Source organism: Ignavibacteriales bacterium, from assembly GCA_016700155.1.
Classification (GTDB): domain Bacteria; phylum Bacteroidota; class Ignavibacteria; order Ignavibacteriales; family Ignavibacteriaceae.
Genome location: CP065001.1, coordinates 576713 through 692055 on the forward strand (window position 1 = coordinate 576713; position 115343 = coordinate 692055).

100 protein-coding genes, 2 tRNA genes and 3 rRNA genes (2 of these 105 running past the window's edge) are annotated in these 115343 nt (G+C 36.2%); 97 read left to right on the forward strand and 8 right to left on the reverse strand.

Features of this window, described 5'->3' with window-relative positions; all coding sequences use genetic code 11:
- On the reverse strand, positions 1–279 hold the start of the coding sequence (locus IPM56_02305; protein QQS36814.1) for an NAD-dependent epimerase/dehydratase family protein. Its footprint begins 759 nt before the window's first position; only the first 279 of its 1038 coding nucleotides appear in the window; it begins with the start codon at positions 277–279; the stop codon falls past the left edge of the window.
- 114 nt (positions 280–393) lie between these two features.
- Between IPM56_02305 and IPM56_02310 the strand changes: the two genes are divergently transcribed.
- The 8 genes from IPM56_02310 to frr all read left to right on the forward strand — a co-directional run bounded on the left by IPM56_02310 (position 394) and on the right by frr (position 6024).
- Positions 394–1125 carry a hypothetical protein gene (locus tag IPM56_02310; GenBank protein QQS36815.1) on the forward strand — a complete coding sequence of 244 codons (732 nt, stop codon included), beginning with the start codon at positions 394–396 and terminating at the stop codon, positions 1123–1125.
- Between the two features lie 26 nt (positions 1126–1151).
- The gene (locus tag IPM56_02315) at positions 1152–1826 is read left to right on the forward strand and encodes a DUF4412 domain-containing protein (GenBank protein QQS36816.1); all 675 of its coding nucleotides are present in this window, start codon (positions 1152–1154) and stop codon (positions 1824–1826) included.
- Positions 1827–1968: 142 nt separating this feature from the next.
- A complete protein-coding gene (gene rplM, locus IPM56_02320) occupies positions 1969–2418 on the forward strand; it encodes a 50S ribosomal protein L13 (protein ID QQS36817.1) in 450 nt (149 codons plus the stop codon).
- Positions 2418–2804, forward strand: a complete 387-nt coding sequence (rpsI, locus tag IPM56_02325; GenBank protein QQS36818.1) for a 30S ribosomal protein S9 — start codon at positions 2418–2420, stop codon at positions 2802–2804. The genes rplM and rpsI overlap by 1 nt, the downstream gene beginning before the upstream one ends.
- Positions 2805–2915: 111 nt before the next feature.
- Entirely contained in the window at positions 2916–3707 is a 792-nt protein-coding gene (rpsB, locus tag IPM56_02330) for a 30S ribosomal protein S2 (protein QQS36819.1), read from the forward strand.
- 22 nt (positions 3708–3729) lie between these two features.
- Positions 3730–4587 carry an elongation factor Ts gene (locus IPM56_02335; GenBank protein QQS36820.1) on the forward strand — a complete coding sequence of 286 codons (858 nt, stop codon included), beginning with the start codon at positions 3730–3732 and terminating at the stop codon, positions 4585–4587.
- Between the two features lie 130 nt (positions 4588–4717).
- Positions 4718–5437, forward strand: a complete 720-nt coding sequence (locus tag IPM56_02340) for a UMP kinase (protein QQS36821.1) — start codon at positions 4718–4720, stop codon at positions 5435–5437.
- Positions 5438–5469: 32 nt separating this feature from the next.
- On the forward strand, positions 5470–6024 hold the full coding sequence (frr, locus tag IPM56_02345; GenBank protein ID QQS36822.1) for a ribosome recycling factor: 555 nt from the start codon (positions 5470–5472) through the stop codon (positions 6022–6024).
- Between the two features lie 44 nt (positions 6025–6068).
- On the opposite strand, the gene IPM56_02350 is transcribed toward frr, so the two are convergent.
- Positions 6069–7232, reverse strand: coding sequence for a CapA family protein (locus tag IPM56_02350; GenBank protein ID QQS36823.1), 1164 nt, complete (start codon positions 7230–7232; stop codon positions 6069–6071).
- A gap of 190 nt (positions 7233–7422) precedes the next feature.
- Between IPM56_02350 and IPM56_02355 the strand changes: the two genes are divergently transcribed.
- The 15 genes from IPM56_02355 (at position 7423) to IPM56_02425 (ending at position 22830) form a co-directional block, all read left to right on the forward strand.
- Positions 7423–8025, forward strand: coding sequence for a L,D-transpeptidase (locus IPM56_02355; protein QQS38204.1), 603 nt, complete (start codon positions 7423–7425; stop codon positions 8023–8025).
- The gene (locus IPM56_02360) at positions 8012–8623 is read left to right on the forward strand and encodes a hypothetical protein (GenBank protein QQS36824.1); all 612 of its coding nucleotides are present in this window, start codon (positions 8012–8014) and stop codon (positions 8621–8623) included. The genes IPM56_02355 and IPM56_02360 overlap by 14 nt, the downstream gene beginning before the upstream one ends.
- Before the next feature lie 50 nt (positions 8624–8673).
- The gene (locus IPM56_02365) at positions 8674–10674 is read left to right on the forward strand and encodes a BamA/TamA family outer membrane protein (protein QQS36825.1); all 2001 of its coding nucleotides are present in this window, start codon (positions 8674–8676) and stop codon (positions 10672–10674) included.
- Between the two features lie 312 nt (positions 10675–10986).
- Positions 10987–12213 (forward strand): PQQ-like beta-propeller repeat protein, encoded by a 1227-nt coding sequence (locus IPM56_02370; GenBank protein QQS36826.1) that lies wholly within the window; start codon positions 10987–10989, stop codon positions 12211–12213.
- Between the two features lie 522 nt (positions 12214–12735).
- Positions 12736–13446: a T9SS type A sorting domain-containing protein gene (locus tag IPM56_02375; GenBank protein QQS38205.1), complete on the forward strand. Its 711-nt coding sequence runs from the start codon at positions 12736–12738 to the stop codon at positions 13444–13446.
- Positions 13447–13607: 161 nt separating this feature from the next.
- A complete protein-coding gene (locus tag IPM56_02380; protein QQS36827.1) occupies positions 13608–14483 on the forward strand; it encodes a YicC family protein in 876 nt (291 codons plus the stop codon).
- A 3-nt stretch (positions 14484–14486) separates the two neighbouring features.
- Positions 14487–15065, forward strand: coding sequence for a guanylate kinase (gene gmk, locus IPM56_02385; protein QQS36828.1), 579 nt, complete (start codon positions 14487–14489; stop codon positions 15063–15065).
- Entirely contained in the window at positions 15066–15356 is a 291-nt protein-coding gene (locus tag IPM56_02390) for a DNA-directed RNA polymerase subunit omega (protein ID QQS36829.1), read from the forward strand.
- 116 nt (positions 15357–15472) lie between these two features.
- The gene (gene coaBC, locus IPM56_02395; GenBank protein ID QQS36830.1) at positions 15473–16681 is read left to right on the forward strand and encodes a bifunctional phosphopantothenoylcysteine decarboxylase/phosphopantothenate--cysteine ligase CoaBC; all 1209 of its coding nucleotides are present in this window, start codon (positions 15473–15475) and stop codon (positions 16679–16681) included.
- 37 nt (positions 16682–16718) lie between these two features.
- Entirely contained in the window at positions 16719–17453 is a 735-nt protein-coding gene (locus tag IPM56_02400) for a uracil-DNA glycosylase (GenBank protein QQS36831.1), read from the forward strand.
- 5 nt (positions 17454–17458) lie between these two features.
- A complete protein-coding gene (gene dnaB, locus IPM56_02405; protein ID QQS36832.1) occupies positions 17459–18889 on the forward strand; it encodes a replicative DNA helicase in 1431 nt (476 codons plus the stop codon).
- Between the two features lie 140 nt (positions 18890–19029).
- Positions 19030–19773, forward strand: coding sequence for a DUF1460 domain-containing protein (locus IPM56_02410; protein QQS38206.1), 744 nt, complete (start codon positions 19030–19032; stop codon positions 19771–19773).
- A gap of 815 nt (positions 19774–20588) precedes the next feature.
- Positions 20589–21104 (forward strand): hypothetical protein, encoded by a 516-nt coding sequence (locus IPM56_02415; protein ID QQS36833.1) that lies wholly within the window; start codon positions 20589–20591, stop codon positions 21102–21104.
- A 2-nt stretch (positions 21105–21106) separates the two neighbouring features.
- A complete protein-coding gene (locus IPM56_02420; protein QQS36834.1) occupies positions 21107–21475 on the forward strand; it encodes a hypothetical protein in 369 nt (122 codons plus the stop codon).
- A gap of 215 nt (positions 21476–21690) precedes the next feature.
- Entirely contained in the window at positions 21691–22830 is a 1140-nt protein-coding gene (locus IPM56_02425; protein ID QQS36835.1) for a phospholipase D family protein, read from the forward strand.
- A gap of 271 nt (positions 22831–23101) precedes the next feature.
- Here IPM56_02425 and IPM56_02430 read toward each other — a convergent pair whose 3' ends face one another.
- Complete coding sequence (locus tag IPM56_02430) at positions 23102–23989, reverse strand: NAD(P)-dependent oxidoreductase (protein ID QQS36836.1); 888 nt, start codon at positions 23987–23989, stop codon at positions 23102–23104.
- 282 nt (positions 23990–24271) lie between these two features.
- On the opposite strand from IPM56_02430, the gene IPM56_02435 reads away from it, so the two are divergent.
- The 23 genes from IPM56_02435 (at position 24272) to IPM56_02545 (ending at position 49575) form a co-directional block, all read left to right on the forward strand.
- A complete protein-coding gene (locus IPM56_02435; protein QQS36837.1) occupies positions 24272–24994 on the forward strand; it encodes a hypothetical protein in 723 nt (240 codons plus the stop codon).
- 15 nt (positions 24995–25009) lie between these two features.
- On the forward strand, positions 25010–26023 hold the full coding sequence (gene rfbB / locus IPM56_02440) for a dTDP-glucose 4,6-dehydratase (protein QQS36838.1): 1014 nt from the start codon (positions 25010–25012) through the stop codon (positions 26021–26023).
- Positions 26024–26046: 23 nt separating this feature from the next.
- The gene (locus IPM56_02445) at positions 26047–27474 is read left to right on the forward strand and encodes an SLBB domain-containing protein (GenBank protein QQS36839.1); all 1428 of its coding nucleotides are present in this window, start codon (positions 26047–26049) and stop codon (positions 27472–27474) included.
- A 299-nt stretch (positions 27475–27773) separates the two neighbouring features.
- Positions 27774–29317, forward strand: a 16S ribosomal RNA gene (locus tag IPM56_02450).
- A 98-nt stretch (positions 29318–29415) separates the two neighbouring features.
- Positions 29416–29489: transfer RNA gene (locus IPM56_02455), tRNA-Ile, on the forward strand.
- A gap of 57 nt (positions 29490–29546) precedes the next feature.
- Positions 29547–29619 (forward strand) — tRNA-Ala (locus tag IPM56_02460).
- 139 nt (positions 29620–29758) lie between these two features.
- Positions 29759–32762 (forward strand): 23S ribosomal RNA (locus tag IPM56_02465).
- A gap of 71 nt (positions 32763–32833) precedes the next feature.
- Positions 32834–32950: ribosomal RNA gene (gene rrf / locus IPM56_02470) — 5S ribosomal RNA — on the forward strand.
- Together the 16S, 23S and 5S rRNA genes with 2 tRNA genes alongside form the textbook arrangement of a ribosomal RNA operon.
- Before the next feature lie 306 nt (positions 32951–33256).
- A complete protein-coding gene (locus IPM56_02475) occupies positions 33257–35689 on the forward strand; it encodes a heavy metal translocating P-type ATPase metal-binding domain-containing protein (protein ID QQS36840.1) in 2433 nt (810 codons plus the stop codon).
- Positions 35680–35844 (forward strand): cbb3-type cytochrome oxidase assembly protein CcoS, encoded by a 165-nt coding sequence (gene ccoS, locus IPM56_02480; GenBank protein QQS38207.1) that lies wholly within the window; start codon positions 35680–35682, stop codon positions 35842–35844. Before IPM56_02475 ends, ccoS begins: the two co-directional genes overlap by 10 nt.
- Positions 35845–35872: 28 nt before the next feature.
- A complete protein-coding gene (ccoN, locus tag IPM56_02485) occupies positions 35873–38014 on the forward strand; it encodes a cytochrome-c oxidase, cbb3-type subunit I (protein ID QQS36841.1) in 2142 nt (713 codons plus the stop codon).
- Positions 38014–38217, forward strand: a complete 204-nt coding sequence (locus IPM56_02490; GenBank protein ID QQS36842.1) for a cbb3-type cytochrome c oxidase subunit 3 — start codon at positions 38014–38016, stop codon at positions 38215–38217. Before ccoN ends, IPM56_02490 begins: the two co-directional genes overlap by 1 nt.
- The gene (locus tag IPM56_02495; protein QQS36843.1) at positions 38207–39046 is read left to right on the forward strand and encodes a c-type cytochrome; all 840 of its coding nucleotides are present in this window, start codon (positions 38207–38209) and stop codon (positions 39044–39046) included. The genes IPM56_02490 and IPM56_02495 overlap by 11 nt, the downstream gene beginning before the upstream one ends.
- A gap of 16 nt (positions 39047–39062) precedes the next feature.
- On the forward strand, positions 39063–40487 hold the full coding sequence (ccoG, locus tag IPM56_02500) for a cytochrome c oxidase accessory protein CcoG (protein ID QQS36844.1): 1425 nt from the start codon (positions 39063–39065) through the stop codon (positions 40485–40487).
- Positions 40484–40933 carry a FixH family protein gene (locus IPM56_02505; GenBank protein ID QQS36845.1) on the forward strand — a complete coding sequence of 150 codons (450 nt, stop codon included), beginning with the start codon at positions 40484–40486 and terminating at the stop codon, positions 40931–40933. The genes ccoG and IPM56_02505 overlap by 4 nt, the downstream gene beginning before the upstream one ends.
- A gap of 94 nt (positions 40934–41027) precedes the next feature.
- A complete protein-coding gene (locus IPM56_02510) occupies positions 41028–41741 on the forward strand; it encodes a sulfite exporter TauE/SafE family protein (protein ID QQS38208.1) in 714 nt (237 codons plus the stop codon).
- Positions 41742–41813: 72 nt separating this feature from the next.
- Positions 41814–44270, forward strand: coding sequence for a penicillin acylase family protein (locus IPM56_02515; protein QQS36846.1), 2457 nt, complete (start codon positions 41814–41816; stop codon positions 44268–44270).
- Between the two features lie 70 nt (positions 44271–44340).
- Positions 44341–45306, forward strand: coding sequence for a methylenetetrahydrofolate reductase (locus IPM56_02520; protein ID QQS36847.1), 966 nt, complete (start codon positions 44341–44343; stop codon positions 45304–45306).
- 8 nt (positions 45307–45314) lie between these two features.
- Positions 45315–46319 (forward strand): Gfo/Idh/MocA family oxidoreductase, encoded by a 1005-nt coding sequence (locus IPM56_02525; protein QQS36848.1) that lies wholly within the window; start codon positions 45315–45317, stop codon positions 46317–46319.
- Positions 46298–46954, forward strand: a complete 657-nt coding sequence (locus IPM56_02530) for a class II aldolase/adducin family protein (GenBank protein ID QQS36849.1) — start codon at positions 46298–46300, stop codon at positions 46952–46954. The genes IPM56_02525 and IPM56_02530 overlap by 22 nt, the downstream gene beginning before the upstream one ends.
- Before the next feature lie 32 nt (positions 46955–46986).
- Positions 46987–47985, forward strand: a complete 999-nt coding sequence (locus tag IPM56_02535; GenBank protein QQS36850.1) for a D-alanine--D-alanine ligase — start codon at positions 46987–46989, stop codon at positions 47983–47985.
- Complete coding sequence (locus IPM56_02540; protein ID QQS36851.1) at positions 47985–48278, forward strand: septum formation initiator family protein; 294 nt, start codon at positions 47985–47987, stop codon at positions 48276–48278. Before IPM56_02535 ends, IPM56_02540 begins: the two co-directional genes overlap by 1 nt.
- 1 nt (position 48279) lies before the next feature.
- Positions 48280–49575, forward strand: coding sequence for a replication-associated recombination protein A (locus IPM56_02545; GenBank protein ID QQS36852.1), 1296 nt, complete (start codon positions 48280–48282; stop codon positions 49573–49575).
- On the opposite strand, the gene dprA is transcribed toward IPM56_02545, so the two are convergent.
- The 4 genes from dprA to IPM56_02565 all read right to left on the reverse strand — a co-directional run bounded on the left by dprA (position 49572) and on the right by IPM56_02565 (position 51797).
- A complete protein-coding gene (gene dprA, locus IPM56_02550) occupies positions 49572–50693 on the reverse strand; it encodes a DNA-protecting protein DprA (GenBank protein ID QQS36853.1) in 1122 nt (373 codons plus the stop codon). The two genes, IPM56_02545 and dprA, sit on opposite strands and share 4 nt — an antisense overlap.
- 32 nt (positions 50694–50725) lie before the next feature.
- Entirely contained in the window at positions 50726–50998 is a 273-nt protein-coding gene (locus IPM56_02555) for a EutN/CcmL family microcompartment protein (protein QQS36854.1), read from the reverse strand.
- Positions 50999–51271, reverse strand: a complete 273-nt coding sequence (locus tag IPM56_02560; GenBank protein ID QQS36855.1) for a hypothetical protein — start codon at positions 51269–51271, stop codon at positions 50999–51001.
- A 277-nt stretch (positions 51272–51548) separates the two neighbouring features.
- Positions 51549–51797: a hypothetical protein gene (locus IPM56_02565; GenBank protein ID QQS38209.1), complete on the reverse strand. Its 249-nt coding sequence runs from the start codon at positions 51795–51797 to the stop codon at positions 51549–51551.
- Between the two features lie 420 nt (positions 51798–52217).
- Between IPM56_02565 and IPM56_02570 the strand changes: the two genes are divergently transcribed.
- The 51 genes from IPM56_02570 to IPM56_02820 all read left to right on the forward strand — a co-directional run bounded on the left by IPM56_02570 (position 52218) and on the right by IPM56_02820 (position 115045).
- A complete protein-coding gene (locus IPM56_02570; GenBank protein ID QQS36856.1) occupies positions 52218–52916 on the forward strand; it encodes a class I SAM-dependent methyltransferase in 699 nt (232 codons plus the stop codon).
- A gap of 189 nt (positions 52917–53105) precedes the next feature.
- The gene (locus IPM56_02575) at positions 53106–54377 is read left to right on the forward strand and encodes a flippase (GenBank protein ID QQS36857.1); all 1272 of its coding nucleotides are present in this window, start codon (positions 53106–53108) and stop codon (positions 54375–54377) included.
- Positions 54378–54384: 7 nt separating this feature from the next.
- On the forward strand, positions 54385–55014 hold the full coding sequence (locus IPM56_02580) for a CatB-related O-acetyltransferase (protein QQS36858.1): 630 nt from the start codon (positions 54385–54387) through the stop codon (positions 55012–55014).
- 167 nt (positions 55015–55181) lie between these two features.
- Complete coding sequence (locus IPM56_02585) at positions 55182–56687, forward strand: hypothetical protein (GenBank protein ID QQS36859.1); 1506 nt, start codon at positions 55182–55184, stop codon at positions 56685–56687.
- A gap of 177 nt (positions 56688–56864) precedes the next feature.
- Positions 56865–58097 carry a hypothetical protein gene (locus tag IPM56_02590; protein QQS36860.1) on the forward strand — a complete coding sequence of 411 codons (1233 nt, stop codon included), beginning with the start codon at positions 56865–56867 and terminating at the stop codon, positions 58095–58097.
- 2 nt (positions 58098–58099) lie between these two features.
- The gene (locus tag IPM56_02595; GenBank protein ID QQS36861.1) at positions 58100–59467 is read left to right on the forward strand and encodes an O-antigen ligase family protein; all 1368 of its coding nucleotides are present in this window, start codon (positions 58100–58102) and stop codon (positions 59465–59467) included.
- A gap of 121 nt (positions 59468–59588) precedes the next feature.
- Positions 59589–60551 (forward strand): glycosyltransferase family 2 protein, encoded by a 963-nt coding sequence (locus IPM56_02600; protein QQS36862.1) that lies wholly within the window; start codon positions 59589–59591, stop codon positions 60549–60551.
- Positions 60552–61673, forward strand: coding sequence for a glycosyltransferase family 4 protein (locus IPM56_02605; protein ID QQS36863.1), 1122 nt, complete (start codon positions 60552–60554; stop codon positions 61671–61673).
- A 98-nt stretch (positions 61674–61771) separates the two neighbouring features.
- Complete coding sequence (locus tag IPM56_02610) at positions 61772–62938, forward strand: glycosyltransferase (protein ID QQS36864.1); 1167 nt, start codon at positions 61772–61774, stop codon at positions 62936–62938.
- Between the two features lies 1 nt (position 62939).
- The gene (locus IPM56_02615; protein ID QQS36865.1) at positions 62940–64343 is read left to right on the forward strand and encodes an undecaprenyl-phosphate glucose phosphotransferase; all 1404 of its coding nucleotides are present in this window, start codon (positions 62940–62942) and stop codon (positions 64341–64343) included.
- Positions 64344–64438: 95 nt separating this feature from the next.
- Entirely contained in the window at positions 64439–65161 is a 723-nt protein-coding gene (locus IPM56_02620) for a polyprenol monophosphomannose synthase (protein ID QQS36866.1), read from the forward strand.
- Between the two features lie 6 nt (positions 65162–65167).
- Positions 65168–67153: a glycosyltransferase gene (locus tag IPM56_02625; protein ID QQS38210.1), complete on the forward strand. Its 1986-nt coding sequence runs from the start codon at positions 65168–65170 to the stop codon at positions 67151–67153.
- Positions 67154–67158: 5 nt separating this feature from the next.
- Complete coding sequence (locus IPM56_02630) at positions 67159–68109, forward strand: acetyl-CoA carboxylase carboxyltransferase subunit alpha (GenBank protein QQS36867.1); 951 nt, start codon at positions 67159–67161, stop codon at positions 68107–68109.
- 32 nt (positions 68110–68141) lie between these two features.
- A complete protein-coding gene (locus tag IPM56_02635) occupies positions 68142–68636 on the forward strand; it encodes a hypothetical protein (GenBank protein QQS36868.1) in 495 nt (164 codons plus the stop codon).
- A gap of 66 nt (positions 68637–68702) precedes the next feature.
- Positions 68703–69122 carry an acyl-CoA thioesterase gene (locus tag IPM56_02640; GenBank protein QQS36869.1) on the forward strand — a complete coding sequence of 140 codons (420 nt, stop codon included), beginning with the start codon at positions 68703–68705 and terminating at the stop codon, positions 69120–69122.
- Entirely contained in the window at positions 69119–69961 is an 843-nt protein-coding gene (gene nadC, locus IPM56_02645) for a carboxylating nicotinate-nucleotide diphosphorylase (protein QQS36870.1), read from the forward strand. The genes IPM56_02640 and nadC overlap by 4 nt, the downstream gene beginning before the upstream one ends.
- 12 nt (positions 69962–69973) lie before the next feature.
- Positions 69974–71428: an oligosaccharide flippase family protein gene (locus IPM56_02650; GenBank protein ID QQS36871.1), complete on the forward strand. Its 1455-nt coding sequence runs from the start codon at positions 69974–69976 to the stop codon at positions 71426–71428.
- On the forward strand, positions 71428–71886 hold the full coding sequence (dut, locus tag IPM56_02655; protein QQS36872.1) for a dUTP diphosphatase: 459 nt from the start codon (positions 71428–71430) through the stop codon (positions 71884–71886). The genes IPM56_02650 and dut overlap by 1 nt, the downstream gene beginning before the upstream one ends.
- A gap of 40 nt (positions 71887–71926) precedes the next feature.
- Positions 71927–75391 carry a DNA polymerase III subunit alpha gene (gene dnaE / locus IPM56_02660; GenBank protein ID QQS36873.1) on the forward strand — a complete coding sequence of 1155 codons (3465 nt, stop codon included), beginning with the start codon at positions 71927–71929 and terminating at the stop codon, positions 75389–75391.
- A gap of 130 nt (positions 75392–75521) precedes the next feature.
- Entirely contained in the window at positions 75522–76361 is an 840-nt protein-coding gene (locus tag IPM56_02665) for an SDR family oxidoreductase (protein QQS36874.1), read from the forward strand.
- Positions 76362–76374: 13 nt separating this feature from the next.
- A complete protein-coding gene (trxA, locus tag IPM56_02670; GenBank protein QQS36875.1) occupies positions 76375–76698 on the forward strand; it encodes a thioredoxin in 324 nt (107 codons plus the stop codon).
- An 80-nt stretch (positions 76699–76778) separates the two neighbouring features.
- Entirely contained in the window at positions 76779–78368 is a 1590-nt protein-coding gene (locus IPM56_02675; protein QQS36876.1) for a phosphoglycerate dehydrogenase, read from the forward strand.
- 225 nt (positions 78369–78593) lie between these two features.
- On the forward strand, positions 78594–80354 hold the full coding sequence (locus IPM56_02680) for a T9SS type A sorting domain-containing protein (protein ID QQS36877.1): 1761 nt from the start codon (positions 78594–78596) through the stop codon (positions 80352–80354).
- A gap of 131 nt (positions 80355–80485) precedes the next feature.
- Positions 80486–81283, forward strand: coding sequence for a DUF4397 domain-containing protein (locus IPM56_02685; GenBank protein ID QQS36878.1), 798 nt, complete (start codon positions 80486–80488; stop codon positions 81281–81283).
- A 25-nt stretch (positions 81284–81308) separates the two neighbouring features.
- Positions 81309–84233 (forward strand): TonB-dependent receptor, encoded by a 2925-nt coding sequence (locus IPM56_02690; protein ID QQS36879.1) that lies wholly within the window; start codon positions 81309–81311, stop codon positions 84231–84233.
- A gap of 38 nt (positions 84234–84271) precedes the next feature.
- A complete protein-coding gene (locus tag IPM56_02695; GenBank protein ID QQS36880.1) occupies positions 84272–87403 on the forward strand; it encodes a T9SS type A sorting domain-containing protein in 3132 nt (1043 codons plus the stop codon).
- A 56-nt stretch (positions 87404–87459) separates the two neighbouring features.
- A complete protein-coding gene (locus IPM56_02700; GenBank protein QQS36881.1) occupies positions 87460–88494 on the forward strand; it encodes a PorV/PorQ family protein in 1035 nt (344 codons plus the stop codon).
- A 57-nt stretch (positions 88495–88551) separates the two neighbouring features.
- Complete coding sequence (locus IPM56_02705; protein QQS36882.1) at positions 88552–89916, forward strand: GWxTD domain-containing protein; 1365 nt, start codon at positions 88552–88554, stop codon at positions 89914–89916.
- Positions 89917–89949: 33 nt separating this feature from the next.
- Positions 89950–93096 (forward strand): hypothetical protein, encoded by a 3147-nt coding sequence (locus IPM56_02710; protein ID QQS36883.1) that lies wholly within the window; start codon positions 89950–89952, stop codon positions 93094–93096.
- Between the two features lie 31 nt (positions 93097–93127).
- Positions 93128–96253: a hypothetical protein gene (locus IPM56_02715; protein ID QQS36884.1), complete on the forward strand. Its 3126-nt coding sequence runs from the start codon at positions 93128–93130 to the stop codon at positions 96251–96253.
- A gap of 32 nt (positions 96254–96285) precedes the next feature.
- Positions 96286–99387, forward strand: coding sequence for a hypothetical protein (locus IPM56_02720; GenBank protein QQS36885.1), 3102 nt, complete (start codon positions 96286–96288; stop codon positions 99385–99387).
- Positions 99388–99464: 77 nt separating this feature from the next.
- Positions 99465–100334 carry a lysophospholipid acyltransferase family protein gene (locus tag IPM56_02725; protein ID QQS36886.1) on the forward strand — a complete coding sequence of 290 codons (870 nt, stop codon included), beginning with the start codon at positions 99465–99467 and terminating at the stop codon, positions 100332–100334.
- Positions 100334–101359 (forward strand): glycosyltransferase family 9 protein, encoded by a 1026-nt coding sequence (locus tag IPM56_02730; GenBank protein ID QQS36887.1) that lies wholly within the window; start codon positions 100334–100336, stop codon positions 101357–101359. Before IPM56_02725 ends, IPM56_02730 begins: the two co-directional genes overlap by 1 nt.
- A 13-nt stretch (positions 101360–101372) precedes the next feature.
- Positions 101373–103265: a glycosyltransferase family 39 protein gene (locus IPM56_02735; GenBank protein ID QQS36888.1), complete on the forward strand. Its 1893-nt coding sequence runs from the start codon at positions 101373–101375 to the stop codon at positions 103263–103265.
- Between the two features lie 19 nt (positions 103266–103284).
- Positions 103285–103920: a threonylcarbamoyl-AMP synthase gene (locus IPM56_02740; GenBank protein QQS36889.1), complete on the forward strand. Its 636-nt coding sequence runs from the start codon at positions 103285–103287 to the stop codon at positions 103918–103920.
- Between the two features lie 2 nt (positions 103921–103922).
- Entirely contained in the window at positions 103923–104774 is an 852-nt protein-coding gene (locus IPM56_02745; protein ID QQS36890.1) for a M23 family metallopeptidase, read from the forward strand.
- 11 nt (positions 104775–104785) lie between these two features.
- Positions 104786–105181 (forward strand): polymer-forming cytoskeletal protein, encoded by a 396-nt coding sequence (locus IPM56_02750; protein ID QQS36891.1) that lies wholly within the window; start codon positions 104786–104788, stop codon positions 105179–105181.
- Positions 105178–105411 (forward strand): AtpZ/AtpI family protein, encoded by a 234-nt coding sequence (locus tag IPM56_02755; protein QQS36892.1) that lies wholly within the window; start codon positions 105178–105180, stop codon positions 105409–105411. Before IPM56_02750 ends, IPM56_02755 begins: the two co-directional genes overlap by 4 nt.
- 380 nt (positions 105412–105791) lie before the next feature.
- A complete protein-coding gene (atpB, locus tag IPM56_02760) occupies positions 105792–106640 on the forward strand; it encodes a F0F1 ATP synthase subunit A (GenBank protein ID QQS36893.1) in 849 nt (282 codons plus the stop codon).
- 39 nt (positions 106641–106679) lie between these two features.
- A complete protein-coding gene (atpE, locus tag IPM56_02765; protein QQS36894.1) occupies positions 106680–106901 on the forward strand; it encodes an ATP synthase F0 subunit C in 222 nt (73 codons plus the stop codon).
- A gap of 45 nt (positions 106902–106946) precedes the next feature.
- Positions 106947–107489, forward strand: coding sequence for a F0F1 ATP synthase subunit B (atpF, locus tag IPM56_02770; protein ID QQS36895.1), 543 nt, complete (start codon positions 106947–106949; stop codon positions 107487–107489).
- Between the two features lie 2 nt (positions 107490–107491).
- On the forward strand, positions 107492–108046 hold the full coding sequence (gene atpH, locus IPM56_02775) for an ATP synthase F1 subunit delta (GenBank protein ID QQS36896.1): 555 nt from the start codon (positions 107492–107494) through the stop codon (positions 108044–108046).
- A 24-nt stretch (positions 108047–108070) separates the two neighbouring features.
- A complete protein-coding gene (locus tag IPM56_02780) occupies positions 108071–109621 on the forward strand; it encodes a F0F1 ATP synthase subunit alpha (protein ID QQS36897.1) in 1551 nt (516 codons plus the stop codon).
- Positions 109622–109636: 15 nt separating this feature from the next.
- The gene (gene atpG, locus IPM56_02785) at positions 109637–110515 is read left to right on the forward strand and encodes an ATP synthase F1 subunit gamma (protein QQS36898.1); all 879 of its coding nucleotides are present in this window, start codon (positions 109637–109639) and stop codon (positions 110513–110515) included.
- A gap of 30 nt (positions 110516–110545) precedes the next feature.
- Entirely contained in the window at positions 110546–111871 is a 1326-nt protein-coding gene (gene ffh, locus IPM56_02790) for a signal recognition particle protein (GenBank protein QQS36899.1), read from the forward strand.
- A gap of 27 nt (positions 111872–111898) precedes the next feature.
- Complete coding sequence (gene rpsP, locus IPM56_02795) at positions 111899–112366, forward strand: 30S ribosomal protein S16 (GenBank protein QQS36900.1); 468 nt, start codon at positions 111899–111901, stop codon at positions 112364–112366.
- An 84-nt stretch (positions 112367–112450) separates the two neighbouring features.
- Positions 112451–112684: a KH domain-containing protein gene (locus IPM56_02800; GenBank protein ID QQS36901.1), complete on the forward strand. Its 234-nt coding sequence runs from the start codon at positions 112451–112453 to the stop codon at positions 112682–112684.
- 25 nt (positions 112685–112709) lie between these two features.
- On the forward strand, positions 112710–113228 hold the full coding sequence (gene rimM / locus IPM56_02805; GenBank protein QQS36902.1) for a 16S rRNA processing protein RimM: 519 nt from the start codon (positions 112710–112712) through the stop codon (positions 113226–113228).
- Positions 113218–113892, forward strand: coding sequence for a tRNA (guanosine(37)-N1)-methyltransferase TrmD (gene trmD, locus IPM56_02810; GenBank protein QQS38211.1), 675 nt, complete (start codon positions 113218–113220; stop codon positions 113890–113892). The genes rimM and trmD overlap by 11 nt, the downstream gene beginning before the upstream one ends.
- Positions 113893–113904: 12 nt before the next feature.
- Positions 113905–114249, forward strand: a complete 345-nt coding sequence (rplS, locus tag IPM56_02815; GenBank protein QQS36903.1) for a 50S ribosomal protein L19 — start codon at positions 113905–113907, stop codon at positions 114247–114249.
- 37 nt (positions 114250–114286) lie between these two features.
- Entirely contained in the window at positions 114287–115045 is a 759-nt protein-coding gene (locus IPM56_02820; protein QQS36904.1) for a hypothetical protein, read from the forward strand.
- A gap of 3 nt (positions 115046–115048) precedes the next feature.
- Here IPM56_02820 and IPM56_02825 read toward each other — a convergent pair whose 3' ends face one another.
- On the reverse strand, positions 115049–115343 hold the 3' end of the coding sequence (locus IPM56_02825; protein ID QQS36905.1) for a T9SS type A sorting domain-containing protein. Its footprint extends 860 nt past the window's final position; 295 of the gene's 1155 nt are visible here — the last part of the coding sequence; the start codon falls outside the window, past its right edge; its stop codon occupies positions 115049–115051.

Sequence of the window (115343 nt, forward strand, 5' to 3'; positions counted from 1 at the left end):
AAGAATTCTTGTCCCGTCAACATCAGTTGAAAAAATTTCTTCAGGTGTATATAACGGAAGTGCAGCAGCAGTATGAACTACCACATCTATCCCCGTCATTACCTCTGCAACTGTATTTTCGTGACGGATATCACCTTTAACAATTTTTATTTTGTCTTTAACATCCGGATATGTAAAGTCAGCAATATCCAGAGAAACAACTTCGTGATTACGTTCAAGTAAATAACGAACTATATTTATTCCCAAAAATCCGGCGCCGCCGGTTACTAAAATTTTCATTAATTTTTCCTGCAAGTTTTACAATAAGTGTTGCGAAAATTAAACATTTTGAATTCGGCTTCAAAATAAGGGAGTAAGAATTAGGTATAAAAAATTGATTAATCTGAATTAAATTTGATTGTGAATAATTCATCTGAAGAAAATAAAGTCAAGCAGGATTCTGAATCTATCTTTGCATTCGGAAAGTACCTTACACTATCAGTAATGCTGCATGTAATTATTTTCGTTGGTCTTGCTTATCTATTATCGTTGTTGAACATCAAACCATTAATAAACAGGAGTGTAATAGAGTTAATCCATAATGAGAGTATAACTGAACAAATAAATGAAGAGCAACCGTCAGAAACTGAAGAAGAAGAAATCATTGAGGAGGCTAAAGAAACTCCAAAGGAAGAATCAGTTTATTACGATATTTCAGAGAGTGATGCTGATACATCTTCACTCGAACAGGTATATTCAGAATCGACTCTTGATGTTTCGATCAAATATCCGCGCGGCTGGGTTTTTATTGATCAGAATGTTAAGAAGAAATTGGATGGCGTTACTTTCTGGCTGACTGATGGTGTTTACAATCCGCCGCCTTATGTTCATCTTGAAGTGAAAGAAAAATACTTGTTCAATGAAACAAGATTCAAATATTCCTTTCAGCTTGATGATAATATCGCTTACTATAATGATCCTGAAGAAATCGAGGAACAGGTATCACAAATTATTTATATTAGAACTGACAGTGATGAAGATTTCAGCCTAAAATTAATAATGAAAGGAAAAGAATCTTTTAAAAGATTTCAGCCGGTGTTTTTTGGAATGATTAAATCATTTAAGTTTGGTGAAAGTCTTTTCTAATTTAACAATAATTAAAAGGAGATAAGATGAAACTAAGAATCTGGATTAATTTCATAGCGGCGTTTTTTCTGTGTATAGTGGTTGCACAGACCGTATTTGCACAGGAATCTTTTTCAGGTGAAGTTGGAATGAAAATAACAGACGATGAGGGGAATGCGATGAACCTGAAATATTTTATTAAAGATAATTTATTCAGGATCAACTCTGCGGCAGACGGACAGAATATCGGAGTGATTTTTAATTCCGCTGATAAAAAAATGTTGATGATTATGGACGATCAAAAAATGTACATGGAAATGCCGATGGATATGATGAATAAATACATGGAAAACAACGGCGATGAATCAAACAAAGAAATTGATTTTAAGAAGACCGGGGAAACAAAGAAAATTCTGGATTACACTTGTGAGAAATGGATTTACACTGGAGATGATAATAACGCAGAGATCTGGATGGCAAAAAATATGGGGGCTTTTAGATTTTTTGATGGAGGTGGAATGGGAAAACCTAAAATGAAATCAGGATGGGAAGCAGAGATTGAAAAATCAGGTTATTTCCCGATGCAGGTTATTACTCGAGACAAAAGCGGTAATATCCAGAGCCAAATGGAAGTTACTTCCGTCACCAAGAAATCATTAGATGATTCGTTTTTTAAAGTGCCGGCTGGCTATCAAAAATTTAGCATGCCGAATATGCAATAAGCATAATGACCGAAATTAACGGTTTTTATCATTGATTGAGAGAAGTCAAGAGATTCTGATAGATATTTCTTGACTTTTTTCACATAGGGACGTATTTTTCCGCTCTTAATTTTAGAAGAAAATCCGGTTTTGGAGGAAAAAAGTGAAACAGGAAAAATTAACAAGATTTATTAAAACAGAAGACGCTGATAGGAAATGGTATGTTGTTGATGCTAAGGATCAGGTGCTTGGCAGATTGGCAACTGGTGTGGCAAGAATTATCAGAGGAAAAAATAAACCGATTTTTACTCCTAACATGGATACCGGTGACTTTGTGATTGTTATAAATGCAGAGCAGGTAAAGGTAACCGGGAAAAGGGAATTGTTAAAAACTTATAGTCACCATTCAGGTTATCCTGGTGGATTAAAGACCAGAAGCATTCAGGAAATGATGGCAAAGAATCCTTCATTTTTAGTTGAAAATGCTGTTAAAGGTATGCTGCCCAAAACAAGATTAGGGAAAAAATTAATCAAAAAATTAAAAGTATATGCCGGTGAAAATCATCCTCATACTGCACAGAAACCGGAAGTAATCAGTTTATCGGAGAAATAATGGCTGACAATATTAGTGTAGGACGTCGTAAGACTTCAGTTGCAAGAGTAATCCTGAGAAGCGGTAATGGAAAAATTACTGTTAATGGAAAAGAATTTGAAACTGCATTTCCTCAATTACTGAGCAGGGAAGATATTCTTAATCCGCTTCGCGCTACTGACACAATTGGTAAGTATGATGTTATCGTAAATGTGGATGGCGGCGGTACTACAGGTCAGGCACATGCTATCAGATTAGGAATTTCAAGAGCCTTGGTAAAGATTGATCCTGAAAACAGAATCAAACTGAAACCCGAAGGATTCTTAACAAGAGATCCAAGAATGGTTGAACGTAAAAAATATGGTCAGCCTAAAGCACGTAAAAGATTCCAGTTCTCTAAGAGATAAAAAATATTTTAATTCAATAATCAATCATTCATATTCTCTGATTTACTGCCTGTGTCCCCAAGAGGGATTGTAAGTAAAGTTGATGAGAATAGAAGTTAAACAGGAGACATAATGAAAAAGTTAGATATCACTCAGCTGATTGAAGCTGGAGCGCACTTCGGGCATTTAACCCGTCGATGGAACCCCAAAATGAAACCATACATCTTCATGGAGAAGAATGGCATTCATATAATTGACCTTAAAAAAACTCAAACACTCCTTACAGATGCAGCAGAGAATTTTTCAAAACTGGTTGCTGAAGGAAAAAAAGTATTATTCGTCGGCACAAAAAAACAAGCTAAAAGTGTAATTGAATCGGAAGCCCGCAGAGCTGATATGAACTGGGTTAGTGAGAGATGGCTTGGCGGTATGTTGACAAACTTTTCTACTATTAGAAAAAGTATTAAAAGGTTGAACAACATTGAAAAACAGGAAACCGACGGAACATTTGATAAGATCACTAAGAAAGAAAGATTGTTCCTTACCCGCGAAAAAGATAAACTGAAAAAAGTTCTTGAAGGTGTTGAATCAATGAGCCGCCTGCCTGGAGCTTTATTTGTAGTTGATATTAAGAAAGAAGCGATCGCGATAAAGGAAGCCAAAAGACTGGATATTCCGGTCTTCGCAATTGTTGATACAAATTGTGATCCTGATATTGTTGATTATGTTATTCCTGCTAACGATGATGCCGTAAAAACAATTGAACTGATCGTAAAACATATTGCAGACAGTGCTCTCGAAGGAAATATAAAAGCTAAAGAAAATAAAGCTGAGGAAATGGCTGAGAAAGAGCGTATCAGAAAAGAAAGAGAAGAAGAACGTAAAGAAGACCCAAGAAAAAAAGAAACCTCGGCAACTGAATAATTATTAAAAGGGAAATTTTATCATGGCTATTACCGCTGCTCAAGTAAATGAGTTAAGACAAAAGACCGGCGCCGGTATGATGGATTGTAAAAAAGCATTAACCGAAGCCGATGGAAACATGGAAAAAGCAATTGAAATCCTTCGTAAAAAAGGAGCCGCAGTTGCAGCTAAAAGAGCAGAGAAATCTGCAAATGAAGGTCTGGTTCTTACTAAAGTTGCAGACAACGGCAAAACCGGAGTTATACTGGAAGTAAATTGCGAAACAGACTTTGTTGCTAAAAGTCCGGACTTTGTAAATTTTGCAAATATGGTTCTTGATACGGTTACAGAAAAAAAACCTGCTAACGTTGAAGACTTGCTGAAAACTTTTCCTGAAGTTCAGGAAAGATTATCAGACATAATGGGTAAAGTTGGAGAAAAAATTGAGATCTCAAGATTTGCAATAGATAAAAATGAAAACGCAATTGATGTTGACTATGTTCACCTTGGATCAAAATTAGGTGTGCTTGTTAAATTCGATAATACTTCAGTCGTTGATGATGAACTTCAGAATATTGGTAAAGACATTGCAATGCAGGTTGCAGCTATGAAACCGATTTGTGTTTATCGTGACGAAGTTCCAAAAGATATTATTGAAAAGGAGATCGATATTTATAAAGAAGTCGCACGAAAAGAAGGTAAACCTGAACAGATACTTCAAAAGATAGCAGAAGGAAAACTTAATAAGTTCTACCAGGAAAACTGTTTGTCTGAACAGGCATTCATAAAAGACAATTCAAAATCTGTAGGTGAATTGTTAAAGGAATATAATGCGAAAAAAGGAACTCAATCCAGGATTGGATTATTCCACCGCTTCCATCTGAGCGACGAAAATAAATAAGCTTAACGAAAAGGTCTTAAATTTATTAAGACCTTTTTTTATATTTAATCCGCCTGTTATTTGTATTTATAATTAATTAAAATCAACATTAGGGAAATACAAATAGTAATAGCCAATCAAAAAGAAAATTATGACTAAACTGAAATACAAAAGATTACTCCTTAAATTAAGCGGCGAATCATTAATGGGTGAAAAAGGTTTTGGTATTGACCATAAGGTGCTTACCTTTTTTGCTGAAGAGGTTAAAAAGATAAAAGAAATTGGTGTTCAACTTGGGATTGTTATAGGTGGTGGAAATATATATAGAGGATTAAGTGCCGGTGAACAAGGTATCGACAGAGTTACCGGGGACCAGATGGGAATGCTCGCGACAATGATTAATTCATTAGCACTGCAAAATGCAATTGAGAACCAGGGAATTTATACACGGCTTATGAGTGCTATTAAAATGGAAGAGATCGCAGAACCATATATCAGAAGACGAGCCATAAGACATCTTGAAAAAGGAAGAGTAGTAATTTTTGGTGCCGGTACCGGGCATCCGTATTTCAGTACTGATACTGCAGCCTCGCTCAGAGCAGTTGAAATAGAAGCCGATGCGATTGTAAAAGGCACACGTGTAGATGGTGTGTATGATTCCGACCCTGAAAAAAATCCTAAAGCACTGAAGTTTGAAGATATATCATATCTTGATGTGTTGAAATTAAATCTTAAAGTTATGGATATGACCGCAGTCAGCCTGTGCCGTGAAAACAATCTTCCCATGATTGTGTTTAATATGGATATTCCCGGAAATCTTATTAAACTTGTTTCAGGTGAGAACGTCGGTACAGTAATACGCGATAAATAGAATTTCTAATTAAACTTTAAAAGGGTATAGCAATGGAACAAACAATAAAAGATGCTAAATCCAGAATGGATAAATCAATTGATGCATTGCGCGGCGAGCTTGCAAAGATACGTTCAGGCAAAGCTACAACCGCACTGCTTGACGGTATTAAGGTGGACTATTACGGCACAATGTCTCCACTTTCACAGGTAGGTAATCTCACAGTACTTGATGCACACACTCTTTCATTTACGCCGTGGGATAAATCCATGGTTAATATTGTTGATAAGGCAATTCTTGAAGCGAACATAGGGTTAAACCCGGTAAGTGATGGAACCAATCTTAAGATTCCCATTCCATTACTCAATGAGGAAAGAAGAAAAGAACTGGTAAAGCTGGTTAAGAAATTCGGTGAGGATACAAAAGTTGCAGTTAGAAATGTAAGACGAGATGCTAATGAACATCTGAAGCGTGAACACAAAGACAAGAAGATTACCGAAGATCAGCTTAAGGATGCAGAGGATAAAGTACAGAAACTAACCGATGAACACACAAAATTAGTTGATGATGTTCTCAAGCATAAAGAAAAAGAAATAATGGAAGTCTGATCAAAAAAATATTTTTATATGAAGGGATCTTATGATCCCTTTTTTTATTTGTCCGTGTTCAATTCATTTAAAGTTTTATAAGTCACTTCTCGCATAATAAATTTTCGGGGTTCAGGAAATTGAAACGGCAGCGGAGATGCAGCAATATCATTTGAATAAAAACTGCCTGATAAAAGAAATTCCAGGTTAGAATCGGGAAAATCCTCATTGCTCAATTTTTTTATCATACTGATTGATGAAAGATTGACATCATAAACAGGATAGCCGCTGCCTATCTGTTTAACAGGGATTATTTTTCCTCTTAAAAAATCTCCGGAGGAAGTATCAATCCTGACCTCAAGAATTGCTGATATCCCGTTTTCATCTCTGATATTCATATTGCCGTAGGTTAAAAAATTTCCCAGTGAATATGCGATGAGTTTATTCTTATAAAGTTCTATTCCTCTAAGTACGTGTGGTCCGTGTCCAAGCACTAAATCAGCACCGGCATCAATAACACACTTTGCAAATGCTGAAACATTACCTCTGTTCTCACCAAGAAAAATTTCAGTTTCACCGGTTACTTTTTGAAATCTTCTTCCTTCTGCGCCTCCGTGAAATGAAACTATGATCAACTCATAATTCTTATCTAAAATTGAGATGACTGAATCAGCAGTTTTTAAATCTGAAATGTTGTATGAATTTTCCGAGTATCCGAATGCTACCAGTGCAATTTTTTGATGGTGTATTTTTATTTCAGCAAAATTTCTTTTCATCGCTGATTGAATACCAAGTTCATCTAACAGGAAGGATGTGAATTTAAATCCTTCTTCACCATAGTCTTCAGAATGATTGTTATCACGACTCATAACAGTAAAACCAAGTTCTTTCAATACAGGAGCAATTTCAGCCGGAGTTCCGAATTCATAACAGATACCTTTTTCTCGGGATTCATCAGAGCATTTGTCAGCTTTCATTCCATCAAGAATAAATGATCCTTCAAGATTTCCAAAAATTATCTCAGCGTCGGATAAATATTGTCCGATTGAATCAATAAAAAATTTTCCATTGTCAGGAGGTAGAATTTTTTTTGGAGTTATTGATCCCGGCATAACATCGCCTACTGCTTTGATTTTTATCTGGCAGAGAACATCATCCACTGATAATGCTGAAATAAGAATGATAACGGAAATTACCGCACTCATCATAAAATTGTTTAATAAACCCATCACTAATGTTTTATTCGCAACAAATAATTAAGAATTTTTGCGTAAATTTAACACCCGAAAAGCAATTTACCCCAATAAATGACTACTGAACGTCAATAAAAATATGGATTTAAAAAAGTTCAGGATCCCCGGTATAGATAAAGAAGTCTCAGAATATCTGAATAAAAATACTTTCAGGAATGTTATTTACATGACCAGCGGTATAGCCGTGTTCCTGGTTGGGGTGGTTGTTTACGGTGTCATTCTTAACATGCGCGAGGTAACTTTGCAGAAAGCAATGCTGGATAAGGGTTACCGCATCTTGAAAAACCCAAACATTGTGATTGACAGAAAATCTTTTCAGCTTAGTTTGTATGAAGATACAGTTCTGATAAAATCCTACCGCGTAAGCTTTGGAAAAAATATTAACGAGAAAAAAAACAGGGCGAATGACTATGCAACTCCCGTTGGTGAATACCAGATATGTTCCGTTGACACTTTGCACCAGTATCATAAATTTTTAAGGTTGAACTATCCGAATCTTGATGACGCTTCTGAAGTGTTAAGGCTCGGACTAATAACACAAAAAGAATTTGATGACCTCCGGTTCCAGTACTACTATGGAGGATGCACGGATTACAATGAAGTGCTTGGCGGTAATATCGGCATTCATGGAATCGGGAGGCTGAACTATATATTTAAAAATCTTCCTTTTGTTTACAACTGGACTGATGGTTCTGTAGCGATGAGCAATGAAAATATTGATGAGATTTTTTCAATAACAGGAGTGGGAACTAAAGTTGTCATTAAATAAAAATTATTTCGTTGTAATAATTCTGTCAGCACTTCTTTTTTCCTGCGGTGAAGAAAAGAAAGAAGAAATCAAACCGGTTAGCGATCTCACATCACCGGAAGCTTTGATGAAAGAGGCTAAAAATCTTTACGGTAAAAATGTTCAGAACATGATAAAGGGGTTCTATACCGATTCATCTAACCAGTTTGCAGTTATGACAGAAACGATTACACCTGATGTATGGGGTATAAATTTTAATCTTATGGTTCAGAGCGGTTCTGGTTTTGAATCAAAGTATAAATCCGATCTGTTGCCGGGTTCCTTCAAAGAGAGCGAAACAAAAATTATAAAATTGCCCGGGTTTGATTACGATCTGCTTTACTATAATTCACTATTTTATTTTATGGGAAGCGGCGGCGGTGAAATATTCTCATACGTAGTGGATTTCAGCAAACAAAAAATTTACTACGCACATCTTATTGCTGATCTTCAAAAGCCGGTATCATTGTTTCTTTCCCCTGATACAGATGTCCCGGAGATCAAAGATTTTTTTATTAAGACATTCCGTAATGATTATCCGAATCTTGCATTGATCGACGAAGATATTGAATTGGAGTGACAGTATTGCTAATATACCTTACAGATAATTATCACCTAATTTGATAACGGATGTTTAATAAAACATTACTTTTTCTTCTAATAACTTTTTCATTTCTTTCAGCACAGGAAGATCAATACGAATTAAACTCAATCTCGTTTAACGGACAGGATAAGATTTCCCAATCCACACTTGCTGAAATTATTTACTCACAGGAATCACCGGGATGGTTCTGGCAATTTTTAAACTCCTTCACACCCTTTGGAAGCGGTCCTATTTATTTTGACTCATCCAATATATCAACAGACCTTGCGGCATTAAAATCATACTACAGCGCGAACGGATTTTTTGAATCTTCATTTGCTTATGCATATTATGTCGATACGACAGATAAAAGAGTCGATCTGGAATACAGCATATTTGAAGGAGCTCAGTTTACATATAACGTAATAAATTTTCATGGACTTGAACCGGTTCCTGACTCAAGGGTTTTTTATGTATGGCGGGAGTTTGAGTTTGATTCAACTCAAAGGTTCAGCCAGGACGTTTTACAGAACGGCTTATCTAATTCGATGCTGCATCTTCAAAATACCGGCTTTATGCTTGCAAGGACAGATAGTGTGCTTGTAACTCAGGATACTTCACTTAATAAAGTTGATGTTGATCTTTATTTCCACACTGGTATAAGATACATCATCGATACATTGCTTATCGAAAAGAAGGGTGAAGGCGCTGACCTTGTTGAGAATGATCTTCTGAAAGACATAACAAATATTAATAAGGGTGACTATTATAGTCTTGAAAATATCAGGCAAAGCCAGTACCGCCTGTTCCGCACCGGACTATTCAATTCTATTGTTCTTTCTACTTCTGATGAAAATCTTTATAAAGACAAAATCCCGTTAAAGCTGGAAGGCAACATTGGTCCTCTTCATGAACTTTCACCTGAAATAATCATGAATAATCAGCAGAATGATTTCAACGTGGGTCTTGCGGCTTCATATATAAAAAAGAATTTTCTTGGCGGCGCAAGGAAACTTACCGTAAGCACTTCATTCGGTGTGCAGGATATTTTTCACATAAATCCCGGCAGCCTGATAAAAGATTTCTCATTCCGCGATACAACACTGCTTGGTTTTGTGGATTCAAGAATAACGATCGATCAGCCATTTCTGTTCGGCAAACCGATTTTCGGAAGCTGGACAAACTATGCAACTATTAATAAACAGCGGAATTTCAATAACACTATTTATGGTTCCAAGATTACAATGGAGTTCGAGCTGCCGAGGTTTACGTTCTTCAATTTTCTCAGCGCTTTTTATAATGTTGAAGTAAGCAATGAAGTTTACAGGACACTCAATGATAGTCTTTCTATAAAACTCTTATCCGCAATAGGTGCGGACTTCGGCTCAACTACAATTGATAACCTTCTTTTTCCTACTCAAGGTTATACTCTTACTTTCCAGGTAGAAGAGGCAAATTCACTTCCTTATCTTTTTGCTAAACTATCCGGCGATGATTATGACGGTGCATTGTTTTATAAGATACAGGTTACGAATGTCAACTATATTAATCTTAGCAGGAACAGGAACTCAGTGGTAGCCTTGAAATCAAAAGTCGGATACCTACATACTTTCTTTGGTGACTACTCAGGATTGCCTATCAACCGGACGTTTTATCTTGGCGGCAGTAATTCATTAAGAGGCTGGCGAGCAAATGAACTTGTTCCGGAAGGTGCGCCAAGTGTGCTTGGTGAATTTAACCAGGGAGTGAATGTTAAAGGCGGAACTTTTGTAATAGAAGGTTCAATTGAACAGAGACATAAATTTACAAATGAAATAGGCGCGGCTCTGTTTGTTGATCTTGGAAATACATGGCTGAGTTATAAAGAATTCCAGTTCGACAGGATTGCGATAGCCGCAGGATTCGGTTTCCGTTATTACTCACCAATAGCTCCGTTCAGAATAGACTTTGGACTTAAACTTTACGATCCGGCTGATAGCAAATTTATTTTCAACAAGAACTACTGGAAAAATCTGGAAATACAATTTGGGATAGGTGAAGCGTTCTAAATAATTCAGTCTTCGTTACACTTCTTACCCTTCATTCATTGCTCTTCGGCAACTAAAAATAATTTGCTTCTTTCATTTTTTTTTTTCTTTATTACAGCAAGTAAATAAAATTGATTTAATGGGGGTTAGAGTATGTCAGTAAAAATCCCGGCATTCAAGGCAAACAGCAATCAGTCATTTCGATGGCGAACCCAGAGAAATCTGATATCATTTCGCAATACCAGCATTACAAAAAAGGAGAGAAAAACTATGCGGTAACAAAAACAAATATTGTTTAAGTTTTAACAACACTCATTAGCACTGAGGCAAAAAATGAAAAGATCATTTTTATTGATACTTGTAGTAATAATAATACAACTAAGCTGTAAAGAAGATGGAATTGCTCCACCACCAAAGAATAATCCACCCGGCTGGCAGGAAGATATTCCCTGGCCAAGTTTAGCCGATAGTCCCTGGCCTATGAATCATCACGATCCGCAGAATACAGGAAGGAGTAAAGGGTTGGGACCGCAATTGGGAATATTAGAAACAGTTATTACTACGCCAGAATTGTATTCTGGTTTCGCAATTAGTAGTGATTCGGTTATATATTTTACTTCATCAGATCGAAGCAACGGTGGGCTTTTTGCTTATAGCATTGACGGTCAAATGAAGTGGTTTTCAAGTGAAGGGGGTAGGTCGTGGACCGCTCCAATATGCAGTAAGGATGGAACAATTTATTATTTAGGGCAGGGAGCATTGGTTGCTATCAATCCAAATGGCTCATTAAAATGGGAATACCCTTATCAAAATCAGACGATGAAATTATTTTCGATGGATAGAGTTGGAAATCTCTATTTCTTAGATGGATTTGAAAATCGATTAAAAATTATTAATCGATTTGGAAACTTGGTTAATTCAATCTCCGATCCTGATTTTTCATCAGCGTTAAACCTTAGCTTCGCAAATGATCTATCTTTTTCACCAGATGGCTTGACGTTGTATATTAGTGGAGCGGGCTCAGCTCTAACAGCAATAGATATAACTAATCCCAAAATAAAATGGCATTTTGGAATTGTAACGAGTAGTTTATTAAATGGAAGCGTTATTGGCTCGTTAATAGATTGTGAAGGAAATATTTATTTCCAATTTGCGGATACAACTGGAGATGTTTTTTTTGTCTCACTTGATCAGAATGGAAATAAAAGATGGCAGTTTCCATTAAGTAGGCCCTTAGACGAACAGGCAACACTTGACAAATATGGTAACCTCTACTTCGCTACTGATACACTCTATTCTATTAATATTTCGGGGAACCTAAGATGGAAATTCCCAATTGATGGGTTCTTAAGTTCTTCGCTAGTTAACGACGTAGATGGTAATTTATATTTGAGTGTAATAGGACAATCCCTAAGAACAATTGCATTTAGTAGAAATGGTGATGTCAAATGGATATTGAATGATTCCAGTTATGGTACTCTAAGTAGTTCACCTGCAATTTTTAATGATAGATTATATCTTCCTTCAAATAATAATAAAAATTATTATATCATAAGGTGAGACAAAATGAAAATTAATGTTATACTTTTTTTTATGGCAATAATCCCGAATTTTTTAATTGCCCAAAGTGGGGAAGAGGATTTAGGCTGGGGTGTCGGTGAAATATACATTGCAACTCGTGGCTTAGGTGAAACAGAAACTGTGCGTTATGGAATGAATGTTGTTGGTTCATTTTGGGGTGGCGGCGATTTAATAACGCCACCCGGTCCATTTACAATTAATTTCCCAAGTTATTATTCTGATGCTATAGCACATTATATTCAAGGATCAAATTTTATTCAAAATGTTAATAACACGAATTTCAACAACTATAATTGGCCATATTTTAGAATGGTTAATTTGGATAATATTCAAGGAACAAATTCTTATGCATATGGATTATACAAATTATTCGTATACGAATGTAATGCTTTTTTTTACATTGATTACCGAGATATGAATTATAGTTCATATTCAAACTGCAACGGTCATTGCCAGGACATCTGGCTTAAATTCGAGAAAAATGAGGATAAATTTTATTTAATGTCAGGTGATGATGATGCAAATGATCCTGATAGTGAAAATTGGAATGAACTTGAGAATGGATGTTGCATTAAATTTTTTAACATTAAAGGTCAAAGTTTTTGTCAGACATCTAGCTTTCCATATTTTTGGGAAAACAGTTTAGCATTAATCCCATCTCAAACAGGAAACCATCCACAAATTGTATGGGGACCCTACCCAAATGAAGCAATAGATAGTTATAAAATATACAGAAAGGTAGCAGTCGGTAATTACACTCATATTGCTTCAACAGCTAATAACGTTTTTGAATACGTTGATGACGAATATAATATTTCGCCAACAGGTGCGAGTTTAAATTATTATGTCACAGCAGTATTGATATCCGAGAGTGAAACAAGTTCGACAAATGTAGTTACAACACAAGGAACGGGGTTAGAAGAAGAATTTATAGAATCACAAAATGTAAATGATCTTGCATTGCAACAGAATTACCCTAATCCATTCAACCCCACAACAAACATACAGTATTCAATTCCAACGGATGGATTAGTATCACTAATAGTGTTTGATTTACTCGGTCGTGAAGTTGTAACATTGGTTAATGAATCAAAAACTGCGGGTAACTATACTGTTAATTTTGACGCATCTACGCTTGCGAGTGGTACATATATTTATCAATTAAGAACTGGTGAGTTTCTGTCAACTAAAAAGATGTTGATGATTAAGTGATGTAATCATTTGATCAGAAAGCCCACATCGTAAAAAAATAAAAACAAAATTCATAAAAAGTGAGGTTCACCTCAAAGGTGAACCTCACTTTAGCACATCATTCATTCTTTGGTTAGCAGTTCAAAATTCGTTAATTTTCCAACCCAAAACTTGCGGATATTATGATTTCTAGTATGACAGGCTACGGCAAAGGAATTGCCGAAAATGAAAGACTTATTGCAGAGGCAGAAGTTAAAAGTGTTAACAACCGCTACCTCGAACTTTCTCTTAAAATTCCACAATCACTTTTTGTAAAAGAGTATGAGTTAAGAGAGTTCATAAGGAATAAAATTTCCCGTGGTAAACTTACGGTGGTTCTTTCAGTAAAGAATAATAAAACAGGCGAAGATGTTCTTTCGCTCGATAAAACAAAGTTGAAAAATTATCTCGCTCTACTTAAGGATGTGAAAAAATCCGCGAAGCTTACCGACAAAATAAAACTTGAACATATACTTTCAGCAAAAGATATTTTTTCAACTCCGGATGTTGAATTGCTTGAAGATGAATTCACTCTCGTAAAAAAAGCTCTTGATTCAGCATTGAATGAACTGCTTAAGATGAGAAAGAATGAAGGTAAAGAACTCGCAAAAGATATGATGAACAGGCTTTCTTTTATCGAAGAAAAAATCGTTCTTATTGAAGCCGCAATGAAAGAAGGAATAGTTGAATACTACGCTAAGCTGAAGGAAAGAGTAAAACTGCTTATTGAAGATACTTCAATTCAACCGGAAAGATTGGACCTTGAACTTGCTTTACTTGCAGATAAAGCCGACATAACAGAAGAATGTGTACGATTAAAAAGCCACATTAAATTTTTCAGAGATAGCCTGGAAAACGACGGTGAACCCGGAAGAAAACTCAACTTTATCTGCCAGGAAATGAACAGGGAAGCAAATACGATTTCATCAAAGACTATTTCAACTGATATAAACCACAACGCAGTTATGATGAAAGAAGAAATTGAAAAAATCAGAGAACAAATACAGAACCTTGAGTAATAGTTGGAACAGAAAAGAGGAGCAATAATAGCAGTCTCCGCACCGAGCGGAACAGGAAAAACAACAATTGTAAAACATATACTTGAAACTTTTCCTGAAATAGTTTTTTCTGTTTCTGCAACTACAAGAAAAAAACGTTCTAATGAGACTAAGGGGGTTGAGTATTTTTTTCTAAGCGAAGAAGAATTCAAACAGAAAATTGAAAATAATGAGTTCATTGAATGGGAAAGGTTTTACGATTATTACTACGGAACCTTCAAAAATTACATTGATGAGAATATAAACACCGGGAAAACTGTTCTTTTAGAACTGGACGTCAAAGGGGCGTTGTCATTAAAAAGTATTTATCCTGACGCAGAATTAATTTATATTCTCCCCCCGAGTTTTGATGAACTTGTAAAAAGACTGAAAAACCGGAATACTGAAAAAGAGGAAGATTTTCAAAAGCGCATTGAACGCGCAAAAATGGAATTAAGCCTTAAAGATAAGTTCGATCATTTTATCTATAACGAAGATCTTGAAAAGGCATTTGAAGAAACAAAAAGTTTGATAAAAAAAATAATAACCAAGGAGAAGAAATAAATGGCTATCCAACCGATCGATTTACGGGAACTGGATCAACATTCTGCTAACGTTTATGAAGCTATAATTGCTTCAGCTAAACGCGCGCGTCAGGTGAACGATGAGACGAAGATTGAATTCAACGCATTGGTAAGCACAATACCTGTTGCTGCCGGTGATGATGAAAGTGAAGACATTGAAAATCCGGCTCAGTTAAAAATTGCCGCTGATTTTGAAAAGAGAGACAAACCGCATATTCAGTCTCTTAAAGAATTACTCGACGGAAAGTTAGAGTACTATTACAAAAAATAATTAATAATTTCTAAAAGGAAATTATTTCATGATGTCATTCCGGGCTTGTCCCGGAATCTTCTTTTAATGACGTTGTGAATCTATTTTATACTTTAACAAAAATTCAAAGACTTATCATGCAAAAAGACATCCTGTCAGGTAAAAAAATTATTCTTGGTGTAACGGGATGCATCGCTGCTTATAAATCCGCACTAATAGTTCGTGAACTTGTTAAACGAAACGCCGAAGTAAAAGTTGTTATGACTCCTTCATCAGGTGAATTTATTACCCCGCTGACTCTCTCATCACTATCAAAAAATAAAGTTATAGTGAATATGTTTCCGCCTTCACAAAAGGATGGAACTGATCTTTCAACCTGGCATATTGATTACGCACTATGGGCTGACGTAATGCTCATTGCGCCGGCAACTGTAAACACAGTCGCAAAACTTGCTCACGGTTTTGCGGATAATGCGCTTACTACTCTTGCGTTAGCATTAAGATGTCCGCTGATTATTTCTCCTGCGGCGGATGTTGATATGTATCAAAACCCAATTACACAAAAAAATATTTTAGAGCTTGAGAAATATGGCGCGTTCATTATCAACGCTGAAGAAGGTGAACTTGCAAGCGGACTAAAAGGTAAAGGAAGATTACCCGAAGTTGATAAGATCATTGATGCCGTAGAAATTGTTCTGTCAGGAATTAAAAAAGATTTAGCCGGCAAAAAGATTTTAGTTACAGCAGGACCGACTTTTGAAGATATCGATCCGGTAAGGTTTATCGGAAACAGGTCCTCCGGTAAAATGGGATTTGAAATAGCAAAAAGCGCTTACTTACGAGGCGCCGATGTTACACTCATTTCCGGACCGACTTCGTTGAGTAATTATCCTGAAATAAAATCTCTAAAAGTTCGATCAGCAGATGAAATGAAAAAAGCTGTTGAAAAAGAGTTTAAGAAAAATGATGTATTGATCATGTCAGCCGCAGTTGCCGATTACAAACCTTCCAAATATTCTACAGGAAAGATCAAGAAGGAACAGGGATTAAATTCAATTCAACTTAAAGAAACAGATGACATCCTCGCCGGGTTGAATAAAGAAAATAAAATTGTTATCGGCTTTGCACTTGAAACAAATAATGAACTGGCAAACGCTAAGAAAAAACTCGGTTCAAAAAATCTTGATATGGTTGTACTCAATTCGCTTAACGATAAACAAAGCGGGTTTGAGTTTGATACGAATAAAATTACTCTTTTGAAAAAATCAGGACAAAAGATCAGCCTGCCGCTTATGTCAAAATTCCAGGCAGCAAATAAAATACTATCAGAGTTACTGACTCTTTGAAATCATTTCAAAAAACTTTTTACTTGTTAACGGTATAATGAAGGATAATTTTAAATCACAAATAGTTCAGGCATTACTCGATCAGAAAGAAATTTTTGGCGATGAACTTTTACAGGAGAAATTAGATATCAGGAAAACAAAAGTCGTAAATAAAAACTTATCTGATGAAGATGATAAAGAAAACCTTTTTGAATCTGTTAAAGAAGACTGGGAAATTTCTACTTCATTAACTCAGTTGAATGAACTTATCTGCAACTGTACCAGATGCGCATTAGGGTTAACTAGAAAAAGTTTTGTGTTCGGTAAAGGAAATCCAAATGCAGAAGTTATGTTAGTTGGCGAAGGTCCCGGCGCGGAAGAGGATTTGAAAGGCGAACCATTTGTGGGAAGAGCCGGCGAACTTCTTACAAAAATTCTTGCCGCGATTAATTTTTCAAGAGAAGAAGTTTTTATAGCAAACATTGTTAAATGCCGCCCGCCCGGCAACAGGGTTCCGTTGAATGATGAGATTGATACCTGCTTCCCGTATCTTAAAAAACAAATTGAATTGATAAATCCGAAAGCGATTTTGTGCCTTGGTACAACAGCTTCATTTGGTTTGTTGAAAAAGAAAGAATCTCTTGGTAATATGCGCGGGAAAGTTTTTGAATTTCATAATGCAAAGGTAATGGTAACATATCATCCGGCTGCGTTGCTGAGAAATCCCAACTGGAAAAAAGGCTGCTGGGAAGATGTTCAGCAGTTCAAAAAATTATATGACGAAATGAAATAATTGTAATGGCAAAGTCACGCACAAAAGAAAATAATGTTCCCGCTATAATTCCTGCGGATGTAAAACCGCCCGCAGTTCCTGAAATTGAAGCTGCTGTTCTTGGCGCGATGCTGATTGAAAAGAATGCAGTATCAAAAGCATTGGAATTGTTGAAGCCTGACAGTTTCTATCATCGTCCACACGTACTTATTTACGAAGCTATGATGCACCTTTTCGATATTGGTGAAGCGATTGACACAGTTACAGTTTATGAAGAATTAAAAAAACGGGATCAGCTTGAACTGGCTGGAGGCGCAGTTTACCTCAGTAAACTTTCACAGAATATTTCTTCAGCAGCTAATATTGAATTTCACGCAAAGATAATTGTTGAAAAAGAAATTCTTCGCGGACTTATTTCAAGCGCTCATGACATTGCACGTTCTGCGTATGAAGGTTCTGAAGATGCGTTTGATATTCTGGATAATGCTGAAAAGAAAATTTTTGAAATAACCGAATCACATCTTAAAAGAACATTTGTCGGGATGGACAGAGCCGTACGGGAAGCTCTTGAGTATTTTGAATCCATCCATTCAAACACTAAAAAAGATTTTGCTGTACCAACAGGGTTTTACAAACTTGATGAACTGCTCGGCGGTTTTCAAAAATCCGATCTTGTGATAATTGCGGCAAGACCATCAATGGGTAAAACAGCTTTCGCTCTTAACCTTGCGCGTAACGCAGCCATCGATCATAAAGTCCCTGTAGCTGTATTCAGTCTTGAAATGGCAACGATACAATTAGTCATTCGTATGCTTTGTGCTGAAGGAAGAATAAACGCGCATCTTGTGAGAACAGGAAAACTTCCTCCAGATGAAGGAGTAAAGTTAAGCCGCAACGCACACAAACTTATTGAGTCACCGATTTACATTGATGATACTCCCGCTCAATCAATACTTGAAATAAGAGCTAAGGCAAGACGGCTGAAAGCTGAAAGAGACATCGGGATGATCATTATCGATTACCTTCAGTTGATGCAGGGACCCGCAAAAGTTGAAAGCCGCGAGAGAGAAATTTCACACATCTCGCGTTCACTTAAAGCACTTGCAAAAGAATTGAAGATACCCGTTATAGCACTCGCACAGTTGAACCGTGCAGTTGAAGAAAGTAAAGACAAACGTCCGCAGCTTTCAAACCTGAGAGAGTCAGGATCAATTGAACAGGATGCTGATGTTGTTCTTTTCCTTAACAGACCTGAATACTATGGAATAAAAAATTTCAGTGATGACGGAAGCTCAACCGAAGGAGTTGCGGAAGTGATAATCGGAAAACAGCGTAACGGTCCGGTTGGTGAAATAAGACTCGCGTTCATAAAAGAATACGCGCGGTTTGAAAATCTTGAACGTATAAGGCAAATCGAAGAATACTCCGTCGTTCCTACCAGCGAGGACATCATTTAAATAAAGTTGAGTGTTGAATTTTGAATGTTAAATTTTTTGAAACTGTTTTCATCATTACCATTTGCATATCAGTTAATTCACTTTTAATTTCTCAGTCATTTTCTGATAACGATGTTGTGATATGTGATTCAAAATTTAGAATGGCTGTTGATAGTTCGCTGCATTCGCTTCCTTTGAATGAGATAATGGTTAAAGTTGGTGAGTCGTTTATCGGTACACCTTATGAAGCATTCGCGCTTGAGAAAGACAGCGTTGAACAGCTTGTAATTAATTTTTCAGGATTAGATTGCACAACCTTCATTGAAAATGTGCTCGCGCTTTCACGTTGTATAAAGAAAGAAAAATATTCATTTGAAGATTTTCAAAATGAATTGCAGTTGATACGTTATCGCGATGGGGTAATCCATGAATATCCTTCACGCCTTCATTATATGAGCGACTGGATTTATGATAACGAACAAAAGGGTATTGTAACAAATGTAACTGATGACATAGGCGGAGAAAAAACAAGATTCAGGTTTAACTTTATGTCAACGCACCCGCAGAGTTATAAACATCTTAAAGACAATCCCGGGTTTGTTTCTGAAATACAAAAACAGGAAATGGAGATAACAAGGAGAGATCATTATTACATTCCTAAAAGCAGGGTCGGGTATTTTGAGAACAAGATCAACTCCGGTGATATAATATTTTTTACAACTTCTATAGAAGGGCTGGATGTAAGTCACGCAGGGCTTGCGGTAAAAACGGAGGGCGGTAAAACACATATTCTTCACGCGCCAAATAAAAACCTGAAAGTCCAGTTGACTGAAAAAACTCTTGTCGATTATCTCAAGTCAAACAAAGGAATGACGGGGATAATTGTTGTAAGGGCTGCGGAGTAGCGGCTTTAATACACAAAGTAAGAAGTTTAATGGTACACTGATCAGCGGGTAATAGCAGTGCTTTATGATGGTTATGATCTCCACTGATAAAAAAACATTAATAAATCTGTCACTAATTTTTCTGGTTATAATATTTATTGCCGTTAGTTTTAACTGACGGAGGAGTGAACAGTATTGTATTGACTTTAGTCACATTCTAAAATTTATAATGCGGCTAAAGCCGGTGTTACCTGTTTATATTCATCCGTCTGCTGAAGCAGACGGAAATAGAATTAAAATTGTTATACCGTGTTTATGTCTGAAAAAACTTATTCATAATTGAACCTACTTTCCAACTGCACTATACCGAACGACCCTTTCCCCGTTTCACCCATTCTCCCATTCTTTTCTCCTCCGCCTTAAATCAATTTCCCCGTTTCTCTCATTCAACAATTCCATCATCCATCACACATCATACCTCATCCATTATCCATTTGCCCTTTGTTTCCCATTGCATTAAGTTGCTATTGAATTTATAGTGCGCCCCAGTTACCATAATCCAGAATCCCGGGGCAGAGCTTTGTGGCAGTTGTACAGGTTGTGCTTGTATGTGGAAAGCGAGTCGGGAGAAAATATTTTACGCGAGAAGTTAGATGAAAGAAGCGAAAGGTTTTTTGCGGGATAACATTCTTTAATATAAGTCATGTTATACCGAAGAAAATTTTGAATTTAATTTGAAACAGATATTTTATTTGTAATCTAACATGCCAGCCGCCGGAATGTTAGACTGAATGGTGGCGGGATAAGTATAAGTTATATGCTCAAATGAGAGTTGAATGGAGAGTTTAAAAATATTACTTGAAAAATATAGTCTTGGTGATTTAGCAAGTATCTTTGGACTAATTATTACAATTATTGGATTTGTAATAACATTTATTAAAGTAAGACAATCCAAAAATGCAGCTGAGCTCGCACAAGTAATATCTTTGAAATTAAGAGAGGACCTTCAAAGAACCGATACTGTTATTGAATTTTCCGCTGCAATTATTTCGATGGACGAAATTAAACGTCTCCATCGTCAAAGAGCTTGGGAAATATTACCAGAAAGATATACTTCTTTACGTAAATCACTTATTAGTATAAAATCTAGTAATGATAAACTATCAATTGAACAAATGCGAAAACTTCAGTCTGCAATTCAAAATTTGAAAAGTATTGAAGAACAAGTTGATTTTGCAATTATTCATAAAAAAGAACCAGATAATGTTGATAAATTAAATAAAATAATTGCGCTTCAAGCAGATAAATTAACAGAAGTTTTAATTGAAATTAGAAATAAAATTGGGACATAAAAATGGAAAAAAATAAGCTCATCACTTTAGTTGAAAAACTTTCTTCAAGAAGTATTAAAGGCGAATTAGATTGGGAACAAACAGATAAAGAAGGGATATTTCAACTTACTCTCGCTAAATATACAATAAGAATATCTGCTCATACTTCCGAAGAAGATCCTACCTCATTAGATATTTTCTTAACAATTTATAATGAAGAAGGAACTTTAATAGAACGAACAGTAGATTATGATCTGAAAAATGATATTCAAAATTCTTATCAAGTATTTAAAGAGATATATAATAACGCACGAAGAAAAGCTATGGGTGTTGATAAAGCATTAGATGATATATTAACTAGCCTTGGCGATGATGATGATTCTCCTTTTTAATATCGCATATAACAAGTTTTTCAAGGCCGACCGCTTTTAACGTAACGGTATTTGTGTGAAAATAGGTTTGTGTTACAAAAGTTAGTTGCTCCTTGAATGTAGTTAACAAAATGAATTAATATATAATTATTGGCGTTGGCTTTTTAGTACTGCTTTACTGTTTTGGGCGGCGGCTTAAAAACCACGTTGTTAGTCTAACATAATATGAAACCAATATGGATATAATACTTCACCCAAATAGCGAAAAAAAATCTTTGAAGGATTATTACAAAAAAGCTTTTAAAGAAGGAAACGAAATTTTAATAGTAACTGCTTATCTAACGAACTGGGATATTGATTTGCCACTTAATAATAATTGTGAGGCATTCAGTTTAATTATAGGAACTGACTTCGGCATTACAAAAAAGCAAGCTTGTTATAAAGTATTAAAATGGTTACCAAAATATTTTAAAAGTGATTTCTGCGCCGCTGATTTCACAAATGGATTCCATCCCAAAGTAATTATATGGCGAAAGAACAATGAAGATTATTATGCAATAATAGGATCTTCCAATTTAACTCAAGCTGCTTTTGATACAAATTATGAAGTAAATGTTTTTCTAAAAATCGATGAAATCGAATATAGAAGATTAAAAAAATGGATTCACGAGATAAAACGGCTTTCGTCTCCCATATCAAACGATTGGATTGCAGGTTACAACGAAATTAAAAGAAACTATAAAGGTAAACATTCAGTACCACCGCGAATTATCACGTTCAATTTGCCAAAAGGCAAATCGATAGTAGAATCAATTAAATCAAGAAGAAAACAACAGAAAAGTTTTTCATTAATTAAAAGCAGACTTTTATCTCTAATAAAAAAATGTGCTTCAAACAAAATAAGCAACCTCGATTTTTATTATAAACTAATGAATATATGGGGATATCATAAATCAAGATTCCAAGGACAAGGTTTTCAGATCAAAGGTAAAAATGGAAATTGGCAAGTGGTTTGTAATTCATTATATAAGATTCTAACTGTTCATCAGGATATAAGTATTGCTGAAAGAGACAATTTAGTTAAAAGGGAAATTGATTTTCTCGCAAAGAAAAATAATCCTACTAGGGGCGCTTGGTTAACCGAGATACTATGTCACTATTATCCGGATTTTTACCCATTAGTTAATAAACCTATTGAAACCTGGTTACGCTTTAATAAATTCCGTTCACCGAGAAAGTCGAGTGAAGGTTCAAAGTACATAGATTTATCTTTAAAACTTAGGCAAGCAATTAGCGAATACAAAAATTACCCAGCAAAAAATTTGGCTGAATTAGATGGAGCAATTTGGAAATGGTATGATAATAATTATAAATAGTAGCCTAATGTCTTTTCAATACTGTAAAAAGAAAAAAACAGTTTTCAAACTCTACACACTAAACAAAAAATAAGTTCTTAGATAAATCAAGGCTCATCCCAATGGGATGAGCCTCAATCATTCCAATCTTCTACAAACTAACCCTAAGTGATTCAATAAAATTTCTACCCGGCGTTGTTATACCGGATGAGTACGGTCGGTATAACTCGTCGGTTATATTTTCGACTCCGCCAAATATCATAAGGTAATCAATTAGACATAAAATATATGATTATGCCGGAGTTGTTTTCAGAATCTCGGCAAGTGATTCATCGAATGATCTTAGTTTTATCCCGAAAGACTGAAGTTTATTTGTGTTCATTGAAACATCGGCAACCTGCTGGTTATCACCGGAATCATACATTGAGGTTTTAATCAGCAGGTTTTTATCAAACCCGGCAGCATCGCAAAGTCTTTCGCCAATTTCGAGTCTTGATAATCTTTCCTTACAGGCGAAGTTTATGGTTTCAGTAGGTACGTCAAGTTCAATTAATTCATTAATAATTTTTGCGGCTTCAAATAGTGATAGTGGCGTTCTGAATTGATCATAAAATAATTTTTCCTCTTTTCCTGCTTTCAACGATTCATACATTTTATGAAAATGATTTGTTGAGTGGTTCATCCCGAAACCAAACAGAAGAGCTGTTCTGAGTATGATGTAATTATTAAATGTCTCTTTTATTTTTTGCTCGCCTACAAGTTTTGTTTCAGCGTACAATGATGCGGGAATTAACTTTGCATTTTCATCAAGCATTGAACCTCTGTATCCTGCATATACAAGATCGGTGGAGGTGTAAATCAATTTGGAACCATAAACATCACATAGTTCAGCAATGTGGTTTGTTGAATTTACGTTAACATCAAAAACATATTTCGAGGTCAGTTTATCAGCCTGTGCAGGGGTTGAAACCGCTGCTGTGTGAATTACCACATCAGGATTAAACTGATTGAATATTTCTTTAAGAAACTTGTGATCGGTTATATCAACTTTAAAATTATTGAATTGAGTGCAATTGCCGGGATGTGAATTGTATAAAGTGAGCAAATTATGTTTTACAGAAAGTAATACGTTGAGATATTGTCCCAATAAACCGCTTCCGCCGGTGATTAAAATTTTCATAAACAATTTTTGGTCAGGAATTATCCCTTATTATTTTTTTGATTAAAAGATTATTTTTGTGCCGTTCTAAATAGTTGTTAAGTAGTGTCCTAATTTTACTTATAGATTCAAATTACCAATCTGTCATTCTGAATTTATTTCAGAATCTTCTTAGTTTGATAGATCCCGAAAGGCAATGCCATCAGGATGACTAATTGTGAAATTAGGAAACTACTAGCAGTTAATGAACCTTGGTTTTTCTAACCGCCTTTGTTAAATTTATCAATTATTTCTATGAATTTGATGAAAAAAAATATACTTGCCGCAATATTATTTTTATTACTGAATCAGCATGCCTTTTCCCAGGATGCAAAATTTTTTGACGCACCTTTCGGCGGAGGCGGGGGATATACACCGGCATGGTACATTCCGAAACTGGATCAGTTAAATGAAAAATTAGTTCAGAATAATATCCCTGAATTTTCAGGATCAGGATTTTATGCATCCGGCGGCGCAGGATTTATTTATATCGGCGTTGTTAAAAATTTGAGACTTGGTGGTTTTGGTTACAGCGGTTCAACATCTCAATCCGCTTTTGACGACGGTTTTAATAAAGAAGTAGTTTATACTTTAGGCGGCGGAGCTTTAACAATTGAATATACTTTGCCTGTTGTCAAGGATATCGGTATATCGGTTGGAACAGCCATTGGCGCGGGTAGTTTGACGATTGACTATTTTAAAAGTATCGGATCCGAAGACTGGAATTCAATTTGGTCAGGCACAAGCACAACAGGTTCTGAATATAAAAACATGAAAAATAATTACTGGTTCGTTTCACCTACAATAAATATTGATTTTCCCGTTTACAGGTTTTTTGTACTGCGTGTAGGCGCTGGTTATCAATTAACTTTTGGTGATAGCTGGGAAGTTGATAACGGACGCGATTTGGTAAACGTGCCATCAAAGTTAAACGGAAACAGCTTTTTTATACAAACGGGATTATTCCTCGGATTCTTCTCATTCTAATTTATTAAGGAGTTTATGAAAAATATTCTTGTAACAGGCGGAGCTGGTTTTATTGGCAGTAATTATATCAACCATATTCTTGGCGAAAGGGATGATTATAATATTATCAACTTAGATAAACTTACTTACGCGGGTAATCTTGAAAATCTAATTCCATCACAGGGAAAAAAGAATTATCATTTTATTAAAGGCGATATAACAAACGCTGAGCTTGTTAGATATTTGTTTGAGTATTACAAAATAAAATATGTAATTAATTTCGCTGCTGAATCTCACGTTGACAGAAGCATACTTGGTTCAGAAGTATTTTTCAGAACTAATGTGATGGGAACAAATGTTTTGCTGGAAACTGCCCGCCGTTTCGAAGTTGAAAAGTTTTTGCAGGTATCAACCGATGAAGTTTATGGAAGTCTTGGTAAAGATGGCTTATTCACTGAACAGACACCGCTCTCACCAAACAGTCCTTACTCATCAAGTAAAGCTTCGGCAGATATGATGGCGCTTTCGTTTTATCATACCTTTGGAATGCCTGTTGTAATTACAAGATGTTCAAATAATTATGGACCGTATCAATTTCCTGAAAAGCTTATACCACTAATGACGTTAAATTGCCTTAACAGCAAAAAGCTCCCTGTTTATGGGGATGGAATGAATGTCCGTGACTGGATTTATGTAATTGATCATAACAAAGCAATAAACCTTGTTTTTGAAAATGGAAAAGTTGGTGAAGTATATAATATCGGTGCAAGCAATGAAATGCCGAATATAGAAATCATAAAGCTTATCCTTCAACATCTGAAGAAAGATGAAAGTCTAATTGAATATGTAAAAGACCGTCCGGGTCACGACAGGAGATATGCGATTGATTCATCTAAAATTCAAAATGAATTAGGATGGAAACCTGAATTCACATTTGAGCAGGCTATTCAAGACACAATCGATTGGTATCTTGCCAACAAACCCTGGTGGGAGAGAATCTTATCAGGCGAGTACATTAAGTATTATGAAACTCAGTACAGCTTAAAATAATAGAACGAGATCGGAATAATAAAATGAAAAAGTCTTTAGTTGTTTTCTTTTGCCTGATGATAATGAAATCATATAATGCTCAGACGTTGGATGACCTTTACTCAAGATCCAATCTTGGTATGCAGTCAATCAGCGTGACATTGGGGGGTGATTTTATTGTTACCGGAACATTTGCTGCTTTTGTTACAGAAAGAATTGACCAATTCATAACAAGAATCCACACCGAAGCAAAAGAGATTAGTTTGAGAAACATTTCAGATCCCGTTATGCTTGAAAAAGTGAATACGGAACTGAAAAAATATTCAATGAGGAATATCAGGTTACTAAGAAACAACGGAGAAGAAATAAAAATTGATCTGGAGATGTATCACATCGACGGTAACCTGACAAATAATCCTTACCTCAAAAATGATGATGTAATCATCTTTCCAGCTGTGGACACAGAAAGAAATTTTTTCAGTATTACAGGTGCTGTAAACAGACCTGGGAAATATGCATTTGTGGATGGCGATGAGCTTGGCACAGCCATCAAACTCGCAATGGGATTAAATCCAGCATACAGGGACATAACAACTGCCGAAATTTCCAGGCTCTCGTACGATGGTCAAACAATGAGTTCAGAAATAGTAAATGTGAATGATGATATCAAACTGGAGCGAGGTGATAGAATTATAATTCAAGCTGTTGAAACACAGAAGAAGGATTTTAAAGTATCTGTCTATGGGGAAGTAAATTCACCTGGAGAAATTCCGATAACGAAAAATTCAACCTCACTTAGGGATGTTATTTACTCCGCCGGTGGATTGACAGAGAATGCCTCATTAAAAAGAGCCAGACTTTTTGCAGGAAATAGTTTACAGGTGTTGTTAGAAAAACAATTCGGTATAAAAATTAATCAATCTTCTTTTTTGCAGAATGAAGAATTGCTGCAAGCATTTATGGAACTCGAGAACCGGTTAATGTACAGAATGTCTAACATTACAGAAGAGGACACAGCATATTTTTTCCTCGAGAATTATATAAGACTTGTTAACCAGACAGGTTCTGTTGATTTCCAAAACCTTTTAAATGATTCATCAAATACATATGTAGTTAAAGATGGTGATATTATATTCATTCCGCAGAAGGAAAATGTAATTTATGTTTTCGGTCAGGTTAGGAATGCCGGAAAAATAAAATTTATTGATGGGAAAGACTACTCATACTATTTGGATCAAGCTGGAGGTGTTGGCGAATATGCGCAAGATGAAATAATGCTGATCAAACATTCATCACGAGAATGGATATCGCTTGAGGATAATAAAGTTCAAATAGAGGATGGTGATTTTATCTGGGTTCCAAGATCATCTTCTCATTCATTTAATTATTATGTGCAGGCGGTTGGAAACTACCTTGGAATAGTAGGCAGTGCGGCTACAATAATACTTTTACTGATTCAGTTGGGAAAATAGAATTTGATTGGAAAAATTTTATAAAAAATCTTGACATTAAAAAAATATAATATATTTTAGCAAGGCTAATTTAATTTAGCAATTTGTTCTTCGAAAGTTTGAAATTTTAATTAATTCAAAAATAAATTTAGTAATTAGTTAATCAGTCTCTTGACATTATTCATCAGACGAAGTAAATTTCAAGCCCTTCTTTTATGAAGGTTTAACAAGTTCTTTGAAAGAGTGAGTGCATTTAACCAGTCAGTTAAATGGTTTCAACTAAGCGTCTAAACGCCAAGATTACAAAATAATTAAACTCTACAACGGAGAGTTTGATCCTGGCTCAGGACGAACGCTGGCGGCGTGCTTAACACATGCAAGTCTACGAGAAAGAGGTAGCAATATCTTGATTAAAGTGGCGCACGGGTGAGTAACACGTAAGCAATCTACCCAATGATTTGGAATAACCCCGCGAAAGCGGGATTAATACCGTATGATGCAGCGGCATCGCATGATGATGTTGTTAAAGTTGCAGCAATGTAACGTCAATGGATGAGCTTGCGGCTGATTAGCTAGTTGGTAGGGTAACGGCCTACCAAGGCAACGATCAGTAGCTGGTCTGAGAGGATGATCAGCCACACTGGAACTGAGACACGGTCCAGACTCCTACGGGAGGCAGCAGTGAGGAATATTGGGCAATGCCCGGAAGGGTGACCCAGCAACGCCGCGTGGAGGATGAAGGTCGTAAGATTGTAAACTCCTGTTAGAGGGGAAGAATGTTCATAATTCGTAAGGGTTATGATTTGACTGTACCCTCAGAGAAAGCCCCGGCTAACTACGTGCCAGCAGCCGCGGTAATACGTAGGGGGCAAGCGTTGTCCGGATTTACTGGGTGTAAAGGGCGCGCAGGCGGGTTTGCAAGTCAGTGGTGAAATCTCCCGGCTTAACCGGGAAACTGCCATTGATACTGCAGATCTTGAGTACGAAAGAGAGAGACGGAATTCCAGGTGTAGTGGTGAAATACGTAGATATCTGGAAGAACACCAGTTGCGAAGGCGGTCTCTTGGTTCGATACTGACGCTGAGGCGCGAAAGCGTGGGGAGCAAACAGGATTAGATACCCTGGTAGTCCACGCTGTAAACGATGAATACTAGGTGTTGGGCCGCAAGGTTCAGTGCCGCAGCAAACGCATTAAGTATTCCACCTGGGGAGTACGATCGCAAGGTTGAAACTCAAAGGAATTGACGGGGGCCCGCACAAGCAGTGGAGCATGTGGTTTAATTCGATGCAACGCGAAGAACCTTACCTAGGCTTGAAAGGCAAGCGACCGGGTATGAAAGTACCCTTCCAGCAATGGCGCTTGTACAGGTGCTGCATGGCTGTCGTCAGCTCGTGCCGTGAGGTGTTGGGTTAAGTCCCGCAACGAGCGCAACCCCTACTATTAGTTGCCATCAGGTAATGCTGAGCACTCTAATAGGACTGCCTACGCAAGTAGCGAGGAAGGTGGGGATGACGTCAAGTCCGCATGGCCCTTACGCCTAGGGCCACACACGTGCTACAATGGGTGCTACAATGGGTTGCTAAACCGCGAGGTGGAGCCAATCCCTTAAAGGCATCCCCAGTTCGGATTGGAGTCTGCAACTCGACTCCATGAAGTTGGAATTGCTAGTAATCGCGGATCAGCACGCCGCGGTGAATACGTTCCCGGGCCTTGTACACACCGCCCGTCAAGCCATGGAAGCCGGGGGTACCCGAAGCCAGTATCCTAACCGCAAGGAGGGAATTGTCTAAGGTAAAACCGGTGACTGGGGCTAAGTCGTAACAAGGTAGCCGTACCGGAAGGTGCGGCTGGATCACCTCCTTTCTAAGAGTAATCTGAAGCCTTAACTAGACTGGTTACTCACTCTTTCTTTTAATGTTCTTTAATTACTTACTGAGCTTGAGCAATGGCTTAAGATTTAAGGGCCTGTAGCTCAGATGGTTAGAGCGCACGCCTGATAAGCGTGAGGTCAGTAGTTCAATTCTACTCAGGCCCACTATTTAGGGTTGTGCGTTAAGTGAAATCAAATCCCCTAAAAACCCATAAAGTTTTTGGGGCTATAGCTCAACTGGGAGAGCGCCGCCCTTGCAAGGCGGAGGTTATCGGTTCGATCCCGATTAGCTCCACTAAAGTTCTTTGAAAGATTGAAAGAGTAAAAATCATATCTGATTTAAATCAGGTAAAAGATTTACTGAGCCATAAACAACAATTATCTTTTTTTATAAATAGATTTGAGCACAAATCTATCTGTGAATAAACATTTTTGGTTAAGTTACTAAGGGCATACGGCGGATGCCTTGGTACGAGAAGTTGATGAAGGACGCGACTACCTGCGATAAGCCACGGACAGGCGGAAATAGCCTAATACCCGTGGATCTCCGAATGGGGCAACCCATCTCAAGTAATGTTGAGATATCTGCATCTGAATACATAGGGTGCATGAAAACAACCCAGTGAACTGAAACATCTAAGTAGCTGGTGGAATAGAAAACAAAAGTGATTACCTGAGTAGTGGCGAGCGAAAAGGTAAAAGTCTAAACTGTCTAACATGTTAAAGGAAGTGACCGTTGTGTTAGCAGTGTTGCGGGGCATATTCAGGCTGAATTACTGATAAGCCGAAGAGTAAAAAATTGTATTATTAACTGAAAGTTCTGGAAAGTTCTACCATAGAAGGTGATAGTCCTGTAAGTGAAAATAATATAACTCTTTGGAATATGTTTCCAAGTACCACGAAGTAAGTGGAATTTTGTGGGAATCTGGGAGAACCATCTCCTAAGACTAAATACTCTCTCGTAACCGATAGCGAAGCAGTACCGTGAGGGAAAGGTGAAAAGCACTCCTAATAGGAGGGTGAAATAGTACCTGAAACCGTATGCTTACAAGCAGTTGGAGTCCCGATTTATCGGGATGACAGCGTGCCTTCTGGATAATGAGCCAACGAGTTACTCGTATGATGCAAGGTTAATTTCTTAAGGAAAGGAGCCGAAGCGAAAGCAAGTCTTAATCGGGCGATTTAAGTATCATGCGGTAGACGCGAAACCGGGTGATCTATCCTTGTCCAGGATGAAGTGAGGGTAAAACCTCATGGAGGTCCGAACTAATGTGGGTTGAAAACCGCTTGGATGAGGTGAGGATAGGGGTGAAAGGCCAACCAAACTCGGAAATAGCTCGTATTCCTCGAAATAGCTTTAGGGCTAGCCTCGAATTAAAAATATAACGGAGGTAGAGCACTGATTGGGCTAGGGCTGTCACAACGGTACCAAACCCAGACAAACTCCGAATTCCGTATATATGTTTTTCGGGAGTCAGGCAGTGGGGGATAAGCTTCATTGCCAAAAGGGAAACAACCCAGATCATCAACTAAGGTCCCTAAATGGTAGTTAACAGAGAAAGGATGTTCAATTGCTTAGACAACTAGGATGTTGGCTTAGAAGCAGCCATTCATTTAAAGAGTGCGTAATAGCTCACTAGTCAAGCGATCGGGCGTCGACAATGTACGGGACTTAAACTACCTACCGAAGTTATGGGATCCAATTTATTGGATCGGTAGAGGAACATTCTATAGGCATAGAAGGTGTGTTGCGAGACATGCTGGAGCGTATAGAAAAGCAAATGTTGGCATAAGTAACGATAATGGCGCCGAGAAAGCGCCACACCGAAAGTCTAAGGTTTCCTGAGCAATGTTAGTCATCTCAGGGTTAGTCGATCCCTAAGCCGAGGCTGAAAGGCGTAGGTGATGGAAAACAGGTTAATATTCCTGTACCTGGTAAATTTCGTTCGACCGTAAGGAGGGACGCAGGAGTGAAGGTGAGCCACCTGGTGGATTAGGTGGTCTAAGTATGTAGGTTTGAAGTGTAGGCAAATCCGCACTTCTTTAAGACCGAGATACGAACGGGTGGATGTATTTCCTGAACTCACCGTAATCATACTGCCGAGAAAAACTTCGTACGGAAGAAATTTATTGGATCGTACCGCAAACCGACACAGGTAGACGGGATGAGTATTCTAAGGTGCTCGAGTGAGCCGTGGTTAAGGAACTCGGCAAATTAACCCCGTAACTTCGGGAAAAGGGGTGCCCCCAGTATGTGAAGCTCCCGCGAGCTTAGCAGAAAAGGGCCGCAGTGAAATGGCCCAAGCGACTGTTTAACAAAAACACATGTCTCTGCGAAGTCAATCAAGACGATGTATAGGGACTGACACCTGCCCGGTGCTGGAAGGTTAAGAGGAGAGGTCAGCGCAAGCAAAGCTTTGAATCGAAGCCCCAGTAAACGGCGGCCGTAACTATAACGGTCCTAAGGTAGCGAAATTCCTTGTCGGGTAAGTTCCGACCTGCACGAATGGTGTAACGATTTGGGCACTGTCTCAACCACGGGCTCGGTGAAATTGTGGTACCGGTGAAGACGCCGGTTACCCGCATATGGACGGAAAGACCCCGTGCACCTTTACTGCACCCTAACATTGGGTTCGGGTAAAGCATGTGTAGCATAGGTGGGAGGCTTTGAAGCCGGGACGCTAGTTTCGGTGGAGCCAACGGTGAAATACCACCCTTGCTTTATTTGGATTCTAACCTCGGTCCTTGAATCAGGATCAGGAACAGTGTTAGGCGGGTAGTTTGACTGGGGCGGTCGCCTCCTAAAATGTAACGGAGGCTCTCAAAGGTTCCCTTAGCATGGTTGGTAATCATGCGTCAAGTGTAAACGCAAAAGGGAGCTTGACTGCGAGACTTACAAGTCGAGCAGGTGCGAAAGCAGGAGTTAGTGATCCGACGGTAGCGAGTGGAAGTGCCGTCGCTCAAAGGATAAAAGGTACGCCGGGGATAACAGGCTGATCTTACCCAAGAGTTCATATCGACGGTAAGGTTTGGCACCTCGATGTCGGCTCATCGCATCCTGGGGCTGAAGAAGGTCCCAAGGGTTTGGCTGTTCGCCAATTAAAGCGGTACGTGAGCTGGGTTCAGAACGTCGTGAGACAGTTCGGTCCCTATCCTATGCGGGCGAAGGATACTTGAGAAGGGTCGCTTCTAGTACGAGAGGACCGAAGTGAACGTACCTCTAGTGCACCAATTGTCGCGCCAGCGGCATAGTTGGGTAGCTATGTACGGTTGTGATAAGCACTGAAAGCATCTAAGTGCGAAGCACGCTTCAAGATTAGGTATCCCAGTCGTAAGACTCTAAAGACTCCTCGGAGATTACGAGGTTGATAGGCTGCAGGTGTAAGTTCCGTAAGGGATTCAGCCAAGCAGTACTAATAGGTCGTGCGGCTTAACCATTAATTTTTATTCACAGATTTGTTGCTCTTTTTATGGTTCACTCTTTCTTCTTTCATTTTATTGATTTTAATTTTGGTGACTATAGCCTGGGTGTCACACCTCTTCCCATTCCGAACAGAGAAGTTAAGCCCCAGCGCGCCGATGGTACTGCATGCGCAGGTGTGTGGGAGAGTAGGTCGTTGCCAAAGTTTTTTTGAATCCCGGTTATTCCGGGATTTTTTTTGATCTTTTTTAATTTTATTCTGAATTATTTTTTTGACCGCAAATAACCTCATATCACTTCCCCTCTGTTTAATTGTTTAGCAATTGACCCTTTCTCTTCTCATCAGCGGGAATTCACATTTTCATTCTTATTAAAATCAGGAATTAAATTTCTTATTAAGTTCAAATATTTATAATTACAAACAATTTAATTGACTATTTGAATGGCATACTTTTTTATCCGATTTAGGATTCTATCTTCCTGATTAATATTTTGTTAACTAATTTTCACTATGGCTTTAACCGAAAATATTGCCCTTAAACAAATTTGTTATCACTGCGGAGACGACTGTCCCGACAGCTCTATTTTTTCAGAAGATAAATATTTCTGCTGCAATGGATGTAAAACTGTTTACGAAATCCTGAACGAAAAGAACCTATGTAACTACTACTCAATTCAAGCCAGCCCTGGTATTACGGCTCAAACTATTGCATTGCAGAGATTTGAATATCTTGATGACGAAAAAGTTTCTTCAAAAATTATTGAGTTTGCAGATGATACTCATTCCTCTGTCACATTTTCAATTCCACAAATGCATTGCAGTTCGTGCATCTGGCTGCTTGAGAATTTGAATAAACTCGATGATGGCATTCATTATTCCCGTGTCGATTTCTTAAAGAAGACAGTATCATTGCTTTTTTACAATGAACGAATTTCATTATCCAGGGTGGTTCATCTTTTAGCTTCATTGGGTTATGAGCCGGAACTGAATCTTGATACACATCACAGCAAAGAAGATTATAACTCAAAAAAGAAAGTCTATTTGAAATTGGGTATTGCTGCATTCTGCTTTGGCAATATCATGTTGTTAAGCTTTCCGGAATATCTTTCAATCGATGTAACAGAAACATTCTATAAAAAACTGTTCAATTATTTAAATCTATTTCTTTCGCTTCCCGTTTTCTTTTACTCATCATCAGATTATTTCATCTCGGCAATCCAGGGACTCAGAAAAAAAATAATAAATATAGATGTTCCGCTCTCGCTTGGTATACTTGTGCTGTTTGTCCGAAGTGTTTATGAAGTTCTAACGGCAACCGGACCGGGATACTTCGATTCATTCACCGGGCTGATCTTTTTCCTTTTGATAGGAAAATTGTTTCAGCAAAAAACTTATGACACACTTAATTTTGAAAGAGACTATAAAGCCTATTTCCCTCTTGCTGTAAATGTTAAAAAAAATCATGTAGAAAAATCAACAGCTGTTGCAGATCTGGAAATTGGTGACAGAATAATAATCAGGAAGGATGAAATAATTCCGGCTGATTCAGTTCTGATTTCAGGTGTTGCAAATATTGATTATAGTTTTGTCACAGGCGAGTCATCTTCTGTTCATAAAAATTCCGGTGACCTGATCTATGCCGGAGGAAAACAAATCGGCAGTGTATTGGAACTGGAAGTAATTCATGAAGTTAGTCAAAGCTATCTTACACGACTCTGGAACAACGACATTTTTAAAAGAGAGAAACAGACGACATTCACTTCATTCTCAAATAAAGTAAGTAAATATTTTACCGCAGCGATTCTGCTTATTGCGACTGCAGGATTTGTTTTCTGGTATCCGTATAGTTCAAACACAGCCTTTGATGTTTTTACAGCAGTTCTAATTGTCGCCTGCCCTTGCGCGCTTGCCCTGTCGATCCCATTTACACTTGGAAATGTAATGAGAATTCTTGGCAGGAATAAAATGTATTTAAAGAACACAGCAGCAATTGAAGAAATGGCAGGAGTGGATTCAATTGTATTCGATAAAACGGGTACTCTTACTGAAACAGGTAAAACCAAAGTTGAATATATAGGTGAACCACTAAATGATTTTCAGAAGAAATTAATAAAATCAGTCGTTAGGAATTCAACTCATCCATTGAGCCGGAGAATTTATCACGCTGTTGATGTGGAAGAACTCTTTGACGTTACTGATTTTCTTGAAATTCCCGGAACAGGATTACAAGCGATGGTACTTGGAATAAATGTAAAGGTTGGTTCAATCAAAAGTAGTTCTCTTGAACAGAGTAACGGTACTTATAAAAATGTAATATCCGGGAATCCGGCTTCAAATATCTTCATAACAATTGATGAAAAAACAATCGGATATTTTTCTGTTGCAAATTTTTATCGGGAAGATGTGGAAAAATTGATGCAAAATCTTTCCGAAAAACATGAACTATATCTTCTTTCAGGTGATAATGAATCGGAAAAAGAAAACCTGATGAAAATATTTCACGATGAAAAGAATTTATTATTCAGACAGTCACCGCAGGATAAACTTGATTTCATTAAAGCACTCCAGGCTAAAAATAAAAAAGTACTAATGGCTGGTGATGGCTTGAACGATGCCGGCGCTCTGACACAAAGTAATGTTGGAATTGCCGTTACAGAAAATATCAGCAATTTCACTCCTGCCTGCGACGCAATACTTGATGCTGCAAAAGTAAGTAAGCTTGGAAATTTTCTTGAGTATATGCGATCAGGAATAAAAATAATTTACCTGAACTTTGGTATTTCAATACTTTATAACCTTGTTGGGCTAAGCTTTGCAATCCAGGGAAATCTTTCACCGCTGATTGCCGCTATACTTATGCCGCTTAGTTCAATTTCAGTTGTGGCTGTGGCTACTTTTTCTACAAACTTAATTGCGAGAAGGAGAGGTCTGTTATCTCTGTAATTGCTGTTCTGATTGGATTCAGTTTACTGGTTGCTGTAGGTTTTTTGGTAGCCTTTATATGGGCTGTAAAAAACGGACAGTACAGGGATACATATACTCCTTCAATAAGAATGCTTCTGGATGAAAATAATTCAAATAATAAGGAAGAAAAATAATTAACACTTCATACATAGGAGATAATTTATGGGGTTAGATAAATTCACTTACGATAACGGAATCGTCCGCAAGTTTGGTATCGCTACAATGCTTTGGGGTGTTGTAGGCATGCTTGTTGGAGTAATTATCGCAACTCAGTTGTTTGCACCTGCACTTAATTTCGGAATACCATACCTGACTTTCGGAAGGATAAGACCGCTTCATACAAACGCTGTTATTTTTGCTTTTGTCGGAAACGCAATCTTTATGGGAATATATCATTCGCTGCAAAGATTATGTAAAGCAAGAATGTTCAGTGATATGTTAAGCACTTTTCACTTCTGGGGCTGGCAATTAATTATTGTCGCCGCAGCCATTTCTCTTCCATTAGGATTGACGACAAGTAAAGAATATGCTGAACTTGAATGGCCTATTGATATTGCCATCACATTAGTGTGGGTTGCGTTCGGAATTAACATGTTTGGGACAATAATTAAAAGACGCGAAAGCCATATGTATGTAGCGATATGGTTTTACATTGCCACTTGGGTTACAGTAGCTGTTCTTCATATTGTTAATTCAATTGAACTTCCCGTAGCATTCATGAAAAGTTATCCGATTTATGCCGGTGTGCAGGATGCACTTGTACAATGGTGGTACGGGCATAACGCCGTAGCATTTTTTCTAACAACACCATATCTCGGATTGATGTATTATTATCTTCCGAAAGCTGCTAACAGACCGGTTTATTCTTACAGGCTTTCGATAATACATTTCTGGGCTTTGATATTTATTTACATCTGGGCTGGACCTCACCATTTACTTTATTCGGCTTTACCAGACTGGGCACAATCACTCGGAACAGTTTTTTCAATTATGTTGATTGCACCTTCCTGGGGTGGAATGATAAACGGTTTGCTTACTTTGAGAGGTGCGTGGGACAGGGTTCGTGAAGATGCTATTCTAAAGTTTATGGTTGTTGCAATTACCGCTTATGGTATGGCAACATTTGAAGGTCCGATGTTATCACTTAAAAATGTAAATGCACTTGCTCATTTTACTGATTGGATTGTATCACACGTACACGTCGGTGCATTAGGCTGGAATGGATTTTTAACTTTCGGAATTCTTTACTGGTTAATACCCAAACTTTATAACACAAATTTGCATTCAAAGAAACTGGCTAATCTTCACTTCTGGATAGGAACACTTGGTATTGTATTTTATGCTTCATCAATGTACTGGTCAGGTGTTACACAGTCATTAATGTGGAAACAATTTACACCGCTCGGTGTTTTGCAGTATCCTAATTTTCTGGAAACAGTTTTACAGATTGTACCAATGTATGTCATCCGCGCGATCGGCGGAACATTATATCTTGGCGGTATGATAATTATGGTTTACAATCTTGGTATGACAATCAAAGCCGGTAAATTTGTTGCTGAGGAACCAGCAGAAGCTCCGGCTCTTATCAAACCAAAAGATCAATTTAAAAAAGGTTCACGTCATCGCTGGTTAGAGGGAAGACCAATTCAATTTCTTGTTGCATCATTAGTTGTAATACTTATAGGTGGTATTGTAGAATTTGTACCGACATTTTTAGTTCAGTCGAACATCCCAACTATTGCAAGCGTTAAACCTTATACTCCGCTTGAACTGGAAGGTAGAGATCTTTATATAAGAGAAGGCTGCGTTAGCTGTCACTCGCAATTGGTTCGTCCATTCAGATCAGAAACAGAAAGATACGGCGAATACTCTAAAGCAGGTGAGTATGTTTATGATCATCCTTTCCTATGGGGTTCAAAAAGAACAGGACCCGATTTACATCGTGAAGGTGGAAAGTATCCGAATCAATGGCATTACCTGCATATGGAAAATCCAAGATCAATGTCTCCCGGATCACTTATGCCACCTTACCCATGGCTGCTTGAAAATTCACTTGATGTATCAAACCTTGAATCGAAGATCAATGTAATGAGGTCACTTGGAGTTCCATACGCCGATGGCTATGAAAATCAGGCATTGAGTGATCTGAATAGTCAGGCAGAAATAATCGCGCTTGATCTTCAAAAATCCGGAGTGCCTGCTGAGCCGGATAAAGAGATCATCGCGCTGATAGCTTATTTACAGAGACTCGGTACTGATATAAAAGGTAATCAAACTGCGTCAACCAACGGAACGGTGAAGTGATGTATAAAAATATTCTTGTTTCAATTGAAGGCATAGATATCTTCCCGATAATTTCGATGATATTATTCTTCGTGTTCTTTATCGGGTTGATTATCTGGGTTTTGAGAATTGATAAAAACTATATCAAAGAAATGGAAAACATTCCGCTTGATTTAACGGAAAGTTCCTCTTATAAATTTACAGGTGAGAATCATGAAAAATAAATTTTTTCAAACTGCTTCCTCAGTTTTACTTTTTACGGCTGGTTTAAATGCGCAATCCGGTAATCCTGATCTACCGGACAACTATTACAGTTACGTAGCCTTTTTCATATTTCTGATAATCTTTCTCATGATACTTGGTTTCCTCTATTATGGAATGGGCGAAGGCGAAGTTGTTGAGGTTAAAAAAGTTTCTGCGTTCAAAAAGTTCAGGCAGTTTGTCACACGTTCTGTGCCTATGGAAAAAGAAGATGACATTTTGCTTGACCATAACTATGACGGAATAAAAGAACTGGACAACAGGGTTCCGCCATGGTTTAGTTATTTATTTTATTTCACAATTCTGTTTGCTGTTTACTATATGCTCGACTATCATGTTTTTGCAACAAGCAAACTTTCGGGAGATGAATACCTTGAAGAAGTACAAATAGCCGCGGATAAAATGGCTGAACTTATGAAAAGCGGCGCTTTGGTAAATGAAGAAACAGTTACCGCGGTCTTTGATGAAGCCTCTGTACTCTCAGGGAAAAAAATCTATGATGTTAATTGTGTTGCCTGTCATTCAGCGGACGGCGGCGGTCTGGTTGGACCTAATCTTACCGATGAGTACTGGATTCACGGCGGCGGAATAAAAAATGTTTTTAAAACAATTAAGTACGGTGTTCCTGCTAAAGGTATGATAAGCTGGCAAGCACAACTAAATGCAAGACAAATTCAGGAAGTTGCAAGCTTTATTCTTACACTCAAAGGAACAAATCCGGTAAATCCAAAACAGCCTGAAGGTGCTATCTACACAGAACCGGATTCAACTGCAGTTGTTGTCACTCAATAAGTTTTAGGGGTTCGTTATGATTGAAGTTAATGAAGAGAAGCAAACGTTCAGAAATGAATTAGCGACAGTTAGCAAAGAAGGTAAAAGAAACTGGATCTACCCGAAAAAACCAGCGGGTAGATTTTATAACGCAAGAACTGTGGTGAGTTTTATTTTACTCGCTATCCTGATCGGAACGCCCTTCATTAAAATTGACGGACACCCGTATATTCTTTTTGATTTTCTTAGCCGTAATTTCATTTTGTTCGGCATTCCTTTTGGCACTCACGATTTTCATCTCTTTGTGCTTGCAATGATATCAATAATTGTATTTATAATTTTATTCACCGTTGTATTCGGCAGAGTGTTTTGCGGTTGGGCATGCCCGCAAACGATTTTTATGGAAATGGTTTTCAGGAAAATCGAATACTTTATTGAAGGTGATGCAAATCAGCAAAGACAATTAAAAAAAGCACCGTGGACAGCATCAAAGATTTTCAAAAAAACTTTGAAGCAATCAATATTTTTTGCGATAGCTTTTTTCATTTCAAATATATTTCTCTCATACATCATTGGTATGGATGAGCTATTAAAAATTGTCAGTGCCCCTCCATCGGAACATACGAAAGGGTTCATAGCTATACTTGCTTTTTCAGGAGTTTTTTATTGGGTGTTTTCATATTTTAGAGAACAGGCTTGTACAATTGTGTGCCCGTACGGAAGACTGCAGGGAGTCTTACTCGACCAGGATTCAATTGTTATTGCGTATGATCACGTTCGCGGTGAGCCAAGAGGTAAGCTCAAAAAAAATGAAGATACTTCATCACAGGGAGATTGTATCGATTGTCACTTATGCGTTGATGTTTGTCCAACCGGAATCGACATACGAAACGGGATTCAGCTTGAATGCGTGAACTGTACAGCCTGCATAGATGCCTGCGACAATGTTATGGATAAAATTTCAAAACCGCGCGGACTTATCCGTTATGATTCACTTAACGGTATAACAAAAAAACTTAAGTTCAGATTTACACCTCGTATGATGGGATATTCCGTAGTCCTAACTGTTCTTTTGAGTGTGTTAACTTTCCTTTTAGTTACAAGAAGTGATTTCAGTATAAACATTTTAAGAACACCCGGAATGTTATACCAGGAACTGCCGGACGATATGGTCAGCAATATTTATGATCTGAATATTGTGAACAAGACTTTCGACAAAGCTGATATAGATATTAAGCTGGATGATGTAAACGGCGAATTAAAATTGATAGGAAATAAAATTTCTTTGGCACCTCAGGGTATTGCTGACGCAAAATTCATGATCATATTGCCAAAAGCGGATCTTAAGAAAATGAATACTCCCGTTACACTGAGTATTTATTCAAACAACAAATTGTTAAAGATGATAAGCACAACATTTCTTGGTCCGGTTAAAATGAAAGAGAAAACGGAGAATCAATGAAACTGAAATTTAACTGGGGAACAGGAATAGTAATTTCAATGCTGGTCTTTATGATTGCGACAACAGGAATGATGATCTTATTCATTAATCAGAAAGTTGATCTGGTGACGGATAACTATTATGACAAGGAATTAAAGTTCCAGCAGCAGATTGACAAGGTGAATAACACAAACAATCTTAAAGAAAAAATTGAACTGAAGTATGAGAGTCAGCTTGTAAGAATAAAATTTCCTCAAAGCTATATTTCCTTGAATCCTGCCGGCGAATTATTTTTTTACAGACCATCGGACATTAAAAAAGATTTTAAAATTCCGTTAAGCATTGATTCAACAGGTTTACAGGTTATTCCATTTACTTCTCACGATAAAGGATACTGGAAAGTACAACTGCATTGGAGTATGCAGTCATCGGAATATTTTAATGAGTTATCATTTTTGAATGAATAGTGGTTAATTAAACCTAAGATGTTGAATTTAATTTATCATTACGGGCAAGCCGGAATGACGGAAATCTTTTGATTAGTGAGTGATTAGTATAAATATGTCGCTTGAAATACTATCAGCGTTCGTTATAGGTTTGTTCGGAAGTTTGCACTGCATCGGTATGTGCGGACCAATTGCATTCGCGCTTCCAGTTGCACAGCAGACTAATGTTACTTTTTTATTGGGAAGACTTCTTTATAACCTTGGACGCGTAATAACTTATTTCTTTATGGGAATAATTTTCGGACTTCTCGGGGGAAAAGTAATGATGGCAGGTCTGCAGCAATCGCTATCAATAGCACTCGGATTGTTCATCATTATTTATGTTATTCTTCCACAGAAGTACAAAACAAAAATTCTTTTATCATCAGCAATTATTTCAGTTACTACTCCTTTAAAAAAATCAATCGGCAGTTTATTCAAAAAGGGAACTATTCCCTCACTCTTTTTTATCGGATTACTAAACGGATTTTTGCCATGTGGTTTTGTTTATATAGGTCTTGCCGGTGCAGCCGCAACCGGTGATGCTTTTTCCGGCGGAATGTTCATGTTTTTATTCGGGCTTGGTACAGTTCCAATAATGTTTATAGCATCTTACTTTGGCAAAGTAATAAGCATTGATATACGAAAGAAACTTTTAAAAGCAGTTCCGGTTTTTGCCGTTGTGATTGCAGTAATTTTTATTCTCAGGGGAATGAACCTGGGTATTCCATACATCAGCCCAAAACTGGGTACGGTTATCAACACATCTTCTGAATCAAACTGCCATTAACTAAAGATTAGATCGCTTTCTTCTTCTTACTCTTAAAGAATTCCTATATTTACAAAAACACATTAAAGGATTATGCAGAACTGGACAAAGATTGTCTTAGGTGTATCAGCTTCAATCATTTTATTGATATTGGCGGCAGGATATGTATTCTATAACATGCTTCGTTCTTCTTTACCAGAGTATGAAGGTGAGATAACTTCATCATCAATAAAAAATAGTATTGAGATTTATCGTGATAGCCTGGCAATACCGTATATCATTGCTGAAAGTGATGAAGACGCGGCATTCGCTTTAGGTTATGTTCATGCACAGGAAAGATTATTCTCAATGGATATGGCTCGCCGCGCAGCAGCAGGAAGATTAAGTGAAGTATTCGGTGAACAAACAATAGCGTTTGATAAAATGTTTTTGACTATGGGGATAAAAAATGTCGCTTATGAAAATTTAAAGCGAACTTCACCTGAAGTAAAAAAAATTCTTCAGGCGTATGCTGATGGGGTTAATCAATATATTGAAGATGCCCACGGCAATTATCCTGTTGAGTTTGATGTGCTTGGATATGATCCTTATAAATGGCAGCCGGTACACTCATTGATGATTGTAAGAATGATAGCCTGGGAACTTAATATAAGCTGGTGGACAGATATTACTTTTTCAAGGCTTGTTCAAAAACTTGGTGAAGAAAAGGTTAAAGAAATTCTTCCGGGCTATCCTGAAAATGCACCTTATGTAATTCCATCTCAATTAAAAAATATTTCTGCAATTCCTTCTGATCTGATTGAAACAGATAAAGCATTCAGAAATTTTATGAAGATAGATGGTACACACCTCGGTTCGAATAACTGGATAATAAATGATTCTCTATCCGCAAGCGGTAAACCGATAATTGCAAATGATCCTCATCTCGGTTACAGTATGCCGGGCAAGTGGTACGCCGCTGTTATCAGAAGTAAAGACTGGAATGCGGAAGGCATAACGCTGCCTGGAGTCCCGGGAATCGTAATCGGTAAGAATAAAAATATTTCATGGGCTGTTACAAATATTATGATGGATGATTCAGATTTTTATCTGGAAAAAATTGATTCAACAGGAACTAAATATTTTTGTGACAACAAGTGGAGAGAATTAAAAATTTATAAAGACACAGTAAGAGTAAAAGACAAAAACGATATTCCCGTTGAAATAAAAATGACGCATCGTGGTCCGATTATTTCTGATACTCATCTTTATTCAATCTGGCACCCTGAGCAATATTACGGAAATACATCAATCAGTATGCGCTGGTCTGGTAATGATCCAAGTGATGAAATATTCAGTTACATCAGTATCAACAAAGCAAAAAACCGGGATGAGTTTAGATCAGCGGTTTCAGGTTTCAGTGTGCCGGGACAGAATTTTATTTATGGCGATAACGCCGGAAATATCGGATATGTTTTTGGAGGAAGACTTCCGTTAAGAGGTAACAACAATCCTACTTTTGTTTTTGACGGAACAACAACAGCAAACGATTGGAAAGGGTATCTGTCAAAAAGTGAAACTCCTTCATTCTTTAACCCCAAAGAAAATTTTATAGCAACTGCAAATAATAAAACCGTTAAAGATTTTAAATATCATATATCGAATCTCTGGGAACCATCTTCACGTATTGAAAGAATTAATGAGCTGTTAATATCAAAGAGTAAACATTCGACAAAAGATTTTGAACTTTATCAGAATGACATTGTTTCTCCTTATGCAAGGCAGATAACTTCGCACATCCTTAAATCGTTTGAAGGAATAAAGGTGAATGATGAAAATTTAAATCAGACATTATCACTTTTTACAAACTGGGATTTTGAATTGGGCGAGTATAGTCAGACTCCTTCAATCTATGCTGTGTTTTTCAAATACCTGATGAGAAATATTTTTCTTGATGAAATGGGTGATGATCTTTTTAATGAATATGTATCAGTAGCAAATGTACCTTATAGGTCAGTATTACAACTGCTTGAGAATCCTTCATCATCCTGGTTTGATGACATAACAACAAATGAAATTGAATCAAAAGATTTTATTATCAGAAAAAGTATTGATGACGCTCTTACACATCTTGAAAAATTATTCGGGAAAGATATAAGTGAATGGCAGTGGGGTAAGCTTCACAAGTTTAAGTTTAAACATCCGTTCAGCGGCTATTCCGGTCTGATCGATGAATATATAAATGCAGGTCCAACCGGAATCGGCGGTGACGGAACAACCATTTTTAATACTGAATATTCTTTTTTTAATTCTACTGATATACTCCCCGGGTTTGATCATGAAGAATTTGAAAATAATCTTGGACCATCAATGAAATATATTTTTGATTTTGCAAAGCCCGATGAGTTTCAGCTAATACTTACAACAGGTCAATCGGGGAATGTAATGAGTGATCACTACAAGGATATGGTTGAAAGCTGGCTGCGAGGTAAGTACATAACTATAAGGACTGATGAATCGTCAATCAAAAATTCTAAACACAAATTATTAAGAATTGTTCCGGGTAATTAGATCAAATCATACTTCGTGTGCAGTTAATCATTTTTATGTTAAATTTGTTCATTAAAAAATACAGGACTGAATGAAAGTAATTGAACATCTTGCAAAAGCTAAAGAGCCTCTGATAAGCTTTGAACTAATTCCGCCTAAAAGGGGCGGAGATATAAAAGGGCTGTTGTCCGTAATTGATGACATAGTAAAATACAGACCTCCGTTTATTGATATTACAAGTCACAGTGCTGAGGTTGTTTATGATGAAACACCACATGGCATCACAAAAAAAATAAAACGTAAACGTCCCGGCACACTTGGTATATGTGCGTTAATTCAGAACAAGTACAACATTGATGCTGTTCCTCATATTCTGACAAAGGGTTTTACACGCGAAGAAACAGAAGATTTTCTTATCGAACTAAATTACCTGCAGATCGAAAATGTGCTTGCAATCAGGGGCGATGACAGCGGGTATGAAAAACCGGTTCCGAGAGGAAAGAGTGTAAATGTTTATGCTTCCGATCTTGTCAAACAGATTGTCGCAATGAACAATGGAAAATATCTTGAAGAAAATCTTCTTGATGCAAGACCTACAAATTTTTGTATTGGTGTTAGCGGTTATCCCGAAAAACATTTTGAAGCGCCGAACTTAAAAACCGACATTAAATATGTCAAAGAAAAAGTTGATGCCGGTGCTGAATATGTTGTATCGCAAATGTTTTTCGATAATAAAAAGTATTTTAAGTTTGTTGAACTATGCAGGCAGGAAGGAATAACAGTTCCTATAATTCCGGGATTAAAGATACTTACTACAAAAGCGCACTTAGTTAACATTCCCAAAAATTTCTATATAAATATTCCTGACGCACTTGCTGATGAGGTTTATTCAGCTAAACCTGATCATGTAATTGATGTTGGTTTAGAATGGGCTGCGAGACAGGTTGAAGAGCTGATGGATCATAATGTGCCGAGTGTTCATTTTTATATTATGCAGAATTCATTGCCCATCATAAAACTTATGGACAGGTTGAAAATTGAAAAGAAAATTTTTTAAAATAGAAAATGCTGAATATTAAAAAACGAAGTATTAAAAAAGTTAAATGGGGAGTAGCAGGCTGCGGTAGGTTCACTGAGCTATCCATACTTCCAGCAATAAATCTGTTGCCGAGAAGTACCGTTACTTCACTCTTCAGCGCCGACCTGAGCCGCGCAAAATCTCTTTCAGAAAAATTCGGTGTTAATAATTACTTCAATAGCTATGATGAATTTTTGAAATCGGATATTGATTCAGTTTATGTAGCAAGTTCAAATCATCTTCATAAAGAACAAGTGATTAAAGCCGCACAAGCTGGTAAAAATATTTTATGTGAAAAGCCGATGTCTTTAAATTCTTCTGAAGCTGAAGAAATGATTAAAGCCTGCGAAGAAAATAAAGTACTTTTTTCTGTCGGATATGTACATCGTTTTCACCCGCTTGTTACAAAGGCAAAAGAGATACTCAAAAACCAGATGCTTGGCAAACTTGTATCCATCCAGTTGAACTTTAATATTGATTTCCCGCCCGGATCAAATTTCAGATTCAGTATGGCAAAAAGCGGCGGTGGCGCATTAAGAGATCTCGGAACACACATGATTGACATGTTAAGATATTTCGGCGGTGAGATTGAAATCATAAACGGAGTTATGGACCAGGTCGTTTACAAAAGTGAAGTTGAAGATTTTTCATCTGCGATTGTGAAGTTTGTTAAAGGTGGTTATGGATATTTTAATGTTTCGTACAACAACAAAAAATCTTTTAACAGGATTGAAATACTTGGTCATACAGGTTCATTAAGTATTGAAAGTTATATCGGTGTAAAATTATTTCCATCTAAACTTACTATTATGCTTGATGGTGAAGCAAAAAAATCTTTCCGCAAACGTGCTAATAAATTATATCACCAGATTAAATCTGTGCAGAATTCATTTCTTAAAAACGAAACCCCGCTTGTTACCGGGTACGACGGATTAATCAACCTTAAACTTATGGAAGAGTTAGAAGCAAAATGCCGGACAGAAAAAAGTTAGTTGATGTCTGTCACAGGATTTATGAAAAAGGTTTTGTATCTGCGTACGACGGTAACATTTCTGCTGCAACTTCAAACAACACTTTTTATATAACCCGCTCCGGAGTTTGCAAAGGTGATGTTGCAGAAAAAGATATACTTGAGATAGATGCTTCCGGTAATATTATTTCCGGAGAAGGTAAATTATCGACAGAATATAAAATTCATCTTTATGCTTATGCACACAGGAAAGAAGTTAACGCTGTTGTACATTGTCATCCTGTTTATGCAACTGCGTTTGCGGTAAGAGGTGAAAGTTTTGATAAAAATATTTTCCCAGAAGTCATGCTGACTCTCGGTAAAGTCCCTCTATGCAAGTACGCAACGCCATCAACAGATAATCTTCCACTCAGTATGAAGCCTTATATAGATTATGCCTGGGGATTTTTATTTCAGAATCATGGTGCTGTTACACTCGGCAGAAATATTTATGACGCTTATTACAAAATGGAAAAACTTGAACACGCTGCGAAGACTATATTTATAGCAAGGCTACTCGGCGGGGAAAAAGAACTTGATCCTGAAAGTATAAAAGAACTTGTTGCAATCGCAGAAGAATCATACGGATTAAAACCTGATATCAGGAATATTTTATAAAATAATTACACTTCAATTTTTGAAAACAATTTATGTCAGTTAAACCTAAAATTGCTTTGTTCCTTGGCGGAACATCTCCCGAACGTGAAGTTTCAAAATCATCTGCCGCATCTATATATAAAACTTTAATCGGTCTTGGATATGAAACTATTTTAATTGATCCGGCATACGGAAAAAATCAACCCGAAAAACCTGAAGACTTTTTCAGCAAGACGGATTATTCAGACCTATCAACAAAAAATTATCTTGATGCCTGCAGTCTTCCACAGCTTAATAATATTGATCTTGTATTTCTTGCGCTTCACGGTAAATACGGCGAAGATGGAACAATACAATCGCTTCTTGAACTTAAAGGATTAAAATATACAGGCTCAAAAGTTTTATCGAGCGCACTGTCGATGGATAAAACAATGTCAAAAGTTTTATTCAAGGAATACAATGTCCGAACAGCAAAAGGTTTTACAGTCGGTGATAAAAATTTGTCATCTAAAATTATTGCTGCAAAAATTAATGATGAACTTTCATATCCTTGCGTGATAAAACCCAATGATCAAGGCTCGACTGTTGGGTTAACGGTATGTAAAAGTGATAAAGATGTTGAAGCAGCAATGAAACTCGCATTCAATTTTTCTGAGAAAGTTTTAATTGAAGAATTCATTGCAGGTCGTGAAATGACAGTTGCTGTAATTGAAGATAAAGCACTCCCCGTACTTGAAATAAAACCTAAACACGGTTTGTACGATTACGAGTGTAAATACACTTCAGGTATGAGTGAGTACGAAGTGCCCGCAAAAATCCCGGATGAAGTAGCAGCCGAACTTCAGTCGCAGGCGTTGTTGGCATTCAAAGCATTGGATTGCAGTTCTTATGCACGTGTTGATTTCAGGTTGAGTGAAGATAATAAACCTTACTGCCTTGAAGTAAACTCATTACCAGGAATGACGGCAACAAGCCTTGTTCCTAAGATGGCAAAGGCTGTCGGTATTTCATTCGATCAACTTATAGAGCGGATAATTCAAATCAGTTTGTAATGTCGAAAACAAAAAAGAGTAATCTTAAATTTTATTTGTTCGGAATCGCTTTAGTCATCGGAGTACTTTTTGTTTTTTTTAATGAACAGGGAGTTATAAAATATCTCAAACTAAAAGAAGAAGTGAATTCACTTAAAGAAGAGATAAAAAAAGTTGAAGATGAAAACAAAAAACTTGAAGCAGAAATAGATTCACTGAAGAGAAAAGTTCCCGCAAAAATTGAAAAGACTGCACGCGAAAAATATGATATGATACGTCCCGGTGAAAAAGTTATTGAAGTGAAAGAAGAATAAAATGTCCTCACAAAATATTCCTCAGATTCCGCTCGCCGAAAGAATAAGACCCAAAACCCTTGAAGGATTCTTCGGACAAAAAGAACTGCTTGGCAAAGGAAAACCACTTAGATTAATGATTGAGAATGATACGTTAAGTTCATTCATTCTTTGGGGACCTCCGGGTACCGGCAAAACAACAATCGCAAAAATTATTGCCGAACATACCAACTCAGATTTTCACCAGATAAATGCTGTATCCTCGGGAGTAAAAGATATTCGTGCGATTATTGAAGTCGCAAAACAGAATGCACAATATTTCAAGCGGACAATTTTATTTATAGATGAGATCCATCGTTTCAATAAATCACAACAGGATGCACTGCTTCATTCAGTAGAATCAGGATTGATTATACTTATCGGAGCTACAACTGAAAATCCTTCGTTCGAGGTTATACCGGCTTTGAGATCACGCACAAGAATATTTTTACTTGAAGAATTATCCAAACATGATTTGATTAAGATTTTGGAATCCGCAATTGCGAATGATGAATATTTATCATCACTTAATATTTCGGATATCGATAAAGACTTTCTGCTTTACCTCTCCGGTGGTGATGCAAGAACTTTGCTGAATGTGTTTGAAGCAGCAGTTGTACAGGAATCGGGTAGTGAAGACATAAAAATCACTAAAGAAGTTTTGGAAAATGTTGTTCAGAAGAAAAATATCATTTATGATAAAGCCGGCGAAGAACACTACAATGTAATATCTGCATTTATAAAGAGTGTTAGAGGAAGTGACCCTGATGCCGCATTATACTGGCTCGCAAGAATGATAGAAGGGGGAGAAGATCCTTTATTCATCGCACGAAGATTAATTGTACTTGCGTCAGAAGATATTGGTAACGCATCACCAAATGGATTAGTGCTAGCCGAAGCAGCGTTCAGTGCTGTTGACAAAATCGGAATGCCTGAAGCGAGGATCATCCTTGCGCAGTGTACAACATACCTGGCATCACAACCAAAGAGCAATGCTTCTTATATGGGTATTGAAAGTGCACTTGGTGAAGTTAGAGAACAACCTCTTTACAATGTTCCGCTTCATTTAAGAAATGCACCCACCAAGCTGATGAAGGATATTGGTTACGGGAAAAATTATAAATATGCTCATCATTATGATAATCACTTTATTGGTGCTCAGTATCTTCCCGATGAGATTAAACACAAACAGTTTTATCTTCCAACTGAAAACGGGCAGGAGAAAAAATTAAAAGAGTGGCTGAAATTTTTGTGGAAGAACAAAAAGAATTACGACTAAATCAGTATAAAAGTTTTACCGGGCAGTTGTTTTACAATTCCTTTAAACTCAAGTGAAAGAAGATGAACAAGACAATCAGATGTTGTAAGATTGGAGAGTGATGCAATTTTATCAATCTGCATCGGTTCCATTGAAAGTGAAGCGACAATTTTTTCCTCAAACATATTGAGTGTCTCCTGCGGTTTGGGAATATTTTTCCCGAGTACAGGTTTAAGTTTCAATTCAAGTTCAACAAGTACATCTTCTGCCGACGTAATTAATTTTGCTTCACCTTTTTGAATTAAAGCGTTTGTCCCTTCTGATTGCCTAACACCAACATATCCTGGTAACGCAAAAACTTCACGGTTCTGATCAAGTGCAAATGAAGCTGTTTGCATCGCACCTCCTGTTATTCCGGTTTCGATCACTATACAACCCAATGACATTCCTGAAATTATCCTGTTCCGTTTTGGAAAATTAGGTGCATCAGGTTTTGCACCGAGTGAAAATTCAGAAATGATTAATCCGGTTTCAGAAATTTCATCAAATAATTTTTTATTCTCGGGTGGATAAATCACATCAAGCCCTGAACCGATCACAGCAATTGTTCTTCCATTTTTTTTAATGCAGGATTTATGTGCGATTGAATCTATACCGCGTGCAAGTCCGCTGATGATAGTAATATTATTTTCACAAAGTTCACCGGCAATTTTTTCAGTTTGAACTCTTCCATAGTTGGTCGGCATTCTTGTCCCGACTATCGCTAAGGAATAATTATCCTGTTCAGAAAAATTTCCTTTAACGTATAACAGTAAGGGCGGATCGTATATCTTTTTTAATAATGAGGGGAATTCTTTATCCCAAACGGTAATTATTCTGCCGCCGATTTTTTCAAGAGTGTTTAATTCAGTCTCAACAAACCGTTCAGTTTCTTCACGTCGTGATTTCACACGGACAATTCTCTTCCCAAGATTTGTACTGATGCCCTCAACTTTTACGAGAGAATTATAATCTGCGGATAAAATTTTTTCTGTGGATTTAAATTGAGCAAGCAGCGAACGGATTTTTCCGGGACCGATACCTTCAACAGATAATAACAACTGAAGATTTACAAGCTGATCAAAAGATAGTTTGCTCAAATTATAAGAAGTGAAGTTTGGGTTTTGACTAATTAATGAATATCTATGTTATCAACGTGTGCAACAATTATTGTGTGCACTGGAGCTTTTCTATGTCCTAATATTTTAACAACCGCTGAACCTTCCTGCACAACAAGAACTGTATCGCCGATTCCGCTGTCTATTAAGTCCAGGGCGATTATATCATTCTCGCCGATAAAATTTCCGGATAGATCAATAATTCTTACTAATAAAAGTTTATGCCCTTTAAGGTGTTCATTCTTTTGAGTTGATACAACACTTCCTTTAACCTTAGCCAGAAGCAATTACTTTGTTTCCTGTTGTTGCTCGTTTTTTTTCTTAAATAAAATTGATGCAGGAAAGATCAATACATAACCAATGAATAATAGAATGGGGCTTATTACAAGTGATGATGCACTATCCCAGGGACCAATACTGAGGAAATAAAAACCGAGAATGAGTGAAACTATTCCGACGATTAAAAGGCTGTAATTAGATTTTGTCCAGTATATACTAAAAGGAGAAACCGAAGATTTTTTTATTCCGTGAGCAGTTTTTTTTCTTACCGTCTTTGCCATAAAGTCTCCAAATTATAAAATGAAGCCCAGTGATAGGGATACCACTGGGCCCGACCCATTTGCATCAAAGGGCAGGGGAGAACCCTTTGAAAGAGTCTGATTAAATATATGCCTGTCGCTTTACTTTGTCAAGCGGATATTTATTTGAGTAGTGTCCAAATTTCACAATTAGTCATCCCGAACTTGTTTCGGGATCAATTAAACTAAAGAGATTCTGAAATAAATTCAGAATGACAATTTCTATTTTGAATATATAAGTGAAATTAGGACACCATGTTTACTTACTTATCTGGTAAACGATTTTCCTTATAGTGTCGAACTGGAGATAAGGATATTCCTCTCTCAGTGCATCAATAGCATCTCCAGCGCTTACTTTACTGGCACGGAGCTGTTTGAATTTTTTCCTGATTTTATAATCACGGACTGACTTCTCATCAATCAAGCCCTGAGAATTGAGGAGATCATAAATATCATCGCTGATGAGATCAGACAAAGGATTTTCGATTTTTGCTTGCAGAGTCTTCATCGCTTCGTTCCTTTCTTTGTTAATGAATGCATTAGCTAACGAATAAGTATCAACTGCTATAACAAGGTCCTTTCCCAATAAGTTTCAATATTAAAAACAAAAAACCGATCAGAGTATATCCCGAATCGGCGTACATTTACTACTCTGTTAATTTAAAAACGTTCTTATTATTTTAGACGAACGAAAATTAAAATAGTAGCAAATCAGTAATAAATTTTTTCCTTGAATTTTTCTTGGGTCAAATATTTGGAAATAATTAGTTAAAGTCAAGAAGAAAGTTGAACACTTATATCGCAAAAGGAAAATCGTTATTGGAATTGCATTGTCATATCTTCACCCAAAATATTAACTTAACAACTAAAATTTAAGACCAAATAAAAGACTTTCATCAAATTGAAAAATGGCTGTAGTTAAAATTGTATGAGCAGATGGAATTTAGCTCAGGATTATGAGCGAAACTGGTGGGAAAAAAGAAGTGAGACTATTGACTTTGATTTTTATAAAAGTTTTGCCACGGAACTGGTTCAATACACCAATGCTCATTTTTCAATTAAAGATGACTCCAAAATTCTTGAATGCGGCAGCGGTGCAGGTGGAATACTGACTTATTTAACCAGCAGCGGTCAACGCTATGCTTTTGATCCTTTAGAAAATTTTTATTCAAGCATCCGAAGTTTTAGAACACAGAGAGACAGTCAGGTAAAATATATAACAGCAAGGGGGGAAGAAATTCCATTTCCAGACAAAACCTTTGATTTGATTATTATGGACAATGTCTTGGATCATTGTGAAAGTCCTGTTAAAGTTATTTCAGAAATAAAAAGAGTTCTTGGTGATAACGGAATAGTATATTTCAAGCAGAACACTTACCATTTATGGGGAAAACTAATCAGAAAAGTGATGGAGTTTTTTTTAATTGATAAAGGACACCCTCACACTTTCACAAAGAAAAATCTGGATAGCTTATTTAAACGGTATGATCTTTCAACAATAAAAAATTCACGATCCGGATATTATAAAACCTGGAAAAGAGAGTTTACCTCAAAAAGAACAATAGATAAAATAAAAGCGATTCTTTTAGTCAACAGAGATAAAGTTACATATTTACTGAAAATTTAATCTGTTTAATCCCATTTATTTGTACCCTATATAAGTTAGTCAATTGAGGAATACAATCAGAGAAATTAATTTGTTATTAAATTCGAAATATTGTCATCGTGAACTTTTTTTACTGACTATTGATAAATAGGTAAAAGATAAAAAATTAAATTTCATGACTAGCTCAACATTATTCTGATAAAAAAAATTTTGCTACTAAGTAAGATAAAAACAATATTGAGAGGAGAAAGGCTATCAGTTTTTCAAAACTTCTTATCATTAACTTTCTTACAGGCAGCATCTTATCTTTTACCTCTGGTTACATTGCCTTATTTGGTTCGCGTTCTTGGACCAGAAAAATTTGGACTAATAGCATTTGCCCAATCGATTATTAGATATTTTTTGATATTTACTGATTTTGGATTTAACCTTTCTGCAACTCGTCAAATATCAATATCCAGGGATGATTCAAAAAAGATTTCTGAAATATTTTCTTCTGTCATTATTATCAAATTTTTTATTGCGATAATTTCAATTATAATTTTGATTTTCGCTGTGACTATCCTAGAAAAGCTAAATTCTGATAAGTTAGTTTACTTATTCACTTCACTTTCAATAATCGGTTCTGCTTTTTTCCCTCAATGGTTTTTCCAGGGTATTGAGAAAATGAAAGAAGTGGCTATAATCAATATAATAGCTAAAATATTATTTGCAGTTTCTATTTTCATATTTATAAAATATCAGGATGATTATCTTTTGTTTTGCATATTAAATTCAGTTAGTATAGTTATTCCAGGAATCATTGCATTTATCATTGCTTTTAGATTTCGTCAACTTAATTTTCATTTCCCGGGCCGAAATGAACTCCTATTACACTTTAAAGAGGGGTTTTATATTTTTGTTTCAAATGTTTCAATGAATCTTTATACAACTAGCAATAGTGTATTACTTGGATTTCTAACGAATAATATAATTGTTGGTTACTATGTTGCTGCTGAAAAAATATTCACCGCTTTTCAACAACTTGGAATGCCGCTTTTTCAAGCATTATTCCCTTATTTCTCAAAACTTTTCATAGTGAATAGAGATGAAACGATTCGACTTTTTAACAAGATTTTTAGAATAACTATTTTAATCACATTTTTTATTTCTTTAGGACTAACATTTTTTTCGCCTTGGATAGTTAACACATTTCTTGGTCAAAATTATAGTCAAAGTATATTGATTTTAACAATACTTTCATGGATTCTTCTTGTTAGTTGGGGAAATTACATATTGGGGATACAGGGATTAATTAATTTTGGATACAAAAAAATATTTACAATGATAGTCCTTTATTGTGGATTAACCCATATCATTATACTATACATTTGTATTAAGTATTTCGGATTTCTTGCAGTACCAATTGTCTGGCTTTTTACCGAATCGTTAATTTTTCTGATTGAATATAGGTTTTTGAAAAAATTAAAGATAATAAAATAATTAGATAATGATATCAAAAATAATTAGAATGCTCAAAATCTTATTCTTCAAAAAAAAATGGAGAATTAAAAATAAACATAACAGTACATATCCGATAAATCTTTTCCCTTTGAATAGAGTTGAGGTTGGATATCTCAGTTATGGGCCATTGGAAGTATATTCTTGGGGGGCAGAAAATGAAAATCTTAGAATTGGAAATCTAGTCTCAATAGCTAAAGGTGTTAAATTTCTTCTGGGCGGAAATCATGAACATAATTTAATATCAACATTCCCATTCAAAGTCAGGGTGATGGACCAAAAGAGTGAAGCTTATAGTAAAGGCCCTATCAGAATCATGGATGATGTTTGGATAGGGATGGATGTAATTATATTGTCTGGCCTGACCATTCATCAAGGAGCAGTAATTGCCGCTGGTAGTGTGGTAATTAGTGACGTGCCTGCTTATGCAATTGTTGGCGGAAATCCAGCGAAGATTTTAAAATACAGATTCGATTTTCCCATCATTGAAAAATTACTGTTGCTAGATTTTTCAAGAATAAGTAAAAAATTTATAGAATTGAATATTGATAAACTTTATAGCAACCCAAGCGATTTGAACATTTTAGATTTTATTTCCCAGGAGTTGAAAAAGGGGTAAGCGTTAATTTATTTTCCAATTATGGAATTAATTATTGTTCCTAAATAATTAAAATAGTCTCAGCTAATGAATTATGTACACTTTTAGATTGTAAGACTCATCGAATAGAAGATTGTAAATCCAACTTTTAATAAAATGATATTCTAACAAGAACTGTTTAACCTAAAATGATAAGTCGTCAAGCAAAATTTTTGTTGATAATTTTTGTCGGAATCGGTTCAATTGTGATTTTGACAAAATCATCCACTCGAATAAATAATTTTATTTTTTCTAAAGTGTTGGAAGTTTATAAAATTAAATATCCCGCGACACCAATTAGGGATACGCAAGAGACAAACAGTTGGCATGACCCAAGAAATCTTTTCCCAATTATTGCATATAATTTTCCGCAAAAGACCAACGACTTAGTGGCCTCACTCCAAATTTTAGAAAAAGGAGGAATAAATATTGTAATCAATACGACCATGGGTTATATGCCTGAACCTTTTGAGGTACAAAAAGCTATCAGCAAACTGAAAAATAGTAACCTTCAATTAATAGTCATTTTAGAAAATGAATGCAAAGATGAATATGTGTTTAAGAATTCAAATAACACTACGAATGTTGATATTAAGAAATATTTAGAGCGGTTTAATGATGAGTATATTTATGGTTGGTACATTTGGGATGAACCTGGAGAAAATAGAAAAAATTGCGGTTTTTTAGATTTTGTACCAAATGATGATAATGAAGATGTAAATATACTTTCATCACAAATTTTAAAAGATACTACCTTCAGTAGAAAGTTAGCTTTCGTAAACTTGTTCCCAACTTATTGGGAAGGCACACCAAATTTGTATGACTATGAAAAATATCTGGAATTGTTCATAGCTTCTCAAAAGTATAAACCACGTTTACTCTGTTTTGATCATTATCCATTTAGAAAAGAAGAATTTGGTGGATTTAGAAGTGATTACTTCGCAAACTTGGAAATAATAAGCAAAAAAGCAAAAACGAGAAATATTCCATTCTGGACAATTATTCTATCGAGTGGACATGGCGAATACAAAAATCCAACTTTTGAAGAAATTAGATTCCAGGTTTTTTCTGCTTTAGCATATGGGGCGAAAGGTATTGGTTATTATTTGTATTCTCGGGCTTTAGAAGAGTACGGGTATACTTCATGGATTCTAGAAAAAAATGTTGATAATATATATACCGCAGATACTTCGTACGGTAGAAACTATTTACCTGTGAAAAAACTTAATGAACAGGTTCAAACTCTTGGGAAAATCTTAAATAATCTTGAATCAGAGAAAGTGATACACACATCTTTATATCCAAGTAATCAAATTGGAATATCAAAGTCTATATTGAATAATCTTCCTGAAAATGCACCAATCAAGAGTATAATAAAGAATAATGATTTAGATTCCGACCCTAAAATCTTAATAGGAGTTTTTTATGAGAAGCAGTCCCCACCAAACGATAAAAAATACTTAATGGTTGTAAATAAAGATGTCAGAAATCAGTCAAGTATAACTATAAAATTTGATCGGCAGTATTCAGTTTATGAGTTCGATAAAAATGCTGGAGGAAAGATTTTAAAGGCTCAAAACCATCTGATAAAGATTCTAATGTTGCCAGGCGAAGGAGTTCTACTATCTTTGGAAAACTATTTATCTCTAAAATGACTTTATTACAAATATTTCAATGATAAACTATTTATACATTACAGCATAATTATACTTTATCTTTACTAAGAAAATATATCGTGAAGATTTAATTGAGTACTGTTCAATTAAATATATTGCAATCACATCTCAAAAAATATTACTTTTAATCATTAGATCTTAAACTTTAGGTAAAAAATGTCTGATTCGAAAGAAACGAAATCTTCAAATTTAATTGAACTACTGACTGTTTTAGTGGCACACAGGAGAATGATTATTATTAATGTGGTAGTAATCACAATTGTCGCTGCAGTTGTAAGTTTATTATTACCAAATAGTTACACAGCAAAAGTGTCGTTTATTTCCCCCAAAAAAAAGGGTGGTTTATTTGGAGATATAGCTAGTTTTTCAAATACAATAAAAGATATCTCGAAAACATTAGGAGGTAGATTAGGAAATGTCACAGACGAAGCATACAATTATTTAGTACTCCTCCAAAGTAGATCAGCTTCAATTAGGGTGATAAATAAATTCGAACTTAGAAAAGTTTATGAAATTGATGAAAGAAACCCAATTGAAAATGTATTGAATGAATTAAGCGACCATGTTGATTTCAATATTGAGGATGAGGGAAACATCATAATATCTGTAAAAGATAAAAAACCAGACCGAGCAGCAGAAATTGCAAATTTCTATGTTCAAGTTTTGAATGAGCTCAGCACTGAACTTAGTATCTCGGAAGCAAAGAATAACAGAGTTTTTATTGAGAAAAGATTTTTGGAAGTACAGAACGAGATAAGAAAACTTGAAGATAGTATTCAAATTTTTAGTGAGAGAAATCATGTATTTGAAATAGAGGAACAAATAAAGTCAGCAATTTCAGTTGCTTCCGAACTTAGAGCTAAAATTGAATCAACAAAAATTGAAAGAGACCTACTTAAATTAAAATATGCTGTGGATAATCCAATTATTTTACAAGCTGATCTCGAAATTACAGAAATGGAAAAACGATTAAGATCTCTGAATTTTGGTGATGAAAACAGTTTCAGATCATCAATAAATTTTTTTATACCATTTAAAAAAGTACCTGAAACAGCAATTAAATATCTTCGGTTAAAAAGAAATTTTGAAATACAAACAATGTTATTGGAATTTATCTACCCTATTTATGAACAAGCTAAAATAGAGGAGCAAAAAGACATTCCAGTTATCTTGGTTGTGGATGAAGCGATCGCCCCCCAGAAAAAGTCTGGGCCTAAGCGATCACTGATAGTAATTTCTGCATTAATCATCTCCTTTTTGATTTCCAGTTTGATCGCTTTAATAAATAATTCTTATAAAAGGTTAAAATCCAATGAAATAAGTTATAGAAAGTTAAAAGATGGAATAATTGATCCTTTAAAAATTAACTTTACAAAAAGATCAAAATAAAATTGTTTTTAAAAGAACTTTATAAAATTCGATTTTTGATTCTTGTTGAGATAGCGTTATTAATTTCAATAATTTTTATAGGCTATTATCCTGCATTGATTATTGTTTCAGGATTTTTCCTGATTGTTTTTTTTATTTATTCGTACTGCAATATTATAACTTTGGTTCAAACTCTTCTTTTTGCGATACTTATCGATTCACTTGTGGTCATTGGCACTACAACTTCAGGTCCATCTGTACTGGTGGTGGAGTTCTTTTTATTTATAGTGATAGTAATAACAATTTTCAGATATTTATCAAAAATCAACCATGCTACTAGATTCTATAATTTAGTTCTGTTATGGATTCCATTCTTAGTTTGGAGCTTGATAATAGGATTGATCATTGCCGTCGATAAATTTAGAGTTATTTCCTACTGGAAAAATTATTTTGCTGGATTTTTTATTTTCAGTTTAACTTATTATTCTATCAAAGAAAGTAAGAATGTAAGAACTCTTATACTGACAATCATAACTTGGGGATTTTTATTATCAATCCTAGAATTCAAAGTACTTTTTGAATTAGGCGGCTTTGCAAAAGGCATTGTAGGTCTATTTCTAAAAAAAAATCTGTTGTCAGTTGGATGGGGAAAATCAAATTATATTGCTGCTTTTTTTGTAGTGATTATCCCGATAAGTATTGGATATCTATATTACTCCAATTCTAGGAAACTAAAATATTTTATTATTCTCTCACTCATTTCAATGTCGTTTGCTTTTATACTCACTTTATCACGAGGTGGAATAATAGCACTGGTTTTTGCATTAGTAATATTATTTTCTAGGGTATTGAGTACTAGAACCCTAATCCCGTTTCTGTCAATGATTATATTAATTACAACTTTACTATTATTAAACCCATTGACGTATGTATTATTTGATAGCATTGCAACCCTTGATACGAGTAGTTCATTATATTCTCGAATTAATTATTATGAGGATGTTTGGCATGCATTTTTAAAGTATCCAATAACAGGGGTTGGGTTCGGTAATCTGAGTTATTATGCAACCTTTATATTACCCCCCGATACTTCTCCTGCGGCTCACAATATAATACTTGGGGCACTAGGAGAAGTTGGAATAGTAGGATTCATCATGTATTCAGCAATAATTGGTTTTCTTATGAGGGAGTTATATTCGCATTATAAAATTGAACAAGACAATAAGTTGAAAATTTTTAAATGGTGTTTTTTATCTGCTATTATTGGAGCTTTAGTGCACACTTTAGTTGAACCAACCTTAGATGGACTCCAATTCTCAATAATGTTCTGGTCAATATCTGCAATTTATTTGAAACTTGATGTAATTAATAAGCAATCGGTTGAAGAATAATTATTTTATAATCAATTATTGAACACCGACATCATTATGTTTAATTCATACAACACAAAATACAAACTCAATATTTGTAAAATTCATAAAATCAAAATTATATTCACCGGAATTAAATACTGTGTTAATCTCCATCATAATAATTAACTATAATCTTGCTAAAGAAATTGAAGATTGTCTTAAATCACTATATAATACATTCAGTCAAGTTGATGAACTGGAATTTGAAATTATTATAATAGATAACAACTCTCCGGATAAGAAATTACCAGTTGTTCAAAAGAAATTTAATAAGTCAAATATTTCATTTTATTATCAGGATGAAAACTTAGGATTTGGAAAAGCATGTAATTTTGGTGCAAGTAAAGCGAAAGGTAATATATTCTGTTTCCTTAACCCGGATACAATTATTTCAGAAAATATTTTTAGCCTTTTCACGAGGCTGCTGATTGAAGATAATTCAGTTGGAATAGTTGGTCCTAAACAACTGACGCGAAAACCGTTTTTTGATTTTTCAGCGGGATTTTATCCAAATCCTTTTTTTGAATTTTTTCACGTTTTAGGGATTGGTGTTTTTTTGGAAGGACTGATAACTCATTTTTATAGTAAGCTTAGTAAGAAAAATTTTCTGAAAGTTGGGTGGATTTTGGGAGCTGCAATTTTTATAAGACGTGAAGTATTTACAAAAGTGAGTGGCTTTGATAAAGATTATTTTATGTTTTCCGAGGAAGTTGATTTATGCAAAAGAGTATCAAATGCCGGTTTCAAAATAATATATGCCCCTAAACATAGAATACATCATATCGGGAGTGTATCAGGCAAAAAAAATTATATGCTTTATACGATTAGAACATACAGTAGTAAGAATATTTTTATCAGTAAACACAGCCGCGGGATTAGCAAACTTATAATGAAGCTATTTCTTAGAATTGAACTCATAGTACAAATCATAATTTGGACATTCCTAATTCCATTTGGTTTTAATAAATCTGTTCAAAAAATTAAAGCCTTTTTATTTCTGATACAGAATAATCTTAAATACAATCCTGCAATTAATGTAACGACATTAAAAGCCGGGGTTTAAATGCGAATTGCTATTGATGCTCGCATCCTTGAAAGAAAAATGACCGGGGTTGGAAGATATATTTCAGGTTTATTAAACCATATCCAAGAATATGATTCCACAAATCAGTACATATTAATATCTCAAGTCCAGCTCAAAAATCTTCCAGATGGTTTTGAAAGCGTTGTAACCGGAAATCAAAAATTTATCCCTGAAAAATTATATTCTCCTGTCTGGACAAATTTTGTACTACCAAAGGTGCTCAAAAATAATGAGATAGATATATTCTTCTCATCAAATCAGCTTGTGCCCATAAGGAAAGTTAAGGGTGTTAAATATATATCAGCTATTTATGATGTGTTTCATCGTGTAGATAAATCATTTCATTCAAGAACGTTCAGAACTTACATCGATATTTTCCTTCGGTTAACAATCAGTAAAAGTGATCATACTATTACTATCTCCGAAAATTCTAAAAAAGATATTCAACGTTATTTCAGTGTTTCACACTCAAAGATCAGTGTTATTTATCCGGCTGCAGATGAACAATTCCACCCACAATTAATCAGTGAGATTGAAAGAGAGCATATTCAGGAAAAATATTCTCTAGCTGAAAAATATATCTTGTACGTTGGTGTAATTGAGAAGAGAAAAAACATATATACAATACTTAAAGTCGCTGATGAATTTTTTATTAGTGATCCGGAAATAAAGTTTGTAATGATTGGGAGACCTGGATATGGTTCAACTCCAATTCTTAATGAAGTCAAAAAGCGAAGAAATATTATTTATCTGAACCATATTTTAGATAACGATCTGGTCTTCATATATAATCTTGCATCAGTCTTTATTTTCCCATCCTTTTATGAAGGCTTCGGACTGCCGCCTGTTGAAGCTATGCAGACTGGGATTCCTGTAGTTGCAAGTAATACTTCATCACTTAAAGAGATTCTTGAAGGCAGCGCAATTCTGATTGACCCTTTGGATGATAAAACTTTCTATAAGGAAATCAAAAGATTACTGAATGATCCAAAATACAGCGAAGAATGGCGCAACAAAGGTCTTGTTGGCTCCAGAAAATTTAATTTTGCCCATAGTGCCAAAGAGTTGGTAAAACTTTTCAATTCTATCCAATCTATTTAGAATAGTTATTTCCATTGCGTAAATTTGCAGCACGAATTTTTTGAAACGGATAAATTTACAATTTCAGAGAAGACACTACTTTCTTAAAATCTTATAAAATGAATATTACCCTGGTCACTATTTTTACATTAAGTTTTTTTCTCCTTCTTCATTCTTATTTACTTTACCCTGTAACTATTTTTTTATTAAACTTCATTACCACAAAAAAAATAAAGAGTTCAACTTCCAATGATCTGAAAGTATCAATCCTGATTTCAGTATTTAACGAAGAAAAGGTAATTGAAAAAACCGTACGTATGTTGTTTTCAAACGGATATCCTGATGACAGACTGGAAATAATAATAGGGTCAGATAAATCTGAAGATGGTACAAATGAAATACTCGATAAATTATCAAATGATTTTAAAAATCTTACAGTAAAAAATTTTGATATCCGCAGAGGTAAAGCCCAGGTTCTTAATGATCTTTACAAAATAGCTGATGGTGATATTCTTGTGTTCTGTGATGCTAATACCATTTATGAATATGGGGCGATTACTAAAATGGTATCTTATTACACTTCCGAAAAAATAGGCGGCGTCAGCGGTAAATTAAGACTACTTGATTTTGAAAAGTCAAAAGAGTCCGGAAGTCAGGAAACACGTTATTGGGATTTTGAAACGTGGCTAAAAGAAAAAGAAGGTAGTCTTGGAATTCTTATCGGCGCCAACGGGGGAATTTATTCAATGAGGAAAAATATGTTTGTAGAAATCCCTATCGACCATCCCGTTAGTGATGATTTATACCTGTCGCTAAAAGTGCTTGAGCAGAAAAAGGATTTTCTGTTTATTAAAGATGCGATTGGCGAAGAGTTAACTGCGCCTTCAATCGAGGCCGAATTTTACAGGAAGATAAGAACCACATCAAATAACTTATACACAATAAAAGCAGTAAAAAAACTTCTCAATCCCTTTTATGGACTTAGTTCTTACGGGTTCTGGTCACACAAGGTTGTAAGGTGGTTTTCACCAATTCTGATGTTATTCTTATTGTTGACAAATATACTGTTATATAATGTGAGTAATTTTTTTGAAATATTTTTATACTTTCAATTAACTGGTTACGGACTTGCATTGATTGGATTTATATTGACAAAATTGAAAATGAATATGCAGCCATTTTTATTGTTCTACTATTTTGTAATGACAAATATTGCAATGTTAATTGGTATTGTTAAATACCTGCAAGGTCAGCAAACAAATCTTTGGCATTCAACCCCGCGGTGAAATGAATAAAACCTCCGAAAAAATATTAATCATCATCATTGATTTCCTTACCATCAACCTTTCATTTATTCTCTATTTTTATTTCAGAGTTGAGTCAGGGTTATTTGATTTAATTATTCTGCCGGAATTTTTTCTTCCGCTGCTTGCAATTTATTTCTACTGGCTTATCATCTTCACTTTTGTTGGTATGTATAGAACCTGGTTTGCTGCATCCAGATTTGATGAACTATCCACATTGTTCAAAGCTTCGTTCGTTGGAATATTTATTTTGTTCTTCCTGATCTTTCTTGATGACTATTTACACAATGTTGACTCACCGCAGCGCATTTTAATTTTTATTTACTGGGCTATCTTCTTAATACTCGTTGGTTCGGGAAGATTATTTATAAGAAGTTTTCAACGTAATCTTCTCATTAAAGGTTTTGGAAGAAGGAACGCATTAATTGTCGGCTTCAATAAAAAAGCAAATGAAGTTCATAAGGAAATTCTGAAACATCCGGCGCTTGGTCTCGATATATCAGGATATATCGCGGTTAAGAATGAGAATGTAGGGAAGACATTCAACGATATAAAAGTTATTGCTAATGTTGATTCAATCCAGGATATAATAGATGAAAAAAATATTAAAGAAGTAATCATCGCACTTGAAAAAGATGATCACGATGTTCTTGTAGAAATAATTTCCAAGTGTGACGCTAAAAATGTCGGGATGAAAATCGTTCCAGACCTTTATGAAATACTTAGCGGTCAGGCGCGAACGAGCCAGATCTATGGTATGCCGCTCATCGACATTATGCCCCAGCTAATGCCTGAATGGGAAAAAAGATTAAAACGTGTTATGGATATTTTAGTCTCGTTCATTATTCTGATAGTTACTATGCCTGTGTGTCTCTTTACATCAATTGCGATAAAATTAGAGAGTCCCGGTCCGATTCTTTTTACCCAGGAAAGATGCGGATTGAACGGAAAAATTTTTAAGATATTTAAATTCCGTTCAATGAGGAAAGATGCCGAGAAAGGTACAGGACCAGTCTGGTCACAAAAAGGTGATCCGCGTATTACTAAAGTCGGTAAGTTTATTCGTAAAGTAAGGATTGATGAAATCCCTCAAATGTTTAATGTACTTAAAGGCGAGATGAGCATGGTTGGACCCAGACCGGAACGTCCTTTCTTTGTAGAAAAATTATCACAGGAAATTCCTTACTATAAAAGACGGCTTAAGGTTCGTCCCGGTATTACAGGATGGGCACAGGTTAAACACAAGTATGATGAATCAATCGAGGACGTCAAAATTAAATTGCGCTATGATCTTTTTTATATTGAGAACATGTCACTGCGAATGGATTTTAAAATCATCTTCAGGACGATCTTTGTTGTACTTTTTGGCAAGGGGCATTATGGCTGATCTTTTTCCTTTCTTATTAATCAGAATGATTTTTAATTTTACGATTGTTAAAAATCTTTCATTAAGTATAATGACAACGGGAAGGAAGTTCTGAAATGTCATCCGGAAAAATTCTGATAATAATTCCAACCTTTAACGAACTGCAAAACATAGGCAGATTAATTCCTGAAGTCCTGAGCAAGGATGAAAATATTAATATTCTTATTGTTGATGATAATTCACCCGACGGTACCGGAGATTATATAAATGAATTAAGCCGCTCAAATGATAGAATAAAACTCATACGCCGTCAAAGTAAAATGGGTCTTGGCACAGCTTATTTAACCGGGTTTAAGTATGCGATAGAAAATAAATATGATTTTATTTTTGAAATGGATGCCGACTTTTCACATGATCCAAAAGAGATACCTCACTTTCTTACTTCAACAAATAAATATGATCTAGTACTTGGCAGCAGGTATATAAAAGGTGTCAACGTAATTAACTGGCCGATGAACAGGTTATTGTTAAGTTATTTTGCAAATATGTACACGCGTGTCATAACCGGTTTACCAATTAAAGATGCTACGGGCGGATTCAAATGTTTTAAGCGTGAAGTACTTGAAGCTATTGACCTGGATAATGTAAAATCCAACGGATATGCTTTCCAGATCGAGATGTCATTCAAAGCATGGAAAAAAGGATTTAAAGTCGGTGAGATACCGATCATCTTTATGGACCGTGAAATGGGAACATCCAAGATGTCAAAAAAAATTGTTCGTGAAGCAATTACTATGGTATGGAAACTTCGTTTAAGAAGTATGCTTGGCATACTTTAGAAGGAAATACTTTTGGATATATCTGTCATCATAGTAAACTATAATGTAAAAGAATTTCTGCAAAACCTTCTCCAGTCAATCCGCAAAGCTGTAACCGGACTTTCCCACGAAATAATAATTGTTGATAATAACTCCGATGACGGAAGCGTTGAATTCATAAGTGAAAAATTTCCTGATGTTATACTTATAAAAAATTCAGAGAACCTCGGATTCAGTAAAGCAAATAATATCGGATTGAAGGCTGCGAAAGGAAAGTACCTGTTGCTGCTTAATCCTGATACGATTGTCCGTGAAGATACGTTGCAGGAAATGATACGCTTCTTTCAAAAAAATCCTGATGCTGGATTAGCTGGATGTAAAATATTAAATCCCGACGGTACACTTCAGCTTGCTTGCAGAAGAAGTTTTCCCGGTCCGTGGACATCGTTTTGCAAAGTGACAGGTTTAAGTTCTCTCTTCCCGAACAGTAAATTATTTGCACGTTATAATCTTACCTACCTAAATGAAAATGAAACTTATGAAGTTGATGCTATTTCAGGTTCATTCATGATGTTCCCGAGATCAGTGTATGAAAAGATAGGCGGACTTGATGAAAGATTTTTTATGTACGGTGAGGATCTCGATTTTTGTTATCGTGTACAACAATCTGGATTAAATGTGTTTTATGTCCACTCAACAGAGATAATTCACTATAAAGGCGAAAGTACTAAACGCAGCAGTCTTGATGAAACGAAAATATTTTATGAAGCTATGCACCTGTTTGTAAAAAAACATCTTTCAACTTCGCTGATTGTTGAAATGATTTTAAGAAGTGCAATTGCTCTGAGGTCGCTGTTTGCTTTTCTTGGAAGAAGAAAGCTTGCACTTATATCCATCCTTGTTGATCTGATTTTATACAGCACATGTTTATTTGTGTCGGCAACACTTTATGAAAAATACACAAGCTGGAGAGGGTTCCATCAATATCATCAGTTGATAATTTATTCCATACCTGCCCTGGTTCATGTTTTTATCTCATCGCTTATCGGTGTTTACAGGAAAGATTCTCTTTCTGTGCTGCGAAATATGGGCGCTGTGTTTGTAAGCTTTTTTATAATGTCTGCCATAACATTTTTCTTTAATGAATTTGCATACAGCAGGGCAGTTGTGATAATCACTTATGTACTGGCATTCATTGTACTTTCTTTCTGGCGTATAATTTTTAAGATATATTTCCTTAAAAACATAAGTGGAGAAAAGTTAAAAAATAAAAAAGCAGTAATAATCGGTATTGACCAAAATGCTGTTGAGATAGGCAACAAACTCTTATCAAGAAATTCCGATATTTATTCTGTTGCCGGCTTTGTAGGATTTACACATAAACAAATCGGACAGACACTGAATGATATCCCCGTTATAGGAAGCATCGAAAATCTTAATAAAGTAATCCGCGAAAATAAAATTGATGAAGTTATTTTTTCAACAAGTGAATTATCGTACAACCAGATGATGAACCTTGTCGCATCTTGCCAGAGCGAAAATGTTGAATTTAAAATCATAGGTGATAACCTCGATTTTATGGTTGGCAAAACCTCCGTATCTATTCTTGATGACGTTCCATTGTTCTCTATTCAATATAATATTTCAAACCCGACTTCAATTGTTGTTAAAAGATTGTTCGACGCACTCGTTTCAACGGTTGTTTTGTTTTTGGTATATCCTTTTATATATTTCATCAGCAAGCTAAGTAATAGTGAATCTGATTTTAGGAGATTCATATTAACAGTTCCTTCAGTATTCAGGGGTAAATACAGTTTTGTAGGTCCACAAGCTGGTTCACAAATCGGCAACCTTTACTTAGGCAAACAAGGGTTAACCGGTTTATGGTACACTGAAAATCTTAAGGGACAAGCTTCGGAGAAGATCGATATTTACTATGCAAAAAATCAAAGTGTGTGGCTGGATATAGAAATTCTCGGAAGAACTTTAAACAAGATGTGGAGTAAACATTAGTACTTATGGCAAAGACAATTTTAGAATTTGAAAAGCCCATTGTGGCACTTGAGGCTAAACTTGAAGAGATGCGAAAATTTTCAGACAACCTTGATATTGGAAAAGAGATACTTGAGATTGAGGGTAAAGTGAAACAATTAAAAGAAAGTCTTTATAAAGATCTTACACGCTGGCAGCGCGTTCAGCTTGCACGTCATCCCGATAGACCTTACACTCTTGATTACATTTATCACATCACTGATAATTTTGTTGAGCTTCATGGTGACCGTCACTACAAAGATGATAAAGCTATCGTTGGTGGATTCGCTTCTATCGATGATTACAAGGTGATGATAATCGGTCATCAAAAAGGAAGAGATACAAAATCAAACCTATACAGAAATTTCGGAATGCCGAATCCCGAAGGTTACCGAAAAGCTTTACGATTAATGAAACTTGCAGAAAAATTTAATAAGCCTGTTATAACAATGATTGATACTCCCGGCGCATTTCCCGGTCTTGAAGCTGAAGAACGTGGACAGGCAGAAGCAATTGCGAAAAATCTTTTTGAAATGAGCAGACTTCGTGTTCCGATTATTGTTGTAATAATTGGTGAAGGTGCAAGTGGCGGCGCACTCGGTATTGGTGTCGGTGACAGAATTCTAATGCTTGAAAATTGCTGGTACTCTGTAATAAGTCCTGAATCGTGTTCAAGTATTTTATGGAGAAGCTGGGATTATAAAGAACAGGCAGCCGAAGCACTTAAACTCACTGCGCCTGATCTGTTGGAACAGAAATTAATTGACAAAATAATTCCTGAACCACTTGGCGGTGCTCATAAAAATGCTGATGAAGCTGCTGCATTAGTTAAAGCTGCGATAATTGAAGAGCTTGCTCAATTAGTAAAAATTAAACCTGACAAGTTGATTGACAACCGTCTTGAAAAATTTGGCAGGATGGGTGCTTATATAGAATAGAATATTTCTGACTAATAATTTTAGGGGGTAACTTGAAACTGTTTATTTTCATTTCTGTTTTTGTTTTATGTAGTAATATATCTGCACAAACCCTTTCAGAACTTATCGTAGAAAATAACCGGCAGGATAATCTAATCTCACAAGCATACAACTTAACTGCTGATGACGAAACAAAAGTACTCGGGTACAGGAACCCTTACCTATCATTTTTCCTTTCATTTATGGTACCTGGTTTTGGTCAATTTTATAACAGGCAAATTGGAAAAGGTGCTGTATTTTTATTTGGTATAGCTTTTAGCACAATGATACTTGTGAATCTTGCAGATGAGTCGAGCCAGGAAGACATCGAAACTACAGCCCCGCTTATGATACTTGACTCCGGATTGCTGCTTGTACTTTACGTTTGGCAGTTGATAGATGCACCGGTCTCATCAAATAAAATCAATAAGGAAAATAAAAGCAGGATGGAAGTAACTCCTGTTGTCATCAACAAAAATTTTGGGGCTTCATTAAAATTTTATTTTTAGAAAAAACTAATCCAATATTATCTCTTCTCATTCCTTTATCATAAATTGATATTAAAAAAAAATATTATGTTGAAAAGCAGCACAACTGTCAGGATAAGATATTCTGAAACTGACCAAATGCATTTTGTCTATAACGGAAAATACTTTGAGTTCTTTGAAGTGGGTCGTGCGGAAATGATGCGCGACTTAAATCTGACTTACAAAGAAATTGAAGAAAGAGGCTATGGAATGCCGGTGATCGAGACATTCATCAAATTCAAAAATCCTGCTTTTTATGATGAGCTTTTGGAGATTGAATGTCGTGTTGAAAAACTTCCCGACTTAAGAGTTCATATTGATCACACAATTACATGTCCTGAAAGAAGCAAAGTAATTGTTGAAGGATATGTAGAATTGGTTTTTGTAGATGCGGCTACAAAAAAATTAAGTAAGCCACCTGAGTTTTTTGTTAATGCTATCAAGCCATTTTTTGAAAACACAAAATGAAAAATATTGATGAACTCATTTCACTTGCATTAAGTGAGGATATTGGCTCCGGTGATATCACTACGTTAGCCACTATTCCTCCGGATTCAAAATCAAAAGCAGAAATTCTTGTTAAGCAAAATGGCGTTATTGCAGGATTAGATGTTGCTTCCTCTATCATTAATAAGTTTGATTCTTCACTTCAGTACAAAAAAATTAAAGAGGATGGTGACAAAGTAAGTAAGGGAGAAATTGTCGGAACCTTAGAAGGTTCAACACGATCAATACTAACGATTGAAAGAACACTTCTGAATTTTATGCAAAGAATGAGTGGTATTGCTACGACTGTAAATCTTTTCACTGAAAAAATTTCGCATACTAAAGCAAAGATACTTGATACAAGAAAAACACTGCCTGGTTTTAGGATGCTTGATAAATATTCTGTCGAAAAAGGCGGAGGCGTTAATCATCGTACGGGATTATTCGATATGTTCTTAATTAAGGATAATCATATTGCTGCTGCTGGCTCTGTTTCAGATGCTGTAAAAAAATGTATTGAATACAGAAAAGAAAAAAAATCCGGTTACAAAATTGAGGTCGAAGTAAAAAACCTTGATGAATTAAATGAAGCACTCAAGTTTGAAGTCGATGTTATTATGCTCGACAACTTTTCTGTAACAGATATGAAAAAAGCAGTTAAGATCATAAACTCAAAATGTAAAGTTGAAGCGAGCGGAATGGTTAATATTGATACCGTAAAAGAAATTGCTGAAACAGGCGTGGATTATATTTCGGTTGGTGCGATTACTCACAGTGTTAAAGCATTGGATATTTCATTAGAAATTACTTCTTCATATTGATTAAGAATTTTAATGTTCGATAAGATAAAACAGCTTTCAAAAGATACAGCGATTTACGGCATCAGCACGATAGTCGGCAGGTTCCTTAATTTTCTTCTAGTACCGCTTTACACAAATATTTTCCCGCCGGGTGATTACGGTGTAGTTGCAAACATTTATATCTTCATCGCAATAATGAATGTTGTTATGCTCTTTGGTATGGATGCGGCTTATTTAAAATACGCTTCAGCTAAAACTATAGGTGATGAGAAAGATAATTTTTCTACTCCGTTCATTTCGGTATTTACAGCCTCATTATTTTTTTCGTTGTTGTTGATATTGTTTAATCGAGGTGTCTTTGCTGCCGTTGGTGTTCCTGAGGAATATGACAACTTCATCTATTATGTGAGTGCAATTTTATTTGTTGACGCAATTGCTTCCTTGCCTTTTGTTCAGTTAAGACTTAAACGAAAAGCAAAAAAGTTTGCGGCATTTAAAATTATTAACATAACAGTAAACGTAATTCTTAATCTTTATCTTATTCTTTATCTCAGGTGGAACATCGAGGCAATATTCATCAGCAACCTTGCCGCGTCTGTTGTTTCATTTGTTTTATTAATCCCTGATGTAATCAAATCACTTCGCATAAAAATTAATGTTGAGTTATTAAAAAAACTTTTGAAGTTCGGGATTCCGTATCTGCCTGCAGGATTAGCATCAATGATAATTCAGGGAATTGACAGACCAATTCTAACAAGTCTTACTGATCTTAATACAAATGGAATTTACCAGGCGAATCATAAACTCGGAATTTTTATGATGCTGTTCGTAAGCATGTTCCAGTATGCGTGGCAGCCCTTCTTTCTTCAGCAGGCAAGTGAAGAAAATGCAAAAAATATTTTTTCAAAAGTTCTCACTTACTTTGCTATAGCTGCCGCAACTATATGGATAGTCATTTCACTATTCATAAATGATATAGTGCAGTTCGAAGTCTTCCATAAAACGTTAATTGGAAGGGAGTATTGGTCTGGTTTGAATATTGTTCCTGTAATTTTATTGGGTTATTTATTTAATGGAATTTATGTAGTGCTTACCGCAGGCATATTTATAAAAGAAAAAAGTATTTACATCCCATTCATAACAGGACTCGGCGCATTAGTTAATGTTGTTGTTAACCTGTTATTAATTCCGGAAATCGGAATAATGGGTGCCGCAATTGCAATGCTTGCAAGTTATTTTGCAATGGCAGTTGCTATCTACGTAGTCACACAAAAATTTTATCATATAAAGTATGAATTGAACAGGCTTTCAAAATTATTTTTGCTGATGATTATTTCAGGAAGTCTTTATTATTATCTTTCATATAATCATCAACTGAATATTTTTCTTAAACTATTAATGCTCTCTGTTTTTGTTCTGTTACTGATATTTTTTATTATTGACAGAGAAGAATTGAAAGCAATCAAAAAAAGATTTATAAAAAATTAATGACCGAAAAAATTTTAATCAGGATAAAAAGGCTCGACGAAAAATTTAATGATATACCTCTCCCGCAATATTCAACAGAAGGCAGTTCAGGGATGGACATTCGTGCCGCAGTTGAAAATAATATCTCACTATCACCCGGTAAAGTTGTTTTAGTCCCAACCAATCTTTCAGTAGAAATTCCAAATGGTTATGAAATTCAGGTAAGACCAAGAAGCGGACTTGCCGCAAAACATGGAATTGGAATTTTAAATACTCCCGGAACTATTGATGCAGATTACAGAGGCGAAGTAAAAATTATAATGATGAATTTCAGTGAAGAAGAATTTATCATTAACCGCGGAGACAGGATTGCACAGCTTGTCATAGCAAAAGTTTACAAAGCAGAATTAGTCGAGTCAGAAGAGTTGATAGATACTCAAAGAGGTTCCGGTGGATTTGGTCACACCGGGAAAAGTTAGTTGTTCAGGTATTGATAATATTTAAAACGGATTTTGTCTGATGTCAGATTTTGTTCACCTTCATAATCACACACACTACAGCTTACAGGACGGCGCCTGCACTGTTGATAGTTTAGTAATGGCTGCTAAAAAAAATGGGATGACTGCAGTCGCACTAACTGATCACGGTGTTATGTACGGCATCGCCGAGTTTTACAAGAAAGCGAAACAGGAAGGAATAAAACCTATTGTTGGTATGGAAGCTTACATTGTAAAGGATGGAAGCCGTTTCGACAGAGGCAAAGCAGATGAACTTAACGGAAGAAAAAAATCAAAACACTATAACCATTTAATACTTCTTGCAAAAAATAAAACCGGTTATAAAAATCTTGTTAAGCTTTCAACATTAGGACATACCGAAGGTTTTTATTACAAACCGAGAATTGATCTTGAACTTCTTAATCAATACAAAGAAGGATTAGTTTGCACAAGTGCTTGTGCGGGTGGTGTTGTATCCACTCATTTAATTAATAATGAATATGATAAAGCAAAACAAACCGCAATAACTTTTAAAGAAATGTTTGGTGATGATTTTTATCTCGAAGTGCAGGACCATAACATGGAAGTTGAAAAACCTGTGCTTGAAGGTATGCCTAAGTTATCTAAAGAACTCGGGATAAAGTTAGTCGCGACAAATGACTGCCACTACATCGAACCGGATCATGCAATTGCGCACAATATTCTTCTTCTTCTTTCAGATAAGAATGGAAATGATTATCGCCAGCTAAGGTATGGTACTGACCAGGTTTATTTTAAATCATCCGAAGAGATGAAAAAGCTTTTTAAAAAGTTTAAAGGCGCGATTGAAAATACTCTTGAGATAGAATCTAAGATAGACCTGCAGCTCGGGTTTGAAGGATATCATTTTCCTAACTATAAAATTCCGTCTGATTCAAACGCGAAAACATTAGATGAATATTTTGAACAACTTTCTAAAGAAGGACTATATAATAGAATAAAGAAGGTAACTACAGAAATTGAAGAACGTTTCGACTTTGAAATTGAAACAATTAAGAAGATGGGTTTTGCCGGTTACTTTTTGATTGTTCAGGACTTTATTAATTCCGCAAAGAAAATGAATGTACCTGTTGGTCCGGGAAGAGGCTCTGTTGCGGGAAGTCTTGTTGCTTACACGCTTGGTATCACAAATATAAACCCGCTTGAATATAATTTATTGTTTGAAAGATTTTTAAATCCATCACGTAAATCAATGCCCGATATAGATGTTGATTTTGCTGATGACAAACGTGGTGAAGTGATCGACTACGTTCGTAATAAGTATGGACAGAATTGTGTCAGCCAGATAATCACCTTTAACAGGCTCTCATCAAAAGCGGTTATAAGGGATGTTGCACGCGTTCTTAAAATTCCCATTCCAACTGTGAACAAGATCACAAAATTTATTCCTTCAAAGTTTGGTAAAGTTTATACAATTGAGCAATCGTTGAATGAAGTCCCTGAATTAAAATGGGTAAAAGATTCTAAAGATGAAGAAATCCAGAATCTGATCAAGTATGCAAAAGTGCTAGAAGGAATGAACCGGAATGCATCTAAACATGCTGCGGGTGTTGTTATAACTCCTGATGATGTGAGTAACTATGTTCCGCTTGCAAATGCTGTTTCGCAGACAGACATAGTCACTCAGTTCAATATGAAAGAGATTGAAAACGCGGGTCTGCTAAAGATGGATTTTCTCGGACTACGTACACTAACAATTATCCGTGATGCTCTTACACTAATCAAAAAAAATCATGGGGTTGAAATTGATATCGATTCAATTCCTCTTAATGATGAAAAAACATATCAGCTTTTTTCAAAAGGACAGACTACCGGAGTGTTCCAGTTTGAATCTGCCCCGATGCGTGAGTACCTGAAAAAACTGCGTCCGGCAAGTTTAAGTGATCTCGCAGCAATGAATGCTTTGTACCGCCCTGGTCCGATGGATTTTATTGATGACTTTATCGAGAGAAAACATGGTACAAAAGAAACAGTTTATCTTCATAATATTTTAGAGCCGATTCTCAAAGAGACCTACGGAATAATTGTTTACCAGGAACAGGTAATTCAGATTGCGAACAGAGTCGGCGGAATGAGTTTAGCCGATGCTGATATACTCCGCCGTGCTATGGGTAAAAAAGATCTTAACGCAATGAAAGAACAGAAAGAAAAATTCACTGCCGGTGCTGTTCAAAACGGAATAGCAAAAAAAATTGCTGAAGAGATTTTTGATTCGATAGACAAGTTTGCGAATTATGGTTTCAATAAAAGTCATGCGGTTGCTTATAGTTATGTTGCATATCAGACTGCTTATTTAAAAGCACATTTCACAGCAGAGTTTTTAGCTGCAAACCTTACAAACGAATTCGGCAACGCAAATAAAGTCGCAAACTTTCTTGAGGACTGCCGCAAACTAAAAATTGATGTGCTTCCGCCGGATGTAAATAATCCATCAGTTTACTTTGATGTTGAAGATGAAAAGATACGGTTCGGAATGTCTGCTATAAAAAATGTTGGTATCTCTGCTGTTGAAGAGATTATAAAAACAAGGCAATCACTGGAAAGAGATTTTAAAAGTATTTTTGATTTTTGTGGGAACACTGATAACAGGGTTGTTAATAAACGCGCGCTCGAAGGTCTTGTATATGCCGGCGCATTTGATTCAATAGAAAAGGTTCGTTCAAGATTATTCAATTCAATTGAAGAAGCACTTGAGTATGGACACAAAGTTCAGAATTCAAAACTTTCAGTTGAGAATAGTTTATTCGGTGGATTGGAAGAAGAAGTACAAATATCAGAACCTGCTTTAAGAAACTTTGAACCGTGGCCGTCAAAGTATAAACTTGCCAAAGAAAGAGAAGTAATCGGATTCTACATAACAGATCATCCGCTAAGAAAGTTTGAACTTGAGTATAAGTCTTTCACAACCGTTCATCTTGGTGAAACTGAAAGTCTTGAAAATGTTGATACGGTAAAAGCATGTGGAGTGATAACAAATCTTGATTCTAAAATTGATAAATCAGGTAAGACGATGGCGTTCTTTACACTTGATGATTTTTCAGGATCGTGCGAATGTTTGATGTTCTCAAAAACCTATGAACAATTTGGAAGATACATTGAAGAAGAAGAGTGTGTATTCATACTTGGCAAACCTGAAAGCAGCGGCGATGCAATTAAACTTCACATTGATAAAGTAATTCCACTATCAGATGTGCGTGATGCAATGACAGACAGCATAAGGATTGTAATAGATAAATCAAAAAACAAAGTTGAATGTATATCAGAATTAAAAAAAGTTTTTGAATCAAATCCCGGTAAGCTGCCGGTCTATTTAAAAGTCGGGAATAACGGTTCAAAAGGAACATTGTTTGAAGTAGGCGCATTCAGGGTAAATGCCGGTGATGTATTTATTAATTCAGTAAACAAAATTCTTGGGGAAGATTCGATAACTCTTTTTTCAAAAAAATAATATTGGTGTTGACAATTAAGGATTGAGAGCTTTAAATACTAAATCAAATTTTTTGTATAACTAACTTCAATTTTGTATTATTTGCCTCCGAATTTAACAACAAAGATGCAGACAAAGGTTTTTATAAAAGATGAATAACGAAAATCATAATTACTGGGCTTTAGTGCTTGGTGCATCATCAGGATTTGGTGAAGCCGCAGCAATAAAACTCGCTGAAGATGGATTCAATATTGTTGGTGTTCATTTGGATAGACAGGCAACAATGCCTCACGTTGAAGAAGTAATTTCAAAAATTAGATCACACAAAGTTGAGCATTTATTTTTTAACATTAACGCTGCTGATGAATACAAACGCAATGAAGTAATTGAAGAGCTAAAGAAAAAACTTGATAGTAATTCAAAAGTAAAAGTGCTTATGCACTCATTAGCGTTTGGTACACTTCGTCCTTTTATTCCAAAAGAAAATGAACAGGCACTCACCAAATCACAAATGGAAATGACACTTGATGTAATGGCGCATTCACTTGTTTACTGGACACAGGATCTAGTCGTAAATAATCTTCTGGCTGAGAAAGCAAGAATTTTTGCAATGACAAGTTCAGGCGGAACAACTGCCATTCCTTTCTACGGTGCAGTTTCAGCAGCCAAGGCAGCACTTGAAGCGCACGTACGTCAGCTATCAACAGAACTTGGACATATGCAGGTTGCAGTTAATTCCATTATGGCTGGAGTGACGGATACTCCGGCATTAAGAAAAATTCCAGGTAATGTTCCGATGATTGAAGTTGCACGAAGAAAAAATCCGAGAGCAAGATTAACCACACCTGAAGATGTTGCAAAAGTTATTTCGCTGATTTGTAAGGATGGCGGTGAATGGATTTCTGGCGGAGTGATTAATGCGGACGGTGGTGAGGATGTTGTAAATTTTGTGGGGCAGGGAACAAGCAAAGAAGAAACAGTAAATTTTTAAACAGAGGAGAAAAATGAAACCAGTTACAATTACAGATGACAATTTTGAGAGTGAAGTATTGAATTCTTCCGAACCGGTGTTAATAGATTTCTGGGCGACGTGGTGCGGTCCGTGCAAAATGATCGCTCCCATTGTTGAAGAACTTGCAGGTGAATACCAGGGTAAAGCTAAAATAGGTAAACTTGATGTTGATGAAAATCAGCAGACATCAATTAAATACGGAGTGAGAAGTATTCCTACAATATTAATTTTTAAAGACGGCAAACTTAAGGACACAATCATTGGTGCAGTGCCAAAGCCTCAAATAGTATCAAAGCTTAATGCAGCACTTTCCTGATTTAAAAAATATTAAAGAATCTCCATTGAAAAACGATTTACATATCAATGGAGATTTTCAATTCTAATAATTTCCTGTAAATGAAAAAAATTATTATAACTGACGCAGTCGACAAAAAGTGTGCAGATTTATTAACTGCTCAGGGTTTTGATGTTACCTTTAAACCGGGAATTAAACTCGATGACCTGAAAGAAATAATATCCGCTTATAACGCATTGATAGTAAGAAGCGAAACACAAGTCACTCCTGAATTAATTTCACTTATGAATAACATGGAAGTTATTGGAAGAGCAGGAACAGGTGTTGATAATATAAATGTTGATGCTGCCACAAGGAAAGGTATCCTTGTGATGAATACACCCGGCGGCAACACAATCTCCACTGCAGAACATACAATGGCTCTGATGCTGTCTATGTGCAGAAACATTGCTCAGGCAAATCAATCGATGAGAAGCGGTAAATGGGATAGAAAATCTTTTAAAGGAACTGAACTTCATAACAAAACGCTTGGCGTCATCGGTCTTGGAAAGATAGGAAGAGAAGTTGCCGTTAGATCAAAATCATTTGGAATGAAAGTGATAGGTTATGATCCTGTATTATCTGAAGATGTGGCTGCAAAATTAGGAATAGAATTATTTCCGCTTGAATTTCTCCTTTCAAAATCTGATATAATTACTGTTCACGTTCCGCTGACAGAAGAAACAAAATATTTATTGAATGAACAGACTCTCGCAAAATGTAAAAGGGGTGTAAAGATTATTAATTGTGCGAGAGGCGGAATAATAAATGAAGAAGCTCTGATCAATTCAATTGACAATGGAATTGTTTCATCGGCTGCATTTGATGTATATGAAACCGAGCCACCTGATTTAACGAACAAATTAATTCAGCATCCCAAAATTATTTGCACACCGCATCTGGGTGCATCAACAGATGAAGCTCAGGAAAAAGTAGCCGTGCAAATTGCTGAACAAATTATTCAACTGTTTAATGAACAATCAGCTGCGGGAATTGTCAATGCATCATTGATCGAGGCGGGTTTTAATAAGGATCTATCCCCATACTTTTTATTATCCGAAAAAATCGGAAGGCTGCAAAGTCAGTTATTGCGAAATCAACTAACGGGAATAAATATTACTTTCAACGGAGAGCTGTTGAGCAGTGCAGCTAACATCCTCACGTCAGCAGTGTTAAAAGGATTTTTACTTTCAAGAAGAACAGAAACTATTAACTATGTTAATGCACAATTGTTATCTTCGGAAATGGGAATAGATGTAACCGAAAAAAAATCTGTATCTCATGATGTTTATAAAAATTTAATTACAGTTGAGTGTACCACTACTTCCGGTACAAAAACTATAGCTGGTACTGTGTTTGGCAACAATGAATTGAGAATTGTTCAGATAGATGAATACAGGCTTGAACTAAATCCTGAAGGAAATCTTATAGTATATACAAACATTGATAAACCCGGTATGCTAGCAACAGTCGGTAAAGTTTTAGCTGATGCAAATATAAACATCGGAGGCTTGTCACTGGGAAGAATTAAAGCCGGTAAACAAGCATTGACAATAATAAATGTTGACAGTAAGCCTGAAGCAAACATTGTATCTGCTATTTCCTCCATCAACGGAGTTGAAGATGTATACGTGGTTGGCATTCATGATTAGCGGAAATAAATATCTCTTGACATTATTTAGGAAAAAAAGCTAATTCCGTGTGGAAAAATGATTTATAAAAAATACTTGACTAAAAATGATGGTTGTAGTATTTTGATTTAGCTCTTATAATTAACAATAATTTAATATCCGGTAAAGAAAGTTAATATTTTATTGTTGTACCATTTAAAAATTTTTATTTCAAAATCATTTCATTCATTAACAAAGGAGAGCATTATGCTAAGAAAACTTTCTATTTTGGTGCTGGTTGTACTTTTGGTTCCGGTAGTTTTAGTTGCACAGACTAATAACAAAAAGTTCACACCTAAAGCACCGATAGTTTTTCAAGAGCCGACTACTGTTTCAACTGATAATTTGGTAGGACCTGGCTTTTCAACTGCTTCTGCAAACTATACTGCAGTAGATACAATGGCAAATGCATTTGGTCCCGCAATTTCAACAATCAATCCATTAGCTTATGATCCACGTGCAGATGTTGTTGCAATGGTTCATAGGGGTAAATCAACTTATGCGCTTGGGTCAGGGCAATTGTGGTATAGCTTTTCGACTGATAGAGGAGCAACCTGGAACGTTAGACAGGGTCCTGTAAATACAGATCCAATTTTAGCAAGATACCCAAGTATGGCTATCTCAAATCCGACAAGCGGTGGACTTGATGCAACCACAGGCTTTTTTAGCTGGCCAGAATTAAATCCTGGTGCATTTGGAAACATTGGTTACGGTGCTGAACAACCAATTGGATCGAATGCTGCTTTTTCTGATACAATTGTTGGAAGCTATTCATCACAAGTTCCTTGTTGGGCTAGCCATAATTCAGCTTGGATGTTCTGGACTTCCGATAATCAAGTTGATGCTGGTATTGACATATGGCGCACACAGGACTTTGCAACAATTGAAAAAGCAACCATTCCTTCAGCAGCTTTTGTAGATGGCTCGAATATTACTTTAGGCGGCGCTTCTTTCAATGGTGTTGATGTTTTAGCTGTGCTTGGTACTTATGCTGATCCTGATCCGGGTAATCCAATTCAATTTGGCTGGTATCCTGGAATTTTTAAATCAACAGATAACGGAGCTACGTGGTCCAATCCGGAAGTTGTTGATTTCAGAACAATTCCTGCATTAAGTGCTTTCGATCAGCTTTTCGATTATGACCCGACAGCAGGAACAATAAGATTTGATGGCGATGTTCATATGGATGCGAATGGTCATGTACATTTGTTATTAGGTGTAACTGATACAAACGCAGTTGTTGACGCTATTGTCGATATATTCGAGACCGGTTCAGGATGGGATGCAACAATTGTTGACCAGGGTGGATTTGATATTGCACCTTATGCATTAGGTCCTGGATTAGGACAGATGGGTTATTCATGCTATCTCTCATTCAACGAAGCAAGAAACGTAATGGCTGCACAGTGGACAAAGATCGATGGCGGCGAATGGTGTGATGTTTACTTTGCTTATAAAGGATTGGATGCTGATACATGGTCAACTCCGCAAAACTTAACTGAATCACCATCTCAGAATAACACCCAGAATCACTTTGCACCATTTCTATATGATGATGGTAGTGATAACTATACAGCATTTAGCATGTATGGTTATGTAGCTGGAGCTACTGGTCCTTATGGTGACACAACAACAGCAACTGTATACTATATAGCTCCTGTTCCTTTTACAGGCGTTGGTGTTGGCGATGGACAAAATGTAGTTAATTCTTTCAAACTTGATCAGAATTATCCAAACCCATTCAACCCATCAACATCAATTACTTATTCAATTGCTGAAAGAAGCAATGTTTCAATAAAAGTTTATGATGTTTTGGGTAAAGAAGTCGCTACTTTGATAAATACAACTCAGGATGCTGGAGAACATTCAATTAATTTTGATGCTTCTAATCTTGCATCAGGATTGTATATCTATACTTTGAAATCTGGTAATTTCACCAGTTCAAAGAAAATGATGTTACTAAAATAAATTTACTCAATATGCTCTTTGTAAGTTAAATCCGGTAGCTGTCAAGAGATTGGCAGCTACCTTTTTAATTATAAGACCAGAAGGAAAAATTCCTTAAACAAAAAATGTACTATTATTAAATGAGGTATGAGATGCGGTTAAAATTTAAGGAGATATTTATTGGTCTCTTTATAGCAGGAATTGGTTTAACAATATACGGATGTATTGAAGAACCAACAATCGAACCTGTAAAAAGACCATTCTCCGAAATCAGGGTTGTTAACCTCTCTAACAATGTTGATAACATGAGGGTGGTTATTGATAATGCACAACCTGTGAGTGCATTGAATTCACTTCCTATAACAGGAAGAACGCCATATTTTGAACTCAAGTCTGGCGTAAGAAATTTTAAAGTTTATAATCAGAGCAACGATTTAGTTTTTGAGAAAGATATTACAGTAATATCTTATGACAGAACAACGATCATCTTTGCCGGTTATTTTGAAATGCCTGGTTCAGAGGCAAATACATTTACAAATTTTGAAGTCTCTGAAGGTGAAGTGCTTCAAAGCAGTGCCCCGGCAGCAGGTAGGATGAATGTTTATATTGTAAACACTGCAGCTCCGGTTGATACATTTGAGGCGGATGAGTTCACCATAAAAGCAACTTACACAATTACTGGTGGTTCACCTCAGGATACTACTTACGAAAGTACTACTGATGTAAATGAGAATCCGGTTGCACTGGGTAAATCCTATTCAATTGGGAATGCTAGTCCTGGTGATTATTTATTCCATATGGTTTCTAATGCCGATACATCAAATACCATAGATACCCAGCCCTTGAGTCTTAATGCTGGGTTCAGATATTATTTATATATCCATGGAAACCCGAATTCTATTCAGTTCTTCCTCGATGAAGTTGTTCCACAGCCAACTCGTAGTAAATAACTGAATACAAAAAGGAGATGAAGATATGAAAAATAGATTTACAGTAATTATGCTTATTCTCTTCGTTGCCGTCTTTGCATTTGTTGTTAATGCACAGACCGGTAAAGTAGTGGGAAAAGTTACAGACCTCGAAACCGGGGAAGCTCTGATTGGAGCAAACGTTATAATCTCTGGAACCAACTTTGGTGCGGCGACAAACCTAGACGGTAACTTTATCATATTAAATGTGCCGCCAGGAAATTATACTTTAGTTGGAAAGTACATCGGGTACAAGGATATAACACAATCAAACATCGTTGTATCCGCAGGCATAACAACGGACATTAATTTTAAACTTCCGTCAGAGACTTATATAACTGACGAAGTAGTAATTGTCGCCAAAAAAGATCTTATTAATAAAAACGTCACCAACTCAAACACCATTATAACACCCGAGGAAATGGAAAACCTTCCTGTTCGTGGTGTAAACTCAGTTGTAAGTACTCAAACCGGAGTTGTTAATCAGGATGGAAACTTATACGTGCGTGGTAGCCGTTCAGATCAAGTTGCTTTTTATGTGGATGGTGTACTTGTAAACGATCCCGTGTTTGGTGGTGCCAGAACATTAGGCATTTTTAATGCTGTACAGGAAATTCAGTTCCAGGCTGGTGGATATTCTGCTGAATTTGGTGGTGCTAATGCCGGTATTATTTCAACAACCTCTAAAATAGGAACTGAAAAATATCAGTTTAGTTTTGAGGGCATCACTGATAATTTTGTACAGGTCGGAAATAAATTTCTTGGTACATATAGCTATGGTTATAGCGAATATGCATTTACTGCTGGCGGTCCAATTACTCCGGAATATAAAAACTTAAGATTCTTTATTGCCGGTAACAATGTGTACAACAGGACACCCGTTAACTGGTACAGAGGAGCTAACTTCCCGGGCTTATATGATCCAGACAGAAAAGCGGCATATGATTTAGCAGTCGCAAGCGGAAGTTCAAATCCAGGTACTGTTGATACAATAGATTTTATTTATCCTGCAGGATATTTACTGAATAGCGGACAAAACACATATAACCTTCAGGGAAATTTGTATTGGGATTTGAATCCATTCACAATTAGACTTAATGGATCATTTCGCTATACAGAAGGAAGAAATGGAAGGGTTCTATTAACCCACAGAACATCAGACAGAGCTGGCTATAATGAAGGTCAGACCATCACTTCAAGTTTGAAGATTACACAAGTATTAAGCGACAAAGCTTTTTATGATGTAATATTCAATTATTTTGATGACTATAATGTCAATATGGACCCGATTTTCAAACATAATGTAGCTGCTTATGGCGATTCTGTCGAAAATGCAAAAGTAGGTACTACTTTACGGTCCGACGGTCAATTCCCAACATCAATTGTTATTTATGGTAACAGTTTTACACGCAGTGTAGTACCATTTAATAACTATACAAAAAACAGATCAAGAAATATGGGTGGAACATTAAACCTTCTTTATCAAATTGGTCAGCATCATGAATTAAAGACAGGTGGTGATTTTAAATACTTTACGATTCGCAGATATTCAGTGGCTCCTGTGAGTACAGTCAATCTCGCGAGATCACAACCTGAAGCCGAATACTATGATCTTTATAACAGACCCGATAATTATGGATATGATGAAGTTGGTAACTTAATAGATAGTGGTATTAATGGTCCGAAGCATCCGGTATTTGCTGGATACTATATCCAGGACAAAATGGAGTTTTCTGATCTTATTGTAAATTTCGGTTTACGATTGGATTACATCGATACAGATGGTCAAAGATTCAAAGACCCAAGCAAAATTAAATTTCTCGAAGGCGATGTTTTAGATCCGGATGGATTAGAGGATGTCCCTGTATTTTCACAAATAAGTCCACGACTTGGGTTCTCATTCCCGGTAACTGATAAAACTGTTTTTCATGCTCAATATGGAAAGTTTGTTCAACAATCCAGATTAAGAGATATTTATCAGGGATATAATCTGGTAGCCGATAATATTAAAGGTGGTTTTGCGATCCAGAATCCAGTAGGGTTTGGATTGACACCTGAAAGAACAACTCAGTATGAAATAGGTTTCAAACAGCAAATAGGTGAAATTTTTGCTTTTGATCTTACTGGCTTCTATAAAGACATTAAAGATCAAATTCAAATACGGTCAGTATTTGCCGATCCTTCAGCCAACCATAGACAATATTATGCGTTTGTAAACGGGGATTTTGCAACGGTAAAAGGTATTGAGTTCAAATTTGATCTCAGAAGAACCGAACGTATTTCCGCAACATTTGACTATACATATTCTGACGCTCAAGGCACTGGATCTAATCCATCCTCAAGCTTCAGACAGATATGGCAAAGTCCAACATCGACGCCGTTTTTTCCACAACAAATTGCACCATTGGATTTTAACAGAGCACATAGTGGTTTTGTAAATTTTGACTACAGATTTGCTTCGGATGATGGTCCTACATTATTTGGAGCGAAGATTCTTGAAAACTTTGGAGCCAATTTGTTGATATCTTTCACAAGTGGATTTAATTATACTCGGTGGGATGATGATAGTTATGGTAACCGACGCAACCCAACTGAACCTTTAAATTCATCAACAACCCCGTTCTCGTTCCAATTAGATGCAAAGGTTGATAAATCTTTCAACATTGGTCCGCTTGAAGCAAATGTTTATTTGTGGGTAATTAATTTACTAAACACTCAAAATGCTGAGGCTGTCTTTAATGTAACAGGCGACCCATATGATGATGGTTACCTTTCAAGTCCACAGGGTAGTCTGCTGGTTCAATCTTACAGAACAAAGTTTGGTGAAGAGGTTGCGAATCAATACCAGGATATTTATCGCACACTAACCTATGATGCAACAAGTTTTGGACCACCAAGGCAGGTGAGATTAGGTGTAAGGCTAAATTATTAACCGTTGGATCTTACGTTAATAAAATTATGGAGATTAAAATGAATAAAAAAATTATCGGCTTATTGATGACATTTATTGTTATTGTAAGTCTGCTTTCTCTTGGTTTCAAAGGGGAAGACAAAAATAAACAATTACAAAAAGCTGGCACTAATGATAACTACGAATATATTGCTATCAATCAAGTGCTTATGTGGGTTTCGAATAATGGGGATGGATCTCATGACCCAAGAACGGATGGAAATGGATTTTATTGGCCTGGTGGTATTAACGCTCAGAAAAGTGCCATTTTTGAGGATGGTTTGATTTTCGGCGCTAAAGTTGGCCGAGAAATTCGAGTCAATGGTAATACCCATAGACAAGGTTTGCAGGCTGGTAAAATATTATCAAGCGGAACGCCTGATGATCCTTCTCTTGATAGATATAGGGTCTTTAAAATCAGAAAAGGCTGGGAACTTCTACCGCCTGGACCGGAAAAAGATGAGTATGAAAGAGATTATAATGAATGGCCAATTGAAGATGGTGCACCATGGGTTGATATTGATGGCGATGGTTTATTTACTCGTGGTGTAGATCAACCTGAGTTTGTGGGTGACGAAGTACTATGGTATGTTTCAAATGATATGGACCCAGCTAGATCGACTTTTACGTATGGTACATTACCTATGGGACTTGAATTCCAAACAACCATATTCGGTTTTAATAGAACCGGTGCACTTGGTGATATGGTATTTAAAAAATACAAAGTTATAAACAAAGGCGGTAATACATTAAAGGATGTAATCTTTGCGTACTGGTCTGACACTGATCTTGGTGATGCTGCAGATGATTTTACGGGCTGTGATACCGCACTAAGTTTGGGATATACATATAACAGCGATAACGATGATGGTGGCGGAGCCGGAGCTACTTATGGATCTTCACCTCCAGCAATTGGTTATGATTTTTTCCAGGGCCCAATAGTTGAAGGTAACCCGAATGACAGCGCAAAATTTGACGGCAAATGGATCCATGGCTTTAGAAATTTACCAATGACCGCATTTGCATTCTATATTAATGGCGACAACGTTTACAGAGATCCCCAGCAAGGTGTTCCGACTGGCTCAATAGAGTTTTATTATTACTTGCAGGGCTATGTCTGGGATGGCACTGAATTCACTGATCCTCATACTGGATTACCTACTCGGCTTTGCTTAACAGGAGATCCCGTTGGCAGAACCGGTTGGTATGAGGGAGATGGATGGCCGGGAGGCAAGCCAGCGGGGGATAGAAGACATCTTATGGCATCCGGTCCATTTGAAATGGCGCCCGGCGATACTCAAGAAATTGTTGTAGGATTAGTGATAGCGAGAGGATCTAGCAATATAAATAGTATAACAGCTCTTAAAACAAAAGATGTTGCTGCCCAGATTGCATATGATCTTGATTTTAATTTAACACCATCACCACAACCTCCTGCAACTCATTCAATTTCTTCGACAAGAGCATTGACATTATGGTGGGAAACAAATAGTGAAAGCTATGATGAAGGTGACCCATTAATTTATAATCAAGGATTTAGTGATACTACGTACACATTCCAGGGGTATAGAGTATGGCAGTATAGAGATCTAGCCGGCACTGACCCAGTACTCCTCGATGTTTCCGATATTGATGATGGCGTAAACCAATTTATGGGAGTAATGACGGTTAATGGTGTTGATGTCATCGTACCCCTGATAACAGGTCCTGACAACGGGGTAAAACGATTCATCAATATCACTCAGGATGCTTATACAAATGGAGCATTGTTTGATGGCAATCCTTATTATTTTGCCATAACTGCATTTGGATATTCTGAAAATAGTTCACCAACTTTTCTTGAGAGCACTCCTGTAATAGTAGAAGTCTTTCCTGGCAGACCAGCAATTGATGTTAGCTATCCATATCTATCAGGAGATGAGATAGTGTTAAACAAAGTTGGCGGTTCCGGTGATGGAAGAGTCAAGTTACAGATCATTGATCCTTCTGCACTTACCGGTCATGAATACGAAGTTCCAATGATATCTACAAGCGGTGGTCTTCGATATTCATTAGTTGACAAAACATCAGGTGATACACTAATAAAAGAAAGCAATGATTTTTCAGCCGAGGCTACATATAAAGAAATAAGAGATGGTTTTGTTGTCATAGTTGAAAATATCGGTAGAGACTCACTTGGTAGTGCTTCAAGTAAAATAAGAAGTATTCGAGAAGTAAAAGGTCCAGGTGGCATTGATCTTTCAGATGGTCCATTTGTATTTGACAGATCTAATTCAACTAATCAATGGCAGATTAAAGCCAGAAAATTTGCTGATAACACACCAGGAACAATTGATGACATTAATTATTTGAGTAATATTGGTGATGATGATTATGAAATCAGATTCACCGCAGGTGGTAGTGAATATTATACTACAGGCTATACTCCAATTAGTCCAACTTTAAGAGATAATCCAAAAGGAAAAAATAGAGTTCCTTTTGAGATATGGAATATTGGAAGAGATCCTGGAGATGTTCCGGAACGATTGATAATAAAAACTCTCGATAATGGAGTTGTTGCTCCTAGAGATACATCATGGAATCAGGATCCTGCAACAAATACGTGGGAAAGCATTTTTGCCTATACTCCTACAACACCTTACAGCGAACCACTTCCAAATATGTCTGGTGCTTCCGTCTCAGGTAACCACCGCATAGGAAATCTATCTATTGTTGGTTCATTGCCAGCTGAAGGAACTGTCATCAGGATCAGAACCTGGCGTCAATTAGGATCAGGTGATGTTTTCACTGGTATTGTCAAAGCTCCGGAAGTTGGAACACAAATTGCAAAAACAAATATTGAAGATATAAGTGTCTTTCCAAATCCGTACTTTGGTGCAAATAATCTTGAAAGAGATAAATACCAGAGATTTATGAGATTTACGAATTTGCCTTCTAATGTTACCATCAGAATCTTTTCTTTGTCTGGCGTTTTCATTCAGACACTAACAAAGAATAGTACAAATCAATATCTTGATTGGAACCTTAGAAACAGGGATGGTCTTCCTATTGCCAGTGGAATCTATCTTGCATATCTCGATATGCCAGGAGTCGGTACAAAAGTAATGAAACTGGCTGTTATTATGGAGACACAATACATTGACAGGTTATAAAATAGAGGGAGAATTAGCCCTCTCTATTTTAATAAAATTTTAAAAGGAGATAAAAGATGTTTTACAACTTTACAAAAATCCTAAAAATATCCCTGTTATCACTTCTATTGGTGGTTGAGGTATTTGCAGGAGGAGGAAAACGAAATGGAACAGCTGGTGCTCAGGAATTATTAATTCCTATCGGCGCCAGAGGTTTAGCATTGAATGGTGCCTATATAGCTGGACTAGAGGGCATCGAGTCTATTTATTATAACCCGGCTGGTGTTGGGTTTAGCAAAAACAGCACAGAAGCGATGTTCTCGCATATGAACTATATCGCCGATATTGGCTTCTCATTTGCAGCAGTTACATCAAATTTCGAAGGCTTCGGTACACTTGGATTCAGTGTTCGTACACTTGAATTCGGGGATATACCGGTCACAACAGAAGAGAACCCATACGGTACTGGCGCTACATTTTCACCGACTTTTGTTACTTTAGGAATAACATATGCAAATGCTCTGACTGATCGGATTAGAGTTGGTTTGAATGTTAATCTTGTAACTGAAAAAATTATGAGAACCAGCGCTACCGGTGTATCGTTTGATGTTGGAGTTCAGTATAACGGAATTGCCGAAGTTGATGGATTAAAATTAGGTATTGTACTAAAGAATTTTGGACCTCAGATGAAATTCAGCGGACCTGATCTGATTCGAACAGCAAACGATCAGTATAGCCTTCGAGGTGAACAATTTTATGTAATTGATGCTGCGACATTCGAATTACCATCGCAATTAGAATTAGGTTTGGCTTATGAGAGAAGATTTGAACAGGATTACAAAATCATTCTTGCCTCATCATTTCAGAACAATAACTTTTCAAATGATGAGTATAAGCTTGCAGGTGAATTTGCTTTTCAGGATATGGTTTTCTTGAGAGGCGGATATTCCTATGCACCTGAAGCTGAAACTGATCAAGAAACTATTTTTGGTCCGACGTTCGGTGCCGGGTTTAACGTAAATGCAGGAATCGATGTTACAGTCGATTATGCTTACCGTTGGGCTAGGTACTTTGATGCTAATCATATGTTTGCAATTAAACTTGGTTTTTAATATTAACGGTACAAAGAAAATAAAGGCTGGGTTACACCAGCCTTTTTTATTAAGATTATGAAAAAGATATTATACATTACCTTACTGCTGAGTTACAATTTATTCTCACAGAGTTTATTTAAAGTTGACTTTGACTATTCCAGATTTAACTACGATGAGAAAAATGGTTTTCTTGAAATTTATTATTCCTTCTTTATTCCCAGCATGGCAATATCGACAGTGGATTCTTCACAAACTGTCAGAGGAATACTTCAGGTCAATATTTCAGATATTAACGGTAATTCGTTTGTTAATCAACCGTATCAATTCAACAATGAGATTAAAAATGATTCAGGACAGGAGGGACAAAAGAAACTGACAGGATCCCTGGGTTTCATTCTTCCATTCGGAAAATATTTTTGTTATTTAAAAGCCGCAGATGGTATTGATACAACAAGAGTTGATACAATTTCGTTCGAGGTAAATTTGCAGAGTCCTCCATCTGAATATTTTTCCATGAGTGACCTTCAACTTGCTTCTTCAATCAAGGAAAGTAATAATACTGGTTCTGTATTTTACAAAAATACTTATGAGGTTATTCCAAATGCCAGCGGAATATTTGGTGAACAACTTCCCATTGTATTTTTTTATTCTGAATTATACAATACTAACGTAGATGTCAGGGCTGAACATCTACTGGTTGAACATTTATTGCTTAACGCAGGGAATCAATTAATTCAAAAGAAAACAAAAAGATTACCAAGGAAGACCAGCTCCATTGTGGAGGTCGGCGCAATAAACATTACAAAACTGCCAACTGGCACCTATAATATTGTGCTTTCGGTACGTGATAGTATAAAAAATGTTGCGGTATATGCTACTAAAAAACTTTTTATTTATAATCCATCTGTGGTGGATACTTCATCTTTTGTAATTACGGATCAAGGCGCCAGTATGAGTGAATTTGCAGTTATGTCAGATGAAGAATTGGATGATGCCTTTGGGTATTCAAGGTACATTGCAACTGATAAGGAAATTGATCAATGGAAGTCACTAACAAATTCTGAAGGTAAAAAAACTTTCCTGTATAATTTTTGGAAGGGGAGGGATTCTGATCCCTCTACGCCGGGTAATGAATTTAAAAAAGAATATGACAGAAGAGTAATAACAGCAAATCAGGAATTCGCAACTATTCAAAAAAAAGGATGGAAAACGGACAGAGGCAAGGTATTTATTTCTGTGGGCAAGCCTAGTGAGATTGAACGTTATCCCAACCAAACAGACACTAAGCCATACGAAATTTGGCATTACAATGAAATTGAAGGCGGGGTAATATTTGTCTTCACTGATTTGACAGGTTTTTCGGATTATCAACTCATACATTCAACAATGAGAGGTGAATTACGGGATGATAATTGGATGAGACGAATAATGATCCAATAGTTTTTTCTTTTTCATTTAACGGGAGGATCTAAAATGAAAAGGGTAATTTGTTTTACGGGGATATTGTTAGTTGTTTATTCATTTTTTTTAGCAATTAATGTAAATGGGCAAACAGAAAAAAACCGCACACAAAAAATCTCCACTAATGATCATTACAAATATATAGCTATAAATGAAGTACTGATGTGGGTATCAAACAACGGAGATGGCTCACACGACCCAAGAACAGATGGCAATGGATATTACTGGCCGACAGTAAACGGCAATAATGATCCACCTATTCCACCGAATTACCGAAAATCGGCAATCTTTGAAGACGGACTAGTCTATGGAGGAAAAGTAAACGGACAAATAAGAGTAAACGGAAATACGCACAGAAAGGGACTTCAGGCAGGCAGGATATTATCCCCCGGAGTAGCAGACGATCCCACGTTACTAAAGTACAGAGTATACAGAATAAGAAAAGACTGGCAGTCATTTCCACCTGGACCAGTAAGAACAGAACTGGAAAGAGATTACAATGAATGGCCTGTAGAAGATGGAGCACCTTGGGAAGATGTAAACGGAGACGGAGTATTTACAAGAAGTGTGGATAAACCAAAGTTCGATGGCGACGAAGTGTTATGGTATGTGGCGAATGATCTTGATACAGCAAGAACCGCGTTTACATATGGCTCGCCTCCATTGGGTTTAGAGTTTCAGACTACGATTTACGGATACTTTGCCGATAGTATAAATTTACTTGGCAACGTAGTATTTAAAAAATATAAGGTGATAAATAAAAGCGATACCGCAATAACAGATATGTACTTCTCTTATTGGACTGATGATGATCTAGGAGACGCTGCTGATGATTATATCGGATGTGATACAATACTAAGGTTGGGATTCACGTACAACGGAGATAATGATGACGGAGGTGGGACCGGTAATTCTTATGGTTCTGCACCGCCTGCTGTTGGTCATCTATTCCTTCAATCCCCGGTTGAACCAGGGTCATTAAATGATAGTGCATATTATAATGGTCGTTGGCATACAGGAATTAAAAATGTACAGTTAAGTTCATTTATTCTTTTCATTGGCGGAAGTGCACTTTATAGAGATCCTTCGCAAGGAGTTTACTCTGGTAGTCTTGAATTGTACAATTACCTTCAAGGGAAGGTCTGGGATGGTACAGATTATAAAGATCCAAATACAAATATTACAACACGCTTTTGTTTGTCAGGAGATCCTGTTAATGGTTCAGGATGGTATGAAGGGGCAGGCTGGCCTAATGGACAATCTGCTGGTGACAGAAGATATTTGTTATCTGCAGGTCCGTTCAATATGTCTCCGGGTGATACGCAGGAAGTTGTAATCGCAATACTCATTTCAAAAGGTACCAACAATATCAACAGCTTAGCGGAATTAAAAAGGGATGCACAAATACTGGTAAATACATACACAGATAATTTTAAATTCAAAGTTGAGATAACTTCACCTGAATTAAAAACGTATTCTGAAGAAAACAAAATAGTACTTTGGTGGCAGGATGACATAGAGTCATTTGATGAAATTGATAAAAGCCTGATGTATGGCAGTTTTTCTGACAGTACATATACGTTTGAGGGATATAAAATCTGGCAGTTTGAAGATACTTCAGGAACTAATCCTCAATTATTCGCAATCTATGATAAAGAAAATGATGTTCAGCAGGTTAAGGATTATGTTATAATAAACGGTTTGCGGGAATACATTACTGTATTAAACAGTCCTAATCTAGGATTACAGCGTTATATCAATATTACAAGGGATTCAATTAGTCATACTCCTCTATTAGATGGCACACCCTACTATTTTGGCTTATCCACATACGCCCATTCAACAAATAGCTTTCCAAAAATAATTGAAAGTCTCCCCAAAATCATAGAGGTTATCCCCGGTAAAAAACCTATTGATGTTACATACACGTATTCTGGTGGTGATACTATTTTTCTAAATCAAACACATGGTGCTAGTGATGTATCTGCAAAATTATTTGTTGAGGTCCCGTCACTTTTGAAAGGGGATACATATGAAGTGCAAATGAAAGTTGCTGAAGATAGTTACTCATATTTTTTTATCAATAAGACATCTAACGATACTTTGTTAAAGAGTAATACGATTAATAATGAACCGGATGTAAGCAACACTCTTTTTGATGGTATGAAATTAATCGTTGATATAGATGATGATATTTTCATTCCAAGTCATACTGTCAAAAAAGTAATTGAATATAAAGGTCCGGGCGGTAGTTTCCTAAATCCACCACCCGATGTTTTTGAAAGTCAAAATTCAACGAATCAATGGCAGATTAAATCAATTTACTATAGTGCTAATAATTATGTGGTTGGCGATATACATAGTTTGAATTACAGGAGTTTACTCAATGATAAAGATTATGAAATACGATTCACTGGTTCCGGGAGTGAATATTATACAACAGGGTATAGGCCTGCATTTCCTACCTTTGAATCGAATCCCAAAGGCAAAGGCAGGGTACCATTTGAAGTTTGGGAATTAAGCCGGGATAATTCAGAACCACCTAAAAGGTTATTTATTAAAACTGAAGATGGAAAACTATCAATTCGGGATACATCATGGAGTAAAGATGATGTCAATAATTACTGGGAAAGTGTTTACACTTATGTCGGAACTCAAGATTACTCGGAGCCGCTTCCTCAATTAAGCGGAGTAATATCCAGTCAACAACATAGATTTGGTAATTTTAGTATTGTAGGAAATCTTCCTGAAGAAGGAACTGTAATAAGAATAAATACGAAAAAACCACCAAGAGCCGGAGATGTATTTACCGCTGTAGCCACAGCTCCGACAAGAAATAATTTTGAAAACGCAAAACAGAATATTGAGAAGATAACCATCTTCCCTAACCCATACTTCGGCAGCAGCAGCCTTGAGGCAGGAGGGACAGAAAGATTAGTAAGGTTGACTAACCTTCCTCAGAATGTGATAGTTAGAATATATTCACTCGCAGGAGTTTTCATAAAAAGAATTGACAAGGATACACCATCACCCTGGCTGGATTGGGATTTAAGGAATGAAGAAGGAAGTCTGGTTGGGAGCGGAATATATTTGGTATATCTTGATATGCCTGGCATAGGAACAAAAATATTAAAACTTGCAGTAGTTCAAAGCAATTAAAAATAATTAGCTCCAAAAAAGGAGAACTAAAATGAAAAGGTTAATTTATTTAACGGGGATACTGTTAGTTGTTTATTCATTTTTTTTAGCAAATAACGTAAATGGGCAAACAGAAAAAAACCGCACACAAAAAATCTCTACTAATGATCATTACAAATATATAGCTATAAATGAAGTCTTGATGTGGGTATCAAACAACGGAGATGGCTCACACGACCCAAGAACAGATGGCAATGGATATTACTGGCCCAGAGGAGAGTTTGCGACTAAATCGGCAATCTTTGAAGACGGACTAGTCTATGGAGGAAAAGTAAACGGACAGATAAGAGTGAACGGAAACACTCACAGACAAGGGCTTCAGGCAGGCAGGATATTATCCCCCGGAGTAGCAGACGATCCCACATTACCAAAGTACAGAGTATACAGAATAAGAAAAGACTGGCAGTCATTTCCACCTGGACCAGTAAGAACAGAACTGGAAAGAGATTACAATGAATGGCCTGTAGAAGATGGAGCACCTTGGGAAGATATAAACGGAGACGGTGTATTTACAAGAAGTGTGGATAAACCAAAGTTTGAAGGTGATGAGGTACTGTGGTATGTATCAAATGACCTTGATACAGGCAGAACGAGTTTCACTTACGGCTCACCGCCGATGGGACTGGAATTTCAAACAACTGTGTATGGATTCTTTGCGGACAGTTCCAACTTACTGGGCAATGTAGTGTTTAAAAAATATAAAGTGATCAATAAGAACGATACTGCAATCACAGATATGTATTTTTCCTACTGGACGGATGATGATTTAGGTGATGCTTCTGATGACTTTGTCGGATTTGATACGACATTACATTTGGGGTACACTTACAACGCAGACAATGATGATGGAGGAGGGGAAGGTACTACTTATGGTTTTGCGCCTCCCGCTGTCGGTCACATGATTATCCAGGCGCCGATTGTTCCTGCTGCATTTAATGATAGTGCTTTTTACAACGGCAGATGGCGGAAGGGTTCCCAAAATTTAAAAATGCAAGCTACAGGGCTTATCATTAAAGGCAACTCACCCTGGCCCCGGGACTGTCAGCAGGGGGTATATGCAGGAACACTAGAATGGTATAATTTGTTTCAAGGGTTACATAACTTCGGCACCGAAATAATTAATCCTATAACAAACACTCCAACTAAATTTCCCCTTTGCGGTGATCCGGTTATGCAAACAGGTTGGTATGAAGGCTCCGGTTGGCCAGGTGGTCCTTCTCCGGCTGATCGAAGATTTCACATGCCGGTTGGTCCATTTAATATGGCGCCTGGCGATACACAAGAAGTTGTGATTGCAATATTGATTTCAAAAAGTGATGATAATATTCATAGCGTGGGTTTATTAAAGAAAGATGCTGCAGAGTTAAAAGGGTTATATGAATCTGGTTTTCAAAATGAATTCACTCTTTCTTCTCCAATTCCTCATGCATTTGTCCAGGAAGGTAAAGTTTCATTGTGGTGGGGTAATGATAACGAGAATTTTGAACAAACTGATAAACTTATTTCTCATAAAAATTACAGTGATTCAACCTATAACTTTGAAGGTTATAAAATCTGGCAGTTTACAGATTCGTTAGGAAGTAATCCCGAACTTCTGGCAGTCTATGATTATCAAAATGATGTTCAGTTAGTAAAGCAGTATGTACTGCTGAACGGGCTGCCAGAATATATCACAGTACTAAACTCCCCTAACCTGGGACTAAAACATTTTTTATCAATAGAGCGGGATACGATTAATCAACAACGATTATTGGATGGATTTCCTTACTACTTCGGTATATCATCTTTTGCATATTCACCACATAGTTTTCAAAAAATATTGGAAAGTAAACCTCAAATAATAACCGTGATACCTGGCAGGAAATCCATCGATGTTACTTATAATTATTCAGTTGGTGATACAATACGAATGCAGCAAACATCTGGCACAACGGATGCGGATTTAGGCATAATTGTTATTGATCCGGGAGTTTTGAATGATGATGTTTATGAAGTCTCATTTGTTGATGTGAGAACAAGTGGTTCCAACACAAAATTTATTTATAATATTCGAAATACAACTTCAAATGATACACTGGTAATAGACTCGGTTGATTTCAGTAGTCACACACAGGAAAGCAGCATTATCAACGGGCTGATGTTTTTGGTTGATGTTACTAAATCCATTACCAGCACCAATAAATTTTTAAAAAATGTTGTCGAGGTAAATGGACCCGGTGGAATTTTATTACCCGAACCAGTCAGTGTGTTTGAGCAATTTAATTCAACTGGCAATTGGAAAATTGAGACGCTTAAGATCGATGGAACTTCCGGAACTTTGCAGGAATTAAACTACTTTAATAGAGATTATAATGATGACCTTGAAATTAGATTTACTAATACAGGCAGTGAATATTATACCACAGGTTATTCAGAAATAAGTCCCATTTTAAGAGATAACCCTAAGGGTAAAGGACGTGTACCTTTTGAAATTTGGAAAATTAATCGGGACGGAGCTGCTGACCAGCGACTTTATATTAAAATATTTGATAATGGTTTGATCATCCGGGATACCTCATGGAGTTATAGTTCAACCCTAAACAGATGGGAGAGTATTCACGCTTATGTTCCTGCTGTTCCATATCAGGAGCCGATACCTGATAATTCCGGGACATCAAATTCATCACAACATTTACTTGGTCTTTTTAGTATTGTAGGAAATCTTCCTGAAGAAGGAACTGTAATAAGAGTAAATACGAAAAAACCACCAAGAGCCGGAGATGTATTTACCGCTGTAGCTACAGCTCCGACAAGAAATAATTTTGAAAACGCAAAACAGAATATTGACCAGATAACCATCTTCCCGAACCCATACTTCGGCAGCAGCAGTCTTGAAGCAGGGGGAACGGAGAGAATAGTGAGACTGACAAACCTGCCACAAAATGTAATAGTAAGGATATATTCATTAGCAGGAGTGTTCATAAAAAGAATAGATAAAGAGACACCATCACCCTGGCTGGATTGGGATTTAAGGAATGAAGAAGGAAGTCTGGTGGGGAGCGGAGTATATCTGGTATATCTCGATATGCCAGGTATTGGAACAAAAATATTAAAACTTGCAGTGGTTCAAAGTAACTAAAAATAATTAGCTCCAAAAAAAGGAGAACTAAAATGAAAAGGGCAATTTATGTTTTGGGGATTATACTATTACTCCACTCATATTTAATTGTGACGGACCTTCAGGGACAAACAGAAAAAAAACGCACACAAAAAATCTCCGTGAATGATTCTTATAAGTACATCTCCATAAATGATATCCTTATGTGGGTATCAAACAATGGGGATGGTTCACATGATCCAATTAATGATGGCTCAGGATTTTATTGGCCTGGTGGAGAACTTGCAACTAAATCCGCAATTTTTGAAGACGGACTTGTATATGGCGATAAAGTAAACGGACAAATAAGAGTAAATGGAAATACACACAGGCAGGGCTTACAAGCCGGAAAGATTTTATCAACAGGAATTGCAGATGATCCATCTTTAGAAAAATATAGAGTGCACAGAATCCGGAAAGACTGGAAACTATTTCCTGATGGAGCGATTAAGGATCAGCTTAAAAAAGATTATGATGAGTGGCCCGTTGAAGATGGTGCACCATGGGAAGATATCAATGGTGATGGAATATTTACAAGAGGAATAGACGCACCAAAATTTGAGGGTGATGAGGTATTGTGGTACGTATCAAATGACCTTGATCCGTCGAGGACTAGTTTTACTTACGGCTCTTCGCCTATCGGATTAGAATTCCAAACAACTATCTACGGATATTTTGCTGACAGTTCAAATATTCTAGGCAACGTAGTTTTCAAAAAATATAAAATTATAAACAAGAGTAATGATCTTATTGAAGATATGTACTTCTCTTATTGGTCTGATGATGACGTTGGTGAACCAAGTGATGACTATGCTGGTTGCGACACAACATTATTGATGGGTTTTACCTACAATGGAGATAATGATGATGCCAGCTGGGGAAGTTTTTCGTACGGACTAAATCCACCGGCTGTTGGACATATTTTTTTAGAAACACCAATATCTAATGGCACTAATTCAGATAGCGCATTTTATCAAGGAAGATGGATTACAGGTTTTTATAATGTTGGGATTACTTCATTCATTTCATTTTCAACTTGGTCAGGTCAATACTGGCCTGATCCTCAGCAAGGGATATATGAAGGATCACTGGAAATGTATAACTATATGAAAGGTAAACTTTTGAATGGAAGTGATATTATTGATCCAACCACAAACTTAGTCACAAAATTTATTTATGCTGGCGATCCTGTTAATCAAACTGGATGGTATGAAAGTCCTGGCTGGAATCCGCCTAGTTATTCTGATAAAAGGTACTTGATGACAAGTGGTCCGGTGAATATGTCGCCTGGCGATACACAGGAAGTTGTAGTTGCAATTTTAATTGCAAAAGGAACAAGCAATCTCAATAGTATTACAAAATTGAAGGATGATGCGAGAAAAATCAAAGAACTATATTATAACGGACTTCGCTCACTGCCGAAAATAAATGCTCCAAATGTCAAATCATTCGTTGAAGATAAAAAAGTAATGTTATGGTGGTCTACTGACCTTGAAAACTACGAATCTTTGGACAGGACACTTGTAAATACTAACACAGATGATTCTACATATAATTTTGAAGGGTATAAAGTGTGGCAATTTAGTGACCCGCTTGGAAATAACCCGACTTTAGTGAAAATATTCGATATTGAAAATGATGTGATCAATGTAAAAGATAATGTTTTAATTAATGGACAAAAAGAATATATAACTGTGTTGATAAGTCCGAATAAAGGACTAGGTCGGCATATCGAAATTAAATATGATGAAATTAACCAAACAGAATTAAATAGCGGATCACCCTATTATTTTGCTGTTACTGCATATGCATATTCGCCAAATAGTTTTAAAAAGATAATTGAAAGCGAATCTGAAATTTTAACACTTATTCCTGGCAAAAAACCCATCGATATTGTTTACAATTATGATGAAGGTGATACAATTCATTTTAAACAAACAGTTGGTGAAACCGATCTTTCGGCCGTGTTAATCGTTCTGGATCCAAATTCGCTCACCGGTGATACATATGAATTAACATTCAGAGATTCTTTGGAAAACTATTTTTATAGCCTGACTAATAAGACTAAGGGATATTCATTCGTTAATAACGCCAAACTTCATTCTATCGATTTCAGAGATTCTTTGATTTACGATGGTTTACTATTCAGGTTTAATGTTGGGAATTGGGGAAACTATTATGAAAGAATAAAAAATGTTCTTGAAACAAATGGCCCGGGAGGAACACAATTATCGGAACCGAAGGATGTATTTGAAAAATTCAATTCCACAGGAAAGTGGAAAATTGGAACTTTCACCTTTGCAGGTACACACCGATGGATTCAAGATTTGAATCATCTAAGTCAAATCAACGATGAAGATATTGAAATTCGTTTTACAGAATCTGGCAGTGAATATTACACAACCGGTTATACATTGATTTCACCTTATCTGCGCAGTGATCCTAAAGGAAAAGGAAGGGTTCCATTTGAAGTATGGAAGATAAATAGGGATGGAAGTCCGGATGAAAGACTTTATATTAAAACAATAGACAACAATCTTGTTTATCGGGATACTGCCTGGGGGTTCAGTTCTTCTCTAAATAGATGGGAAAGTATATACATTTATAGAGGAGAACCATATCAAGAGCCATTGCCTGATTATTCCGGACCATCTATTACTATGCAACATTTAATTGGTCATCTCAGTATAAATGGCGAACTCCCTGAACCCGGCACAGTAATCCGAATCAACACATACAAACCACCGGTAACCGGAGATGTATTTACTGCCGTTGCTACAGCACCGACAAGAAATAATTTTGAAAACGCAAAACAGAATATTGATCAGATAAACATCTTTCCGAATCCGTACTTTGGCAGCAGCAGCCTTGAAGCAGGGGGAACGGAGAGAATAGTGAGACTGACAAACCTGCCACAAAATGTAATAGTAAGGATATATTCATTAGCAGGAGTGTTCATAAAAAGAATAGATAAAGAGACACCATCTCCCTGGTTGGATTGGGATTTACGCAATGAAGACGGAAGTCTGGTGGGGAGCGGAGTATATCTGGTATATCTCGATATGCCTGGTATTGGAACAAAGATATTAAAACTTGCTGTTGTTCAGAGTAATTGAGGAATTTGTCAGCAGCAAAGAATTAACAAAAAATATCATCATCTTTAGTTATTTTTCACAGGTAAATTTTAAATGCTGTGAAAAATATTCTTGAATACATACTCTTTATTCTTCTTGCGAATTTTTATTCATTGATTGGATTAAAAACTGCGAGAAGATTTGCCCCGATGATTTCCCGTTTTTTTTTCTTCATCATCCCCATCAGAAGAAAAACGGTAATTGAAAATCTCACAAATGCTTTCCCTGAATATTCTTCAGACAAAATAAAAACCATCGCGTATGAAAGTTATAAAAGTTTTTCACTGGCTTTAGTTGAGCTCTTCTGTGTTAAAAAAATGAGCAGACAGGAATTGGAGAACGCGGTTAACTGTCCCGGCAGAAATTTAATAAATGAAAAGTATGATGATGGTAAAGGTCTGATACTTTTGTCTGCACACTTTGGAAATTGGGAATATGTCGCTCTTTCAGTTAGTGCTCAGGTTAAAAAGACTTTTAATGTTGTTGTAAAAAGCCAGCGTAATCCTTACGTTAATAATTGGATGAATGACATAAGAACTAAATGGGAAAATAAAATCATTCCTTTAGGTGCTTCGATAAGACAGGTTTATTCAGCACTTAAGGATAAAAAAATTGTTGCAATGGTTGCTGACCAGCGCGGACCTGTTGACGGCATTCGCGTAAATTTTTTTGGAAGAAAAGTTTCTGTTTATCCCGGACCTGCAATCCTGGCTATCAAAACCGGCGCACCGATTATTTATGGACTTACAGTCAGACAGAAGGATCAAAACTATTTTACTGAACTTGTAGAAATTGATACACAAAATCTTTCAGGCACAGAGGATGAAAAAGTGACTGAGCTTTGCCAGAGACATATGTCATATCTTGAATCAATGATCAGAAAATATCCTGAACAATGGTTATGGATGCACAAATTATGGAAGTATTAATGCAATCAAAAAAAATACTTGTTATACAAACTGCTTTTATTGGTGATGCAATTCTTACACTTCCATTAATCCAAAAATTGAAATCCCGTTTTCCTGAATCACTTATTGATGTCATCGCAATCCCAAAAACTGAAGAGATATTTCAATCATCAAGTTATGTTAACGAAGTAATTATCCTGGACAAGAGAGGAACGCACAAATCAATTTCCTCAATATTAAAATTTTCAAAGTTCATTAAAGAAAAAAAGTATGATGCAATTTATTCTCCGCACAGGTCTGTACGATCTGCATTTATTGTGATGCAATCTGGAGTTAAGGAAACTTTTGGTTTCAATACAAGCAGCTGGCTGCACGTTTACAGAACTTTAGCTGAGTATGATATCAATAAACATGAAGTCGAAAGAAATTTTTCTCTTTTGGGATTATCACCTGAAGAAGATTGGAGAATATTACCTGAAATAAAAGCAGATCAAAAAATTTCAGAGAAAATAAATTCACTGATTATTGAAAAATCATTATCACAAGGTTTTGTTGCAATTGCTCCCGGGAGTGTGTGGAAAACAAAACGTTATCCAAAAGAGAATTTTAAGAAAATTATTTTTGAGCTAAATAAAAATAATATAAAAGTTGTTCTCATTGGCGGTTCAGATGATGCAGACTTATGTGATCAACTCAATGATACAGGAAACACAATTTCATTCGCAGGTCAGTTATCTGTAATTGAATCGATTGAACTGCTTAAACACGCTTCATTATTGATAACAAATGACAGTGCCCCGACTCATATGGGAATGGCTGCGGATATTCCTGTATTGACATTATACTGCTCTACAGTTCCCGGATTTGGATTTTTCCCTTACAACAAAAAAAGTAAGTCCATATCTTTTGATGAACTGAAATGTAAACCTTGCGGTATTCATGGATACGAAGCTTGTCCCTTAAAACATTTTGATTGCGGGATAAAATTAACACCTGATTTGGTGATGAAAGAAGCACTTCAGCTCTTAGATATAAACCGCGAATAAAAATTTTGTATAGATGAAAAAAGACATTAAGAAATCCAATAAGAAAATTAATAAGACTAAATCTGATAAATTTCAATCTGAAAGATCTGTCCCAAAAATAAATCTGCTTTATGTGATTATAGTTGTTGGTTTTCTATTAAGATTAGGTTTATTACTTGAGGTAAATAACTCACCATTCGGGAAAACACTTTTCTCTGATTCACAGATTTATTTTGACAATGCAGCAAAGATGCTGAAGAATGGTTCGTTCTTTGGAGCGGAAGTGTTTTATATGTCACCTTTGTACACATATTTACTTGCACTTCTTCAATATATTTTTGCCGATGCGATTTTTATGATGCGATTGTTTCAGGTCATTTTGAGTACTGTTACGATATGGCTGATCTTTCTTACAGGTAAAAATATTCATTCGGAAACTGTAGGGTTGATAGCCGCATCTATATGCGCTGTGTATTCACTTTTTATTTTTTACAGCAGCACGGTTTTGATTGAAACCACACAGACTTTTCTTATTGCTTTATTGGTCTGTTTATTAAGTGATGTAAAACGATTGGAGGACAAAAAGTATTGGCTTATTGCGGGCATTGTTTTGGGGCTCGCGGCAATTCTTCGCGCGACAGTTTTGATTTTCTTGCCGGCTATTTTGATCTGGTCATTTTACTATTTAAGATCAAAGCAGATTACAAAAAGTTTTTATTATAAGACTGCTCTGTTTTTTGTTATCGGTAGTTTAATTCCTATAGCACCCATAACGTTACAGAATTTTATTGCAGAAAAAGATTTTGTACTTATTACTTCCAATGCAGGGATCAATTTTCAAATGGGGAACAATCCGGATGCGACAGGTATTTACAAGCTGCCCAAGGAATTTGATTTATCACTTGACCTGACCGGGAAAAACTTTGCAGAAAAACAGCTCAATAAACCACTTACCTCTGCTGAAGTTTCATCTTTCTGGATGTCAAAGGGATTGAATTATGTAAGCACTGAGCCGGTAAATTCAATCAGTCTTTACTTTAAAAAAATATTATTATTTTTTAGTGAAGATGAAAACGCACAATCTGTGATCATGGATATGAATTTTATCCGTAAAAATTATTCGACAGTATTAAAATTTACATTGCCATGGTTTATCGTAATCTTCTATCTCTCTCTTTTTGGTTTTACACTTCATCCGGAGAAAAAAGGAAGCTACATCCTAATGACTGTTTTGCTCACAGGCTACATACTTAGCAGTGCGTTGTTTTTTGTTATCGGCAGGTTCAGAATTCCAGTCACACCTATTGTAATGGTTTTCGCCGCCATTGGAATTTATGAACTGATAAATATTATCCGCACAAAGAATTTAGCTATTCTCAAACTACCCTCTCTCTTAGTAGTAATTCTACTATTGCTTAATTTTGCATTTACGCCAAAATTTACTTTTAATGATAAAGATGATTATCTCTTTTTGGGTAATTCATATTTTCAGAAAAAGCAGTACGATGAGGCAATGACATATTTTAACAAAGCTCTGGAAATTAATCCTGATGCATCTACAGAAGTGCTGATTGCAAATACATTTGCTGCTACAAAAGATGTCAGTAATGCGATGATGCATTACAGGCGGGCAGTAGATATCGATTCAAATTATGTGCTTGCATATTTTAATGTAGGGGTATTGTATACGCAGCTTGCATCATTTAATGACGCCGCAAGAGCATTTCACAAAACGATTGAAATAGATAAAAATTTTTTAGCTGGTTATAAAAACCTTGCAGTGATTTATTATATGATGGAAGATTATAATAAATCTTTATTTTATTTTGAGCATGTATTAAAAAACAGTAAAGATGTTGAAGAAATGAAATCGGTAAATCAGGATATAGAAAATATAAAACAAAAACTATCAGGCTCAGGCGGTTGACTAATACGAGGAAAGAAAATTGTTACAGACTAAAATTATTAAACTTATAAACACAGACACCAGGATTGATGAAGCTGTTCAAAAAGCACGGACACTTTATTTTGAGGGACAGGTATTTATTTATCCGACAGATACGATTTACGGTTTGGGCGGTAATCCTTTTAACGATGAAGTTGTCGGCAGAATAAACGAAATCAAAGGACGCTCAAATGATAAAAAATATATTTTGCTTATCGGTTCAATCGAACAATTGCAAAAGTATATTGAATTGAATTCTGAAAATCATCTTGATTTTCTTATATCAATATGGCCTAACCCTGTGTCCGTTGTTCTCAAACTTAATTCCAAAACGCGGGAACTGCTTCAGTCAGATACCGCTGCATTCAGAGTACCAAACAGCAGGTTTTGCCTGAAACTCCTGAACGAGATTCAGATGCCTTTGATATCTACCAGTGTTAACAGGGCGAATAGAGAATCGTTGCTGCAGCCAAGTGTAATCGAAGAGGAATTTGGACATGAAGTTGAGTACATGTTCTTTACAAAAAGAAAGTCGTACTATGTAGCTTCAACTCTTATTGATCTAACTGGGAGTGAGCCAGTTTTGTTAAGAGAAGGTAAGATTCAGTTTGATGATATAATTAAAAAATTCAGATGATCATGGGAAAAATTTCAGAAAACCGGTTTGTTAAAAGTTTACGTCAGAAGTATTCAAAAATAAAAAATTATTCATTCCTGATTGTACCACATGATTCCTCTTCAGAAATGAAATCCTACAAACTCTCAACACGCAATGTGGTTTTAGCTTTTCTCATGTATAGCTTTATTGGTTCTGTTGTTGGATTTATATTTTACTCAGTGACCGGTTTGGGTGATTATATTTTGCCGCCACGCAATGCAGGCGTTCTTCGTGCAGAAGAGAGAGTTCTGGTTGATAAAATAAATCTTTTACTACTGGAACTCGAAGGAATGAAGACTGCAAATGAAAGATTAAAACGTGCTGTATCTCTCGGAGATTCAACTCTATTTAAAGATGAAGTAAAACCCGAAAAGAAAGAGGAGAAAAAAAATCCGGCAGATGGAAGTATTCTTTACATCTTTAGAAAACTTTTCTTAGGTGAACGCGATAGTGTCCCTAAAAATCCTTATTTTTCAAAACCTGTGAACGGATTTATTAGCAGGGATTTTAATCCGGATATCGGTCATATGGGTGTGGATTTTGTAGTGAAATCCGGGACACCCGTTTACAGTGCAGGAAATGGATTCATAGTATTTGCTGACTTTACAAGCGATGATGGATTTACGATCATCATTGCTCATCCGGATAATTTTATTTCATTCTATAAACATTGCTCTGTTATTTTGAAAAAAGAAAGAGATAATGTCTTGCAAGGAGAGTTGATAGCTCTCAGCGGTAATTCAGGTCAGATAACTACCGGACCTCATTTGCATTTTGAACTTTGGAAAAACGGACTACCTGTAAATCCCGGGGGATATTTAATTAACTATTAAAGGAGTCACAATTGAAAACAAGGAATAATGATATGGGAAAAGATGAAGTAACCATAATCAGTTCAGGGGTGATAATTGATGGTAAACTATCAAGCAATGGTAATGTAAGGGTTGATGGTGTTGTAAAAGGCGATGTTAGAGCTGATGGGAATGTCACCGTTGGTGAGAATGGTGAAATAAACGGAGAAATTACTGCAGAAGTTGTTACAGTTGGTGGGAAAGTCACCGGAACGGTAATGGGGAAAGAAAAAATCGTTCTTGAAGCCAAAGCAAATTTAAAAGGTGATATAGTAACTAAAATTCTGGTTGTTGAAGCCGGAGCCAAATTCGATGGCAACAGCAATATGAGTTCCGGTAACATATCATTACCTAAATTTAATGAACCGGTTAATCCACAGAACAAGTGAGTGACAAAGGTAAAGATACTTCTGATCTGAGCCGGACTTACAGAGAAATTGCACCGTACATAGGATTAGGAACTCAATTAGCTGTGACTGTCACTGCTATGGTCTTTCTGGGTATTTGGCTTGATGGTGAGTTAAATACAAATCCGGTTCTGACAATTGTAGGATCTTTCATTGGGGTAGCCGCGGGGATGTATCATTTCATTAAGTCAGTTACAAAAAGTGGTCAATGAATAAAGCTTCCCGTTTTTTCAGGCTAGGTCTGATTATTCAGGCTTTGATGCTCTTAGTTGTTGTCGTTCTTTATCTCCTGGGATTCATTGGAGGCATTGATTTTTTCTCAATTATGGTCGCTGCAGGAATTAGTCTCATCAATTTCCTGGTCGGAATAATATTTTTTAGAATCGGGATTATCAGGTCAAATTCAGTGTTTCTTGTAAGTATTTTGGGGGGAATCCTGATTCGTCTTTTCCTCACACTTTTAGCAGTATTAATGTGTCTGCTTTTCTTGGAATTAAAACCTTTAAGCTTTATATTTTCAATCTTATTTTTTTACTTTTTACACCTTAGTATTGAAATTATATATCTAAATCTCAGGAAAAACTGACATTTTATGTTTTCTGGAAACCTAAGTGATACTTTGGCCGTTGCCGATACACTGAAGCATTCAGGTGGAAATGATAGCGGCTGGATTTTACATCATATAATGGATGGCAGAACGCTGGATTTTTTACCAATCGGTGAAATACATATTCCACAACTCCCGCTTGTCTTTGGGATAGATATAACCCCAACAAAGCATGTAATCTTTATGTGGCTTGCTGCGCTGTTGGTGTTAGTTATTTTTTCAATTGTTGCCGGGAAATATAAAAAATCTTTGGTGCCAAAAGGGATTGCAAACTTCTTTGAAATACTTGTTGTGTTTGTTAGGGATGAAATTGCCAGACCAACGATCGGTCATCATTACAATAAATTTTTACCGTACCTGTTAACTGTTTTTTTCTTTATCCTGTTCGGAAACTTTTTAGGATTAATCCCCTTCTCAGCAACGTTTACAAGTAATATTGCGGTAACTGCATCTTTAGCTATTATAACATTTGTTGTTACACAATTTGGCGGTATGAAAAGCAATGGAGTTTTTGGTTACTTGAAAGGACTGGTGCCTCATGGAATTCCGTCCTGGATGTTAATAATAATGATACCGGTTGAGATTTTAGGATTATTCACCAAACCGTTTGCTTTGGCAATAAGGCTTTTTGCGAATATGATCGCTGGTCATACAGTTATTCTTGCATTGATAGGTTTAATATTTTTTATGCAGACTGTTTTTGTAGCGCCGGTTTCAATTGGTTTTGCGCTATTTATTTACCTACTTGAAATTCTTGTTGCCTTAATTCAGGCTTATATTTTTACAATGCTGTCATCACTATTTATCGGTATGGCAGTTCACCAGGAACATTAAAAAAAACAAACAATAAATTAATTATAAAGGAGAATACAAATGGATTTAGCATGGTTGGCAGCCGGTATAGGTGCAGGCTTAACAGTAATCGGTGGCGGACTTGGTATTGGTAAACTTGCAAGTTCAGCAATGGAAGCCAGTGGAAGACAGCCAGAAGCAGCAGGTGCTATCAGAACATCAATGATTATTGCAGCAGCGCTTATCGAAGGTATGTCCTTCTTCGGATTAGTTATTTGTATTTTACTCGCTCTTAAAGCTTAATCACTGCATAATCAATTTATTAATTCTTAATAGAAGGATAAGATAATGCTTGCAGGTATTACGCTTGGTGTTTTAGCAGCCAGCCCCGAAGGAGGAGGAACTTTACTTGATGTAAATCCTGGTCTGATTATCTGGACTGTAATTACATTTGTTCTGCTTCTTTTGATTCTTAAAAAAGTTGCATGGAAACCTATTCTCACTGCACTCGATCAGCGTGAAAATGCAATTAAGGAATCACTTGAGAAAGCAGAAAAAGCAAAAGATGAAGCCAAAAAAATCCTTGATGAAAATTCAGCAAATCTTGCTAAAGCTGAAGAAGAATCAAGAAAGATAATTGAACAAAGCAGAATGTTCGCAGAAAAATTAAAAGAACAAATGCTTCACGATAGTAAGGAACAGGCTAAAAAAATTCTTGATGATGCGACTGCAGAAATTGAGCGGAAAAAAGATGCTGCTTTCGATGAACTTAAAACGCAGGTAGCGCAGATTGCCGTTAATGCTGCGGAGAAGATACTCAAGACAAATCTTGATGCTGAAAAGAACAAGAAACTTGCTGATAGTTATATAAGTGAAATAACAAAGAATTAACTATGGCTGATCACAAAGTATCAATAAGATATGCTTCATCTCTGCTTGAAACCTCGCTCGAAAAGAGGTCGCTGGATATAGTATATACTGATGTTGACCTGATTTACAAAGCTCTTAAATCAAGTAATGAACTTAAAAGATTGTTGGCAAGTCCGGTAATTAAAGCGGAAGCTAAAGCTGGTATTCTCAAAGAAATCTTTGCAGGAAAAGTCAGTTCTGAAACAACAAACTTCCTGAACTTTGTAGTTGAAAAAAATCGTATTGATCTTTTGCAAAGTATAATCGAAAAGTTTTTTGAATTAAGGAATGAAAAACTTGGTTTAGTCGAAGTCGAAATCAAAACTGCATTTGAGTTTACACGTGAGCAAACAGATCAATTGAAAAAAAATCTGGAACATCTAACAGGGAAAAAAGTAGTTTTGAATTTTGTGCTGGATACTAATGTTATTGGCGGATTTATTGCAAGGGTTGGTGATTCGGTTTATGATGCCTCAATTCAACATCAACTTGATTTATTAAAGAAAAAATTTTTGCAGGGCGGACCTGCTTTGAACTAAAAACGAATTTAAAGGAAAGAAAAAATGGCTGAAGTAAGACCAGATGAAATATCAGCGATATTAAGAAAACAATTGACCGGGTTTGAATCCGAAGTCGATGTTTACGATGTCGGTACGGTTTTACAGGTTGGTGACGGTATCGCCCGCGTTTACGGCTTATCTAAAGTAATGGCGAGTGAACTTGTTGAATTTCCGAATGATGTATTTGGAATGGTGTTAAACCTTGAAGAAGATAGTGTCGGATGCGTGTTATTCGGTGAGTCAACATTTGTTAAAGAAGGCGATACAGTAAAAAGAACTAAACGCGTTGCATCTATGCCTGTTGGTGAAGAAATGTTGGGAAGAGTTGTAACTCCACTCGGCGTTCCTGTAGACGGTAAAGGTGCAATAAACACTACAAAGTTTTTACCTATTGAAAGAAAGGCACTTGGTGTTATTCAGCGTCAGCCGGTTAAAGAGCCTCTTCAAACCGGTATCGCTGCAGTTGATGCAATGATTCCAATCGGAAGAGGACAAAGAGAATTAATTATTGGTGACAGGCAAACAGGTAAAACTGCAGTAGCTATTGATACTATCATCAATCAAAAATATACTCATAGCGATGAGGCAAAGAAGCTTGGTATTAACCCGGTGTATTGTATATATGTTGCTATAGGTCAAAAAAGTTCGACCATTGCGCAGGTAGTTGCGAAACTTCAGGAACACGGTGCTATGGCTTACACAACTGTTGTATCAGCATCCGCATCTGAGCCGGCTCCTCTACAGTTTATCGCTCCTTATTCAGGAGCTACGTTGGGTGAGTACTTCAGGGATAATGGTAAACACGCACTTGTAATTTATGATGATCTTTCAAAGCAGGCTGCTGCTTACCGCGAACTTTCGTTATTATTAAGAAGACCTCCAGGACGTGAAGCTTATCCCGGAGACGTTTTTTATCTTCACTCAAGATTATTAGAGAGAGCTTCAAAACTTAGTGATGATTTAGGCGGCGGCAGTTTAACTGCTTTACCGATTATTGAAACACAGCAGGGTGACGTTTCTGCATACATACCTACAAACGTTATTTCAATTACAGATGGTCAGATTTATCTTGAATCAAACCTGTTCAACGCAGGTGTAAGACCTGCTATTAACGTTGGTATTTCTGTATCACGTGTTGGTGGTAATGCACAGATTAAAGCGATGAAAAAAGTTGCAGGTTCATTAAAACTGGATCTTGCGCAGTACAGAGAACTTGAAGCATTTGCAAAATTCGGTTCCGATCTTGATAAAGCGACATTAAGAACACTTAATAAAGGTGCCCGCCTTGTTGAACTTCTAAAACAGGGTCAATATACCCCGGTTCCGGTTGAACGCCAGGTTATAAGTATTTATCTGGGAACAAACGGGTTCCTTGATGAAGTACCTGTTGCTGATGTTAAACGTTATGAAAAAGAAATTTTAGAATTTATTGAAGTAAAATACAGTTCAATATTCGAAACGATTAAAAAAGAAAAACAACTTAACGATGAAGTAATTGGACAGATAAAGAAAGCAGCAGCCGAATTCAATTCAGTATTTAAAAAGAGCATATAAAATATTTAAATAATAATGGCAACTTTACGTGACATAAAAAGAAGAATAAAAGGTGTGCAGAACACACAGCAGATTACCAAAGCTATGAAGATGGTAGCTGCTGCTAAGCTACGCCGTGCACAGGATAATATCATTAATGCACGTCCGTATGCTAAAAAAATATTCTCTCTTTTTAATGATCTTGTTACTGAAGAAAATAAACTGAACAATATTTTTCTTGTCCAACGTGAAGTAAAAAATGTAGCTGTTATTGTTGTATCGGCAGACAGAGGACTTTGCGGCGCTTTCAACACAAATATAATTAAAGAAGCTGTCAGGTATGTTGAAGAAGAATCAGTTGTAAATACAGGCGTTTCATATCAACTTTATTGCGTTGGTAAAAAGGGTAGTGATTTCTTTGGTAAAAGAAATTATAACATACTTGGAAAGAATATAGGGTTGTTCTCTTCATTAAAGTATGATATAGCTTTATCAATTGCAGATGAAATAATTAATAACTACGTCAACGGTAAGATTGATAAAGTTGTTGTCATATATAACGAGTTCAAATCTATCATCCAGCAGAAGTTAGTTGTTGAACAGTATTTACCAATTCCTGTAAATACTTCAGAAGATAAAAAAACTTCTGATGTTAATTTTATTTATGAACCTGATCAAAAGTCTATCTTTGAATATTTACTTCCCAAACATCTAAAAGCACAGTTGTGGAGAATATTACTTGAATCGAACGCCTCTGAACTTGGTGCAAGAATGACTGCAATGGATAACGCTACAACTAACGCTAAAGAACTGATAAGAACTTTACAGCTTAAGTACAATAAGGAAAGACAGGCTGCGATAACTAAAGAGATACTTGAAATTGTTTCCGGTGCAAACGCACTGAAATCGAGTTGATGATTTGAGATTGGCTTTTGGTGGATAATTATGTTTGAAGATCTAACGCTTAAGTTTGAAAACACTTTAAAGAAGATAAGAGGGCAGGGCAAACTCACCGAGAAAAACATTTCCGATACACTCAGAGAAATAAGACGTGTTCTTCTTGATGCGGATGTTAACTATAAAGTTGCAAAAGAGTTTATTGAAAAGGTTACTGAAAAAGCACTTGGTCAGCAGGTAATAAATTCAATTACACCTGGTCAGTTAATAACAAAAATTATTTATGATGAACTGACCCTCCTTTTAGGCGGAACCAACAGTGAACTAAAAATTAATGGTTCGGGAACTACGGTTATAATGGTAGTCGGTTTGCAGGGTTCAGGTAAAACAACCTTCAGCGCTAAACTTGCAAAAAAACTTTCTGAAAACTCCAGAAAAGTTTTACTTGTTGCCGCAGATATTTACAGACCTGCCGCTATTGATCAGCTAAAATTATTGGGACTTCAAATTGACGTTCCGGTTTTTTCACTTGAAGAGAAGAATGCAAGAAAGATTGCTTCTGATTCACTTCAATACGCAAAAGAAAATAATTTAGATACGATAATTATTGATACTGCCGGTCGTCTTCATGTTGATGAAGAAATGATGAATGAAGTTGCCGACATTCGTGACCTTGTAAAGCCGACAGAAACGCTTTTTGTTGTTGACTCAATGACCGGTCAGGATGCAGTTAATTCTGCAAAAGTTTTTCATGAAAGAGTTAACTATGATGGTATTGTTCTTACAAAACTTGATGGTGATTCAAAAGGCGGGGCAGCATTATCAATCCGGTCGGTTGTTGGCAAACCGATTAAGTTTGTAAGTAATGGAGAAAAATTAAACTTCATAGAAGTCTTTCATCCTGACAGGTTAGCTTCAAGGATTTTAGGAAGAGGTGATGTAATATCACTAGTTGAAAAAGCACAACAGAATTTTGATGAAGATGCCGCTGAAGAATTAGAAGAAAAGCTTCGTAAAAATAAATTTGATTTTGAGGATTTTCTTAAGCAAATTAAAGCCATCAAGAAGATGGGCGCTTTATCGTCCTTACTGGGTATGATTCCCGGTCTTGGTTCACAGATAAAGAACGCTAAAATTGATGATAATGCACTTGTAAAAGTTGAGGCAATTATCAATTCAATGACAAATGAAGAGCGAAAAAGCCCGAAAATATTGAATGGCGGACGACGAAAAAGAATTGCGCGCGGTAGCGGAACATCGATTCAGGATGTAAACAGACTGATAAAACAGTTTGGAGAAATGCAGAAAATGATGAGCAGGTTTTCAAAACAAGGATTTAGTAAATCCGCCTTAAATGGTTTAAAATTTAATTGATCTAATTATAGTGGAGGAAAAAATAACTTGGCCGTTAAGTTAAGATTAAGAAGAATGGGAAAAAAGAAACAGCCTATTTACAAAGTAGTTGCTGCAGATTCCAGAGCACCACGTGATGGTAAATTCCTGGAATCAATTGGTTTATATAATCCATTGACCAATCCCCATACGGTTGAAATAAAAGAAGACAGAGCTTTATATTGGTTAAATGTTGGCGCACAGCCAACAGATACAGTTAAAAGTCTACTATCACAAAAAGGAATAATCCTTAAGCGAGAACTGACCCGAAGAAAATTATCGGAAGATAAATTTCAGGCTGAGATGGATAGCTGGCAGAAAATTCAGGAAGCTAAATCGGTCAGGGGAACTCAGAAAAAGAAATCCAAATCGGATAGTTCTGCAAAAGAAAAAGCCACAGATGTAGAAGGTTCTGAAAAAGGTACAGCTGAAGCGAAGGGCGCGGCTTCTGACGAAACTCCAAGCGACCAGGGCTGATTGATCAGGCCCATTGCCGAGGAATTCTTCTGTACATATTTCTAAAGCTCCCTGCTCCAATACTAAAAAAGGAGGCTTGTTTCTATGAAAGAGTTCATCGAGTTCATCGCAAAACATCTGGTTGATCACCCGGATAGTGTTGTCATCGAGGAAAAAACTCCCGAAGATAACAAAGTTGTTCTTGCTCTTAAAGTTAAAGCCGATGATGTTGGTAAAGTCATCGGAAAACAAGGCAAGACGGCACAGGCAATGCGTACACTTCTTACGGCAATCGCCGCTAAAGAAGGGAAGCGTGCTGTTCTTGAAATTTTAGATTAATTAAAAAGGATTTTTTATTTCCTTTGTGACCGAATATTTTTTAATCGCTAAAATAGTTTCTGCTTCAGGCAAAAATGGTTTTGTTAAGATTAAATCTTATTCGGATTTTCCCGAACGTTTTTTAAATCTAAAAAAAGTGTTCGTGGATTTTTTTAATGCTAAAAAGGAAATTGCTGTTGAGGATGTTAAGCAGGAGAAGGATATTATTTATCTCAAGTTCCTCAACTTTGATTCACCCGAACAGGTGAAAGTGTTCATTGATAAAAATGTTTACGTAGACTCTGACGGACTGATTAAACTGCCGGAAAATAATTTTTTCGTTCACGATGTTATTGGCAGTTCAGTCATTAAAGAAGAAAAATCATTTGGCATTGTTAAAGATGTATTGTCTTATCCTGCAAATGATGTTTACGTGATACTGAAAGATGATGGAAGTGAATTTCTGCTTCCTGCTGTTCTTGATTTTATTGAAAGTTTTGATCCTCAAAAAAAGATTCTTACTCTTTATCCTGGTGAAATTTATGAAGACGAAAATGAGGATTGATATAATAACCGCAGTGCCTGACCTGCTTGTAAGCCCGCTTAATTCAAGCATACTTAAAAGAGCTCAGACAAAAGGAAAAGTTGAAATCATTATTCATAATCTTCGCGATTATGCGTACGATAAACACAAGCAGATTGACGATAAACCTTTCGGCGGCGGACCTGGCATGGTTCTTAAACCGGAACCGTTCTTTGAATGTATTGAAAAATTAATTTCTGAACGAAAGTACGATCATATTATTTTCACAACTCCGAAAGGAAAAATATTTGATCAGAAAACGGCTAACAGATTATCATTAGCAAAAAATATTCTGTTTGTTGCAGGACATTATAAAGAAATTGATGACCGCGTGAGAGCTAAATTTGCAACCGAAGAATTTTCGATTGGAAATTTTGTTATTACAGGTGGTGAACTTCCTGCACTATTAATGATTGATGCAGTGATAAGATTGATTCCCGGTGTACTTAATGACAGTGAATCAGCTCTTGACGATTCATTCCAGGATGGGGAGAGGATAGAAGCTCCTTATTATACCAGACCCGCGGAATATAAAGGATTGAAAGTACCGGATGTTCTTCTTTCAGGAAATGAAAAAGAAATTAAAAACTGGAAAGCAGAGCAATCAAAAATTTTAACAGAGAATTGGAAAAAAATAAATAATTAGCGGAGACTAAAAATGATAAACTTAAATAATATATCAGCCGGAGAGATGAGAACTGATCTCCCGAAATTTAATTCCGGAGATCATGTACGCGTACATGTCAGGGTAATCGAAGGTGATAAGGAACGTATTCAGCCGTTTGAAGGCGATGTTATAAGCATCAGAGGCGAAGGCACAAACAGAACATTTACCGTTAGAAAAATTGCAAGCGGTGTTGGTGTTGAAAGAATATTCCCTTACAACTCACCAAAAATTGCAAAAGTTGAACTTCTTAAAGAAGGTAATGTAAGACGCGCTAAACTTTACTATCTCAGAAACCTTTCAGGTAAAGCAGCAAGAATTAAAAGTAAAAAGAGTTAAATTTTTACAAAGCCGCTCAAGCAGCGGCTTTTTTATTATGAAATTATTTCTTCCACAAAATATTTTTGCTGAGATCTTTCTTTCTGCTGTTAAGTCAGTTAAAGAAATTAAATCTGAATTTGCTCCATCAGCATTACTCGCTAAAAAGTTGTCTGAAGAACCCGGTTCAATCGCATTGATACCCACACTTGATTTAATTAACCATAAAGAGCTATTCATCTCTTCCGAAATTGGAATATCATTCGATGGACCAATCTCCAACTCGATGATATATTTTAAACACGGTGATGAAGATCTTGCCGAGTTGATGTTAAGCGGTGATGTTTCGACTAACGAAGTGATACTAAGTAAAATAATTTTTAAAGAACTTTATAATCTTGATGTATCTGTTTCTCTTAATAGTTCTGGTGAAATTACTTCGGATAAAAATTTTCTTGTTACCGGATCAGAAAATTTTCAGAAGAACCGCTTTCTGAACGGAATTACCCTTGCTGAAGAAGTAACTGAATTAATAAATGCACCTTATGTTAATTTTATCCTGGCGTCCTCATCAGAGGATAGTCTTAAACAATTTGTAAATATTTATAAGAATGATCTTGGTAATACCGAGGGACTAAATTTTGTATCTATCTTTAAAGACCAGTCGCAGCAAGCAATGGAATTTATTGTATCAAATATCCAGCATCTTATTTTCACTTTCGATGAACAGGATATTGAGGGAATAAAACTTCTTCTCGAACTTCCTTATTACCACGGAATAATTAAGGAAATGATCGATATAAAATTCGTTTCCTGATTTTTATTTCAGCAAAATCATTTTCCGAGTTTCTGTAAATTCACCAACCTGTAGTTTGTAAAAATAGATGCCGGATACCAGATCACTGATCCCGGATGAAGAATTAAATTCAATTTCATATTTACCGGCAGGTTTTATTTCATCAATCAGAACGGCAATTTCATTCCCAAGTACATAATAAATTTTTAAAGTTTGCCGGCTGGTGATTGAAGACTGCCAACTGATGGTAGTTGACGGGTTAAAAGGATTCGGATAATTCTGATATAAAATAAATCCTTTTGGATTTTCAACAGGTACT

Coding starts and splice junctions, on each gene's coding strand:
- IPM56_02315 (QQS36816.1), top strand. CDS start 1,152: ATGAAACTAAGAATCTGGATTAATTTCATAGCGGCGTTTTTTCTGTGT.
- rpsI (QQS36818.1), top strand. CDS start 2,418: ATGGCTGACAATATTAGTGTAGGACGTCGTAAGACTTCAGTTGCAAGA.
- rpsB (QQS36819.1), top strand. CDS start 2,916: ATGAAAAAGTTAGATATCACTCAGCTGATTGAAGCTGGAGCGCACTTC.
- IPM56_02335 (QQS36820.1), top strand. CDS start 3,730: ATGGCTATTACCGCTGCTCAAGTAAATGAGTTAAGACAAAAGACCGGC.
- IPM56_02340 (QQS36821.1), top strand. CDS start 4,718: ATGACTAAACTGAAATACAAAAGATTACTCCTTAAATTAAGCGGCGAA.
- frr (QQS36822.1), top strand. CDS start 5,470: ATGGAACAAACAATAAAAGATGCTAAATCCAGAATGGATAAATCAATT.
- IPM56_02350 (QQS36823.1), bottom strand. CDS start 7,232: ATGGGTTTATTAAACAATTTTATGATGAGTGCGGTAATTTCCGTTATC.
- IPM56_02355 (QQS38204.1), top strand. CDS start 7,423: ATGACCAGCGGTATAGCCGTGTTCCTGGTTGGGGTGGTTGTTTACGGT.
- IPM56_02365 (QQS36825.1), top strand. CDS start 8,674: ATGTTTAATAAAACATTACTTTTTCTTCTAATAACTTTTTCATTTCTT.
- IPM56_02370 (QQS36826.1), top strand. CDS start 10,987: ATGAAAAGATCATTTTTATTGATACTTGTAGTAATAATAATACAACTA.
- IPM56_02375 (QQS38205.1), top strand. CDS start 12,736: ATGTCAGGTGATGATGATGCAAATGATCCTGATAGTGAAAATTGGAAT.
- IPM56_02380 (QQS36827.1), top strand. CDS start 13,608: ATGATTTCTAGTATGACAGGCTACGGCAAAGGAATTGCCGAAAATGAA.
- IPM56_02390 (QQS36829.1), top strand. CDS start 15,066: ATGGCTATCCAACCGATCGATTTACGGGAACTGGATCAACATTCTGCT.
- coaBC (QQS36830.1), top strand. CDS start 15,473: ATGCAAAAAGACATCCTGTCAGGTAAAAAAATTATTCTTGGTGTAACG.
- IPM56_02400 (QQS36831.1), top strand. CDS start 16,719: ATGAAGGATAATTTTAAATCACAAATAGTTCAGGCATTACTCGATCAG.
- dnaB (QQS36832.1), top strand. CDS start 17,459: ATGGCAAAGTCACGCACAAAAGAAAATAATGTTCCCGCTATAATTCCT.
- IPM56_02410 (QQS38206.1), top strand. CDS start 19,030: ATGGCTGTTGATAGTTCGCTGCATTCGCTTCCTTTGAATGAGATAATG.
- IPM56_02415 (QQS36833.1), top strand. CDS start 20,589: ATGGAGAGTTTAAAAATATTACTTGAAAAATATAGTCTTGGTGATTTA.
- IPM56_02420 (QQS36834.1), top strand. CDS start 21,107: ATGGAAAAAAATAAGCTCATCACTTTAGTTGAAAAACTTTCTTCAAGA.
- IPM56_02425 (QQS36835.1), top strand. CDS start 21,691: ATGGATATAATACTTCACCCAAATAGCGAAAAAAAATCTTTGAAGGAT.
- IPM56_02430 (QQS36836.1), bottom strand. CDS start 23,989: ATGAAAATTTTAATCACCGGCGGAAGCGGTTTATTGGGACAATATCTC.
- IPM56_02435 (QQS36837.1), top strand. CDS start 24,272: ATGAAAAAAAATATACTTGCCGCAATATTATTTTTATTACTGAATCAG.
- rfbB (QQS36838.1), top strand. CDS start 25,010: ATGAAAAATATTCTTGTAACAGGCGGAGCTGGTTTTATTGGCAGTAAT.
- IPM56_02445 (QQS36839.1), top strand. CDS start 26,047: ATGAAAAAGTCTTTAGTTGTTTTCTTTTGCCTGATGATAATGAAATCA.
- IPM56_02475 (QQS36840.1), top strand. CDS start 33,257: ATGGCTTTAACCGAAAATATTGCCCTTAAACAAATTTGTTATCACTGC.
- ccoN (QQS36841.1), top strand. CDS start 35,873: ATGGGGTTAGATAAATTCACTTACGATAACGGAATCGTCCGCAAGTTT.
- IPM56_02490 (QQS36842.1), top strand. CDS start 38,014: ATGTATAAAAATATTCTTGTTTCAATTGAAGGCATAGATATCTTCCCG.
- IPM56_02495 (QQS36843.1), top strand. CDS start 38,207: ATGAAAAATAAATTTTTTCAAACTGCTTCCTCAGTTTTACTTTTTACG.
- ccoG (QQS36844.1), top strand. CDS start 39,063: ATGATTGAAGTTAATGAAGAGAAGCAAACGTTCAGAAATGAATTAGCG.
- IPM56_02505 (QQS36845.1), top strand. CDS start 40,484: ATGAAACTGAAATTTAACTGGGGAACAGGAATAGTAATTTCAATGCTG.
- IPM56_02510 (QQS38208.1), top strand. CDS start 41,028: ATGTCGCTTGAAATACTATCAGCGTTCGTTATAGGTTTGTTCGGAAGT.
- IPM56_02515 (QQS36846.1), top strand. CDS start 41,814: ATGCAGAACTGGACAAAGATTGTCTTAGGTGTATCAGCTTCAATCATT.
- IPM56_02520 (QQS36847.1), top strand. CDS start 44,341: ATGAAAGTAATTGAACATCTTGCAAAAGCTAAAGAGCCTCTGATAAGC.
- IPM56_02525 (QQS36848.1), top strand. CDS start 45,315: ATGCTGAATATTAAAAAACGAAGTATTAAAAAAGTTAAATGGGGAGTA.
- IPM56_02530 (QQS36849.1), top strand. CDS start 46,298: ATGCCGGACAGAAAAAAGTTAGTTGATGTCTGTCACAGGATTTATGAA.
- IPM56_02535 (QQS36850.1), top strand. CDS start 46,987: ATGTCAGTTAAACCTAAAATTGCTTTGTTCCTTGGCGGAACATCTCCC.
- IPM56_02540 (QQS36851.1), top strand. CDS start 47,985: ATGTCGAAAACAAAAAAGAGTAATCTTAAATTTTATTTGTTCGGAATC.
- IPM56_02545 (QQS36852.1), top strand. CDS start 48,280: ATGTCCTCACAAAATATTCCTCAGATTCCGCTCGCCGAAAGAATAAGA.
- IPM56_02560 (QQS36855.1), bottom strand. CDS start 51,271: ATGGCAAAGACGGTAAGAAAAAAAACTGCTCACGGAATAAAAAAATCT.
- IPM56_02565 (QQS38209.1), bottom strand. CDS start 51,797: ATGAAGACTCTGCAAGCAAAAATCGAAAATCCTTTGTCTGATCTCATC.
- IPM56_02570 (QQS36856.1), top strand. CDS start 52,218: ATGAGCAGATGGAATTTAGCTCAGGATTATGAGCGAAACTGGTGGGAA.
- IPM56_02580 (QQS36858.1), top strand. CDS start 54,385: ATGATATCAAAAATAATTAGAATGCTCAAAATCTTATTCTTCAAAAAA.
- IPM56_02585 (QQS36859.1), top strand. CDS start 55,182: ATGATAAGTCGTCAAGCAAAATTTTTGTTGATAATTTTTGTCGGAATC.
- IPM56_02590 (QQS36860.1), top strand. CDS start 56,865: ATGTCTGATTCGAAAGAAACGAAATCTTCAAATTTAATTGAACTACTG.
- IPM56_02605 (QQS36863.1), top strand. CDS start 60,552: ATGCGAATTGCTATTGATGCTCGCATCCTTGAAAGAAAAATGACCGGG.
- IPM56_02610 (QQS36864.1), top strand. CDS start 61,772: ATGAATATTACCCTGGTCACTATTTTTACATTAAGTTTTTTTCTCCTT.
- IPM56_02615 (QQS36865.1), top strand. CDS start 62,940: ATGAATAAAACCTCCGAAAAAATATTAATCATCATCATTGATTTCCTT.
- IPM56_02620 (QQS36866.1), top strand. CDS start 64,439: ATGTCATCCGGAAAAATTCTGATAATAATTCCAACCTTTAACGAACTG.
- IPM56_02630 (QQS36867.1), top strand. CDS start 67,159: ATGGCAAAGACAATTTTAGAATTTGAAAAGCCCATTGTGGCACTTGAG.
- IPM56_02640 (QQS36869.1), top strand. CDS start 68,703: ATGTTGAAAAGCAGCACAACTGTCAGGATAAGATATTCTGAAACTGAC.
- nadC (QQS36870.1), top strand. CDS start 69,119: ATGAAAAATATTGATGAACTCATTTCACTTGCATTAAGTGAGGATATT.
- IPM56_02650 (QQS36871.1), top strand. CDS start 69,974: ATGTTCGATAAGATAAAACAGCTTTCAAAAGATACAGCGATTTACGGC.
- dut (QQS36872.1), top strand. CDS start 71,428: ATGACCGAAAAAATTTTAATCAGGATAAAAAGGCTCGACGAAAAATTT.
- dnaE (QQS36873.1), top strand. CDS start 71,927: ATGTCAGATTTTGTTCACCTTCATAATCACACACACTACAGCTTACAG.
- IPM56_02665 (QQS36874.1), top strand. CDS start 75,522: ATGAATAACGAAAATCATAATTACTGGGCTTTAGTGCTTGGTGCATCA.
- trxA (QQS36875.1), top strand. CDS start 76,375: ATGAAACCAGTTACAATTACAGATGACAATTTTGAGAGTGAAGTATTG.
- IPM56_02675 (QQS36876.1), top strand. CDS start 76,779: ATGAAAAAAATTATTATAACTGACGCAGTCGACAAAAAGTGTGCAGAT.
- IPM56_02680 (QQS36877.1), top strand. CDS start 78,594: ATGCTAAGAAAACTTTCTATTTTGGTGCTGGTTGTACTTTTGGTTCCG.
- IPM56_02685 (QQS36878.1), top strand. CDS start 80,486: ATGCGGTTAAAATTTAAGGAGATATTTATTGGTCTCTTTATAGCAGGA.
- IPM56_02690 (QQS36879.1), top strand. CDS start 81,309: ATGAAAAATAGATTTACAGTAATTATGCTTATTCTCTTCGTTGCCGTC.
- IPM56_02695 (QQS36880.1), top strand. CDS start 84,272: ATGAATAAAAAAATTATCGGCTTATTGATGACATTTATTGTTATTGTA.
- IPM56_02700 (QQS36881.1), top strand. CDS start 87,460: ATGTTTTACAACTTTACAAAAATCCTAAAAATATCCCTGTTATCACTT.
- IPM56_02705 (QQS36882.1), top strand. CDS start 88,552: ATGAAAAAGATATTATACATTACCTTACTGCTGAGTTACAATTTATTC.
- IPM56_02710 (QQS36883.1), top strand. CDS start 89,950: ATGAAAAGGGTAATTTGTTTTACGGGGATATTGTTAGTTGTTTATTCA.
- IPM56_02715 (QQS36884.1), top strand. CDS start 93,128: ATGAAAAGGTTAATTTATTTAACGGGGATACTGTTAGTTGTTTATTCA.
- IPM56_02720 (QQS36885.1), top strand. CDS start 96,286: ATGAAAAGGGCAATTTATGTTTTGGGGATTATACTATTACTCCACTCA.
- IPM56_02730 (QQS36887.1), top strand. CDS start 100,334: ATGCAATCAAAAAAAATACTTGTTATACAAACTGCTTTTATTGGTGAT.
- IPM56_02735 (QQS36888.1), top strand. CDS start 101,373: ATGAAAAAAGACATTAAGAAATCCAATAAGAAAATTAATAAGACTAAA.
- IPM56_02745 (QQS36890.1), top strand. CDS start 103,923: ATGGGAAAAATTTCAGAAAACCGGTTTGTTAAAAGTTTACGTCAGAAG.
- atpB (QQS36893.1), top strand. CDS start 105,792: ATGTTTTCTGGAAACCTAAGTGATACTTTGGCCGTTGCCGATACACTG.
- atpE (QQS36894.1), top strand. CDS start 106,680: ATGGATTTAGCATGGTTGGCAGCCGGTATAGGTGCAGGCTTAACAGTA.
- atpF (QQS36895.1), top strand. CDS start 106,947: ATGCTTGCAGGTATTACGCTTGGTGTTTTAGCAGCCAGCCCCGAAGGA.
- atpH (QQS36896.1), top strand. CDS start 107,492: ATGGCTGATCACAAAGTATCAATAAGATATGCTTCATCTCTGCTTGAA.
- IPM56_02780 (QQS36897.1), top strand. CDS start 108,071: ATGGCTGAAGTAAGACCAGATGAAATATCAGCGATATTAAGAAAACAA.
- atpG (QQS36898.1), top strand. CDS start 109,637: ATGGCAACTTTACGTGACATAAAAAGAAGAATAAAAGGTGTGCAGAAC.
- ffh (QQS36899.1), top strand. CDS start 110,546: ATGTTTGAAGATCTAACGCTTAAGTTTGAAAACACTTTAAAGAAGATA.
- IPM56_02800 (QQS36901.1), top strand. CDS start 112,451: ATGAAAGAGTTCATCGAGTTCATCGCAAAACATCTGGTTGATCACCCG.
- trmD (QQS38211.1), top strand. CDS start 113,218: ATGAGGATTGATATAATAACCGCAGTGCCTGACCTGCTTGTAAGCCCG.
- rplS (QQS36903.1), top strand. CDS start 113,905: ATGATAAACTTAAATAATATATCAGCCGGAGAGATGAGAACTGATCTC.
- IPM56_02820 (QQS36904.1), top strand. CDS start 114,287: ATGAAATTATTTCTTCCACAAAATATTTTTGCTGAGATCTTTCTTTCT.